This window comes from Mesorhizobium sp. WSM4847 (genome assembly GCF_055811335.1).
On sequence record NZ_JBVVPY010000007.1, the window covers coordinates 1 to 114073 of the forward strand.

At 62.5% G+C, this 114073-nt stretch carries 103 protein-coding genes and 3 pseudogenes (1 of these 106 cut by a window edge); 54 read left to right on the top strand and 52 right to left on the bottom strand.

Annotation, left to right across the window (positions count from 1 at the left end; translation table 11 throughout):
* The first annotated feature begins 194 nt into the window (after positions 1 to 194).
* Positions 195 to 413, top strand: coding sequence for a hypothetical protein (locus AC0L28_RS11815; RefSeq protein ID WP_473477517.1), 219 nt, complete (start codon positions 195 to 197; stop codon positions 411 to 413).
* Between the two features lie 112 nt (positions 414 to 525).
* Positions 526 to 885, top strand: coding sequence for a YybH family protein (locus AC0L28_RS11820; RefSeq protein WP_128173110.1), 360 nt, complete (start codon positions 526 to 528; stop codon positions 883 to 885).
* A 182-nt stretch (positions 886 to 1067) separates the two neighbouring features.
* Here AC0L28_RS11820 and AC0L28_RS11825 read toward each other — a convergent pair whose 3' ends face one another.
* Positions 1068 to 1505 carry a CBS domain-containing protein gene (locus tag AC0L28_RS11825; RefSeq protein WP_473477519.1) on the bottom strand — a complete coding sequence of 146 codons (438 nt, stop codon included), beginning with the start codon at positions 1503 to 1505 and terminating at the stop codon, positions 1068 to 1070.
* Between the two features lie 221 nt (positions 1506 to 1726).
* Here AC0L28_RS11825 and AC0L28_RS11830 point away from each other — a divergent pair, with 221 nt between their 5' ends.
* On the top strand, positions 1727 to 2164 hold the full coding sequence (locus AC0L28_RS11830; RefSeq protein WP_473477923.1) for a hypothetical protein: 438 nt from the start codon (positions 1727 to 1729) through the stop codon (positions 2162 to 2164).
* Positions 2165 to 2265: 101 nt separating this feature from the next.
* Positions 2266 to 3456, top strand: coding sequence for an NADH-quinone oxidoreductase subunit D (locus tag AC0L28_RS11835; RefSeq protein WP_128166599.1), 1191 nt, complete (start codon positions 2266 to 2268; stop codon positions 3454 to 3456).
* A 16-nt stretch (positions 3457 to 3472) separates the two neighbouring features.
* Here the strand turns inward: AC0L28_RS11835 and AC0L28_RS11840 are convergent, their stop codons facing one another.
* A complete protein-coding gene (locus AC0L28_RS11840) occupies positions 3473 to 4225 on the bottom strand; it encodes a metallophosphoesterase family protein (RefSeq protein ID WP_023797831.1) in 753 nt (250 codons plus the stop codon).
* A complete protein-coding gene (locus tag AC0L28_RS11845) occupies positions 4218 to 5030 on the bottom strand; it encodes a nucleotidyltransferase family protein (protein ID WP_023797830.1) in 813 nt (270 codons plus the stop codon). The genes AC0L28_RS11840 and AC0L28_RS11845 overlap by 8 nt, the downstream gene beginning before the upstream one ends.
* A 164-nt stretch (positions 5031 to 5194) precedes the next feature.
* Here AC0L28_RS11845 and AC0L28_RS11850 point away from each other — a divergent pair, with 164 nt between their 5' ends.
* Positions 5195 to 5479, top strand: coding sequence for an acylphosphatase (locus tag AC0L28_RS11850; RefSeq protein ID WP_023797829.1), 285 nt, complete (start codon positions 5195 to 5197; stop codon positions 5477 to 5479).
* A gap of 405 nt (positions 5480 to 5884) precedes the next feature.
* Here AC0L28_RS11850 and AC0L28_RS11855 read toward each other — a convergent pair whose 3' ends face one another.
* Positions 5885 to 6319 (bottom strand): hypothetical protein, encoded by a 435-nt coding sequence (locus AC0L28_RS11855; RefSeq protein WP_084646611.1) that lies wholly within the window; start codon positions 6317 to 6319, stop codon positions 5885 to 5887.
* Between the two features lie 297 nt (positions 6320 to 6616).
* Here AC0L28_RS11855 and AC0L28_RS11860 point away from each other — a divergent pair, with 297 nt between their 5' ends.
* Positions 6617 to 6796 carry a hypothetical protein gene (locus AC0L28_RS11860; protein WP_084833640.1) on the top strand — a complete coding sequence of 60 codons (180 nt, stop codon included), beginning with the start codon at positions 6617 to 6619 and terminating at the stop codon, positions 6794 to 6796.
* 180 nt (positions 6797 to 6976) lie between these two features.
* On the opposite strand, the gene AC0L28_RS11865 is transcribed toward AC0L28_RS11860, so the two are convergent.
* Positions 6977 to 7909, bottom strand: coding sequence for a GntR family transcriptional regulator (locus AC0L28_RS11865; RefSeq protein ID WP_236377224.1), 933 nt, complete (start codon positions 7907 to 7909; stop codon positions 6977 to 6979).
* 140 nt (positions 7910 to 8049) lie between these two features.
* On the opposite strand from AC0L28_RS11865, the gene AC0L28_RS11870 reads away from it, so the two are divergent.
* The 5 genes from AC0L28_RS11870 to AC0L28_RS11890 are packed head-to-tail and all read left to right on the top strand — an operon-like array spanning position 8050 to position 13429.
* On the top strand, positions 8050 to 9249 hold the full coding sequence (locus AC0L28_RS11870) for a C45 family autoproteolytic acyltransferase/hydolase (protein WP_287225819.1): 1200 nt from the start codon (positions 8050 to 8052) through the stop codon (positions 9247 to 9249).
* On the top strand, positions 9231 to 10172 hold the full coding sequence (locus AC0L28_RS11875) for an ABC transporter permease (RefSeq protein ID WP_473477522.1): 942 nt from the start codon (positions 9231 to 9233) through the stop codon (positions 10170 to 10172). The genes AC0L28_RS11870 and AC0L28_RS11875 overlap by 19 nt, the downstream gene beginning before the upstream one ends.
* Positions 10169 to 10996, top strand: a complete 828-nt coding sequence (locus AC0L28_RS11880) for an ABC transporter permease (protein WP_473477524.1) — start codon at positions 10169 to 10171, stop codon at positions 10994 to 10996. Before AC0L28_RS11875 ends, AC0L28_RS11880 begins: the two co-directional genes overlap by 4 nt.
* A gap of 41 nt (positions 10997 to 11037) precedes the next feature.
* Positions 11038 to 12669, top strand: coding sequence for an ABC transporter ATP-binding protein (locus AC0L28_RS11885; RefSeq protein ID WP_473477926.1), 1632 nt, complete (start codon positions 11038 to 11040; stop codon positions 12667 to 12669).
* 7 nt (positions 12670 to 12676) lie between these two features.
* Positions 12677 to 13429 carry an MOSC domain-containing protein gene (locus tag AC0L28_RS11890; protein WP_287171135.1) on the top strand — a complete coding sequence of 251 codons (753 nt, stop codon included), beginning with the start codon at positions 12677 to 12679 and terminating at the stop codon, positions 13427 to 13429.
* Positions 13430 to 13756: 327 nt separating this feature from the next.
* On the opposite strand, the gene AC0L28_RS11895 is transcribed toward AC0L28_RS11890, so the two are convergent.
* Complete coding sequence (locus AC0L28_RS11895) at positions 13757 to 15694, bottom strand: adenylate/guanylate cyclase domain-containing protein (protein WP_473477526.1); 1938 nt, start codon at positions 15692 to 15694, stop codon at positions 13757 to 13759.
* A 240-nt stretch (positions 15695 to 15934) separates the two neighbouring features.
* On the opposite strand from AC0L28_RS11895, the gene AC0L28_RS11900 reads away from it, so the two are divergent.
* Together AC0L28_RS11900 and AC0L28_RS11905 are read left to right on the top strand one after the other, a co-directional pair.
* Positions 15935 to 16126: a hypothetical protein gene (locus AC0L28_RS11900; protein WP_287171139.1), complete on the top strand. Its 192-nt coding sequence runs from the start codon at positions 15935 to 15937 to the stop codon at positions 16124 to 16126.
* A 110-nt stretch (positions 16127 to 16236) separates the two neighbouring features.
* Positions 16237 to 16404, top strand: coding sequence for a hypothetical protein (locus tag AC0L28_RS11905; protein ID WP_473477528.1), 168 nt, complete (start codon positions 16237 to 16239; stop codon positions 16402 to 16404).
* 268 nt (positions 16405 to 16672) lie between these two features.
* Here AC0L28_RS11905 and AC0L28_RS11910 read toward each other — a convergent pair whose 3' ends face one another.
* Together AC0L28_RS11910 and AC0L28_RS11915 are read right to left on the bottom strand one after the other, a co-directional pair.
* The gene (locus AC0L28_RS11910; protein WP_287171141.1) at positions 16673 to 18259 is read right to left on the bottom strand and encodes an ABC transporter substrate-binding protein; all 1587 of its coding nucleotides are present in this window, start codon (positions 18257 to 18259) and stop codon (positions 16673 to 16675) included.
* Between the two features lie 28 nt (positions 18260 to 18287).
* Entirely contained in the window at positions 18288 to 19133 is an 846-nt protein-coding gene (locus AC0L28_RS11915; RefSeq protein ID WP_128177724.1) for an alpha/beta hydrolase, read from the bottom strand.
* 237 nt (positions 19134 to 19370) lie between these two features.
* On the opposite strand from AC0L28_RS11915, the gene AC0L28_RS11920 reads away from it, so the two are divergent.
* The 5 genes from AC0L28_RS11920 (at position 19371) to AC0L28_RS11940 (ending at position 23356) form a co-directional block, all read left to right on the top strand.
* The gene (locus AC0L28_RS11920) at positions 19371 to 19871 is read left to right on the top strand and encodes a hypothetical protein (protein WP_287171143.1); all 501 of its coding nucleotides are present in this window, start codon (positions 19371 to 19373) and stop codon (positions 19869 to 19871) included.
* A 214-nt stretch (positions 19872 to 20085) separates the two neighbouring features.
* Entirely contained in the window at positions 20086 to 21000 is a 915-nt protein-coding gene (locus AC0L28_RS11925; RefSeq protein ID WP_473477530.1) for an aldo/keto reductase, read from the top strand.
* Positions 21001 to 21087: 87 nt separating this feature from the next.
* Entirely contained in the window at positions 21088 to 21765 is a 678-nt protein-coding gene (locus AC0L28_RS11930) for a DUF6064 family protein (protein WP_473477531.1), read from the top strand.
* A 215-nt stretch (positions 21766 to 21980) separates the two neighbouring features.
* Positions 21981 to 23111, top strand: a complete 1131-nt coding sequence (locus AC0L28_RS11935) for a methyltransferase (RefSeq protein WP_473477533.1) — start codon at positions 21981 to 21983, stop codon at positions 23109 to 23111.
* 14 nt (positions 23112 to 23125) lie between these two features.
* Positions 23126 to 23356: a hypothetical protein gene (locus tag AC0L28_RS11940; RefSeq protein ID WP_473477535.1), complete on the top strand. Its 231-nt coding sequence runs from the start codon at positions 23126 to 23128 to the stop codon at positions 23354 to 23356.
* A 68-nt stretch (positions 23357 to 23424) separates the two neighbouring features.
* Here the strand turns inward: AC0L28_RS11940 and AC0L28_RS11945 are convergent.
* The 3 genes and pseudogenes from AC0L28_RS11945 to AC0L28_RS11955 form a co-directional block, all read right to left on the bottom strand.
* Positions 23425 to 24067: pseudogene (locus AC0L28_RS11945) on the bottom strand (LysE family translocator).
* A gap of 23 nt (positions 24068 to 24090) precedes the next feature.
* Positions 24091 to 25011, bottom strand: coding sequence for a dihydrodipicolinate synthase family protein (locus AC0L28_RS11950; protein WP_473477537.1), 921 nt, complete (start codon positions 25009 to 25011; stop codon positions 24091 to 24093).
* Between the two features lie 12 nt (positions 25012 to 25023).
* Complete coding sequence (locus AC0L28_RS11955; RefSeq protein WP_473477538.1) at positions 25024 to 25656, bottom strand: LysE family translocator; 633 nt, start codon at positions 25654 to 25656, stop codon at positions 25024 to 25026.
* Positions 25657 to 25877: 221 nt separating this feature from the next.
* On the opposite strand from AC0L28_RS11955, the gene pdxR reads away from it, so the two are divergent.
* Complete coding sequence (pdxR, locus tag AC0L28_RS11960; RefSeq protein WP_473477540.1) at positions 25878 to 27335, top strand: MocR-like pyridoxine biosynthesis transcription factor PdxR; 1458 nt, start codon at positions 25878 to 25880, stop codon at positions 27333 to 27335.
* 180 nt (positions 27336 to 27515) lie between these two features.
* Here the strand turns inward: pdxR and AC0L28_RS11965 are convergent, their stop codons facing one another.
* Entirely contained in the window at positions 27516 to 27992 is a 477-nt protein-coding gene (locus tag AC0L28_RS11965) for a hypothetical protein (protein WP_287238682.1), read from the bottom strand.
* Positions 27958 to 30435 carry an acetate/propionate family kinase gene (locus AC0L28_RS11970; protein WP_473477542.1) on the bottom strand — a complete coding sequence of 826 codons (2478 nt, stop codon included), beginning with the start codon at positions 30433 to 30435 and terminating at the stop codon, positions 27958 to 27960. Before AC0L28_RS11970 ends, AC0L28_RS11965 begins: the two co-directional genes overlap by 35 nt.
* A 261-nt stretch (positions 30436 to 30696) precedes the next feature.
* Between AC0L28_RS11970 and AC0L28_RS11975 the strand changes: the two genes are divergently transcribed.
* Together AC0L28_RS11975 and AC0L28_RS11980 are read left to right on the top strand one after the other, a co-directional pair.
* Positions 30697 to 32691, top strand: coding sequence for a protein-L-isoaspartate(D-aspartate) O-methyltransferase (locus AC0L28_RS11975; protein WP_473477544.1), 1995 nt, complete (start codon positions 30697 to 30699; stop codon positions 32689 to 32691).
* A 226-nt stretch (positions 32692 to 32917) separates the two neighbouring features.
* Positions 32918 to 33124 (top strand): hypothetical protein, encoded by a 207-nt coding sequence (locus tag AC0L28_RS11980; RefSeq protein ID WP_473477546.1) that lies wholly within the window; start codon positions 32918 to 32920, stop codon positions 33122 to 33124.
* Positions 33125 to 33144: 20 nt separating this feature from the next.
* On the opposite strand, the gene AC0L28_RS11985 is transcribed toward AC0L28_RS11980, so the two are convergent.
* From AC0L28_RS11985 to AC0L28_RS12000, 4 genes are all read right to left on the bottom strand, one after another.
* A complete protein-coding gene (locus AC0L28_RS11985; protein WP_287062108.1) occupies positions 33145 to 33735 on the bottom strand; it encodes a DUF1772 domain-containing protein in 591 nt (196 codons plus the stop codon).
* 548 nt (positions 33736 to 34283) lie between these two features.
* Positions 34284 to 35906 carry a SpoVR family protein gene (locus tag AC0L28_RS11990; protein WP_473477548.1) on the bottom strand — a complete coding sequence of 541 codons (1623 nt, stop codon included), beginning with the start codon at positions 35904 to 35906 and terminating at the stop codon, positions 34284 to 34286.
* Positions 35907 to 35915: 9 nt separating this feature from the next.
* Positions 35916 to 37226 (bottom strand): YeaH/YhbH family protein, encoded by a 1311-nt coding sequence (locus tag AC0L28_RS11995; RefSeq protein ID WP_023797795.1) that lies wholly within the window; start codon positions 37224 to 37226, stop codon positions 35916 to 35918.
* A gap of 19 nt (positions 37227 to 37245) precedes the next feature.
* A complete protein-coding gene (locus AC0L28_RS12000) occupies positions 37246 to 39195 on the bottom strand; it encodes a PrkA family serine protein kinase (protein WP_473477550.1) in 1950 nt (649 codons plus the stop codon).
* 451 nt (positions 39196 to 39646) lie between these two features.
* On the opposite strand from AC0L28_RS12000, the gene AC0L28_RS12005 reads away from it, so the two are divergent.
* Positions 39647 to 39826 carry a hypothetical protein gene (locus tag AC0L28_RS12005; RefSeq protein WP_023797793.1) on the top strand — a complete coding sequence of 60 codons (180 nt, stop codon included), beginning with the start codon at positions 39647 to 39649 and terminating at the stop codon, positions 39824 to 39826.
* A gap of 35 nt (positions 39827 to 39861) precedes the next feature.
* Here AC0L28_RS12005 and AC0L28_RS12010 read toward each other — a convergent pair whose 3' ends face one another.
* The gene (locus tag AC0L28_RS12010; RefSeq protein ID WP_473477553.1) at positions 39862 to 40299 is read right to left on the bottom strand and encodes a DUF2267 domain-containing protein; all 438 of its coding nucleotides are present in this window, start codon (positions 40297 to 40299) and stop codon (positions 39862 to 39864) included.
* Positions 40300 to 40463: 164 nt separating this feature from the next.
* Between AC0L28_RS12010 and AC0L28_RS12015 the strand changes: the two genes are divergently transcribed.
* From AC0L28_RS12015 to AC0L28_RS12045, 7 genes and pseudogenes are all read left to right on the top strand, one after another.
* Positions 40464 to 40934, top strand: a complete 471-nt coding sequence (locus tag AC0L28_RS12015) for a nucleoside deaminase (protein ID WP_023797791.1) — start codon at positions 40464 to 40466, stop codon at positions 40932 to 40934.
* 283 nt (positions 40935 to 41217) lie between these two features.
* A complete protein-coding gene (gene coxB / locus AC0L28_RS12020) occupies positions 41218 to 42207 on the top strand; it encodes a cytochrome c oxidase subunit II (protein WP_473477556.1) in 990 nt (329 codons plus the stop codon).
* Positions 42204 to 44718 (top strand): annotated as a pseudogene (ctaD, locus tag AC0L28_RS12025) (cytochrome c oxidase subunit I). Before coxB ends, ctaD begins: the two are co-directional and overlap by 4 nt.
* 7 nt (positions 44719 to 44725) lie before the next feature.
* Complete coding sequence (locus AC0L28_RS12030; protein ID WP_027151385.1) at positions 44726 to 45106, top strand: hypothetical protein; 381 nt, start codon at positions 44726 to 44728, stop codon at positions 45104 to 45106.
* Positions 45103 to 45726, top strand: a complete 624-nt coding sequence (locus AC0L28_RS12035) for a cytochrome c oxidase assembly protein (RefSeq protein ID WP_473477558.1) — start codon at positions 45103 to 45105, stop codon at positions 45724 to 45726. Before AC0L28_RS12030 ends, AC0L28_RS12035 begins: the two co-directional genes overlap by 4 nt.
* The gene (locus AC0L28_RS12040; RefSeq protein ID WP_473477559.1) at positions 45726 to 46808 is read left to right on the top strand and encodes a c-type cytochrome; all 1083 of its coding nucleotides are present in this window, start codon (positions 45726 to 45728) and stop codon (positions 46806 to 46808) included. Before AC0L28_RS12035 ends, AC0L28_RS12040 begins: the two co-directional genes overlap by 1 nt.
* A 64-nt stretch (positions 46809 to 46872) precedes the next feature.
* Complete coding sequence (locus AC0L28_RS12045) at positions 46873 to 48192, top strand: PQQ-dependent sugar dehydrogenase (protein WP_287171337.1); 1320 nt, start codon at positions 46873 to 46875, stop codon at positions 48190 to 48192.
* Between the two features lie 92 nt (positions 48193 to 48284).
* On the opposite strand, the gene AC0L28_RS12050 is transcribed toward AC0L28_RS12045, so the two are convergent.
* The 3 genes from AC0L28_RS12050 to AC0L28_RS12060 all read right to left on the bottom strand — a co-directional run bounded on the left by AC0L28_RS12050 (position 48285) and on the right by AC0L28_RS12060 (position 52548).
* Complete coding sequence (locus AC0L28_RS12050) at positions 48285 to 49175, bottom strand: GNAT family N-acetyltransferase (RefSeq protein ID WP_473477562.1); 891 nt, start codon at positions 49173 to 49175, stop codon at positions 48285 to 48287.
* Between the two features lie 236 nt (positions 49176 to 49411).
* Positions 49412 to 50401, bottom strand: a complete 990-nt coding sequence (locus tag AC0L28_RS12055; RefSeq protein WP_473477565.1) for a sterol desaturase family protein — start codon at positions 50399 to 50401, stop codon at positions 49412 to 49414.
* Between the two features lie 239 nt (positions 50402 to 50640).
* Positions 50641 to 52548, bottom strand: a complete 1908-nt coding sequence (locus tag AC0L28_RS12060) for a heparinase II/III family protein (RefSeq protein ID WP_473477567.1) — start codon at positions 52546 to 52548, stop codon at positions 50641 to 50643.
* A gap of 117 nt (positions 52549 to 52665) precedes the next feature.
* On the opposite strand from AC0L28_RS12060, the gene AC0L28_RS12065 reads away from it, so the two are divergent.
* Entirely contained in the window at positions 52666 to 53910 is a 1245-nt protein-coding gene (locus AC0L28_RS12065; protein WP_473477570.1) for a glycoside hydrolase family 5 protein, read from the top strand.
* On the opposite strand, the gene AC0L28_RS12070 is transcribed toward AC0L28_RS12065, so the two are convergent.
* Together AC0L28_RS12070 and AC0L28_RS12075 are read right to left on the bottom strand one after the other, a co-directional pair.
* Positions 53904 to 55322, bottom strand: a complete 1419-nt coding sequence (locus tag AC0L28_RS12070; RefSeq protein WP_473477572.1) for a phenylacetate--CoA ligase family protein — start codon at positions 55320 to 55322, stop codon at positions 53904 to 53906. The genes AC0L28_RS12065 and AC0L28_RS12070 overlap by 7 nt on opposite strands.
* Positions 55319 to 56437, bottom strand: coding sequence for a glycosyltransferase family 4 protein (locus AC0L28_RS12075; RefSeq protein WP_473477574.1), 1119 nt, complete (start codon positions 56435 to 56437; stop codon positions 55319 to 55321). Before AC0L28_RS12075 ends, AC0L28_RS12070 begins: the two co-directional genes overlap by 4 nt.
* A 165-nt stretch (positions 56438 to 56602) precedes the next feature.
* Here AC0L28_RS12075 and AC0L28_RS12080 point away from each other — a divergent pair, with 165 nt between their 5' ends.
* On the top strand, positions 56603 to 58042 hold the full coding sequence (locus AC0L28_RS12080; RefSeq protein ID WP_128166540.1) for a lipopolysaccharide biosynthesis protein: 1440 nt from the start codon (positions 56603 to 56605) through the stop codon (positions 58040 to 58042).
* Between the two features lie 102 nt (positions 58043 to 58144).
* Here the strand turns inward: AC0L28_RS12080 and AC0L28_RS12085 are convergent, their stop codons facing one another.
* The 3 genes and pseudogenes from AC0L28_RS12085 to wecB form a co-directional block, all read right to left on the bottom strand.
* On the bottom strand, positions 58145 to 58948 hold the full coding sequence (locus AC0L28_RS12085; protein WP_128166539.1) for a WecB/TagA/CpsF family glycosyltransferase: 804 nt from the start codon (positions 58946 to 58948) through the stop codon (positions 58145 to 58147).
* The gene (gene wecC / locus AC0L28_RS12090; protein WP_473477577.1) at positions 58945 to 60276 is read right to left on the bottom strand and encodes a UDP-N-acetyl-D-mannosamine dehydrogenase; all 1332 of its coding nucleotides are present in this window, start codon (positions 60274 to 60276) and stop codon (positions 58945 to 58947) included. Before wecC ends, AC0L28_RS12085 begins: the two co-directional genes overlap by 4 nt.
* Positions 60269 to 61424 (bottom strand): annotated as a pseudogene (gene wecB, locus AC0L28_RS12095) (non-hydrolyzing UDP-N-acetylglucosamine 2-epimerase). Before wecB ends, wecC begins: the two are co-directional and overlap by 8 nt.
* A 263-nt stretch (positions 61425 to 61687) precedes the next feature.
* On the opposite strand from wecB, the gene AC0L28_RS12100 reads away from it, so the two are divergent.
* Positions 61688 to 63067, top strand: coding sequence for a glucosamine inositolphosphorylceramide transferase family protein (locus AC0L28_RS12100; protein WP_128173289.1), 1380 nt, complete (start codon positions 61688 to 61690; stop codon positions 63065 to 63067).
* Here the strand turns inward: AC0L28_RS12100 and AC0L28_RS12105 are convergent.
* Both AC0L28_RS12105 and AC0L28_RS12110 read right to left on the bottom strand, forming a co-directional pair.
* A complete protein-coding gene (locus tag AC0L28_RS12105) occupies positions 63016 to 64392 on the bottom strand; it encodes a VpsF family polysaccharide biosynthesis protein (protein WP_287225747.1) in 1377 nt (458 codons plus the stop codon). The two genes, AC0L28_RS12100 and AC0L28_RS12105, sit on opposite strands and share 52 nt — an antisense overlap.
* Entirely contained in the window at positions 64389 to 64685 is a 297-nt protein-coding gene (locus tag AC0L28_RS12110; protein ID WP_287171355.1) for a hypothetical protein, read from the bottom strand. Before AC0L28_RS12110 ends, AC0L28_RS12105 begins: the two co-directional genes overlap by 4 nt.
* Here AC0L28_RS12110 and AC0L28_RS12115 point away from each other — a divergent pair.
* The 6 genes from AC0L28_RS12115 to AC0L28_RS12140 all read left to right on the top strand — a co-directional run bounded on the left by AC0L28_RS12115 (position 64612) and on the right by AC0L28_RS12140 (position 72055).
* Complete coding sequence (locus AC0L28_RS12115) at positions 64612 to 66129, top strand: GumC family protein (RefSeq protein ID WP_287171338.1); 1518 nt, start codon at positions 64612 to 64614, stop codon at positions 66127 to 66129. The genes AC0L28_RS12110 and AC0L28_RS12115 overlap by 74 nt on opposite strands.
* A gap of 8 nt (positions 66130 to 66137) precedes the next feature.
* A complete protein-coding gene (locus tag AC0L28_RS12120) occupies positions 66138 to 67244 on the top strand; it encodes a glycosyltransferase (protein WP_287259124.1) in 1107 nt (368 codons plus the stop codon).
* A 264-nt stretch (positions 67245 to 67508) separates the two neighbouring features.
* Positions 67509 to 68741 carry a mannonate dehydratase gene (gene uxuA / locus AC0L28_RS12125; RefSeq protein ID WP_473477580.1) on the top strand — a complete coding sequence of 411 codons (1233 nt, stop codon included), beginning with the start codon at positions 67509 to 67511 and terminating at the stop codon, positions 68739 to 68741.
* Positions 68742 to 68999: 258 nt separating this feature from the next.
* A complete protein-coding gene (locus AC0L28_RS12130) occupies positions 69000 to 69974 on the top strand; it encodes a tripartite tricarboxylate transporter substrate-binding protein (RefSeq protein WP_128173293.1) in 975 nt (324 codons plus the stop codon).
* Positions 69975 to 70074: 100 nt separating this feature from the next.
* Entirely contained in the window at positions 70075 to 70536 is a 462-nt protein-coding gene (locus AC0L28_RS12135; protein WP_023797766.1) for a tripartite tricarboxylate transporter TctB family protein, read from the top strand.
* A gap of 10 nt (positions 70537 to 70546) precedes the next feature.
* Positions 70547 to 72055 carry a tripartite tricarboxylate transporter permease gene (locus tag AC0L28_RS12140; RefSeq protein ID WP_027151366.1) on the top strand — a complete coding sequence of 503 codons (1509 nt, stop codon included), beginning with the start codon at positions 70547 to 70549 and terminating at the stop codon, positions 72053 to 72055.
* 90 nt (positions 72056 to 72145) lie between these two features.
* On the opposite strand, the gene AC0L28_RS12145 is transcribed toward AC0L28_RS12140, so the two are convergent.
* From AC0L28_RS12145 to AC0L28_RS12170, 6 genes are all read right to left on the bottom strand, one after another.
* On the bottom strand, positions 72146 to 73222 hold the full coding sequence (locus tag AC0L28_RS12145) for an ABC transporter ATP-binding protein (protein WP_473477583.1): 1077 nt from the start codon (positions 73220 to 73222) through the stop codon (positions 72146 to 72148).
* Positions 73223 to 73227: 5 nt separating this feature from the next.
* Positions 73228 to 74274, bottom strand: coding sequence for a carbohydrate ABC transporter permease (locus tag AC0L28_RS12150; RefSeq protein WP_473477585.1), 1047 nt, complete (start codon positions 74272 to 74274; stop codon positions 73228 to 73230).
* Positions 74271 to 75407, bottom strand: a complete 1137-nt coding sequence (locus tag AC0L28_RS12155; protein ID WP_473477587.1) for a carbohydrate ABC transporter permease — start codon at positions 75405 to 75407, stop codon at positions 74271 to 74273. The genes AC0L28_RS12150 and AC0L28_RS12155 overlap by 4 nt, the downstream gene beginning before the upstream one ends.
* Positions 75408 to 75478: 71 nt before the next feature.
* Complete coding sequence (locus tag AC0L28_RS12160) at positions 75479 to 76951, bottom strand: ABC transporter substrate-binding protein (RefSeq protein WP_473477589.1); 1473 nt, start codon at positions 76949 to 76951, stop codon at positions 75479 to 75481.
* 306 nt (positions 76952 to 77257) lie between these two features.
* The gene (locus tag AC0L28_RS12165) at positions 77258 to 77764 is read right to left on the bottom strand and encodes an SIS domain-containing protein (RefSeq protein WP_473477591.1); all 507 of its coding nucleotides are present in this window, start codon (positions 77762 to 77764) and stop codon (positions 77258 to 77260) included.
* Positions 77749 to 78408 (bottom strand): orotidine 5'-phosphate decarboxylase / HUMPS family protein, encoded by a 660-nt coding sequence (locus tag AC0L28_RS12170; RefSeq protein WP_473477592.1) that lies wholly within the window; start codon positions 78406 to 78408, stop codon positions 77749 to 77751. Before AC0L28_RS12170 ends, AC0L28_RS12165 begins: the two co-directional genes overlap by 16 nt.
* Before the next feature lie 219 nt (positions 78409 to 78627).
* Here AC0L28_RS12170 and AC0L28_RS12175 point away from each other — a divergent pair, with 219 nt between their 5' ends.
* The 3 genes from AC0L28_RS12175 (at position 78628) to AC0L28_RS12185 (ending at position 81917) form a co-directional block, all read left to right on the top strand.
* Positions 78628 to 79269: a glucose-6-phosphate isomerase gene (locus tag AC0L28_RS12175; RefSeq protein WP_473477594.1), complete on the top strand. Its 642-nt coding sequence runs from the start codon at positions 78628 to 78630 to the stop codon at positions 79267 to 79269.
* 73 nt (positions 79270 to 79342) lie between these two features.
* Complete coding sequence (locus AC0L28_RS12180; RefSeq protein ID WP_473477596.1) at positions 79343 to 80311, top strand: shikimate dehydrogenase; 969 nt, start codon at positions 79343 to 79345, stop codon at positions 80309 to 80311.
* Positions 80312 to 80393: 82 nt separating this feature from the next.
* Positions 80394 to 81917 (top strand): xylulokinase, encoded by a 1524-nt coding sequence (locus AC0L28_RS12185; protein WP_473477598.1) that lies wholly within the window; start codon positions 80394 to 80396, stop codon positions 81915 to 81917.
* An 87-nt stretch (positions 81918 to 82004) separates the two neighbouring features.
* Here the strand turns inward: AC0L28_RS12185 and AC0L28_RS12190 are convergent, their stop codons facing one another.
* Positions 82005 to 82598, bottom strand: a complete 594-nt coding sequence (locus AC0L28_RS12190; protein WP_023797753.1) for a DJ-1/PfpI family protein — start codon at positions 82596 to 82598, stop codon at positions 82005 to 82007.
* A gap of 126 nt (positions 82599 to 82724) precedes the next feature.
* The gene (locus AC0L28_RS12195) at positions 82725 to 83426 is read right to left on the bottom strand and encodes a GntR family transcriptional regulator (RefSeq protein WP_473477600.1); all 702 of its coding nucleotides are present in this window, start codon (positions 83424 to 83426) and stop codon (positions 82725 to 82727) included.
* Between the two features lie 140 nt (positions 83427 to 83566).
* Between AC0L28_RS12195 and AC0L28_RS12200 the strand changes: the two genes are divergently transcribed.
* The 3 genes from AC0L28_RS12200 to AC0L28_RS12210 are packed head-to-tail and all read left to right on the top strand — an operon-like array spanning position 83567 to position 87135.
* Entirely contained in the window at positions 83567 to 84793 is a 1227-nt protein-coding gene (locus tag AC0L28_RS12200) for an iron-containing alcohol dehydrogenase (protein ID WP_473477602.1), read from the top strand.
* A gap of 18 nt (positions 84794 to 84811) precedes the next feature.
* On the top strand, positions 84812 to 86299 hold the full coding sequence (locus AC0L28_RS12205) for an NAD-dependent succinate-semialdehyde dehydrogenase (RefSeq protein WP_473477605.1): 1488 nt from the start codon (positions 84812 to 84814) through the stop codon (positions 86297 to 86299).
* 11 nt (positions 86300 to 86310) lie between these two features.
* Complete coding sequence (locus AC0L28_RS12210) at positions 86311 to 87135, top strand: alpha/beta hydrolase (RefSeq protein WP_473477607.1); 825 nt, start codon at positions 86311 to 86313, stop codon at positions 87133 to 87135.
* 61 nt (positions 87136 to 87196) lie between these two features.
* On the opposite strand, the gene AC0L28_RS12215 is transcribed toward AC0L28_RS12210, so the two are convergent.
* The 5 genes from AC0L28_RS12215 to AC0L28_RS12235 form a co-directional block, all read right to left on the bottom strand.
* The gene (locus AC0L28_RS12215) at positions 87197 to 88006 is read right to left on the bottom strand and encodes a formylmethanofuran dehydrogenase subunit C (RefSeq protein ID WP_287305164.1); all 810 of its coding nucleotides are present in this window, start codon (positions 88004 to 88006) and stop codon (positions 87197 to 87199) included.
* Complete coding sequence (fhcD, locus tag AC0L28_RS12220) at positions 88003 to 88911, bottom strand: formylmethanofuran--tetrahydromethanopterin N-formyltransferase (protein WP_473477609.1); 909 nt, start codon at positions 88909 to 88911, stop codon at positions 88003 to 88005. The genes AC0L28_RS12215 and fhcD overlap by 4 nt, the downstream gene beginning before the upstream one ends.
* Positions 88899 to 90530 (bottom strand): formylmethanofuran dehydrogenase subunit A, encoded by a 1632-nt coding sequence (locus tag AC0L28_RS12225; protein WP_128246225.1) that lies wholly within the window; start codon positions 90528 to 90530, stop codon positions 88899 to 88901. Before AC0L28_RS12225 ends, fhcD begins: the two co-directional genes overlap by 13 nt.
* Positions 90524 to 91630, bottom strand: a complete 1107-nt coding sequence (locus tag AC0L28_RS12230; protein ID WP_473477611.1) for a tungsten formylmethanofuran dehydrogenase — start codon at positions 91628 to 91630, stop codon at positions 90524 to 90526. Before AC0L28_RS12230 ends, AC0L28_RS12225 begins: the two co-directional genes overlap by 7 nt.
* 118 nt (positions 91631 to 91748) lie before the next feature.
* The gene (locus tag AC0L28_RS12235; protein WP_023797744.1) at positions 91749 to 92129 is read right to left on the bottom strand and encodes a 4a-hydroxytetrahydrobiopterin dehydratase; all 381 of its coding nucleotides are present in this window, start codon (positions 92127 to 92129) and stop codon (positions 91749 to 91751) included.
* A gap of 159 nt (positions 92130 to 92288) precedes the next feature.
* Between AC0L28_RS12235 and AC0L28_RS12240 the strand changes: the two genes are divergently transcribed.
* The 7 genes from AC0L28_RS12240 (at position 92289) to fae (ending at position 98856) form a co-directional block, all read left to right on the top strand.
* On the top strand, positions 92289 to 93257 hold the full coding sequence (locus AC0L28_RS12240; RefSeq protein ID WP_473477614.1) for a beta-ribofuranosylaminobenzene 5'-phosphate synthase family protein: 969 nt from the start codon (positions 92289 to 92291) through the stop codon (positions 93255 to 93257).
* A 42-nt stretch (positions 93258 to 93299) separates the two neighbouring features.
* Positions 93300 to 94193, top strand: coding sequence for an NAD(P)-dependent methylenetetrahydromethanopterin dehydrogenase (locus AC0L28_RS12245; protein ID WP_473477617.1), 894 nt, complete (start codon positions 93300 to 93302; stop codon positions 94191 to 94193).
* The gene (locus AC0L28_RS12250) at positions 94183 to 95319 is read left to right on the top strand and encodes an ATP-grasp domain-containing protein (protein ID WP_473477620.1); all 1137 of its coding nucleotides are present in this window, start codon (positions 94183 to 94185) and stop codon (positions 95317 to 95319) included. The genes AC0L28_RS12245 and AC0L28_RS12250 overlap by 11 nt, the downstream gene beginning before the upstream one ends.
* A complete protein-coding gene (gene mch, locus AC0L28_RS12255) occupies positions 95316 to 96272 on the top strand; it encodes a methenyltetrahydromethanopterin cyclohydrolase (protein WP_023797740.1) in 957 nt (318 codons plus the stop codon). Before AC0L28_RS12250 ends, mch begins: the two co-directional genes overlap by 4 nt.
* A gap of 86 nt (positions 96273 to 96358) precedes the next feature.
* The gene (locus AC0L28_RS12260; protein ID WP_287375756.1) at positions 96359 to 97315 is read left to right on the top strand and encodes an ATP-grasp domain-containing protein; all 957 of its coding nucleotides are present in this window, start codon (positions 96359 to 96361) and stop codon (positions 97313 to 97315) included.
* The gene (locus AC0L28_RS12265) at positions 97312 to 98181 is read left to right on the top strand and encodes a triphosphoribosyl-dephospho-CoA synthase (protein ID WP_353728126.1); all 870 of its coding nucleotides are present in this window, start codon (positions 97312 to 97314) and stop codon (positions 98179 to 98181) included. The genes AC0L28_RS12260 and AC0L28_RS12265 overlap by 4 nt, the downstream gene beginning before the upstream one ends.
* Before the next feature lie 168 nt (positions 98182 to 98349).
* Positions 98350 to 98856: a formaldehyde-activating enzyme gene (gene fae / locus AC0L28_RS12270; RefSeq protein ID WP_023797737.1), complete on the top strand. Its 507-nt coding sequence runs from the start codon at positions 98350 to 98352 to the stop codon at positions 98854 to 98856.
* A 266-nt stretch (positions 98857 to 99122) separates the two neighbouring features.
* Here the strand turns inward: fae and AC0L28_RS12275 are convergent, their stop codons facing one another.
* Positions 99123 to 99821 (bottom strand): HisA/HisF-related TIM barrel protein, encoded by a 699-nt coding sequence (locus AC0L28_RS12275; RefSeq protein WP_287259102.1) that lies wholly within the window; start codon positions 99819 to 99821, stop codon positions 99123 to 99125.
* Between the two features lie 55 nt (positions 99822 to 99876).
* Between AC0L28_RS12275 and AC0L28_RS12280 the strand changes: the two genes are divergently transcribed.
* The gene (locus AC0L28_RS12280; RefSeq protein WP_473477625.1) at positions 99877 to 100911 is read left to right on the top strand and encodes a hydantoinase/oxoprolinase family protein; all 1035 of its coding nucleotides are present in this window, start codon (positions 99877 to 99879) and stop codon (positions 100909 to 100911) included.
* Positions 100912 to 101384: 473 nt separating this feature from the next.
* Here the strand turns inward: AC0L28_RS12280 and AC0L28_RS12285 are convergent, their stop codons facing one another.
* From AC0L28_RS12285 to AC0L28_RS12300, 4 genes are all read right to left on the bottom strand, one after another.
* Positions 101385 to 101693 carry a twin-arginine translocation signal domain-containing protein gene (locus AC0L28_RS12285; RefSeq protein WP_091593897.1) on the bottom strand — a complete coding sequence of 103 codons (309 nt, stop codon included), beginning with the start codon at positions 101691 to 101693 and terminating at the stop codon, positions 101385 to 101387.
* 36 nt (positions 101694 to 101729) lie between these two features.
* Complete coding sequence (locus AC0L28_RS12290) at positions 101730 to 102593, bottom strand: ferritin-like domain-containing protein (protein WP_473477628.1); 864 nt, start codon at positions 102591 to 102593, stop codon at positions 101730 to 101732.
* 158 nt (positions 102594 to 102751) lie between these two features.
* A complete protein-coding gene (locus tag AC0L28_RS12295) occupies positions 102752 to 103474 on the bottom strand; it encodes an RNA polymerase sigma factor (protein ID WP_473477630.1) in 723 nt (240 codons plus the stop codon).
* Positions 103475 to 103544: 70 nt separating this feature from the next.
* Positions 103545 to 104624 (bottom strand): mechanosensitive ion channel family protein, encoded by a 1080-nt coding sequence (locus AC0L28_RS12300; RefSeq protein WP_287259101.1) that lies wholly within the window; start codon positions 104622 to 104624, stop codon positions 103545 to 103547.
* An 818-nt stretch (positions 104625 to 105442) separates the two neighbouring features.
* Here AC0L28_RS12300 and AC0L28_RS12305 point away from each other — a divergent pair.
* Together AC0L28_RS12305 and AC0L28_RS12310 are read left to right on the top strand one after the other, a co-directional pair.
* Positions 105443 to 105793, top strand: a complete 351-nt coding sequence (locus tag AC0L28_RS12305) for a YciI family protein (protein WP_023797731.1) — start codon at positions 105443 to 105445, stop codon at positions 105791 to 105793.
* Between the two features lie 31 nt (positions 105794 to 105824).
* Entirely contained in the window at positions 105825 to 107099 is a 1275-nt protein-coding gene (locus tag AC0L28_RS12310; protein WP_473477632.1) for an RNA polymerase sigma factor, read from the top strand.
* 349 nt (positions 107100 to 107448) lie between these two features.
* Here the strand turns inward: AC0L28_RS12310 and AC0L28_RS12315 are convergent, their stop codons facing one another.
* From AC0L28_RS12315 to AC0L28_RS12340, 6 genes are all read right to left on the bottom strand, one after another.
* A complete protein-coding gene (locus AC0L28_RS12315) occupies positions 107449 to 107877 on the bottom strand; it encodes a YybH family protein (protein WP_236377519.1) in 429 nt (142 codons plus the stop codon).
* Positions 107878 to 108374: 497 nt separating this feature from the next.
* Positions 108375 to 110027: an ABC transporter ATP-binding protein gene (locus AC0L28_RS12320; protein ID WP_023797727.1), complete on the bottom strand. Its 1653-nt coding sequence runs from the start codon at positions 110025 to 110027 to the stop codon at positions 108375 to 108377.
* Positions 110017 to 110901: an ABC transporter permease gene (locus AC0L28_RS12325; protein ID WP_473477635.1), complete on the bottom strand. Its 885-nt coding sequence runs from the start codon at positions 110899 to 110901 to the stop codon at positions 110017 to 110019. Before AC0L28_RS12325 ends, AC0L28_RS12320 begins: the two co-directional genes overlap by 11 nt.
* Complete coding sequence (locus AC0L28_RS12330) at positions 110898 to 111944, bottom strand: ABC transporter permease (RefSeq protein WP_023797725.1); 1047 nt, start codon at positions 111942 to 111944, stop codon at positions 110898 to 110900. Before AC0L28_RS12330 ends, AC0L28_RS12325 begins: the two co-directional genes overlap by 4 nt.
* A 72-nt stretch (positions 111945 to 112016) precedes the next feature.
* Entirely contained in the window at positions 112017 to 113624 is a 1608-nt protein-coding gene (locus AC0L28_RS12335; RefSeq protein WP_128246233.1) for an ABC transporter substrate-binding protein, read from the bottom strand.
* 112 nt (positions 113625 to 113736) lie between these two features.
* Positions 113737 to 114073 carry the 3' portion of a Rieske (2Fe-2S) protein gene (locus AC0L28_RS12340; RefSeq protein WP_128166466.1) on the bottom strand. It continues 17 nt past the right edge of the window, so 337 of the gene's 354 nt are visible here — the last part of the coding sequence; its start codon lies off the right edge, out of view; its stop codon occupies positions 113737 to 113739.

Consider the following 114073-nt stretch of genomic DNA (forward strand, 5'->3'; position numbering starts at 1 on the left):
GCTGCGCTCACACCTTCCTGTCCGCTATCGCTTTCGCCGCCACATTCATCTTCTGGATCAATGAGTCCTGACCCTAGTCGAGGGCGACATCGATCGAGCGCGCCCGCTGCCAAAAGCATAATCCAAAACGCCCGTAAGCGATCTGTAAGCCGGGGTCGCAGAACCTCGGTCCGTCGATCACCGGGGCCATCGATATGAAGATCCGTTTCGAAGCCATACCGAACCCAAGCTGCCGGTTCGAGATCTGGGACAATGAGACCGGCGAGCCTGTCGTCCATCACGATCGGCTGCTCACCTTCGCCTCAGCGAAATCGGCGGCAAGGATCACCAACTTCCTCAACGACAGCCACCGGCGCAGCGCTGGCGCCGCCAAATGGCGCGTTGCGGATCGCGATCTCGGCTGGGGAGGATGATCGCCAGGCTGCTCCACCTTGCGATCAGCATGGCGGAGCTTGCGGCTCGTCTTCCAACGAAACTTGGCGCAGGATCGAACGCTTTGCTACCGAGCGTCGGAGGAGTTTCGCCATGACCGATGAAGCAAGCCGCGAGCCGGCGCGTGATCCCCAGGATCTGGAGCGTCTGCTGATCTCCCGGCAGTGGGTGGGAGACATCGACGGCATGGCCGCGCTTTTTGAGCCGCATGCCGTCGTCGACAGCGGTGACGGGCGACTGACGCGTGGCCGCGAAGCGATCCGGGCACTCTTCGCCGACATCACCGCAACGGGCCGAAAATATGCCGCCGGAAATCAGGCTCCGGCTGTTGTCAGCGGAGATTTGGCACTGACGTCAACCCATCTTCCCGATGGCACCGTAACCGCCGAGGTCGCCCGCCGCCAGGGCGACGGGACATGGCTGTGGGTCATCGATCGATTCTCCGTAGCGTAGCGTCGGCCCGGATGATCCCGGAAATCGATTTTCGCTGGGAATCATGCGCAAACCAAGTGCTCGCGCGTCCGGGCGTGCGGCCCTGTAGCGCAAAGGAGTGACTCCAGTACGGTTGTGGATTCGAAGTTCCTGAACGCCGATGCCGTCGATCGAGCAGGAACTTCAAATCTGTTTATGATGCATCAGTGCGCCGTCTGAGAATGGTCGCCGCCCGGCTGCGAAATGCCGCCCAGCGCTTCGCCGGCCCAGGCGGGCTCGCCGTTCGTGGCGAGGTCGCCGAGCGAGACAAGGCCAACCAACCGCCGGTCGCGGCTGATCACCGGCATTCGCCGCAGTTTGAGATCGCGCATATTCTGAAGGACATCGCCGACTTCCTGGTCGTCAAAGCAGCACTGTACCTCCGCGCTCATCACATCCCTGATCTTGGTGTCGGGACCTCTGCCCTCCGCGATGCCACGGACGGCAATGTCGCGGTCCGTGATCATGCCGACCAGCCGCTCATTCTCACCCACGGGCAGAACACCGGCGTCAAGATCGGCCATGGCTCGTGCGGCATCCCGCAAGGACTGGTCCGGACTGGCGACCTGAACTTTCCGTGTCATGCACTCGCTGATTCTCATGGCTTTCTCCTTGAGCTGCAGCGCCCCGCCGATCCTGTGATGAAGGTGTGATCAGGGGAGAATGAACGCCTGTCGGAATCGTTCTATCTTTCGACCGCTCGCGCCAGGATAGGCTCCACCATGGCCATCTCCGTGACGGACGGGAACCATAATCCGGGACAATGGTTGTGTGGTCACCAGGTGATCCTCCTCGAGCAAAACGGAAAACGGAAGGAACGATCATGCGCATATTGACGACAATTGCCGCCCTTTCGGGATTGGCCCTGGCGCAGTCGATCCACGCGCAATCCACCGACCCGCAGCTTCCCCAAATCGCACCCCCGGCTCCGGAAGCCCTGCCCGATCCAAGCTTGCCCAACCAAACGCCTGACCAGGCCCTGCCTGACCAAGCCCTGCCGGATCAAGGTTTCACCGACCAGAATTTTACTGGCATTGCCATTGTCGCCCTCGAGGATTTGCCGCCGGAACTCAAGACGCAAGCCGAGGCCGTGATCACCCAGACCAGCGTTGAAGATCTGCTAACTCTGCAGAGCTCGATCGATGCCTCGCCACAGGCAGCATCGGTGCTGGCGGCGAACGGGCTGGATTCGTCGCAGGTTGTTGCCGCCAACATCGACGGCGACGGCATGCTGACTCTGATCATCCAGACAACCACGTGATTGGCGGGCACGTGATTGGCGGGCACCTGATCGGTGGTCCGGGCGTGGCGGGCCGGAGCACTGGGCTTCGGCCCTGAAACCCGGTACAGCGGAGCAGCGTCATGGTCGAAGCCGCAGTTCGCAACTTCACCATCAACTTCGGACCGCAGCATCCCTCTGCTCACGGCGTGCTGCGCCTGGTGCTCGAACTGGACGGCGAGGTCGTCGATCGCGCCGATCCCCATATCGGGCTGCTCCACCGCGGCACCGAAAAACTGATCGAGTACAAGAACTATCTGCAGGCTCTGCCCTATTTCGACCGGCTCGACTATGTCGCGCCGATGAACCAGGAGCATGCGTTCTGCCTCGCCGCCGAGAAGTTGTTGGAAATCTCGGTCCCGAAGCGAGGACAGCTCATCCGTGTTCTGTTTTGCGAAATCGGCCGGCTCTTGTCGCATCTCCTCAACGTCACGACACAGGCCATGGATATCGGCGCGCTGACGCCCCCGCTCTGGGGTTTTGCCGAGCGCGAGAAGCTGATGGTGTTTTACGAGCGCGCCTCCGGCGCCCGCATGCATGCGAATTATTTCAGGGTCGGTGGCGTGCACCAGGACCTGCCTCCGAAGCTCCTGGACGACATCTGGGCTTTCTGCGATCCGTTCCTCAAGGTTTGCGGCAACCTCGACGAGTTGCTCACCGAAAACCGTATCTTCAAGCAGCGCAACGTCGATGTCGGCGTGATCGGCCTCGACGACGCCTGGGCCTGGGGCTTCTCCGGCCCCATGGTGCGCGGGTCGGGCGCGGCGTGGGACTTGCGCAAGGCACAGCCATATGAATGCTACCCCGAGATGGATTTCGACATTCCCATCGGCAAGAACGGCGACTGTTACGACCGCTATCTCGTCCGCATGGAGGAAATGCGCCAGTCGGTGCGGATCATGAGGCAATGCCTGGAGAAATTGCGATCGCCCGAAGGCCAAGGGCCGGTGGCAATTCCGAACCAAAAGATCACGCCGCCGCCGCGGGCGACGATGAAACGCTCGATGGAAGCGACCATCCACCATTTCAAACTCTACACGGAGGGTATTCGCGTGCCCGCCGGAGAAGTCTACGCCGCGGTGGAGGCGCCGAAGGGCGAGTTCGGCGTCTATCTGGTTTCGAACGGCGGCAATACTCCCTATCGGTGCAAGATCCGCGCGCCGTCCTTTGCCCATCTGCAGGCGATGGATTTTCTGTCGCGCGGGCACATGCTCGCCGATGTCGCCGCGATCATCGGCTCGCTCGATATCGTGTTCGGCGAGATCGATCGCTGACGAGGCGCGGGGTGTTTCAGATTTCGAGCAGGGCGTAGGGACGGCCGGTCGGCTTCGCCACGTGCATGGCGACGTTGTAGACCGGGGCACCGCCGGGCGTGCGACCTTCATAGATGCCGCGATGCGCGTGGCCATGCACCACGGCGCTGACCTTGAACCGATCGATCGTCTCCGCCAGCCGCGACGAGCCCAGGAACGGAAAAATCTCCAATGGCTCGCCAGCGACCGTCTCGACCACCGGAGCGTAGTGCAGGACGACAAGCGTACGATTGGTGCGAACCTGCCGCATTGCGTTTTCGAGCCGCATCGATTCGCTGACGCTTTCGGCGACCATCGCCTTGATCGCCGGCTCGCCGAAGGAGCCGAGCATGCGCGATCCAAAACCGCCAATGAACCCCTTCACGCCGACAAAGCCGACGTCCTTGATTTCCGTGGTCTGGCCGTCAAGAAGATGGACGCCCGCCTGCCGAAGGATGTGGGCGACGTCCTCGACCGCGCCGGATTCATAGTCATGGTTGCCGAGCACGGCGACGACCGGGATTGCGCAGGCGCGCAAATCCTCCGCAAGGATTTCGGCCTCACGCGGCTTGCCGAGATTGGTGAGGTCGCCAGTGAGCACGAGGACGTCCGCTTCGCGCGAAACTTCGCCGAAGAGATCACGGCAGGAGGCCTGGGCGTCTTCCCGCACATGCAGGTCGCCGATAGCCGCAATCCTCACGGTGCCGCCGTTCCCAACCCTTGCCGTAGCAGCCTCGTTCCTCTCAGCCATCACGAAATTCTCCTGTTCCGCCGACGCCGGCAAAACCCCACTCCTTGACGTCGATCTCGTAGTCGGTCGGCGAAAGCAGGCGCCCGCGGCAGATTTTCATTCGGGGCGTAGGCAACTCCCGCTGCTTGGCGAGCCGGTCAAGCAATTCGTCGAGCAGCCAGGCGGGAACGTGATCGCGCTCGCTCGGATAGATCCAGCGGAAATTGAGAAGCTGCATCAGCAGCACCTCCCAGTGGACTTCGAGGTAGGAAAGCAGCCGGCGCCAATCGATCTGATCCTGCGCCTTGAGGATGGTATGAGCGATGTCGGCGCCGTCGTGGCGGCTTCTGTCCTGGATGAAGCATTTGGACCAGATAAGCTCGGTCGGACCGACGATCCGCACCTGACTGCCCAGCAGCTCGATTTGCCGCGCATGCTCCAGCCACTGATCGCCGACCGGCATGGTGCCGTTCGCCGATGCGAATATGACGTCAAAAAAATGCGTGCTCTTGAAGACCTTTCCAAGCCACCGGTCGTCCACGATCTCGACCGCATAGCCGGCTTGCTTGAAATGCGCCAGAATGCGCGCGTAGTCGCCGGCCTTGCAGAAAATGTCGAGGTCTTTGGTCTGGCGCGTGACGCCCGTATAGGCGCTCACCGCGTAGGTGCCGGCGACAAGAAAGGGGATGTCCGTTGCGGCGAGTTCGCGGATCGCCTCTGTATAAAAGACCTCGGCCTCGGCGTGTTGAAGCGTCGGCGCCGCTTTCGGATCGATCGTCGGAACGGATGCCGGGATGGCGCCTCCCGTTGGAGAATCGTTGGTCATGAAATCGTCGCTCCGAGGCCCAGCAACCTGCAGCTGTCCGTCTTTTAAACAAAGCCGCCGCCGCATGGTTCCGTTGCCGTCATAAAGCGTAAAATGTGATGGCGGAGCCTTTCTCGCCGCTGGTGAGTTGAAGGTGTGAACAAACCAACTGCACGGAGGCGACCATGGAGGACGGGCGCAAGGCGGTACGCGTCAGACTGAGGGGAAGGGTGCAAGGCGTCTCGTTTCGCGTGTGGACACGGACCGAGGCCGAGAGGCTCGGTCTGTCCGGGTGGGTTCGCAATGAGGAGGATGGATCCGTAACGGCACTGATCGTCGGAGCCGAAGGCGCGGTTTCGACCATGTTGGACCGGTTGTGGAAAGGGCCGACCGGAGCGTCGGTCTCCAGCGTGACATCCCAGGACGTCGATGCCGGCCAGGAGCCGAACGGATTCAGGATCATCGGCTAGGAGTGTGTACCGGCTTGAAGGCCAAGCCTCCGCGACGTTGCCTTGCGCGGGAGCAATCGACAGCCAGCGGTTCCGCAACAGGTCAAGGAAAAGGCGCTTGCGGAGGTAGCGGCTGTCATCGAGGATGACGATAGCTCGATCCTCATGGAAAGCCGCGCCGCCATTGCGGAAGCAGTCCATCGTCGCTACACGGCGCCCGCCGACTGAAATCCGCGCATCCCTGTGGTATCGAGCCTATGGTTCGAGCTTCGCCGATGGCGGATCGCCGTCGAAACGGCCTATCCGCTCATCAACGACCGCTGATGCGAGGCGTGGAAATCACTTCGCCGCCCCATCACCCGAACATGCCGGCCCCCAACATAAATGCCGGCAGCGTCAATGCCCGTAGCGTCAGTGCCCGAAGCGTCAGTGCATGAATATTCCTCGCAGCCAGGCGAAGAAACCAAACCTTTCGGACATTGCCGAACGGACGCGAGAGGCAGCCCATCGCGCTCGTATCGAGGCGCCGACATGGCAATGGCAGACGATTTCGTGCAGCTGCCAGTCGGTCAGTTCGAAGAAGCGCTTGGCTTCACCGTAGGTGTCATCTCTCAAGCCTTGCGCGCGAAAGATCGGGTCCTCGAAGGCAACCGTGAGAGGCGAGTCGTTGTAACGCATTTTCTCGCGTATCTCAGGGGACTTGTATTCGGTGCCGGTCAACGCTTCGAGACGTCGATCGGGGTTTTTCTCCAGCAGTTTCGCCCAACGTTCGAGACGCTGGCTTCGAGTCGCTACGAGGTCTGTTGCTTCAGCGTGAACGTCGGCAACGGTATGCAGTTGGTCAAGTGTTTGGTGCTTCACGGCCGCCTCCTATTCAGCAGGTGAGTTCGTCCCACCCTGAAATGGAAATTATGGCGCTCCACGACGCCGGCAAGGCCCTCATGCGCGGACCAATCGATCACTTTTCTGACGGCCCCGTCCGGCCACGAATGCCGATGCCTGCGGGATCATCGGAGGCTCGCGTCGGAACCATAGGCATGCGTGGTCGTTCTGCGTGCGTCAGCCCGAGCGAAAACCGATCGAAACGGGTGGCTTCAAAAATCCCAGCCGACGTCGGTGACCCGCCAAGGCAGAGTGCGAGCGGAAGGAAATCACACCATGGCCATTCTTCCCACTCCCGAACCAACGCCCACTCCCGCGCCCACACCGCCGCCGTTTCCTGAACCGAAGCCGGTGCGTGAGCCGGACCCGGACAGACTTCCCGACGAAGCTCCTGTCCCCAATCCGGATGAGAATGATGCGCCGCTGAAAATCAGTCCCAAAGTTCCCGGGAGTTGACGGAGCGGAGACGCTCGTTCCAGATCGCCCAGATCCCGCATGGATCCGAGATGGCGTCGGCGCGTTGGCTCACTGAGCGGCCAGCATGCGGGCTGCGTCGCCGTCGTCTCGGTGCTGTCAGTGGTGATCAGGCGCGGAAAATGACGACGGAAATGCTCATCGTCGCGGACATAGCAGGCATCAGATCGAGCGCTGCGGCGAAGCGAACTCGGATGCCTGCCTTAGATGCTGGCGCAGCAGCGCCTCGGCCCATTCGATCTCGCCCGCCTCGACGGCATCGAGGATGGCCAGATGTTCCCGGCAGGACTGCTCGATGCGTTCCGCCGGCAGTTCCTCGAAACCCGCCGACTCCTGCAACCGGCGCAGATTGTTCTGCTGGCGCACCGCATCCGCCAGGAACCGGTTGCCGGAACAGGCCGCAAGCCCTTCGTGAAAGGATGCGTTGATCCGGAACCATTCGTCGCCGCCGATCAGCGTCTTGCCCGTCGACACGATCGCCAGGATGCGCTGGTGAGCGCGGCGGACCGGCGCCAGTTGCTGAGGATCCGCATTGAACATGGGTGACCGCAGCGCCGCGCATTCGACGGCCGTCCGGAATTCATAGCTTTCCCGGTAGGCGTCCTCGCCGACCAGCGTGTCGGCGAAACGCCAGCCATGCCCCGGCAGGCGCTGCACCAGCCCTTCGGCGGCAAAGCGGAGCAAAAGCTTGCGCACGACGCCGCGCGACACCTGATAGCGCGGCATCAGTTCCGCCTCGGACACCTCCTGCGGCAGCTGGCCGAGCGCGCGCTCACGCATCATCCTGCGGTAAAGCTCCTCGAGCGGTGAACTGGGCAGGATATCCTCAGGGTCGAGGTCGGCGACCTCGCGCGCCAATTGCAGCCCCCTCGTCTCGAACGGGCTCAAGATGCCCTGGGCGACCAGCAGCTCCAACGCCGCGCTGATCGGAGAACGCGAGACGCCGAAGGTGCGGGCAAGGTCGGGCACCGAGACGCGGGTTCCAACCGTCCAGCCCGAATCCCTGATCCGCTCCAGGATCCGCCGCGCCAGATCGATCTGCAGCGGACTGGCTGCCTCGCCGCGCGCCGGCCGGTCGATGATCGTTTCGTTCATAGGCACTTCCTCAGGCGTTCGCATTTTCGCATTATAGATATGCGCCACGCAGTTCGAACTGGCAATCTAACGAATTTTCCTGCTTTTCATTCAATCAAAATGCATTAGTATCTGAACTCAACGAGTTGAGGCTTCCCTTGATGACAACAGTCGCACGTTTTCCGCTTGTCGAGATCGATGGAGTGCCGAGAGCGCGCGGCATGGCCTATGGCGAACAGGCGCGCGGGCGCATCGGCGCTTCGGTGGCGCTCTACGCCGGGCAGCTCGACCGTTTCGGCTTCGGGCGGGACGATGTCGGGCGGTTTTCCCAAATCTTCCTGCCTCGCTTGCGGCAATGGGCGCCCGATCTCGTCGAGGAAATGGAAGGGATCGCGTCAGGCGCCAATCTCGATCTGTCCTCGATCGTCCTGGTCAATGCGCGTACCGAAATCCTGCAGCTCGCCCGGCGCGAGAAAGGCATTTCCGACGACGAGCCCGACGGCTGCACGGGCGCTGTGATCTTGCCGGAGGCGACCCGCAACGGCAGGCTCATCCATGGCCAGAACTGGGACTGGAAGGCCGAATGCGCCGAGACCTCGGTGGTGCTGCGCATCCGGCGAACGGACGGGCCGGATCTCCTCACCTTCACCGAAGCCGGCGGACTGGCGCGCAGCGGCTTCAACGCCGCCGGCATCGGCATCACCGCGAACTATCTCGAATCGGACCGCGACTATCGCGAGATCGGAATTCCGCTGCCCTTCATCCGGCGCCGGGCGCTTGAAGCGCAGCATTTCGCGGACGCCATCAAGGTGGTGGCGACGACACCGAAATCCGGCTCCAACAACATGATCCTGAGCACCGCCGAGGGCTTCGCGGTCGATTTCGAATGCGCGCCGGACGAGGCCTTCGCCATCTATCCGGACGACGACATGATCGTCCACGCCAATCACTGGCAGAGCCCGGTGGCGTTGTCGAAGCTGCGCGAAACCGGGCTTCGCGATGTGCCGGACAGTCTTTATCGCGACCACCGCGTGCGCCGTCGCCTGTCGGCGCGGCATGGGGACGTCACGATCGACGATTTGAAGGAAGCCCTCTTCGACGATTTCGCTTCGCCGTTCAGCGTCTGTCGTCCGCGGATCAGGAAGAAAGGCGGCAATCTCTCGGCGACGGTGGCGATGATCGTCTTCGAACCAGCCGCCGGCGTCATGGAGATCGCACCGTTGCCGGCCGAGAACCGCGAATTCACCCGCTACGAACTCACTCTCGACGACGAGGTCCGCGAGCGCGCCGAGAAGGCGATGCTGGCACGGGGGCGACCTTCGATATCAGCACAGGAGAAACGATGGTCCGCTTTGTCCTGACCCGCATCGCCAGCGCCATACCGACCCTGATCCTGGTGTCGGTTGCGGTCTTCGTGATGATGCGCTTCATCCCGGGTGATCCTGCGACGTTGATGCTGGGAGACCTCGCACAGCCTGGACAGGTCGAAGCCATGCGGCATCAGATGGGGCTCGACCAGCCTGTGGTGGTGCAATATCTGATCTGGGCCGGCAACGTCCTTACAGGCGATTTCGGGCGCTCGATCGGCAGCGGACAGGAGGTGCTGCCGCTGATCCTCGACCGCTTCGCCGTCTCCTCGATCATCGTCCTCCTGGCCGTGCTTGTCGCCTCCGCCATCGCCGTGCCGGCCGGCATGCTGGCCGCCTGGAAGCAGGACAGTTTTGGCGACATCACCGTCGTCGCCACCTCGACCATCCTGCTCTCGATCCCCAGTTTCTGGCTGGGTCTGATGCTGATGCTGATCTTCGGCCTCTATCTCGGCTGGCTGCCGATCGTCGGCTACGTGCCCTTCAGCCGCGACTTCGCGCAAGCCGCTCTCTATGTGATCCTGCCCGTGGTCACCCTGGTGCTCGTCGAGTCCGGCCCGATCGCGCGCATGGCCAGGGCCAGCACGATCGAGGTGGCGCGGCTGGAATACATCACCCATGCGCGGGCAAAGGGACTTTCCGAAAGCGCTGTGATGTGGCGCCATGCTTTCAAAAACGCCTTCGCGCCCACCTTGACCCTGATCGGCTTGGTGCTCGGCAGCCTGCTTTCCAGCATCGTCGTCATCGAGACCGTCTTCACCATTCCCGGCCTCGGCCGGCTGCTGGTCGACGCCATCTATGCCCGCGACTATCCGGGGATTCAGGGAACGATGCTGTTCATCGCCTTCATCTATGTCGTGCTCAACCTTCTCGTCGACCTCGTCTATCCGCTGCTCGATCCGAGGGTCGCCGCATGATCGCCCGTGCGCTCGGCCGGCCCGGCCTGAAATTCAATGCGATCTTCGGGATCGCCGTCACCGGGGCATTGATCCTTCTGGCTGTGTTCGGTCCATGGATCGCCCCCTACGATCCGCTCAAGCTCGATCTGCCGTCGCGGCTCAGCGGGCCGTCGCCCGAGCACCTGCTCGGCGCCGACGAGTTCGGGCGCGACGTGCTCAGCCGCCTCGCCAGCGGCGCGCGGACCAGCGCCTGGATCGCTTTTGCGACAGTCGCCTTCGCCTTGATCCTCGGCATCGTGTTCGGCGTTCTCGCCGGTTTCCTGCGCGGCTGGGTCGATCGCGTCGTCATGATGGTCAACGACGCCTTCCTCGCCTTCCCCGGCCTGCTTCTGGCGCTCGGCCTGGTGGCGGTGATCGGCGCCAGCCGCGAGGGTATCATCGTTGCGCTCGGCCTTGCCTACATGCCGATCGTGGTGCGCGTGGTGCGGGCCTCGGTGATGTCCATTCGCGAGCGGGAATATGTCGAGGCCTCGCGGGTGATGGGCAACAGCGAGATCATCACCATGGCGCGGCACGTGCTGCCCAACTGCGTCGCCCCGATCATCGTGCTCGCCACCACCATGTTCGGCTGGATCATCCTGTCGGAAAGCGCGCTGAGCTTTCTTGGACTGGGCGTCCCGCCTCCAGCGCCGAGCTGGGGCAACATGCTGTCGACGGCTCGGCCCTATATCGGCCAGGCGCCGCATCTGATCATCCTGCCGGGTCTCTGCATCTCGATCACGCTGCTCGGCATCAACATGCTGGGCGACGCGGTGCGCGACTGGCTCGACCCGAAAATGTAGGTCCTGGAAACATGCTCGTGCCGACCGCGGACAACAACACGATGCTTTCAGTGCGCAATCTGTCGATCTCGGTCGGGCCATCGGGAAAGCGGATCGTCGACGGGCTGAATTTCGACCTCGCCCCCAGTGACATGCTGGCGCTGGTCGGCGAATCCGGTTCGGGCAAGACGATGGCGGCCCGCTCGATCGTGAGCTTGCTCCCTGCCCCGCTGGTCACGACGCCGGACAGCGGCATCCACTTCGAAGGACAAGAGCTCACCGGCCTCGCTCCAAAGGCGCTGCGCCAGATACGCGGTGCGCGGATCGGCATGGTTTTCCAGGAGCCGATGGTCTCGCTCAATCCCGCCGTCACCATCGGCGAGCAGATGGCGGAGGGTCTGCGCCTGCATAGCGCCATGTCGCGCGCCGAGATAAAGGACCGCTCGCTGGCAATGCTGGAGAGGATCCAGATCAAGGATCCCGGCAAATGCCTTGCGGCCTATCCGCACGAATTCTCCGGCGGCATGCGCCAACGCATCATGCTCGCATCGGTCATGCTGCTCAAGCCGCGCCTGCTGATCGCCGACGAGCCGACCACCGCGCTCGACACGCTGGTGCAGCGCGACGTGCTTGACCTGATGGTCGAGCTGACGCGGGAGAACGGAACCGCCGTCCTGCTGATCAGCCACGACCTCGGCATGGTGTCGCACTATGTGAACAACGTGACGGTGATGTGCGAAGGCAAGGCGGTCGAACAGGGAAGCAGCACCCAAGTGCTTCACGCACCGCAGCACGATTACACGAAGCGGTTGGTGGATGCGCTTCCCAAGCGCAGCGCCGGTGGATCGAGAAAAGCCGTCGACGGCCCGCCCCTGGTCGAGATCAGCAATGTCGTCATCGACTATCCGGGCCGTCCCAGGCTGTTTGGGCGCGCGCAGCCGAAGCGCGCCGTCGACGGCGTCGACCTGACCATCCGGCGCGGCGAAACCCTGGCGCTGGTCGGCGCGTCGGGCTCCGGCAAGACGACCCTCGGGCGCGCCATTGTCGGTCTCGTCAGGCCGGTCAGTGGAACGATCTCGTTTCTTGGCACGGCGATTGCAAACGATCGATCCGCTGACGCGCGTGCGCAGCGTCGTGACATGCAGATCGTCTTCCAGGACCCCTATTCGTCGCTCGACCCTCGCCAGTCGATTGCCGAGATCATCACCGAGCCGCTGAAGCTCGACACCGAATTGGACCGCAAGCGGCGGACCGCGCGCATGGATGAGGTCATCGAGGAAGTGGGGCTGACGCGCGACCTTCTCAAGCGTTTCCCGCATCAGCTTTCGGGTGGCCAGCGCCAGCGCGTCGCGATCGCCCGGGCGATCGTCAGGCGACCGGCCTTCGTCGTCGCCGACGAGCCGGTCTCGGCGCTCGACATGACGGTGCAGAAACAGATCCTGCTTCTGATCCGGTCGTTGCACGAACGCTACGGGTTCGCCTGCCTGTTCGTCTCGCATGATCTGGGTGCGGTGGAGCAGGTTGCCGATCGGGTCGCCGTCATGCAGGACGGAAGGATTGTCGAGATCGGCGACCGCGACGACGTTTTCGATCGACCGCGCCACGCCTACACACGCGCCCTTCTCGATGCGGCGATGCTGATCGATCGCCATTTCGCCGATGGCGCCGGCGCACGCAAGGCAGTGGCTCGATGAGGATGGCATGGCTCGTCGCCGCATCATGACAGCGTTTGGCCGTATCACGGAGATCTGGCGATACCCCATCAGTTCGATGGGCGGCGAACGGCTGGACGGGACCGAGCTTGCGGAGGGCGGGATTCCGGGCGATCGGATCTGGGGCATCATCGACCGGCGCGACGGCGCTGTTGCCGCGCCGGAGAAGCGAAAACACTGGCGACCGCTGCCCAACCTTGTTGCAAGGCTGAAGGGTGACCGGCCGGAAATCGGCTTGGACGGCTCCTGGATCGATGCCGGCTCCAGCCTCGCAGGCGAGCTGGTTTCGGCCTTCCTCGATTTCCCGGCGGCGCTGCACCCACATGTCCGCTTCGGCTCGGAAGCCCAGGATCATATCGCGCCACGCTATCAGCGCGCCGACATCCACATCGTCACGTCAGCCTCGATGAACAGGCTTGCCGGCCTGCTTGAGGATCCTTCGCAAGTGGATTCCAGGCGGTTCCGGCCCAACATCGTGATCGAAACCGACGTTTCGCGGGAGGGTTTCGTCGAGCAGCAGATCATCGGGAACGTGCTGTCGATCGGCAAGGCGCGGATCGTGATCTCGGAACCGTGCGCGCGCTGCACCTTCACGGCACTGGCGCAAGGCGATCTCGCCTTCGAGCCGGCAGTGCTGCAAACCATAGCGCGCCATGGCGAGGGCGGCTTCGGCGCGCTCTGCCAAATCATCGAACCGGGCAAGATCGGGCTGGGCGACCAGGTCACCTTGAACGAAGCCTGACCTTTGTCCAGCTTTCGACGCCGGACGGCGGCACGTCGTGACGCTGGTGGTGAACATCCAACGCTTGGCGCCGGGGGCGAATACAGCTCACGATCACTTTTCTCCCCTTCCGCGGGAGAGTCCGAAGGGGAAGTGGTGACCCAAACCGGTCCTTGCTGGGCCGATTTGGCGGCTCGTAACCGGACGTTGCCCGGAACCAGCGACTTTGCACCGTTCCTGCCGTTCCAATTGAAATCAGCTACGGCGCTAGGTGACCCGGCTCCAGTCATTCCCAAGGCCGTCGGCTTCTTCAAGCCGCCGATCAGCGGCATGGAAGTGGCATGTTACTCAGCCCGCTTGAGCGCGGTGAACGTCCATAGGGGGCGATGCTGACGTCGCGACTTTGCCAAGCTGGAAGACCTCCGTCGCCTCGCCGCGGCCGCGCAGCCGGTGCTTGCCCGCCGGGATCCTTTCGAACCTTTCGTCGAGCCGCGACGCGGTCTCGCCGGAAATGGCGATTGCGGCGGTGGCGCCCGGTTCGAGCAGCTTGCCGAGGTCCTGCAGCCGCTGGCTGACGTTCACGGTGTCGCCGACGATCGTATAGTTGACGCGGTCGGATGCGCCGATATTGCCGACAATGACGGAGCCCGTGTGGATGCCGATGCGGACATGAAGCGGAGGCCGGCCTTCGCCAGCCGCTTCCAGATTGTCCTTGTCCAGCTCCTCGCGGATGGCCGCGGCTGCGCGCACGGCCGCGGCGGCATGGCCCTTCAGACGATCCGGCGCGCCGAAGAACGCCAGCATGCCGTCGCCCAGGAACTTGTCGACAGTACCGCCATGTGCATCGACCGCGCCGCACAGGATCGCGAAGTGGTGGTTCAGCAGCCTGGCCGCGGCGGCGGCGTCCATCTGCTCCGACAGCGTGGTGAAGCCGGCGATGTCGGTGAACATGACGGTGACGACCGCTTCGCGCGGTTCGGCGATGCCGATCTCTCCGGTGCGCACCAGCTTGGCCACCAGCGAGCGCGGAATATAGGTCGAGAATGCACGCAGACCGATCAGCATGGCATTGAAGGCCGAAGCCTGGTTGTCCAACTCCAGCACCCTGCTGCGCGGCAGGGGGGTCACGCCGTCGAGATCGAAATCGGCGACGCGCGTGGCCTGGCCGGCAATCGCCTGGATCGGGCGCGACAGGCGCTTGCCGAGAAGAATCGCGACGATGACCGCCACCGCCATCGCGCCAAGTCCAAGTATGGCCGATCCCATGACGCGCTCGATTTCGTCACCGATCTGACTGGTCTTGAAATATGCGCCGAGCGTCCAGGGCCGGTCGCCATAGCCGGTGATCTCACGGGTAATAGCGACGTAAGTGTTCTCTCCGTCCCATGACGTCGAACCGTCCTTGTCGTCAACCTGGATTTCGGCAACCTCGATATCGCGGGTACGCTGCGTGCTGAACTCCGCTTCCGGTTTGCGCGCCTCATATCCGGCGAGAACCGGATCGCCGAAATTGGCGAGCGGCGTCAGCGGCAGGATGCCGTTCTTCAGCGCATCCGGGGAAGCCAGCCGCTGGTCCGCCAGGATGGATCCGTCGCCATCCAGAATGAAGGCATGCGTGCCGAAGCGCGACGACAGTTCCTGCGTGATTTTGGACAAGTTCTGCAGTTCCACCGCGGCGATCACCCAGGCCTTCGTGGCGCCATCGCGTGACAGCGGCGCCGAGACGTTGGCGAACAAGCCATATTCGTTGGCCACGAAGGCGCCCCACCGGCGTCCATCGACCTGCTGGCGCTCTTCAAGAACGGCGCGCACTTGCGGCGATTTCTCGGTCTCGGCGGGGAGTTTCCGGATCATTCCGGCAGGATATTTGGCGTCGTTGTCCCCGGTCACCGCCGCCCCCCTGCAAATCAGGTCGGGTGTGCAGATCAACATTGCGTTCACCCCCGGCGCTGCCGCCAGCGCACTGGCAAGTGCCGCCGACATCGCCTCGTCGTCGATCTGGAACTCGCTCTGCTTGTAGAGCTGCGCGACGCCGTCCACGGCGCTCTCGGCGCGCCCCATCTCGGCGCGCAGCAAATCCTCCATCGCATCGATCAGGAGCGTCGACTGGGCGCCGAGCAGGTCGAAAGTGTTGCGAAGGTTGGCGCCGACCGACAATGCGAGCACGCCGCCGACCGACAGGAACACGAGGCTGCCGAAACTCATCGCCATGATGACTGCAATGGGGATGCGACGCCGCTTATTTTCGGGGCGGACCAGACGCACTGGTTGTGCGGACGTGCTCATGCAGCCAACGTCATAATGCGCCACCGCATTGCAAGCCCGATGACGGCTTTAAGGAGAGGACGCGCCGAAGCATTCGCACCAATGTGGCGCCGATGTTTCCAGCGCCGATGATTCCGATCCTCATAGGGGTGTTCCTTTCGTAAATATGGAAGAGCGCCCGCCTCAGTCGCGGACGCGGGCGCCTCGAAGATGCGCCCCTTTCTCGCGCAGTGTCGAGAGTGTCAACTCCCGGAAAGGCGCATGCACGACATGATCGTGGCCGCCATGCAGGAGAACCGGGCGATCATCAAGTCGCATATCGAGCGAATGGTGACGATCTTTGAGCCGATCATTCGCGAGGGGACCGAGGCGGGCGAACTCAAGGTCGAGGACCGGCAGAAGCGGCCCGTGCGGTCAACACCGCGTTCACGCCGTTCTTCCACCCGATTCTGATCGAGCACTGCGTTCAACACGGCGAAGACACCGACGCGGCCCTGCGTGAGCAGATTCGGTTTATCCTGAAAAGCTCTCGGCAAGTCGGCCTAAGGCGCAGCGTGCCATATATGCAGGCACTGTGGTTCCGGAGAAGGGCGCGCGAACACAAGGTTTGCGTCGAAGGCCAACTCATCTTCAAAACCACGGCGCAAACGTTGCACGCGGCGCTGGCCGAACAGGGAATAACCTATGTGCAGGAAGAGATGGCAAAACCCGACCTCGTGCATATGATCTGACCAGGCGGATCCGGGCAGCCATACCGTCCGACAGTCGGCTCAGGATCGCCGGCAGCTGTAGCGCGAACGTCAGGTTTGGAGGAGGGCTACGAATGACTGGAATTGGCGCTGGTTGCTCGTTCTAATTGCGAACGTGAACGCAAAATCCTACCCAGAGAGGTCTTCCATGACGGGTACCAACCGTCAGGTTTTCACCACCAGGTACCTTCAAACGAAAGATCGGAGGGCAATACGCCTCCTATCTTTCGGTGCCAGGAGAACCGCCGGCCTATTCGCTTTTCCAGACACCCCATACATGGGGGTTTGCCGCGGGCCATACCGAATAGCCCTTTACTTTCGGCGACACGGCATCGAGGGACGGCTCGTAATAGAGGCCAAGGATCGGCACATCCTTTGCCATGAGTGCATGGAGCTGCTTGAACAGTGCCTTGCGTTGCCCGGCGTCGGTCGTGGCCATCGACTTCGTGTAGAGATCGAGAGCCTCCTTGCTGTCCCACTGCGCCGTCGGATCGGTCGCCTTGTCGCCAAGGATGACGCCATACATCAGCGACGGATCGAGACGAGCCGAATAGCCAAAGGACTGGATCTGGAATTTGCCGACAAGGTAGTTGTCGAGCTGTGCCGCCCAATCCAGCACTTCGAGCTGGGCGTTGAAGCCTGCGGCCGTCAGCATCGCCTGCAGCAGCACGGCGTTCTCGTACATGCCCTGGTAGCGGGTGTTGGTCTGGATCTTGATCGGCTCGCCCTTGTAACCGGCTTCGTCCAGCAGGGCCTTGGCCTTGGCCGGGTCGTATTCCGGCCATTTGAGGAAATCGTCGTCGAAGAACGAGCTCGCCTGGGCGACGGCCGAGGGACCTCCCGTGGCGGCACCGCTGGTGCTGGCGGCGGCGATCTGGTTGATGTCGGCGGCATGCGCCAGCGCCTCCCGTATTTTGACGTTCGACAGCAGCGGGTCCTTGGTCTGCAGCAGGATCACCGTCCACGACAGGCCCTGCGTCGACAGCACCGTCATGCCGCGCGACTTGGCTTCCTCGGCACGCGATGATTCAAGATCGGGCAGGACATCGAGTTCGCCGGCAAACAGCGCGGTTTCCGCCGCCGCCGTGTCGGGGATGACCATGAAGCGCACCTCGTCGACATAAGCCTCACGGCTGCCGGCAAAGCCGCTCGGCGCCTCCTTCACCGGCTTGTAGTCTGCAAAGCGCTCAAGAGCCAAATACTGGCCCTTGACCCATTCCTTCAGCGTGAACGGGCCGCTGCCGATGGCGGAATCGGCGAGCCACTTGCCGTCGGCGCCGACATTCTTCGGGCTGGCGACCCAGCCATTGCATTGGACACTGGCGAGTTGCGCCAGAAACAGCGCATTCGGCGCCTTGAGCGTGAAGACCACGGTGCGTGGATCAGGCGTCGCCACTTGCTCGACCTTGAGGCCCTGGCTGCCGTCGAAGAAGGGAATGCAGAACCACTGATTGGCCGGGTCCATGCGGCGGTCCCAGTTCCATTTGACGTCGGACGAGGTCACGGCGTCGCCATTGTGGAAAACCGCGCCGTCGCGCAACGTGAAAGCATAGGTCTTGCCGTCGTCCGATACTGTCCAGGATTCGGCCAATGCCGGGCCGACCGTGAGATCGGCGCGATAAGCCACCAGCGTCTCAAAGATATGGTGCAGCACAGTGTCGGTGTTTGCGTCGCGATTGAGACCGTCGGTGGCGCGGATGTCTGCGTTGATGCGGACCTTGAGCGCGCCGCCGGTTTTCGGCTGCTCCTGCGCCATCGCCGGCAGTGCACAAATCATCACCGCGATTGTCGCCAGCACCTGGAACAATCGTCTTCCCATCATCAATCCTGTTCCCATTTTTTATCTCCAGTTTGACCGCAGTTTTTCAGGCGGGCGCCGCATTCAATGTCCGCGCAAAGAACTCCTTGACCTTGGCGATGAGCGCGCCGTCGTTGTGAGCGATGCCAGGCACGACATCCAACTGCACCTCGACGCCATGTCTCTCCAGGCTGCCCTTCAACGATCTGATCCGGTCGTTGCGGGTCGCGCCGGCGAGATCGGCGCCGGGCATCCACCAGTCATCCTCCGGCTTGATGGTGATCTCCCAGGTTTGGAGATCGTCGCCACCGATCACCATCTGCACGGCGACCTTGCGCATGGCGTCGAGGTCGATGGTCTTGCCGAACACTTTCTCGAAGTCGCGCACCCCGACCCAGAAATCGTGATCGAAGTCGAGCAGGGTCACGACGCCCGGCGCACCGATCGATGCCGCCAGCAGACGTTCGGGATGGAGGAACAGGAAACGATGGGTGAAATGGCCGCCGCCGGAGAAGCCGTACATCAGCACGCGGTCGCCGCGGATGCGATAGCGCTCGCGCATCTCCTCGACCATGTCGAGCAGCACGGCATCGTAATGCAGGTCGCCCTGGCGCAACATCTTGTAAGAGGAAAGATCGCCCGGAAAACAGATATTCGCCGGGAACAGCGGGGCGAGCACGATCACGCCGTTCTGTTCGGCGAAGTCGGCGAAGGCGTCCCGGTAGGCGAGCATGCCGCGCTCGGTGCCATGCACGATCACCGCCAGCGGATAGGTCTTGTTGCCGTCCTCGTCATAGTCGTCGGGGACATAGGCGCAATAGGGGAAGCGCTGGTCGAAGCGGGAGGCGTACACCGTCGTGTGCCCGAAATCGTAATAGGACAGGCGCTTGCCATGTCCGCTGACGTTGCGCATCGAATTTTCCCTGATCTCAATTTCATTGTTTCATCATTTTGTGTGACTGAAAAGCATTTGTTTATCCACATCGTCAGGAAAGTACGTATTTTACATCGCGTAACGCCTGACATCATCGGGCAAGCGTGAGAAGCTATCCGGGCCGTCGCGCGTCAAGTCCAGCCGGCGGCACGACCAACGACATCGTGAAGTTGTGCAGGTTGACTCGGTTGTCTGCTCGCCTAACTTCGCGGTCACATGATATTTTCCCGCATCCGCAAGCTTGTCCCTCTTGTTCTCTTTGCCGGCAGTTCGATCGTGTCCTCCTGCGTCGCCCCTGACGACACGTCGAACCTCCCGAAGGAAGACGCCACAACGGCGGCAGCCCGCAAAGAGATGGTCGGTCTCAGCGAGGCGGACGTTCGAATGTGCGCCGGCTTTCCGACTGCCACCGCTGATGCGGGGGGAAGCCAGATCTGGACCTATCAGCGTACCGTTCAACGCGGCAATCTCAACGTGGTGATTCCAACCTTGGCCGTGGGCGCGATCCCGACGGTTGGAGGATCGCTCAATGTCGATCCCGGCGGCTATTGCAACACGCAAATCCGAATGGTCGACGGCCGTGTTGCCGAGGTTGCCTACGCCGGCGACAACAACACGCCGAACCACCGCGATGCGCTCTGCGTCAGCACGGTAGACGGCTGCGTGGCATATGCCCGCCAGCGCCATCAAGTCAGGACAAGAGCCAGCCCCAGGTAACCCGGCCAGCTAATCGGGTTCCAGCTAATCGGGCTGGCTGGCGCAACCCAGGCCCTGCAGCATTCGTTCGTGTTTCAGGCAGACGTTCCATATCCGAACCTTTGCCAGAGACAACCGCCGGCTCCCCGCCGATCGGCCTTGCGAAAAGCCGGTCGGCCGGAACCATTCTTGGGATCGGGAGTACAAGAGGTCGAAAGGACAGGGATGGCAGACGATGATCATCACCCGCAGGACATTCGTTAAGGCTGCCGCCGCTTCCGGCGCGGCTCTGGTGTTGCCGGCAGCCGCGCCCGGCGCGCCGCCCGCGCCGGTGATGCGGACCGTGCCCTCCTCGGGAGAGATGCTTCCCGCTGTCGGCCTGGGCACCTGGATCACCTTCAATGTCGGCGACGATCCGGTGCTGCGCGACGAGTGCGCCGAGGTGATGGCGGCCTTCTTCGCGGCGGGCGGCCGCATGATCGATTCCTCGCCAATGTACGGCTCCTCGCAGCCCGTGATCGGCTATGGCCTCGAAAAGCTCGGCCGGCCTGAAGCGCTGTTTTCCGCCGAGAAGGTCTGGACCTCCTCCGCCGACGGACCCGCGCAGATCGAGCAGTCGCGTCGCTTCTGGGGGGTGCCGCGCTTCGACCTCGTGCAGGTCCACAACCTCGTCGCCTGGGAGACGCATCTCGAAACCCTGTTCGCCATAAAGGCGGACGGGCGGATCCGCTATGTCGGCATCACGACGTCCGAAGGACGGCGGCACGATTTGTTCGAACAGATCATGCTCGCGCATCCACTCGACTTCGTACAGTTCACCTATAACGTCGTCGACCGTGAAGCGGAGCAACGGCTGCTGCCGCTGGCGGCCGAGCGCGGCATGGCTGTCATCGTCAACCGGCCGTTTCGGCAAGGCGCGCTGACGCGTCAGCTCCAGGGCGAGTCGCTGCCGGACTGGGCGGCCGGGATCGGTGCCGAGACCTGGGCGCAGTTCATACTGAAATTCATCGTTTCGCATCCCGCCGTCACCGTCGCCATCCCCGCCACCACCCGCGTCGACCACGTGCGCGAGAACCTGTTGGCAGCGACCGGTCCCCTCCCCGACACGGCCATGCGCGAGCGGATGGCGGCCTATGTCCGGGACCTCTAAGCAGGCATTCGTCGGCTGCCCCACGAATGCCTGCCTGGATTCTGTTGTTTGTCGCAGGTTCATGTCGCAAAACCGTGGGAGGCTTTTGTGGAACCTGCTTGGATGTCGGAATGGTGGACCTACCGGCTGGAGGATTTCCTGCTCTTCTCGCCGCGCGTCTATTGGCGCATGTTCGAATTGGCCAATGCCGCGTTCTGGCCGCTGCATCTCCTGACGCTCGCCGCCGCCCTCGCCATTGTCCTGCTCGTGCTTAGGCGGCCGCGTCGCCATGGTCTGTGGATAGCGCTCGTCCTCGCGGCGCTCTTTGCCTTCGTCGGCTGGTCCTTGCTGTGGAGCCGCTATGCCGCGATCAACTGGGCGATCGCCTATGTCGCGCCGGCCTTCGGCCTGCAGGCGCTGCTGCTGGTGATCGGCGGTGCGCGCGGCGGCCTCGCCTTTGACCGGCGGGACCTCGCAGAGCGGCTCGGGCTGCTGATCGCGGTCGCTGGCCTCGTCGTTTATCCCCTGCTGCCGCCGCTCTTCGAGCGGCCATGGGCGAGCGCCGAGGTCTTCGGCATCGCGCCGGACCCGACGGCGATCGCAGCGCTCGGCGTCCTGCTTGCCGCGAGCGGCGGGCTTGTGCCGCTGCTGTTGGCGATCCCGCTGCTGTGGCTGCTGCTCAGCGGCCTGACGCTGCATGCCATGGGCGATCCGCAAGCCTGGCTGCCGCTTCTGGCAGCGGCCAGCACTGTCGCTGCTTTGACCCTGCGCCGTATCGCTCGGTGATGCCGGCACGATCGAGAAAGTCAGCCGGCTCCGGCCAAATAATACAAGTTCAGATGTAACCGAATTTTCTCCCTCTGAAATCGTAGCGTAACGCCGCACCGCCAGATTCGCACTTCAGCAGACCGCAGCCACACGCTCGCCGCGTGGATTGTCACAAGCCAGCCGGTTGCGCCAGCCGGTTGCAGTCGTGACTTGCTATGAAAGAGGAGGTGATCATGGCCAGTCAACTTTCGCGGACAGCGCCTCAGGCCAAAGATGCAACCGTCCAACCGATTGCCGCCACGCCGGAACTTACTTCCGCCGTCCCGCTGATGGCGCTTTCGACCGGTTTCTGGGCCTTCAAGACTCTGGCCGCTGCGCATGAGTTGGACCTCTTCAGCCGCCTTGCGGGCGGCGCCGGCAAGATGGTTGCGGAGCTGGCGGAAGCGCTCAGCCTGCATCAACGCCCGGCCGAGATGCTGTTGACCGGCTGCGCTGCACTCGGGCTCCTGGAGAAAACCGGCGGCCGCTATCGCAACACGCCGTTAAGCGAAACCTATCTCGTGCGCGGAAAACCGTATTACTTCGGCGGCTTCGTGCAGATGCTCGACAAGCGGCTCTATCCCGGCTGGGGCAGGCTTACCGAGGCGCTGCGCACGAACCGGCCGACCACGTGGGACCCAGCTGTGCGATCCTCGGCGTTCGACGGCGAAGATCCGATGATGCTGGCGCTGTTCTGGGAGGCGATGCATTCGGTCTCCACGATGACCGCGCGCAAGCTCGGCGAAGCGATGGATTTCGGACATTTCCGCCGCCTCCTGGACATCGGCGGCGGATCGGGGGCGTACAACATCGAGCTTTGCAAACAGTATGGGGCGCTGCGTGCGACCGTGTTCGACTTGCCGCATGTCGCCGCGATCGCCGCGGGAAAGATTGCCGAGGCCGGTTTGACCGACCGGATCGAGACCGCAGGCGGCAACTTCTTCGAGCAGCTTCCCGGGGATCACGATTTGCATCTCCTGTCGATGATCCTGCACGATTGGGACGAGGCGAAGAACCGCGCCCTGCTGCGCCGGTCGTTCGGGGCTTTGCCGAGCGGCGGCGCAGTCGTCATCAGCGAGCTTCTCGTCAATGACGAAAAGACCGGACCGGCGCCGGCGGCGCTGATGAGCCTCAACATGCTGATCGAGACGGAAGGACGAAACAACACGCAGGCCGAATATTCGGCGTGGCTCGAGGAAGCCGGATTCCGGCACATCGAGACGGTCTGGTTCGAGGCACCCGGCGCGAACGGCGCCGTGATCGGGCCGCAAGCCGTAAGGCGCAGTGGAACAGGCGCCCCGCAGTTCAACCCTGCGCGACAATGATGATGGAGGCCGAAATGGCTCACACGCAAACCCGCGTCGATCGTCACCGTCTGCTTGGACTTGTGCTGAAAACCACAGCAACCGCAATCGCGGCGCTCAAGACCTGGCAACAGACCGTCTCAAGACGTCGGGCAATTGCTGGTTTGACCCCCGAGCGGTTGCGGGACATCGGTCATGCCGAGGCACCCGCGCCTGCGCTTGAGGTCAAGGCAGGTCTGGTCACGAACCTGATGTCGATGAGGTAAGTGAATTCGGCCGTCATCGCAGGTACACGGCCAGCGGCCGTCATGCATTTTTGCTCCTTCTCACAAGCTCAAGCAACTGGGCGCCTTGCCAGCAGCAGCCCGCATCCAAGCATGATCATGGCACCGCCCGAGCCTTCACGAAGACGGCGAACGAGATTCCCACGCGACGCCGCGCCATCGCGAAGTCTTCCGGCTGCAAACGCCACGACAATATCGGCGAGCGTGTTGAGGGCAACCGAGATGGCGCCGAGGATCAGGAACTGCAGAACGACGTGATCCGACGATGTATCGACAAACTGGGGAATGAAGGCGAGGAAGAATGCGGCCGTCTTCGGGTTCATCACTTCGACAAGAACGCCATCCCTGAAGGGCCCGCATCGTGCCGACGGGCAGCTCCGAATGACCCAGCGACTTGTAGTCGAGCCTGGCATGGCGAATGGTTCGGTATCCCATCCAGACCAGATAGAGCGCGCCGACCACCTTGAGCGCCGTGAACAATTCGGCGCTTGCCAGCACGATCGCCGAGACGCCAAGGCTGCCGGCCACGACATGAAACAGCCCGCCGAGACCATTGCCAAGGCTCGAAGCGATTCCTTCCGAGCGACCGCCGGAAAGGGTTCGGGCGGCGACATAAAAAATCCCCGGACCCGGAGTAATCGCCAGCAGGAATGCCGTGAACAGGTAGACGGTGAAGGCGTTGGATTCCAGCATGGAAATGTCCTGATTAAGACTGTCTATCGAGCTTGCATACAACCAGCGGAGAAAACCGCATCGAGATGGTCGAGAGCGGCGGCGACGCGCTGCCGTGCCTGGTCCTTCAGCGGGAGGACAGGGCGTGGCGGATCGACGTCGCACAGGTTCAGAAGCCTGGCGACGACATACATCACCCTAAAACTGCCGAATTCCTTGAACAGCGCCCAAAGCGGTCCGAATGCGGCGTCGAGTCGCTCGACGGTCGCAGCGTCCCCGGCTTGCGCCGCTCGCGTCAGGGCCAGGGCCTGTGACGGCAGAAGTCCTGCGACGACGGAATACCAGGCGTCGCTCCCGGCGAGCAGCGCAGGCGCGCCGCCCCAGTCGCCGCTGTAGCCGATCCTGAATGCCGACCCGGTCGCAGACCGGAGGGAGGCAAGTTCGGACGTGAAGTCACCACCGGACGGCAAAGGCATCTTCACGGCTTCGATGTTCGCCACCTTCGACAAGCGGGAAATGAGGTCCAGGCTGAAGGTGAACCTGGTCGTGCCGGGATTGTTGTAGATGCAAAGCGGGAGTTGCCCCGCATCGGCGACTGTGGCGAAGTGTTCGAAGACCTCGTCGTCGACGAGCGGCGTATAGGAAACCGGAGCCAGGAGCAGGCCGTCGGCGCCCGCAGCCTTCGCGTCACGGGCAAGGTCCACGGCATCGCTGGTCCGGATCGCTCCGACGCCGACAATAACCGGGATTTTGCCGCCGACCGTGTCCATTGCCGTTTCGATCGCCCGTCGACGCTCTTGTCGCGTGAGGAAAGCATAGGCGCCGGTACTGCCGAGCAGTCCGATGGAGTCCGCTCTCGCCTCCTCGATGTTCCTCAGAAGGCGCGCGAGGGCGACGGGGTCGAGCCTGCCGGAAGCGTCCGCCGGGGTGATCGGGAATGCTGAAAGGCCTTGGAAGAGTGACATGAAGGAACCTTTTCAGATGCGGGTCAGGAGAAGCTTTAGCCCGGCAAATCCGAAGAATACCGCCAGCGTGCCTTCGATCCAGCGCCGCGCCCGCCGATACAGGGCGACCATGGGAGCGGTCGAAAAGACGATCGCGTAGCCGCAGAAGATGGTGACGCTCAGCACCGCGCAGCCCGCGAGGATCACCAGAACCGTATGCGACGACGACCCGGGCCCGAGTCCCAGCGTCATCAGCACGATCCATGCCAGGATCGATTTCGGATTGGTGAGATGCATCAGCAGTCCGCGCTGGTAGAGAGTGGCCGCCGTCGCCTTCCGTTCGTCGGTCGGGCGAAGCTGATCCTTGTGTGAAGAAAGCGCAGCCTTGCCCGCTTTGAAGGCGAGATAGAGAAGATACAGGCCTCCAACCAGCTGCAGGACCACGAGTGCCTGCGCGTATCGGCTGAGGATCGCCGAGACACCTGTCGCTGCCATCAGGCCCCAAAAGATCGAGCCACTGACGACGCCGGACGCGATTGCCAGTGCGGCCCCGCGGCCGTCGTTCATGGCGACGGCCATGATGCGCATATTGCTCGGCCCGGGACTGCCGGCAGCGATGACGTAGGCGGTAAAGACGATGATGAATTGGTGGAACTCGGCCAGCATTTTACTTCCCAGGAGGTGCAATCTGGCGTCATCAATACAAGCACAACTGGCCCTGACCTAGAACCAGTTTTGAATAAAAAGCGCTGGTCAAGTTGGCCTCATGCCTTTGCCTGGCTGATTTTCCCGGTAATGTCTGGATCAACGAAACGTCTTCATTTGGGTAATCGCGAATGGTCCAGTCCAGCAAGCAGAATTCGTCGTCGGGAAGTTCGTCGTCGGGATTGGGCGCGCGCGGGATCTATGAGAACCTGCGGGAACAGATCGTGGCGGAGGTCTACGGCCGCGGAGACGTGCTTCCGTCGGCTCGTGCACTGGCGGTCGAGCTTGGCGTCTCGCGAACGACTGTGACGTCCGCTTACGAACAGCTCGCCGCCGAGGGGTTCGTGGTCATTCGACATGGCGCGCGGCCACGGGTGGCCATCAAGGTCGCGCACAGCGAGCCGGGAGACCTCGTTGATACAGCCGCAGAGCCACACAGCCTCTCCGCTTTCGCAGAAAGGCTTCGATCCCGAGCCATCCCGATGCGGGTTGCGTCGGAGAAGCTCGTCGCCGACTTCCGCTACGGCGACATGTCGGCCTCTGACTTCCCGACCCTTGCCTGGCGAAAGGCCATGAACGATGCTGCGCTGGGACGGCCGCTCAAGCTGTCCTATGGCGACCCCTGTGGCTTGATCCGCCTGCGTGCCGCCCTGCAGGGCTATCTATGGCGAGCGCGCAGCATCCGGTGCGAGGTGAGCGAGATCGTCGTCGTCAACGGCTCTCAGCAGGGACTGGATCTCTGCGCCCGCCTGCTTCTCGATGAGGGCGACGGCTTCGCCATCGAAGAGCCCTGCTACCCGATGGCACGGAGCGTCTTCGAGATGACAGGAGCCATCGCCGCCCCGGTGGAGGTCGACGCCGAAGGCATCAGGGCGGACCTGTTGGCGGATGTTGACGCGCGGCTGGCTTATGTCACGCCTTCACATCAGTTTCCCCTGGGAAGCGTAATGTCGATGGGGCGACGCCAGCAACTGCTAGGATGGGCGAAAGAGAAGAGGGCCTACATCGTCGAGGACGACTACGACAGCGAATATCGTTTCGACATGAACCCGATACCGCCGCTTCGCGCGCTGGGAGGCGCGTCGAACGTCATCTATATCGGTACGGTCTCGAAGACACTGTCGCCGTTGCTGCGGATCGGCTACGTAGTCGTTCCGCGTGAGTTGCAGGAGGTTTTTGCCCATGCCAAGCGGCTGACGGACAGGCATGCCCCCAGCCTCGAACAGGAGGCGCTTGCGACCCTGATGGAAACCGGCGCCTACGAAAGCCACGTGCGCAAAACCCGGCGTCAAAATGCCCGCCGACGTGCAGCGCTCCTCGACGCTCTGCAGGCGGAATTCCGCGATTTCGTTCGGGTCGAAGGCGCAGAGGCCGGTCTGCACGTCGTCGTCTGGTTTCACGACACGCCGCCCTCCATGGCGGCATCGCTCATCGATAAAGCCGCCGCGCTCGGAGTTGGCATCTATTCGATATCGCCGCATTACTTCGACCAGACATTGGATTTCGACCAGACATTGGATCGCAGCTGCCTCGGCCTGGTGATGGGATACGCAAGTCTGACCGAGGGCCAGATCCACAGAGGGCTAAAGCTCCTTCGACGTGCTTACGAGGAGGCAACAGGCTGCGGCGATGTATCGTAGGTGCTTTACGGCCTGCCTGAGGGAACAGGCGCGCGCGACGCCGAAGGCAGCCTCGGCACCGCGCGGGTGGTGATCTGCCGCTAGAGCACTTTGCGTTTTGGTGGACCAAAACCGCGCTCTAACTCCTTGTTTTACGCATTTTGTCGGACGCCAAACCAAGATTGTTGGCTGCAAAATGCTCTAGAACCACCGCCGTTCAGGCTCGGAGCTCTTTGCAATCACAATTCCCAAGAGAACGCCGAGCACGCCGCCAAGCATCATCGCCGTAGAGATCGTGCCTGGGTTCTGCTGGACGGTTTCGGTCACGGTGTGTGCCTGGCTACGCAATTGCCGGGCTGCGCGCGAGGCCCGTTCGGCGGCGCTCTCGTACCAGCCCTGTGCCTCCTCGGCACGGTCGGAAAGGGTCCGATTTATTTTGGCGATTTCGCGACGAAGCTCGGCGATCTGTTTCTTCATCGCTTCCTGCGCGTCGTTTGCCGCCTTTGAGGTGCCTGCCATATTGGTGGTCTCCGCCATTGGATTTCTCCCTTTGGTAATCATATCCCCCATGGTCATCAGATAGGGGAAACGGTCGCGGACGCGCAGGGTTCCTTGCCCCGAAAACGCGCCGCTGACTGCGTTATCAAGCATCCCCTCGCACCCGCGCGTGGCGGGCAATGATGCTCTCCTCGTCGGTCGCGACGACGCGTATTTCGACCTTGCTGTCAGGTCGGCTTATGATCCCGGCATGGGCGGCATTGGATGGCTCGTCGATCGCCACGCCAAGCCAATCAAGCCTTTCGCATATTGCCTTGCGGACCGGCGCCGAGCGCTCGCCGATGCCGGCGGTGAACACCAGGCATTCGAGGCCGCCCAGCGTGTTGGCGAGCGCGGCAGCTTCCCGTGCCGCCCTGAAGGCAAAAAGCTCTACCGCTTCGCGGGCGTGGGGGTCGTCGCTCGCTTCCAGCGTGCGCATGTCGCCCGAGATGCCGGATATTCCAAGCAGCCCGGATTGCTCATAGAGCATATGCTGCAGAGCCTCTCCGGCGATGCCTCGTTCCAGGACGAGGTACAAAAGCACGCCCGGATCGATGGCGCCGCAACGCGTGCCCATGACCAGCCCGTCGAGCGCGGAAAAGCCCATCGTCGTGTCGAAGCTTCTCCCGTCGCGCATGGCGCACAGGCTCGCCCCGTTGCCGAGATGGGCGACGATCGTCCGCTTCGCTGCAAGCGCCGGCGATATCGCCTTGAGCCGCCCGGCGATGTACTCGTAGGAAAGACCATGAAACCCGTAGCGGCGGATTCCGTCCGCATCGTATTTGCGCGGCAGCGCGAAGCGGCTGACGATCGGATCGATCGCCTGATGGAAGGCGGTGTCGAAGCAGCCGACCTGCGGCAGATCCGGCCGCAGCGCCGCAAGTGTGCGGATCGGCGCGAGACTGCGGGGCTGGTGCAGCGGCGCAAGCGGCGTCAGCCTGTCCAGGGCCTCGATCACGACCGGCGTCAGGCGGACGGGTTCGACGAACTCGCGCCCGCCATGCACGATGCGGTGACCGGCGCAGACCAGTTTCCTGCCGCCAAGTTCGCTCTCGATCCAGCGGAGCAAATCGCCGATGCCCGTATCGCGTGCGTCTCCGGCAAGCCGCCGATCACATTGCGCTGTTCCGTCGGCCGCTTTCGCGCTGAGCCTCGGCGCATCGCCCTGGCAGAGATGCTCGCTGAGCACTTCCATGACGCGGCCGTCCCGGGAGAGTTTTACGTCATAGGGCTCTATCCGCTGCATCCAGACCCGGTCGGTAACCTCGAATACCTCGTCAAGCCGGTTGGAGGATGTCTCGTCCGGCCCCATCAGCCGGAAATTCCCGGCCTGCGCATTCAGGCTCATGACGTCGCGAAGATAGCCCCCGAGAACCCGCGTCGCCTCGGCCTTGGCGCCACCCGGACGCGGCACATCGAGCGCCAGGTTTTTCCAATCGGGAAGCACGAGGTCGCGCTTCAGCAGTCCGCCGTTGGCATAGGGGGTTGCGCCCATGCGCTTGGATCCGGTTGGCGCAAGCGCCGCCAGCTCTGGAAGAAGATGCCCGCTGTCGTCGAACAGCTTTGCCGGTTCGTAGCTCCGCATCCAGTCTTCGAGGATCTTGCGGTGTCCCGCATTGCTGCGGGCGTTCGACACCGGCACTTGATGCGAGCGCCAGAAATCCTCGACCTTCTCGCCATCGACCTCCTTCGGGCCGGTCCACCCCTTCGGGCTGCGCAGCACGATCATCGGCCACAGCGGACGCTCTCCTTGCCAGAACGGCGTACGGGCGCGCTCCTGGATCGAGCGGATTCTGTCGAGCACGGTGTCCAGCTTGGTGGCCATCAACCGATGCATGCGAGCCGGCTCGTGACCTTCGACGAAAAAAGGTTCGTAGCCATAGCCGGCGAACAGGGCGCGCAATTCCACGTCATCCATGCGGGCAAGGATCGTCGGGTTGGCGATCTTGTAGCCGTTGAGATGCAGGATCGGCAGGACAGCGCCGTCGGATGCCGGGTTGAGGAACTTGTTGGAGTGCCATGCCGCCGCGAGCGGACCGGTTTCCGCTTCGCCGTCGCCGACGACGCAGGCGACCACCAGATCGGGATTGTCGAAGGCCGCGCCGAAAGCATGGACCAGCGCATATCCCAGTTCTCCGCCTTCATGGATCGAGCCGGGCGTTTCCGGAGCAGCGTGGCTCGGCACTCCTCCGGGGAAGGAGAATTGCCGAAAAAGTTTCCTCAGGCCGTCTTCGCCCTGGCCGATTTCGGGATAGATTTCGCTGTAGCTGCCCTCGAGCCAGGTGTTTGCGACCATCGCCGGGCCGCCATGACCTGGGCCGCAGATAAACAGAACGTCGAGACCGCGTTGACGGATGACGCGGTTCAGGTGGACGTAGATGAAGTTGAGGCCAGGCGTCGTGCCCCAATGGCCAAGCAGCCGCGGCTTGACGTGTTCGGCTTTCAGCGGCTCGCGCAGCAGCGGATTGTCCATCAGATAGATCTGGCCAACCGAAATGTAGTTCGCGGCCCGCCAATAGCGGTCCATGAGATCGACCTGATAACGGCCGGTTGTGGTCGCAGCTTTCTGAGCCTCGTCGTTCATCGAAAATTCTCCAGAATGCGTTCGCCCGTCGATATCTGGAGTGACATCGCTCTGGAGAAAGGATTTTCACGGAAATAAGTTCGGCTGGAGCCGCCATTTGTGCCCGCCAATCGCTCTTTTGCAGGAACCTGAAAGCTCGCCAATGGTTAAGGAGACTAGCCGCCGGCCATGAGTTGCCGAGGCCGAGCGCATACCCGATGAGCCGCTCGGGCACGATTAGGGGACAATCGGGGGCTGTCTGCTCGCAAGAGGAGCAAAAAGATGCTCGATCTTTCCCACGCACGCAACCGAATGGTCGAAGTCCATCTCAGCCGCCGTGGCATCCATGACCGCGAAGTGCTGGAAGCGATGCGCGAGGTTCCGCGCGAGGCTTTCGTCGCTCCCGGCTTTGAAGAATTCGCCTACGAGGACGGGCCGTTGCCGATCGCCGAGGGTCAGACGATATCGCAGCCCTACATCGTCGCCTTGATGATCGAGATGGCGGAAATCGGAACGGGCGACCATGTCCTCGAGGTTGGCACCGGTTCGGGCTATGCGGCTGCCGTGATGAGCCGGATCGTCGAACGCGTCTACACGATCGAGCGCCACGCCGGGTTGGCCGAAACGGCGAGACAGCGGTTCCAAGAGCTTGGCTACGACAATATCGAAGTCCGCACCGGCGATGGCACCAAAGGCTGGCCCGACGCAGCGCCCTTCGACGCCATTCTGGTCGCCGCCGGCGGACCCGGTGCGCCGCTCGCGCTTCAGGAACAGCTCGACGTCGGTGGCAGGCTCGTCATCCCGGTCGGCGACGATCCGCATGATCAGCGCCTTCTCAAGGTCACCCGAACCGGCGCTGCAACTTACAGCGAGGAGGATTTCGGCGGCGTGCGGTTTGTCCCGCTCATTGGCGAGCAGGGCTGGCCCGAGAACGGCAACCGTATCGCGAATGATCGCCCGTCCGGACGCGCACGCACGCGCAGCCTGCCGGAGATGATCGCGGCGGCGGCCGAACCGCTGCCGGATTTCGACGATCCGGCGTTCGGCGAATTGTTCGATCGGTTTGGCGACCGGCGCGTCGTCCTGCTCGGTGAAGCGAGCCACGGCACGTCGGAGTTCTACCGGGCTCGCGCCGCGATCACCCGCAGGCTCATCGAGAAGCACGGCTTCACCATTGTCGCTGTCGAGGCCGACTGGCCTGATGCAGCGGCGATCGACCGCTACGTCCGCCATCGGCCGCCACGCGCCAACGCCGATCCGCCGTTCCAGCGCTTTCCCACCTGGATGTGGCGCAACACCGACGTTGCGGCGTTCGTCGACTGGATGCGACATCACAACGAGCGCATCAGGCTATCGTCCCGGCTAGCCGGGTTCTATGGCCTCGACATCTACAATATGAGCGGATCGATCGCCGCGGTTCTACAATATCTCGATCGGGTCGATCCGCAGGCAGCAAAGATCGCGCGTGAACGCTATGGCTGCCTGACGCCTTGGCAGCATGAACCATCCACCTACGGCCGTGTCGCGCTCACTTCGGGTTACAAGAAATGCGAGCAGGCCGTACTTGAACAAAGCCGCGAGCTCCTTGCCAGGCAGCTCGACTATGGCCAGCAGGACGGCGTCGATTTCATGGATGCCACCCAGAATGCCCGGCTGATCGCTTCCGCGGAACGCTATTACCGGATCATGTATTATGGCGGCGCGCAGTCCTGGAATTTACGCGACACCCATATGTTCGAGACGCTCGAGCATCTGCTGGAAGCTCGCGGGCCGAACGCCAAGGCGGTCGTGTGGGCGCATAACTCCCATATCGGCGATGCCCGCTACACCGAAATGGGGATTGTCAGGGACGAAGTGAACATCGGCCAGCTCTGCCGTCAGCGCTTCGGCGACGAGGCAGCCTTGATCGGGCTCAGCACGCATTCCGGGACAGTCGCCGCGGCCTCCGACTGGGACAGCGAGATGGAGATCAAGCGGGTGCGGCCTTCTCACAACGACAGCTACGAGCGGCTTTGCCATGATAGCGGCGTCTCGCGTTTCCTGCTCGATATCAAGCGCGACGATACGTTGCGCGAGCGGCTTCTGGAGCGTCGGCTGGAGCGCTTCATCGGCGTGATCTATCGGCCGGAAACCGAACTGCGCAGCCATTACGCGGATGCCTCTCTTGCCCAGCAGTTTGACGCGTTCGTCTGGTTTGACGAAACCGTCGCGGTGACGCCGCTTGGGCCGGAGCATGTCGGAACCGGCGTTCCCGACACCTATCCGTTCGGGCTCTAATGCATGTCGCGCAAAAGCATGCCCTCGGGCCTGACCCGAGGTCGTGCAGCGGTTTTGCGATAACGACATGCATAAAACAACAATCTAAAGCGCGTCGCGTGGGGCCGGCCAAATGCGACGCGCTTTAGCCGCCTCGCGGACAAGGCCCCATCAAGGTGAGTTTCGGCGGAACATTCATCGCGCCCTGCTGTTTCTAGAACAGGACCCTTTTCGAAGGAGTTGTGCCATGAGCGGAACCAAACATCCAAAGTGGAAAAAGCCGAGCGATGCCGATCTGAGGAACAATCCCGGCATCGGCACCTCCAAGGGCACGATCAAGGAAGGCGACGAACTCTTGCTCGAAGGCGAAAACACCATCGAGGGCGATGTCGAGAACGACACGAACGCCCTTGGCGGGATCAATCCAAGGCAAAGGATGCGGACGAACAAGTAGCGTCGCGCGCATCCCACGCGCTATTCACTCCCAGCATAAAATGTCGCGGCGACAGCAATCGAGATCAGGCTCAGCATCGCCAGGCCTGCCCTGGCGACGTGCGAGGCTTCCCAAACATCGCGCAAGTCTTTCCAGTCGCCGCTTTGCTTCCGGCGGAGCATTGAAAAAAACGTCGCGGCTGGTTTCGACACTGCGACGTCCTGCACCCAGAAATTGTTGACGGGATGTGTTACCAGCCAATAGGTCGCATGTTCCGCCACCAGGAAGACAAGGGCCGCCAAAGTCCACCAGAATCGACCGCCTGGATAGGGCGTGAGGTAAAGCAGGATGGCGAGTGCAATGATGCCGCCGATCTCGGCAAACCCGCCGATCGTGAAGCCGGGATAGTAGATCTCCTGCACAGATTTGTAGGTGGCCTCCTTGAGGCGCAACTTGCCGGGCAACTCCAACGCGTGTGCGAGCGACAGCGCCATTGCGATTGCGACCAGAAGAAGGGTGACAATCATGAACGCGCGCATGCTGTTCCTCCCTGAACCGTCTTGGCAATACGCGGCGTACATAGCGTGCTCGCCGACACGGTAAAGGCGACGAAGGTGGAGCCGCCGCTCCATTATTCAACGCCGCCGGCATTGAGCCCCACCGCCAAGCCATGGAACCATCGTTCGGCGCGATGGTTGTCACCCTGGATGATCCTCCTCCGAGGAAACGGAAGGAGACACATGCCGCTGTGAACGACCCACGTCTAGGCCGGGGTCGACAGCGAGAACGAGCTATTCATTGGCGCCGGAGCTGTTGAGTGGAAACACATTGGCGCCGAGGAGATGTGAAGCAAGCTTCGGGGAGTCTCCGATGACCGATCCTGATCCAGACCCGAACAATCCCGTGCCGATACCGGATAATCCCAATCCTGAGCCGGCCCGGCCGCCTGCTCCGCCGGAGACTCCGCCTGGTGAGCCTCCGGGCGTTCCTCCGCCTTCGCCTGATCCCGTTCCCAGCCCCGAAAGGCAGCCCGTCGAAATTCCTCCCGATATACCACCGGAGATCCCCACGGAACCGACCTTCCCGGGTCCGACGGCCAGGGCATTGGACCCGGAGCATTGGACCCAGGAGTAAAAACCCGGCGGTAGAACGACGCCGTCGCCGGCCATTCCGGTTTTGGTCATTCCCCGATTTGGCTGGTCGAACGTTCGTTGAGCGTCGCGCCGGTTTGCGCATCGATCGCCGCCAGGCTGACCTCATAGCCCCACAGGGTCCGGATATGGCGCAGCGTCGCGTCGCGACCGGCCTCATCCAGCATGATGCCGTTCTTCACCTTGTGCTCCAGTCGCAACTGCCGGTCGCCGAGCAGATCGACATCCACAACCTGGATATCCGGCCGGCTCGCGCCGATGTCGTAGCTCTGGGCGAGCCCGGCGCGTATCTTTTCGTAGCCACGCTCATTGTGTATCGACGCGACTTCGTAATGCGGCTCGCTGGCGGCGTCGGCGAGGACAAAGAACCGCCATTTCCGCATCAGGGCGGGGCTCAGATACTGGCGGATGAAAGATTCGTCGCGATGGTTCGCCCACGCGTCGAGCAGGGTTTCGCGCCAATTGCCGTTGCCGGCGATATCGGGGAACCAGTCACGATCCTCGGCGGTCGGCTCGGTCGCTATGCGCTGGATGTCCTGCATCATGTCGAGGCCCAACGCATAAGGATTGATACCGGAAAACCGCGGGTCGTCGAAGCCTGGCTGAAAGATCACGTTCGAATGGTTGCGCAGGATTTCCAGCATCGCGCCTTCGCTGATCAGGCCACGATCGAACAGCATGTTCATCAGCGTGTAGTGCACGAAGGTGGCGCAGCCTTCGTTCATCACCTGTGTTTGCCGCTGCGGATAAAAGTATTGCGCGACGACGCGGACGATCCTGACGATTTCACGCTGCCAGGGCTCCAGGACCAAGCTGTTTTTTTCCAGGAAGTAAAGCAGGTTCTCCTCGGGCAGCTTGAGCGTTTTCTTTCGCTCCGCGATGTTGGAATCCTTTGCCCCAACATTGTCTCCGCCCTTCGAAGGCGGCAGCGTGCGCCACAGATCGTTGTAAGAGCGCTCTTCGTACTCCAGGCGCTCACGAACGCCTACACGCTGCCGCTCCGACGACAGCTTCGGCGGCCGGCGATATCTGAAGACCCCCTGTTCCATCAGCGCGTGGGCCGCATCGAGGATCGCCTCCACCGCGGCAACGCCGTGCCGCTCCTCGCAACGGGCAATGTAACCCTTGGCAAAGTCCAGATAGCTCAGGATCGCGCTGGCGTCCGTCCATTGCCGGAACAGATGATTGTTCTTGAAAAAATGATTATGGCCAAGCGCTGCATGAGCTGTCACCAGGGCCTGCAGGGCCATGGTGTTTTCCTCCATCAGGTAGACGATGCAAGGATTGGAATTGATCACCAGCTCATAGGCGAGCCCCCGCCCGCCTTTGCGATAGAGCAATTCCTGGTAGAGGAAATGCTTGCCGAAGGACCAGTGGCGATACATCAGCGGCATGCCGACCGAGGAATAGGCGTCGAGCATCTGCTGGGACGAGATGATCTCCATCTGCACCGGATAGATGTCGAGGTGAAGCTCTTCGATCGCGATCGCCTCGATCGCGTCGTAGGCGCGCGACAGTGTCTTGAAATCCCAGTCGGACCCCGAAAAGAGCAAACCTGATCTGCTGGTTTGGCCTGGTTTGCTGGTTGGGCCTGATTTGCTGGTTTGGCCCGACTTGCTGGTCTGGCCCGACGTGCTGGTCTGGTTCGCCATCGGCTCCCCTCAAGCGCTTTTCTGCAGGACCGGCTGCCTGGCAAAGAGCTGGCGAAAGACCGGATAGATGTCGGCTGCGTTGGCGATACGGCTCATCTGGAAATTCGGCCATCGCTGGTTGACAACGCTGTAGGCGCGCCAGAGCGAGGTCCCATTGTCGGTGGTGCCGAAAATATGGCTCTCACGTTCGTCGATGATCTCGACATAGGCGAAATACTGGCACAGGCGCATGACCTGGCCGTCCATCAGGCCGATGCAGCGCTCGGAATCGGTGACGAAATTGTCGCCGTCCGACGCCTGGGCGGCATAGATGTTCCACTCGTTGCTGGGATAGCGTTGCGCGATGATGCGGTGCATTTCCTCGAGTGCCGTGGAAACAACCGTGCCGCCGCTTTGCGTATTGTAGAAGAAGGTTTCCTCGTCCACCTCCTGCGCCTCGTGCGTATGGCGGATGAAGACGATTTCGGTGCGGTCGTAGCGCCGTTTCAGGAACAGGTGCAGCAGCACGAAGAAACGCTTGGCCAGATCCTTCTCGCGTTCGCCCATCGAGCCGGATACGTCCATGAGACAGAACATGACCGCATTGGCATTCGGCACGGGCTGGGCGTCGAAACGGTTGAAGCGGATGTCGACGGGATCGACATAGGCGATCCGCTTGCGGCGGCGCTCAAGTCGCTCAAGCTCCTCCCGCAACGCTGCAATGCGCTGGCGTGCCGGCGCCGCGCTCTGCGGCTCGGCCTCCAGGATTGCGAGTTGCTCCGCAATCGCATCGAGTTCCTCCTGCTTGGGGCGCCTTAGCGCAATCCGGCGACCATGGCTGTTTCGCATCGTGCGCCCGACATTGATGTTGGTCGGCGAACCGGTCGCAGCGAACCCGGCGCGGCGCGGTTTGAAGGATAGTATCTCCTTGAGGTTGAGCTTGACCATGTCGGGAAGTTCGAGATCCTCGAAAAAGAGGTCGAGCACCTCCTCGCGCGAGAGCACGAAACGAAAATCGTCCTCCGAGACCGTTTTGCCGGGAGACGAGCCGCCGCCGCCCTGGCCGGGCTTGGGAACCCGGTCGCCAGGGGCGAAATGCTTGTTGCCCGGCAGGATGTGCTGTCGCCTGCCGCTGTCCTTGGCATCGCTGAAGCTCGGCTCTGCTGTGCCCCTCGCCGGCATCGAGACGGTGTGCTCGCTGTCGACATCGGCGATCTTGCCGGTACGGATCCGATCCCGGATGCTTCGCTTCAGCTCTTCGCGCGCACGCTTCAGGAAGCGCTGGCGGTTGCCGAGGCTCTTGTCCTTTGGGTTCAGTCGGCGATCGACAAAGATCGGCATGGAACCATCCCGGCCGGACTCAGCCCGCCTTGTTCACCCGCATGTACCAGTCCACCAGCCGGCGGACCTGGCGTTCGGTGTAACCGCGTCCGACCATCCGATGCACGAACTCGGTATGCCGCTTCTCCGTTACGCTGTCCTGCTTGGAGCCGAAGCTGATCACCGGGAGCAGATCCTCGACCTGCCCGAACATCCGCTTCTCGATGACTTCGCGCAGCTTTTCATAGCTCGTCCACGACGGGTTGCGGCCATGGTTCCTCGCCCTTGCGCGCAACGTGAACTTCACGACCTCGTTGCGGAAGTCCTTGGGGTTGGCAATGCCGGCCGGCTTTTCGACTTGCGACAGTTCGTTGTCCAGCACCTCGCGATTGAGGATCTGGCCGGTATCGGGGTCTTTGTAGTCCTGGTCCTCGATCCAGGCATCGGCATAGGCGATGTAGCGGTCGAACAGGTTTTGGCCGTATTCGCTGTAGGACTCCAGATAGGCCTTCTGAATTTCATGGCCGATGAACTCGGCATAGCGCGTGGCCAGTTCCGACTTTATGAAGTCGAGATAGGCGGCTTCCGTTTCCTTGGGGAACTGCTCGCGCTTGATCGCCTCCTCCAGAATGTACATCAGGTGCACGGGATCGGCGGCCACTTCCTTGGTGTCGTAGTTGAAGGTCTGCGACAGGATCTTGAAGGCAAAGCGCGTGCTGACGCCGGTCATGCCTTCATCGACCCCGGCGGCATCGCGGTATTCCTGAACCGACTTCGCCTTGGGATCTATGTCCTTGAGGTTCTCGCCGTCATACACGCGCATCTTGGTGTAGAGCGGCGAATTGTCATGCTCGGCCAGACGGGTCGAGACGGTGAACCGGCTGAGAATGTCGAGAACCTCCGGTGCACAGGAACTGGAGGCCAATTCGCTTTCGCGCAGCAGCTTTTCGTAGATCTGCCTTTCTTCGGTGACCCGCAGGCAATACGGCACCTTGACCACCAGGATACGATCGAGGAATGCCTCGTTGTTCTTGTTGTTCTTGAACTGCAGCCATTCCGATTCGTTGGAGTGGGCTACGACGATGCCCTGATACGGGAAAGATCCGAAGTTTTCCGTACCGTTGTAGCTGCCTTCCTGGGTAGCGGTCAGCAACGGATGCAGGACCTTGATCGGCGCTTTGAACATCTCGACGAACTCGAGCAGCCCCTGCGTGGTCCGGTTCAGGCCGCCGCTGTAGGAATAGGCGTCCGGATCTGATTGGCTGAAATGCTCGAGCTGTCTTATGTCGACCTTGCCGACCAGGGCCGAAACGTCCTGGTTGTTCTCATCGCCTGGCTCGGTCTTGGAGATGCCGATCTGGCGTAGCCGCGAAGGCATCAGCTTGACGACGCTGAACTTGGAGATGTCGCCGGACAGTTCGTCGAGGCGCTTGGCCGCCCATGGCGAAATAAGACCGTTCAGCCGGCGCCGCGCGATGCCGTATTTGTCCTCCAAAAGGTCGCCCATGCGGTCAGGATTGAAAAGCCCGAGCGGCGATTCGAAAACCGGACTGATCTGGCCGCCGATCTTCAGCGTATAGATCGGACGCTCCTCCATCAGCTTCTTCAGCCGTTCGGCGAGCGAGGACTTGCCGCCGCCGACAGGGCCAAGCAGATAGAGAATCTGCTTGCGCTCCTCGAGCCCCTGAGAGGCATAGCGGAAATAGCCGGCTATGCGCTCGATCGTGTCCTCCATGCCATAGAACTCGGCGAAGGTGGGATAGACCTTGATTGTCCTGTTCGAGAAAATGCGGCCGAGCCGCTCATCCATGCTGGTGTCGATCAGGGTGGGCTCGCCGATCGCCTCGACCATCCGCTCGGGCGCCGAAGCATACATCGATTTATCCTCGCGGCAGGCAAGGAGATATTGCTGGATGCTTATCTCCTCCTGCGCCGCATTGGTGTAAATCTCCGAAAACAGATCGAAGACGTCGGAGTGGTTCTCGCGCATGGTATTCCTCGCCCCGGCCGGTCTGGTTGCTGTCGCCTCTTCACTCAACTGTCGGAAAGCCTTTGTGGTTCCCTATTACACGTAGTGCGTCCGCGACCGGATGTTAGGGGTCCAGACAGATATCGTGAACGCCTGGAAGTCAGCCAGCGAATGGCTCGCACAATGGAACGTTTCCGAGGGAAGTCCATTCTTCCACCAGCGCTTGCCGAGCGCAACAGCCCGCTGGGTACAAGTTGCCTTTCTGAGGGAATAAACCGCCCAGCAGTTGCCCGCGTTCAGCAGTTGCCCGCGTTCAGCAGTTGCCCGCGTTCAGCAGTTGCCCGCGTTCAGCAGTTGAATGGCGAATCACTGGCCATTCGGCGAAGAGAGTTGCACTGCGGTGTCCAACCCTGCACCGGGAGCAACGGTTTCGCTCCTGCTCGGTAACGAAACGAGGGAAAGGAGATGTTCCATGTTCGAGAACAGCATGTGGTTGATCGTCGTTGCTGGCGGCCCGCTACTGCTGGCAATCGTGCTCGCCTACGCACTCCTTACGTGGCGACGCCGTGGGCCTGCAGAGCGCAGAGAAAGCGATCGGGCCACCGAGCGACTGTATCGCGAGGAAAACGATCGCCCGGGCGGAGGCAGTTGAGAACCGCATCGGCAGGCCCGACTTTGGTCTTGCTGCTAGACTCCAACACTTTCGGGCCAAAGCGCCCGGATCTGCTTCGGCAACGCGTCCCGCACCTTGGCCGACTGGCCGAGGTCGACATGCTTGGCGAGTACCTTGAACACGGATCTCGTCGCATCCTCGGGATTCACCGGTCGAGTGGATTTCATCTCCTCGGCCACCCGCTGCAAAAAATCCTCCAACGAACGGCTGCTCGTCGGCAGATCACGCGGCCGATACCGATCATAGTAGGCTCCGCGCACAAGAAGCGGCAGTTCAGCCCCCAAATTGGCAGCCAGTTCGATCTGCAGCCAATCCCGCAAGGTGCGTAGAACGGCTCCCAGCATATGCCAGGCCACGCGCCTGTCGGGCCCGTGATCGGCCATGATCTCGTCCAGCCAGATGTTTGTCGTCTGCAGGGTTTTGTCAAAAACTTCCAAGCCGGTTGCGCTCATCGTCGCCTCCTCTGGGCAATCCAACACCCGCCCAAATCACCCGCCCAAAATACCCGCCATGACGCGCAAACGGCGATCGAGCGCAATTGTTTCGTCACTCGTTGAAAATTGTCCAAGAGCTCTTTACGCGTACAGTTACGAACGGGCACCCCAAGGAGGCGGCCATGAAGAGCGATACCGAATATCTACGTCTCGCCGTGGAGATCGCCACCGAGAGCCGGGCGAGTGGCAATCATCCTTTTGGGGCGCTCCTGGTCGGGCCGGAAGGCGACGTGCTGCTTTCGTCGGGCAACACCTACGCCCGGGATCGCGGCGTTGGCCACGCAGAGGCAAACGTGGCCCGCGCGGCCGCGCAGCAATACGACCCGACTTTTCTCGAGCGATGCACTCTGGTGACCTCGGTCGAGCCGTGCTGCATGTGCGCCGGGGCCTGTTACTGGGCTGGCATCGGCACCGTGGTCTACGGACTCAGCGAAAGGCGGCTGGCCGAGCTGACCGGAGACAATTCGGAGAATCTGACCCTCGATCTGAGTTGTCACCAAGTGTTCGCCGCCGGACGGCGCCATGTAGCAATCCGTGGCCCATTCCCTGAACTCGAAGAAGAGATCGTAACCGACCACAAGGATTTCTGGTGACCGAACCAAAAAGGACTGCTGTGAAGAATCCGTAGCCTCTGCGGCGCCACGAGCTCCGGCCACTTCCGGCCCAAAGGTTTGACACGCGAGGCCCGCGTGTTGTCGCAGAAAGCCATCGACGCGTTCCTCGCAAATCCGGTGCGCATCTCAATACTCGCGCGCAAAACCGCCGACACGCAAAACCGCCCACTGACTCGACCGACACGTTCATTCAACCAGTTGGAAAGCTCAGTTGCCCGGAACCTTCCGCCCCTCTCGCCGGTTTACCGCGGAGGGGTTGCAAATGGGTCGATATTTCAGCCTGTCAGCTGCGTCATTGTTGCTCGCGAGCGGCTCTGCCGGCGCCCAGTCGAGCACTCAGTCAGCACTTGAGCCCGCGGGAGCGGAAGCGCAGCAGATAGAAATGCTGTTTTGGGTCATGCTAAGTGGCGGCGCCGTCATCTGGCTGGGCGTGGTCGGCCTGCTTCTTCATGCAGCCCTCGTCAATCGCCGCAGGCTGGCCGAAAAGTCTGCCAGCAGCATCATCCTTTGGGGCGGCGTAGTCTTCCCCTCGGTCACGCTTTGTGCGTTGCTCGCCTATGCGCTGTGGCTGATGCCTGGCCTTCGGCCCTTCGCCCAGGCGAGCCCCGCCGCCCTGCGGATCGAAGTCACCGGCAGGCAGTTCTGGTGGGAAGTTGTCTATCACCCTCCTCTGGGACCGCCGGTCGCGTCTGCCAACGAGATCAGGCTGCCGGTCGGCGAGCGGGTCGAATTGACCCTGAAAAGCGCCGATGTGATCCATTCCTTCTGGATCCCACCGCTCGGCGGCAAGATGGACATGATCCCCGGCCGCACCAACAGGCTTTCGATCATGGCCACCAAAGCTGGTCTATTCCGCGGCCCGTGCGCGGAATATTGCGGCACGTCTCACGCGCTGATGGCGCTCTCGGCCGTCGCCATGGCGCCCGAAGCCTTCCGGTCCTGGCTTGCCGCCCAGGCAATTCCCGCGGAAGGGGCCGGCGCAAGCGGCGGCGCGCTGTTCCTGCGCCATGGCTGCGGGTCCTGCCATGTCGTCGCGGGCACCGATGCGCGCGGCCTGATCGGCCCGGATCTTTCGCATATCGGTTCTCGCGCCACCGTCGCAGCCGGAATCCTGCCCAACACCGAAGACGCCGTCACCCGCTTCATCGCCCGGCCCGACCTGATCAAGCCTGGTTCCGGGATGCCGGCCTTCGACATGTTGCCGCCGGGCGACATTCGCGCCATAGCCGCCTGGCTGAGGGGCCTGCGATGAGCGCTGCTGTCAAGGAGCGTTCGCCGGAAGAATACAAGGCGCAGGAACAGCGGCTGCGCGCCGTCTGGGCCAATCCAACCGGCTGGCGCTACTGGACCTCGGTGAACAATTACCAGATCGGCCTCTGGTACGGCTCGGCGGCCTTCGCCTTCATGCTGTTTGCCGGCGTGCTCGCGCTCCTGGTGCGGCTGCAGCTCGCCGTGCCCGACAACGACTTCCTCTCGGCCGACTTATTCAACCAGGCTTTCACCCTGCACGGCACGGTGATGATGTTCCTGTTCGCGGTGCCGATCTTCGAGGCGGTCGCGATCTTCCTGCTGCCGCCGATGCTGGGCGCCCGCGAAATGCCGTTTCCGCGCCTCGGAGCCTTCAGTTTTTGGAGCTTTTTGCTCGGCGGTATCTTCGTCTGCGGCTCGATCTTCTTCAATGCGGCGCCGTCGGCAGGCTGGTTCATGTATCCGCCGCTCGCCACCGACAAGGAGTTCTCCGGCATTGGCGCCGACATCTGGCTGCTCGGCCTTTCCTTCATCGAAGTCGCCTCGATCGCGGCCGCCGTCGAGCTCATCGTCGGCATCATGAAATGCCGCGCGCCGGGCATGCGCATCAACCTGATGCCGCTCTTCGCCTGGTACCTGCTGATCGTTGCCGGAATGATCCTGTTCGCCTTCCCGCCGCTGATCGCCGGCGACCTCCTGTTCGAGATGGAACGGATGTTCGATTGGCCGTTCTTCGACGCAGCGCGCGGCGGCGACCCGCTGCTGTGGCAGCATCTGTTCTGGATATTCGGCCATCCGGAAGTCTACATCATCTTCCTGCCGGCGATCGCGCTGATGGCCATGATCGTGCCGACTTTTTCCCAGCGTCCGATCGTCGGTTACTCCTGGATCGTGCTCGCGGCAGTGGGGACAGGGTTCCTTTCCTTCGGCCTGTGGGTGCACCATATGTTTGCCACAGGCCTGCCGCAGATCTCGCTGGCCTTCTTCTCGGCGGCCTCCGAGGCGGTGGCGATCCCGACGGGCGTGCAGATCTTCGTCTTCATCGCCACCATGCTGGCCGGCCGGGTGATCTTCTCGACCCCGATGCTGTTCGGCACCGGAGGGCTGGCCATCTTCGTCATTGGTGGCCTGACGGGCGTCATGGTGGCGCTCGCACCCTTCGACTGGCAGGCCCACGACACGTATTTTGTCGTTGCGCATCTCCATTATGTGCTGATCGGCGGCATGCTTTTCCCGGTCGTGGCCGGGCTCTATTACTATTACCCGCTGATCGACGCGAAGAAGCTCTCAGACCGGTTGGGGCGGCTCGCCTTCTGGCTGATGTTCTGCGGCTTCAACATCGCCTTTTTCCCCATGCATCTGAGCGGCTTGCGCGGCATGCCCCGCCGCGTCTTCACCTATCCAGCCGAAATCGGCTGGGACTGGCTGAACCTGATCTCGACGGCCGGAGCCTTCATTTTCGCCGCGGGCGTGCTGGTGGTCGTCTTCGACGTGCTCAGGCCGAAGCACCGGCAGCCGCGCGGCGAATTCAACCCGTGGAATGCCGGCACGCTGGAATGGGTTTCCGAGCCGGAGGAGAACTGGGGCGTCCGCTCGATACCCATCGTGCGCAGCCGCTACCCCTTGTGGGACCAGAAGGACCTTGCCCGCAAGGTCAACGAAGGCCGCTATTATCTGCCCGACGCGGAAGAGGGATGGCGCGAGGGACTGGTCACCACCGTGCTCGACGCCGAACCCGTCCAGGTGCTGCGCGTCGGCGGCACCTCGCATGTCACCATCGTCTCGGCTCTTTCGCTCGGAGGCGCCTTCATCGCGCTTACCTTCCACTGGTGGATCGCGACGGCGCTGGCCGCAATCATCTGCTTTTGCGCCATCATCTATTGGCTCTGGACGGGCACTGGCGAAATCCCCGAGAAGCCGGAAAAGGATGTCGGCCTGGGCCTCAGCCTGCCGCTTTATGCCTCCGGCTCCGATTCGGTCGGCTGGTGGGCGATGTTCATCACCATGGTGGGCGACGGCACCGCCTTCGCCAGCCTCGTCTTCGGCTATTTCTTCTACTGGACGATCCATTCCGACTTCACTGCGGGGATTGCCGGACCCGATGCGGTCTGGTCGCTGGTCGCTGCCAGCCTGTTCGCTACGGCGTGGGGCCTGATGGCGGCGGCACGCATGGTCAACAGGCGCGGCGCTACGGCCACGATGCGCGGCTTGCTGGTGATGTCCCTGCTGACGACCGTTGCCGCGTCCGCCGCAGGCCTGGCCGCACCGCTGTCTCCAGGCATGGACCCGACGCGCCACGTCTATCCTGCAATCGTGTGGATCCTGGTGATCTGGGTGCTCGCCCATGCGGCGCTCGGCACGGTCATGCAGGCCTATTGCCTGGCCCGCTCGCTGGCCGGGACTGACACCGAAGCATGACCTGGATCTAGGCAATGTGGTGCTCTACTGGCATTTCCTGCTGATTGCCGCCGTCATCACCTTCGCCACAATCGGCCTCTTTCCGGCAGCGATGTGAGGCGGCGATGCGGCTCGTCCCGAAACAGATCGAGACACTGTGGACGCTGTTCACCGCGCCGGTGGTGTGGGCTGCGCATTTCCTTGTTTGCTATATCGGCGCGGCGATCTATTGCGCCAAGCCCGAGCTTGTCGGGCTGAGTTTCAGCGCTGTGCGCGCCGGCATCGCCGCCGCCACCGTGATCGCCCTGTCGCTGATCGCGCTGTCAGCATGGCTCGCCTGGCGGCAATGGGGCTTCGGCACAGACGATCCGCCGCATGACGATCCGACGAGACGCGACCGGACTCTGTTCCAGGGCTTTGCGACGCTGCTGCTCTCGGGTCTCAGCTTCATCGCCGTGATCTTCACCGCGATGCCCGCATTGTTCCTGACGGAGTGTATCCGGTGAGACGCGCCTGCCTCATCCTCGGCATCCTTGTCCTCTTCCTGGTCTGGCTCGGGCCGCTGCTCGATGGCTGGCGGGATTCGTTTTCGGCGCACATGCTGGCGCATATGGGAGTGGTGGCGATCGCAGCGCCGCTAATGGCGATTGGGATCCCGCTCAGCCCGACACCAGGTGCAAGCCGGGCGTTCACCCTCGCGCTACCCGCCTCCCTCGTCGAACTCATGATCGTCTGGTCCTGGCACGCACCGGCCTTGCGGGCTCTGGCGCAAAGCTCGCTGTTTGTCACCGCTGTCGAGCAGGCCACGTTCCTCGCCGCCGGGCTGTTCCTGTGGCTGGCCTGCCTGCCGCGCCGCGGCTCGGACACCACAGGCTATGCCGCCGGCGCCTTTGCCCTGCTTGTGACGTCCATACACATGACCTTGCTCGGCGCGCTGCTGGCGCTGACCCCGCGGCCGCTTTATGGGACCGGCGAGACAAGCTGCTTCGGCATCGCGCTTTCCGCCCAGCAGGATCAGGAACTTGGCAGCGTCATCATGCTTCTGGTCGGCGCCGCGGTCTACCTGGCCGGCGGCGTGACGCTTTTCGCGCGCATCCTCGCCACACCACCGCGGAAGACGGTCTGATGCATATCAGCTGGAAGAAGCTCGCCATAGCGCTTGCCATTCTGCCCTTCGTCGTGGTGCTGGCGGCCTGGATCGGCTTTTTCAATGTCGGTGCCTCGAGCGGCCACTGGAAGATCACGGAATGGTTCCTCCATTTCGCCATGCGATCGGCTGTGCGCACCTATGCCCTGGCGGTCGACGTTCCAGAGGCTCTGCCGCGCCATGCGATTCAGCCGGCCGCCGGGCATTTCGCACGCGGCTGCGCCATCTGTCACGGCGCGCCGGGCGAGCCGCGATCTCCTGTCGTCATGAGAATGCTGCCGCAGCCGCCTGACCTTGCCGGGGCCGTCGGCGAATGGTCGGACGCGGAGCTTTTTCGTATCGTCAAGCACGGCGTGCGTTTCACCGGCATGCCGGCCTGGCCGACGCAGGAACGCGACGACGAGGTCTGGGCGATGGTCGCCTTGCTGCGCGAACTGCCGTCGATGGACGAAGCCAGCTATCGTGATCTCGCCTATGGCGAAAGGCCTGCGCCTCCTGCAGACGCTGCCGGAACCCTGCCGCAAGCGCTGGCGGATTGCGCCCGCTGCCACGGCGAGGACGGTTTTGGACGCGGTCCTGCGATACCCGTTCTGGCCGGGCAGAGCGAGGCGTATCTGCTTGAAAGCCTGCGTGCCTATGCCGAGGAAGGCCGGGCAAGCGGGTTGATGAGCCTGCCCGCCATTGCGGCAGGGCCTCAACTCTGGCCGGACCTGGCCAAGCATTTCGCTGCCCTGCCGGCGATGCACCCCGGCGGCGGCGATCCAGCACTTGTCCGGCGCGGCAAGGAAATTGCCGAGAGCGGCGTCAGGCAGGCCAATGTGCCCGCCTGTCTCGGCTGTCACGGAAGACAGGACCGCAGCCCGCTCTATCCCTCGATCGCCGGCCAGCCGGCGCCCTACATCGAGACGCAGCTTGGGTTGTTCAGGGCGGGAAAGCGTGGCGGAACGCGCTTCGGCCATCTCATGGCAAATGCCGCGAAGGGTCTGACGGACGACGACGTCCGCGCGCTTGCGGCCTACTTCTCCCGATCGGCCGCTGCGTCGGCAACCGCAACGCGATAAGCGCGTTTGCGTCCTTTCGACGTTTTTCGAGGTTCTGGTGAAAAACTTGGCTACCGCCCTTCTCATGCTGATCATTGTTCTCGTAATCGCCGCAGGAGCGATCTTCTTCCTGTCGCGCGAACAGGCGACCGTTCCGATCGCGGAGACCTATGGCCCCAACCCGACCCTGCCGGAGCCCAATCCGACCTGGCTGCCGACCGTCCATGTCGCCAAGGCCATGCCATGGCCGCAGGGCACCAAGCCGACAGCGGCCCAGGGATTTGCAGTCAACGAATATGCCCGCGGGCTCGACCATCCGCGCTGGCTGTATGTGTTGCCAAACGGCGACGTGCTGGTGGCCGAGAGCAATGCGCCGCCCAGGCCGGAGGAGGGCTTCAGCATACGGCGCTTCTTCGTCAATTTCTTCCAGAGCCAGGCCGGCGCGGGGACGCATAGCGCCAATCGCATCACGCTGCTGCGCGATCAGGACGGCGACGGGGTGGCAGAAACCAGAACCGCCTTTCTCACCGGGCTGTTCTCGCCATTCGGCATGACCCTGCTCAACGGCAAGCTCTACGTCGCCAACGCCAATGCAATTGTGGCCTTTCCCTACCAGGAGGGTGCGACCGAGATCACCGCACCAGCGGAGAAGATCGTCGATCTGCCCGCGGGGAGGAACCACCACTGGACCAAGGACGTGACCGCCTCGCAGGACGGGACGAAGCTCTATGCGACGGTCGGATCCAATTCCAATGTCGGCGAGAACGGCCTGGAGGAAGAAGAGAACCGAGCCGCCGTGCTGGAGATCGATCTCACCTCGAGACAGACGCGTCTCTTCGCCTCCGGCCTGCGCAATCCGAACGGCCTGTCGTGGAACCCGGAAAGCGGTGAGCTCTGGGTCGTCGTCAACGAGCGCGACGAGATCGGCAGCGATCTGGTGCCGGACTACATGACTTCGGTGAAGGATGGCGGCTTCTATGGCTGGCCTTACAGCTATTTTGGCCAGCACGTCGATAATCGCGTCAAGCCGCAGCGGCCCGACCTCGTCGCCCAGGCGATCAAGCCGGACTATGCGCTCGGGGCGCACACGGCTTCATTGGGACTGACCTTCAACACAGGCGACCTGTTCGGTCCTCAATACAGGAATGGCGCTTTCGTCGGGCAGCATGGCTCGTGGAACCGCAGGCCGCACAGCGGCTACAAGGTGATTTTCGTGCCGTTTTCAGGCGGCAGGCCCTCCGGCCCGCCCCAGGACATCCTCACCGGCTTCCTGAGCGAGGACGACAAGGCTTTTGGCCGTCCCGTGGGCGTGGCGATAGACCGGCGCGGCGCCCTGCTGGTGGCGGATGATGTCGGCAACAAGATCTGGCGGGTCGTTCCAGCTCAGACGCAATCGGCACTTTGAGCAGTTCGTGCTGCCGGCGGCCCGGAAGCGATATGGCACCGCTTGCCATTGCCGGTCGGACAGGGCGTTCCGGCGCCGATCAAAGCCGAAAATCAAGCTGTCGTTGCCAATCCGCGCCCCCGTGCGTGCCGGACCCTTTGACGCATACGATCGGCAAGGGAAGCGAGCGAGCCTTGCGCCGTGCGCGTCCCAAGGACGGATTGCAGGACAACGCCCTGCGTTGCGAATTTATGCTTGAACGCCTCTGCGCCGCACAGGAAATCGACCGTGCTCAAGCCGTGATCGAACGACCACTGTATGTAGTCCATCATCAGGATCATGCCCGGCGACGCCTGGCTGAAATCCGGATCGAAAGTGGTCACGAACGCCATCATGGTGTGGTGCTGGACGAAGTTGATGGAAACCGCGACCATTGCGCCATCGCATTCAAGTACGAAAATGTGCAGCACGCCGGCACGCGCCAGCGCGTCAACAAGTGCGGCCAGTACCGGCGCTCCCTCTTCGAAAAGTTGCGATTCACGCTTGCGCTCGACCAGCCATCTGCGCTTCAGGGCAGAGAGCCGGTCGAGTACCGGCTGCAGTGGCTCGTGTGGCGCAAGCAGGCGAAATTTCATTTCGCCGGCTTCTTCCAACGTCTTGACGCCGCGCCGATAATTCTGCCGTGTCTTTTTCGACTGCTCCGCGAACCACGCTCCTCCGCTCGCCCACTGTCCGGCGACGCGATAACTGACTTCCTCCCTGTGATTGGGGCGAAGCCTGATCCCGCTGGAGGTATCCGGAGTGAGAATTTTGCGGGCCGCCGCACCCGGCAAGAGACGATTGAGAAAGGCAATATCGAAGCCACCGGCGTCACAGATCCGGGCCCATACTCCCTGCAGGGCCGATAACGAGCATTCCGGAGCAACGAGAATATCGCCGTAATCGGTATAGCTGCTGGCCGCCCATTCGAGAAACCGCAGGCCCTTGCGCTTGCGGATCGCCATGGGAACGACAGCAACGAGCCTGTCACCATTCCAGACCAGGCCGATCCGCAGCGCGCGCTGGTCACGGTCCGCTACGGTATTCCACCAGGCCGAAATCCAGGCATGGCTCTGAAAGACCAGCCCATCGGTGCGATGCCAGAGATGCGCCCAATCGGCTTCGATCGCAGCCAGGCCATCCGCCGAACGGACAACTTCCAGGCGCTCTGCGCTGGAGGCGTCAATCGAAACAATGGTGTTCATGAAGGGGAACGATCCTCTGCGATGGCATCCGGACGCCTCTGGAACAGTCTGCGGACATGCCCTCCCATCTTCCTGAGCGGCAGGATGTAAAGCCCAAAGAGCGATTGATAGTCGCGCACATCGCGATCAATCAGGCCAAATTTGAGGTCTTCATCCGGATCCGGTACAAACTGCGTCCCGAAGAGGCGATCCCAGAACGAAAACAGCAGGCCAAAATTCTTGTCGTAGTGGCGAGGGTCGATGCTGTGGTGCACCTGGTGCCAGTGCGGACACAAGATGACGTTGTTCAACGGGCCGAAGGAAATCTTGAAATGGGTATGACGAACAAAGTCCATCATCAGGATGTTGCGGATGACATAGACGTTGATGCCGAAGATGGCGATCTCGACTGGATCGAGCGCGATCAGGCTCCAGATGCCGAAGCAGATCCCCGGGATGACGCCATCCCAGATACGGTTCATCAGATCGTCCAGCGGGTGAACCCTATCCTTGGTGATTCCCACCATCACCTCGGCCGAATGATGCACTTTGTGCAATTCCCACAGGAACGGGAAGTGGTGCTGGGCGACATGGTAGAGATAGTATGAAATGTCGTAGGCGATCAGCATGGTTGAGGTGAAGACGACGATCGTCACCGGTCCGGCCGCGCCATCGATGAGCGGCGCCTGGATACCGAGCAGCCAGCCGATTGCGTGGTGCGTCCCATAGCCGACGGCGGCAACGAAGGTGACGCCGCCAGGGATGAGCAGGAATGGCATTATCGCCCGTTTGGTGACCCAAAATAGGAAATCCGCTCGCGCCGACGGGTGCAGGATGACTTCCGCCGGGAAAGCGAAATCGAAAAAGTCCCTGAGGGATTTATGCTCGACAGTCCGCCAGTAAGCGACCACCGCGCTCCCTAGTGCCGTGAAAAGCAGGAGGCCGAGCGTCACCAGATCGACGTTCGAAAGCTTTTCCACAATCAATCCGGCGAATTCAGAAAACATCGGTGCGGTGGCTCCTGGGCCGTAAAATGGCCGTCCGGCGAATTGCTAAGCAAGAAACTTGCCAAACCCACTGCATGTTGCCGGCAACCAAATGGCTATTGCGGCTGCAACAAGCAAGAGCATGCCGGATTTGCGCCAGACTAGCAGTTCAACCGTAACAAAACGCTAAAAGTTCGAACGCAATTAATCTCGAATATGGCCGGAACACCGGAGAGGCCGCTCTGCTGCAGCGCCGGTCGCTATCGTAATGGCCGGCGGATTGCCGCGATGTGTATCTCAATTCCGTCTTCGCCCACTTCGCCACGCCAGGCGATGCGTTCGGCCGGCTGCCTGACGCCAAAACGCGGTGAAACCCAGCCGCCCTGCCCCGGTGCGTCGCCGCCGGCACGGATGTCGACCGCAGCGTCCGGAAAGCGCATGGCTATCAGCGGCTCATCGCCGCGCAGTACCGTGACCGTGTTTTCGTCGCGGTCGGTGCCGAGGCCGGCTGCGAGTTGAAAGACGATCTCGGCCACGCGCCTGCCGCCGAGCAGTTGGTCGCTCACGACGATGCCGTCGGCCTGGTGCGTCACGGTGCGCTGATGCACGACGCCGAAGCGGCTTTTATAGCCGTCATGGCGGGCGCGCAGCTTCCAGTGCGTTCCCGGCTCGCTCTCCACCAACTCCGCAATCGCCTTGTGCGACCAGTTGAACATCCCGGCGATGATGCTTTGGCTTTTGCCCTCGATATTCAGCGTGTTATGCGCCGGTGTCGAGCGAAACCAGTTGCGCCAGACGCCTCCCGAACCGTAGAGCCAGGTGCCGGGATCGACCAGCACCGGCTCGCCATCGATGCACAAGGTGAGCGACAGCGCGTCGGCATGGCCGTGAGCCGCTATCGAGAGATAGCCGAGCGGGCCGTGGTCGAATGTCAGATCGATGCTGCGGCCGTTCATCTCGCCGCGCCAGACCGAGAGCCCGCCCTGCGTGAACGTTTGCAGCCCACGCGACACCGGTGCCGGCTCCGACGGCGTGCCAAAGACAAGCGCCCGAAAATCGTCGGGCTCAGCAGCGTTGCCCGGCATCTGTAGAAAGCCATGGATGGCGGCGGCGACGGATCGGACATAGTCCGGCTCGTCCCCGAGCGTCAGCACACGACCTTCGTCATCGTCGCCAAAGCCGGCGGCTGGTGGCAGCCAGGCGACGAAATTGGCAAAAGCGGCCAGGCGCGCTTCGACGGGCGAGGCAAACGGCGTTCCGGCCTGGCGTGCCGCAGCGGCGCACAGCAAGATCAGTTCGGCGGTGAAGGCCGCGTATGTCGGGGTCTGCTCGGCACCGGCGCCATCGGCGAGAATCTGCTTGCGCGCCTCAGCCAGGAGGGCTTCGCGTGCAGCGTCGGGTGCGGCCGCCAACGCCAGGCCGATCAGATACTCGCCAGCCAGTTCTGCGACGAGATGATTGTTGGCGGAGGAAAACCGGGAGGGGAACCGCGGCAGCCAATAGGCGCTTGCCGCCAGTATTTCGCCCACTTGCTGCCGTGTCGCCGCGCCCAGTCGGTCGCCGACGAGGTCCATGGTGACAATCAGGCTGATGGCGCGCAGCGCGACTTCGATGCCGGAGGCCCAGCCAACCCCCCGAAACGGCGGGTTGGCTGAATGCCAGCTGTCGATCGCCGCCTCTATGGCCCTCCGGGACTGGTCGTCGCCGGCGAGAAGCAGGTGGGCGGCCAGTGGCGGCAACCGCTGCAGCCGGTTGATCTCCCACACGTATTTTACATCGCCGCGGCCGCCGCCATGGCGAAAATCGATATCGAAAGTATGGGCCTCGGCACCCGGCCAAAGCCTGCCGGTCACCGGATCAAGGCGCCAAAGCTCGGGAGGAAACAGCCGATCGGGATCGCGCCGCGGCCATGTCCGCCCAAGTGCGGAAAACTCGCCGCCAAGCGTGTTTTGCGCCGCCGCCGCTATGGCTTGCCGTTGTGCCGGTGTCGCAGCCAGCACAGCATCGCGCAATCCACGCAGCACCGGATGCAACCGGGGCGAAGCATAACGCTGCCAGCCGCCGTCGCGGCGGCGCGAAGCGATCCTTCGACGCTGCTCGCCCAGCCGGTGCAACACCTCAGCCGGCTCCATGCTGCGCAACCGGTTGATGTACCAGCCGATTCTCATACCGCCCCGCCAGGGTTTCGATTCTTGTATACCATGCTGTCGAAAAGCCGAGCGACCGCAATCCTCTTTTCCGATCCTGCGGTTAATATCTCCAACCATGAAACGGAAAGAGTGGCGATGAGAAGGACGGCGTTTGTTGCAGCGTGGATGCTCGGCATGGCGATAGCCGCCAGCGCTGCGCCGATCCCGCTGCAGCGCGGCGTTGGTGTGCATGAATGGCTCAACTGGTCGCCGGTGGAGGAGGATGGATCCTACCGTTGGCCGCCCTATCGCAGCGAGCAGGAGTGGCGCGCTGGACATAGGCCGCTCACCGATTGGCCCGGCGACGCGTTTGCGCGCATTCGGTCGATGGGCTTCGACTTCGTCCGGCTGAGCGTCGACCCCGGCCCTCTGCTTGCCAGCCGGGGCGCCAAACGCCAGCAGGCGCTGGACATACTTGCCGCCGCGGTCGAGCGGGTCACGTCGGCCGGCCTCAAGGTGGTTTTCGACCTGCACGGCGTCACCCAGGTTCCGGCCTACAGCATGGAGATGATCTATGACGGTCCCGACAGCGAAGGCGTTGCCAGCTATCGCCAAATGGTTGTGGCGGTCGCCACCATGCTGGCCAGAGTTGGCACCGACAAGGCAGCCCTCGAGCCTTACAACGAGCCGGCATACTATCCCTGTGATCCGAGCGGCAGCGATGACTGGCAGCGGATCATGGCAGACACGGTCCGCGATATTCGCGCAGTCAGCAGCGAACTGACCATCATCGCAACAGGCGCCTGTGGCGGCAGCATTGCCGGACTGGTCAATCTCGCCCCCGGCTTTGACGATCCGAACATCTACTACAGCTTCCATATGTACGAGCCGCACAGTTTCACCCACCAGCGCTCCGACGGTACAGGCGCTTTCGCCTCGGGGCTGCCCTGGCCGGCCGACAGCAGCACGCCCGAAAAGGTGACCGAAACCCTTAAGGCCCGAATGGACGCCGCCGGCTTGAGCCCGGTCGAGCAGGTGATGAACATGGTCGCGGCGCGTGAAGCAATCGCCCGGTATTTCGAGCAGAATTGGGGGCCGAGCCAACTCGAGGCGAGCTTCCGTCAGGCGGTCGACTGGGGCCAGGCGCATGGCATTCCAAGCCGGCGGCTGTTCATGGGCGAATTCGGCGTCATCCTCATGTCGGCGGACGGCCGCATGGGCGCGTTCGACGCTGACCGTCTGCGCTATCTCGAGGCGGTGCGCCAGCAGGCGGAACGCTTCGCGATACCCTGGTCTGTCTGGGAATTCGCCAATCCGCATGGGATGTCGCTGATCCTCCCCGACGGACCGCCCGTAGCTGATGGCGGACTGGTGGGAGCGCTGGGTCTTGCGTTTCAGTAACGCGACATGTCGAGTTGCTGGTTGATGAGCGCCCGCTTGCCGCCCCGCCCGGCGGCAATGCGGTCCACGGCTTTCAGGCAAAACCGGATACGACCGTTTGTGCGGTTGACCAACGACTCGACGAGTCGCGCGGCGCAGGCAGGTGCCGCCCCGGCGGTCGGGATATAGCGAATCAATGCCTCGCCGGGCTGGTCCTGGTAGAATTGCAGTTCCTCTATGCCGTCGAAGAATGCGGGGCCGTCGGGCACGAGGTGCGTCGTCACCACCCGGCCGCCGTCGGCGGTCACCAGATAGTCGACGTTTCGGCGCGGCATGACAGCCTCGACTCTAAGCCGCTGGCCGTTTGCCTCATTCGGCAATTCCACCAACCGGGCAGAGTCGCCGGTATCGTAGCGGATGAAAGGCATGCCGGTCGACAGGAAGCCAGTGCCGACGAGCCTTCCCTCCTTGCCTGTCTCTGTTACCGGCTCGCCTGCCGCGTCGACCAATTCGGCGAGGCCGTAGAGAGGATTGAACTCGTAGCTGCCGAGGGCTCCGGGCGTTTCTTCGGCGAACAGCACCTTTTCGCTGAGCCCATAGAAGCAGGACAGCGGTACGTCGCCAAGAACGTTTCGGATGATCTCCCGTTGATGGGGATGGACTGGCTCTGAGATCATCATCATGCCCTTGACGGGCCGTTTTGGTACTCGGTCAAGCACGCGCATATGGCGGCAAAACAGCTCTATGGCCGAGGGATAGCCATAAAAATACGTGATGCCCCGCGCGTCGATCAGGTCGAGATAGGCATCGGCGTCGTCGATGGTCATTGGAAAGACAGCGAGCCTCAGTTCACGGAGTGCCGGGTCCCATTCATGCCGTCGCTTGCCGGTGGCATCGAGGCTGAAGCCGCGGAAGCAGACGCGCGCCGTGCCTTCATCAAAACCGATCCGCGACCAGACGTGGTAGACGAACGCCATCTCGCGGGCGCTCCGATCCTTATCGAGATAGAAGCGAAATGGCTTGTCGGTGCTGGAGCCGTTGCCGGAGGCCTCATCCAGTTGGGCAATCGGCACCGCCAACGCTGCAGTTCCAGCCTTTCGCAGGATGTCCTTGGACAGAACCGGGAGGCGGCGCAGATCGGCAAGTCCCAGCGTCGACAGATCGAAGTCAGGACCGAGGGCTTGGTCGATCGACTCGCGATAGAACGGACTGGCGGCATGGGCTTTCCGCAACAGCGCGCGCAGCGCGGCCAGATGAAATTGCCCGGCATAGACAGGATCCTCGGCGGCCATGGCGATCCGGCTCCGCCACGACCGATAGGTCGCACCAAATTTTACCCGAGTTGGCGCCAGCGCCAGCATGGGCGCCAGCAGCCGCCTGACCGCTGTCGGGCTTCGCACATAGGCACCGCGCGCTACGTCAAGAAAATTCATGATCTTGCACCGGACCTGCCGTTTGCCGCCTCATGCCACACACGGCATATCGATGCCGCGAACGAAGAAAGCTCCAGCCGTTCCCGGTGCACCGCCATGGCAGCCGAGCCAAGACGGGCGCGCAACGCCGTGTCGTCAACCAGTTCTGTCAGTGCCTCGGTCAGCGCCGCCACATCGCCGGGCGGCACCAGCAACCCGGTCTTCTTGTCGATGATGATGTCCTCTACGGCGCCGACAGGCGTGGTTACCACCGCGAGGCCGGAGGCCATTCCCTCGATGACCGAGACCGGGAGGTTTTCGGCGAATGAGGGAAGCGCCAGAATGTCGGCCGAAGCGATCAGCGATGCAACCTCGTTCGGACCCACCCAGCCTGGAAACGCAATACATCCGGCAAGCCCCAGCCCGGCCGATCTTGCCCGTACGGCCTCGACGTCACCATCACCGGCGATTGTGGCGCGCCACTGTCTGGCAGGCTTCATGCGATGCAGTGCGTCCAACAATTGCGGCACGCCCTTGCGGTCGCCGATACGGCCCAGGAACAGGATGTGAACGCTGTCTCCACCACCGACATGGGCGAGCGACGGCACTTCGGTAGCATTGGGCACAATCACTATGTTCGCGGCCGCGCCTGGCGCCCGTGCAGTGACGAAGTCGCGCCAGATACGGCCCAGAACCACGATCCGATCGGCATGCTCGAACATATGCCGGATGCGGCGGCTCATGAAGCTGCGCTTTTCCTTCCAGAACGTCTGGTATTGAGCTCCATGCAAATGCAACACATAGGGGATGCCGAGCAATCGCGCGCACCTCGCGATGACCATCTTGCGGTAGGTACTGCCAAAGCTCGATACGTTGATGTGAACGACGTCGGCACGGCCGGCAATACGCGCGACCAACATCCGAAGGCAAAAGCCAATCATGTAGAAGACCGACAGCGCGACCGAGCCTGAACCGCGACTGGGAAGGAAGCGCGCCTCGATCTTTCCGTCTCCCTGCCGTTGGAGTTCGCGGTCGAGCGCCGCCATGATGCGGTCGATGCCCCCCTGCCCCGACACACCCGACGGGGTCGCGACCAGGACATGTATTTTTCGATCGGGTAAGAGACTCTGCAGCATGGTATTCTCGATAGCACGGACCGCGTAACCACAAAGCAAACGTTCCCGGTAAGTTTACGGCAAATCTTTTAGTTCAAATTGAATCTGTTCACCCTTCGCCGCTGTCGCGCTGGATTTTCCGCCGGTCGACGGTTAGTCGAGGCGGAATTTTCCGGGGACAACCCTTTGCTGCTGCGCTCCACGCTCATCTATGCCCCGGCGATCCTGCTGACGCGGATTTCCGCGCTGCTCCTGCTGGTCATCGTGACGCGGTTGATCGACCAGACCGAGTATGGGCTGCTGACCCTGGTGGTGACCGTCGGCGAAATGACCGACATTGCGGTCACCAACTGGCTGCGCATCGCTTTGCTCAGGCTTGGCGGCAAAGGCGACGTCAGCCGCGGCAGCCTGATGCTGGCCGGGCGGGTGTTGCTTGCCAGCACGGCGCTGGCGCTGATCATATCCGTGATCGCCTCTGCAGTGATCGTGCCGGAGCGCTGGGTCGAGTTCGCGATCGCCGTCTGCAGCTACCTGATCGCCGGTTCCATCGGCCGCTACGCGTTGACGGTGCTGCAGATGCAGCAGCGTCATTCGGTCTATTCGATGCTCGAGTTCCTGCGCGCCGTGCTGCAGCTCGCGCTGCCGATCGGCGCCATCGTCATGTTTCAAGATTCCTTTCTGACGGTATCGCTCGGCTCGAGCCTTGGTGTTTTGGTCGCCGGCATCGTGGCGGGCATCATGGCATCCCGACGCGTCGTTGCCGGTCCGCCACGCTTCACCCAAAAGGAGTTCTTCGTCCTCGGCGTGCCCCTGGTCATCATGGCGCTGGTGGGCTTCGGCCTGCACAGCGCCGAGCGTGTGTTCCTCAAGATCTATTACGATGCCGGCGCAGTGGCGATCTTCGCTGCAGCCTATGCACTGGCCCGCCAGCCGATCGATATGGTCGCCAATTCCATCAACATGGGCGCCTTTCCCGAGGTGGTCAGCCGGTTCGACGACGACGGGCCCGCGGCATCGGGCCGGCTGCTGTCGCAATTGATGGCCTTGATGATGCGACTTTGCCTGCCGGTTGCAGCGATGCTGGTCGCACTCAGCAGCGATATCACGCAGCTCCTGCTGCCCGCCGAGTATCACGGCCGTTTCGGCCTGCTCTTTCCGATCATCGCCTTCAGTGTGCTGTGTGCCAATCTCGCCAGCTTCGTCTATGGCACCGTGGTGCACGCACACAAGCGGCCGTGGCTGCTGATCATCGCCAATTCCTTCGGTTCGGTGGCGACAATCGCATTGTCCGTGCTGTTGATCCCGCCGATGGCGGAGGTCGGCGCTGCTTTGGCGCTGGCGGGCGGATCGCTGGCAGGCCTTTTAGCCTGCATCATCATCAGCGAACGGCTGACGCCGGTGCCGGTGCCATGGCGCGACATCGGCATGTCGGTCGTCATCTCGCTCAGCACCGGGCTGGCCGCCAGCCTTGCCAGCGCTCTGCTCGGCAATATGCCGGCCATCTTCCCGCTCGTTGCCGGCGGTGCCGCTGGCGCAGTGGTTTTCTTCGGGCTGACCTGGCTGTTTTATCCCGCCGCCGCGATGCAATTCGTAGCCAAGCTGAGGGCGCGGCTGCGGCTCGCATAGGCCGCAACGGCATTTGCCGAATTGTCGTTCCATAGTCCTGGAAAAAGCGGCTCCGACTTCGGACTGATGCAGCAGCCCAGGGTCGGCGCCTGGTAAAGCTATTTATGGATCGACCTTCCGGCGTCCCCGACGGCCCCATAACTCCCGGCACAGCAGTGCCGCGTAGGCGGTGTTGGTGTCATAGTAGCGGCGCCACAAACGTCGCGGCTCCTGTGCCACGCGAAACAACCACTCCAGACCGGCCGCTTGAACCAGTTTTGGCGCCCGCGCAACCTTGCCGCCATAGACATCGAAACTGCCGCCCACGCCCATGACGAAACTCGGGGTGAGTTCGTCACGATAGCGCTTGATAAAGCGCTCCTTGCGCGGCGTCGGCATCGCCACCAACAGGCAGTTGGCCCCCGAGGCGTTGATCGCCTCGACGATGCCGGCCTCGTCTTCCGGCTTGAAATAGCCATTGCGCATGCCGGCGACGACGAGATCCGGATGATCCTTGGCAAGTCGCATTCCAACCGCATCGAGAACGGATTGTTCGGCGCCCAGGAGGAAGGGCCTGAAGCCACGCTTCGCGCAGAGGCTCAGCAGATTGATCATGATGTCGACGCCGGCCACCCGCTCCGGCAGCGCGACGCCGCAAAGACGCGCCCCCCAAAGCACGCCGATGCCGTCGACGTTGATCACATCCGCCGTCGCGACATCCTCCCGCAGCTCGCTATTGTTGCGCATGTTCACAAGCTTGGCGACATTCACCACCACATGATGCAGCGGCCGCCGCAGGGTCATCGCCTCATCGGCGATGGCCAGTGTCTCGGCCATGGTCAGCGCATGGATCGGCGCGCCGAGGAATTCCCGGCGCCGCGATGCCAACAGGCGATGCTGCGCCCAGGCTGGGTCGTGCGCGTTCATGCGGCCTCCTCTGCACTTGCAGGAAGCGCCTCGAGCGCTGATTTCTTGCCTTCGATGCGGGCGTCGGGCTTGCGTGCCTTGCGCCAGGTCCACAAACCCCTGGTATCGATGAGCTTCTTGTCCTTGAGCGCTTCGGGATCAACCAGATTGAACTGCCGATGGTCGACCAGCAGGACGACGATATCGCACTGGTCGATGGCGGAAAGCGCATCGGTGAAGACGATGCCCTTGCCCTCGAGCTCATGCGGCAGCCTGCGTGCGTTGGGTTCAGCCGCAATGATCTTCAGGTTGGGGATATCCGACAAAAGCTTCACCACCTCGACAGCCGGGCTCTCGCGCATATCGTCGATATTGGGTTTGAAGCTGAGGCCAAGGCAAGCGATCGTCTGCTTGCGGGATGGGTCGAGCAAGGCTTGTATATCCCTGACCACCGACAACGGACGCTCGGAATTGATCCGGCGTGCCGAAGCCATCAGCCGCGTGCTGTTGGGCGCGGCATCGATGATAAAATACGGATCGACGGCAATGCAGTGGCCGCCGACGCCCGGGCTCGGCTGCAGGATGTTCACGCGGGGGTGCCGGTTGGCGAGATCGATCACCTCCCAGACGTTGAGCGACAGATCCTGGCACACCGCCGCAAGCTCGTTGGCAAAGGCGATGTTGACGTCGCGGAACGCGTTTTCGGTCAGCTTCACCAGTTCCGCGCTTTCGGCCTGGGTCGTGAACAGGTCGCCGGCAACAAAGGTTGAATAGAGTGCCGCGGTGCGTTCCGACGACTTGCGCGATAGTCCGCCGATCGAGCGATCGTTGTTGATCAGCTCGGTTAGGACCTTTCCCGGCAACACCCGCTCGGGCGAGTAGGCGACCAGGACATCGGCCTGTTCGCCATGCGCGAGAGGAAATTTGAGATCGGGCCGCAACTCGGCAAGCAGTCCCGTCATGATGCGCGTCGTGCCGACCGGCGATGTCGATTCCAGCACCACAAGGTCTCCCCGCTTCAGCACCGAGGCGATGCTTCGTGCCGCCGCGAGCACATAGCTCACGTCAGGCTTGTGGTCCTCGGTCATCGGGGTCGGCACGGCGATGACAAAGGCGTCCGCCGGCTGCGGCGTGCTGAAAGCCCTGAGCTTGCCGTTGGCGACAACCTTCTGGATCAGACCGTCGAGGTCCGGCTCGACGATGTGGATCTCGCCGCGATTGACCTTCTCGACCACCGCTTCGTTGACGTCGACGCCGATGACGTCGAGCCCGCGACTGGCGAAGATGGCACAGGTCGGCAGGCCGATATAGCCCATGCCGATAACGGAAACGGTCTTGATCTCAGCCATGATGCAGCAGTTCCTCAACGATCCGGTCACTGGCCCGGCCATCGCCATATGGGTTGTGTCGTTCCGCCATGCCGCGATAGGCCGCCTGGTCGTCGAGCAGGCTGTTGGCATTCAACAGGATCTTTTGGATATCGGTGCCGACGAGACGGGCGGTGCCCGCCGCGATCCCCTCGGGCCGCTCGGTATTCTCACGCATCACCAGCACCGGCTTGCCGAGCGACGGCGCTTCTTCCTGCACGCCGCCGCTATCGGTCAGCACCAGATAGCTCTGCTTCTGCAGGAACAGGAACGGCAGATAGTCCTGCGGGTCGACCAGATGGATGTTGGGCACGCCGCCCAGTTCTGCATTTGACCACCGAGCGCACATTGGGATTGGGATGGACCGGATAGACGATCTGCACGTCCTCGCGCACCGCCAACCCCTTCAGCGCCGTGCAGATACGATGGATGCCGCCGTCGAAATTCTCACGACGATGTCCGGTGACGAGGATCATTTTCTTGGCGGGATCGAGGAACGGGAAGCGGGCGGCAAGTTTTGCGCTCATCTGCCTGTCGGCGTCGATCGCGCCGGAAAAATGCAACAGCGTGTCGATCACCGTGTTGCCGGTCACGAAGATGGTGCTCGCAGCCTTTCCTTCGGCGATGAGATTGTCGCGCGCCTGGATGGTCGGCGCGAAGTGCCAGGTCGCGATATCGCCGGCAATCTTGCGGTTCAGTTCCTCTGGAAACGGAGAGTTGATATCGTGGCTGCGCAATCCTGCCTCGATATGGGCGACCGGGATGCGCTTGTAGAAAGCAGCCAAAGCCGCAGTCATCGCCGTGGTCGTGTCGCCTTGCACGAGGACGATATCGGGCTTCGCCTTCTCCAGCACTTCGGCCATGCCCAGCAGCACACGCGAGGTCACGTCGAATAATGTCTGGCCGGGCTGCATGATGTTGAGGTCGTGATGCACCGGCAGGCCGGTCAGTTCGATGACCTGGTCGACCATCTCGCGATGCTGGCCGGTGATGCATGTCTCGGTGATGAAACCTGGATGGGCAAGCGCGGCACGCACCACCGGAAAGCACTTGAGCGCCTCCGGCCTGGTGCCGAACACGATCAGCAGTTTTTGCCTGGACGGCAGGTTTGAATGTGAAAGGACGTTCATTGCTGATCCTGGTCGCCAGAAGGCGTCGCGACCTGCCGATTATTCGCTACAAGAGCTATAATAGCGGCAGAAGCCGTCGTCGTGACCTTAAATCTTAACATATGATTAACAGCCAAGCCCGCGTCCTCCCCGGTAACTCTTATGAAAGCCGGAACCGATAGGTATCCTGGCAGAGTAGTCTTGAAAAAGAAAATATTCGATTGACTAATATTTTAATTATCGGCCACGCGGTCGGATCTCGGCGCTGGGAAAATGAGCTTCTGGTGCGGTTGAGCGCAGCCGGTCACGTGGTTTCGAGCGGCCGCGCGCCGACGCCTGCGCCGATCGCACGCGGCCTGGATGTTGCGCTGGCGATCGAGAGCCGGCGCTTCGGTCCCTCATTGGCAAGCCGCTCCGAACCGTTGCCGTCTGGCGGTTCTGGTCCGGCCGACCTCATAATCGATCTCACCGGCACTTTCGCACGACGTGACGCATCGGTTCTGAGGCTCGAATTTTGCGGCCGCAGCACCTTCCCCGCCGGTGTGGCCGAGATGCTGGCGAGCGGGCGGTTGCCCGAACTTGCCGTGCGCCTCGACGGCGTCACAGTCGCCCGGGGCCGACCGATGCTCGGCGACCGGCTCTGGCTGTCTCGCAGCTGCAACGACATGCTCGCTGGGGCCATCTCGCTGGTTGCGCAAAGCGTCGCCCGGTTTGCCGCGGGCGAACTTGTGCCGATAGCCGATAGTCCGGCGCCGATGCTGAGGAACGGCGGTTTTGTCCGGCACTATCTGCCCTTTTTCTGCAGCGGGCTGGTCGATCGCGCCGTGCAAAAACTCAGGCTTGGACGGCGTCCCTTCTATTGGCAGGTTGCCTATCGGCTGATCGACGGGCCAGGTGTCGCCGAAACCGGACAGCTCGACGGTAAGCCGTTCACCGTCCTGCCGGACGATGGCCAGCGATTCTATGCCGACCCATTCGTCCTCGAGCGGGATGGCCGCCACTATCTGTTCGTCGAGGAATTTCCCTACGCTACCGGTCGCGGCGTGATTTCTGTCGCCGAACTGGGTGACGACGGCAGCTTCGGCGTGCCGAGGGTGGTGCTGGAGGAAACCCACCATTTGTCGTATCCGCAGGTGTTCGCTCACGCCGGCGAGATTTTCATGATTCCTGAAAGTGCGGCGGCGCGCGAGCTTGTGCTCTACCGCGCTGCGCAGTTTCCAGATCGCTGGGTACGCGACACCGTGCTGTTGACGGACAAGGATTTCAATGACGCCACGCTGCTCGAATCGGCCGGCCGCTTCTGGCTATTGGGGACGGAGCGGTTCGGTTATGGCAGCGCGTCGGACACGATGGCGGTCTATTCCGCACCCTCGCTGCGCGGGCCGTGGGTTACGCACGCGCTCAATCCCATCGCCGTCGATCACTCGGCCGCTCGGCCCGGCGGCGCCTTCATCCGCCACGGTGACGCCCCGGTGCTGCCGGTGCAAAACGGCTCGAGAGCCTATGGCGGCGGTCTCGGGTTGATGCGATTGGAACGGCTTGACGATTTCGAGGTCCGTTTTGCGCCGCCCTGCCCGATCGGCCCGGGGCCGGCATGGGTCCGCGCTGGCATTCACACGCTCAACCGCGCAGGCAATCTCGAGGTTGTGGATAGCGCCGGCTGACGCGTCTGGAGTCTGCGCTGTCCAGGCCGATCCAGTGTCGGCTCGGATGCCGCCGCGGTCGACAATATGCTCCCCTGCCGGTTTCGAAACGGATCGTTTCTATAGGCAAGCAGCAACACCACGATAATGGTGATCTCCGGCGATTTTGACGAGAGCGCGTTGTTCGATAGCGCAGCAAGCAGGAACGTCATGGTGCCGATCCATGCCGGCAGCAGCGCCCCGCGCAGCAACCGGAAAATGAACCAGAATACCAGCCCGATGAAGAGCGCAGCGATCGGCAAGCCGAACAGCATGATGATGACCACCGGCGCGCTCTCGATATAGGGCAGATGCAACTTCTCGTTGACGATCGCCAGGAGGTCGTCGACGTTCATGCCAAACAGGATGTCTTTCCAGCTGACAAGTCCGAACACCTGGTAGATCGTCACCCGCGCCATGAAATTTTCGTCAAAGATCGTGTTGCCGAATCGGTTCAGCAGCCCGCCCGAAAACAGTATGGCCACCAGCACTGCGCCGCCCGCCACAGCGAACAGCAGCACGACAGACTTGGCCTGCCGCTGATGCTTGAGGGACAGGCGCGGCCAGGGCACGAACATCAGCAGAATGAGGGTTTCTGCGGCAGCGAGCAACAGGGCGGCGCGCGCGCCTGATGCAGCACAGCCGACGAGCAATACGAAGATCGCCAGCACCCGAACCCATATGCGCCAGTTCGTCAGCGGTACGAACCCGATGACTGTGGCGCAGAGCGCGCCCAGGGCCAGCGGGTGCGCCGATAGCCCGATCGGCCTGAACTGCAGTTCGTTGAGACCGTAGGGCAGAAACCGATGTTGAGTCACCGCTTCGATCGTGCCCATCACAGCGCTGAGGACCACCATCCCAAGCACGAGGTCGCCCAAGGCACGCCGCACTTGCGCGTTCAGGGCCAGCATCAACAGGCCTGCGGCGCCCGCCACCAGATAGGTATCGATGATAAACCCGGAGGAGCCGGCGCGGCCGGTGATGAACAGATACGGCACCAGCGCGAAAATCACCGCAGAATAGAGCAGCAAGGCCTTGAAGATTCCAATTTCGTCGCCCTGCAGCAGAAACGGTCGGCTGAAAAGAACGACAGGAAGCAGCAGGAAGATGGCATAGGTGCCGACATGCAGTTTCTCGTAGAATGAACCGCCGTCGGCGGTATAGTCGACGACCATGTTCATGATCTGCGGCGACACCGTGAAGCGGAGCAGGAAGGCCAACGCCGCGCATAGGAAAAACAGCAGCGACAGCGCGTTCTGACGGCGCGCCTGGCTGGTTCGTTCCGATACGGCGGCGGGATAGCTCATCGCCGATCCAAGTGAGGGTATTCAGACGCCATTCTGGCCAACGAGATCCATTCAAGGGACCGCTGAACAGACGCGGTGCCTGACTCGGCAAAATATGCCAACTTGGAAAATGACATGTTAACGATCTTTCTGTAGTGCTGGTCCGCGTAGCGAATAACCAGAGTTAGCGCCATGTCTGCCGCTTCCGGCACAACCCCTCCCCCTACAGCGGATTCCAATATCAGCGCATTCGAGCGGATCGCCAATGCGCGGCGCGCCAGCAGGGCAAGGCTGCAACAGGATGCTCCGGTCACGGCGCGCCCCTCCGCCCCTGTCACTCCGCCCACGCCCGAGCCTGTCCCGACGGTGACGCTCGACAAGATCGGCGATTTCCTCGAGCTCGATTTTCGACGCCTTTTTGTCTGGCTGCGTGCCGGGCTCGTCCTGGCATTGATGCTGGCGGTGGCCGGCGGCGTCATCGGCGCCGCCTACGGATTGCTGAGCAAACAGCGTTATACCGTCACGACGGAAATCCTCATCAATCCTGCCAATTTGCAGGTTGTGGAAAACGATGTCTACTCGCAACCGGGCCAGGTCGACAGCCAAATACTGAACGCGCGCAGCAAGCAGCGCATCTTGACCTCCGGCAACGTGCTTGCACGTGTGGTGGACGAACTCGGTCTCGCCAACGATCCGGAGTTTTTCGATCCGGACCAGACCGCTTCCACCTCTGGTGCTGCAGTGAGTGGCGGCAAGTCCGATCCGAAGCTTGTCGCCCAGAAAAGCCTGGCGCAGCGGGTCAGCGTCGCTGCAGATGAAACCTCGTTCGTCACAACCCTCGCGGTATCGGCAGAAACCACCGGCAAGGCGATCCTGATCTCGCAAGCCATGGTGAAGGCTTTCCAGGAAGAACTGGCCACGGCCGAAGCTGCTGGCGCCGGCCGTGCCGCAGCTGCTCTTGAGGGCCGGCTCGGCCAACTCAAGCGCGACGTGCAGGCAGCCGAAGAGAAGGTCGAGAGCTACAGGCGCAGCCACAATTTGTCGGCCAGCAATGGCCAGCTTGTCAGTTCGCAGACGATGACGCAGCTCAATAGCGAAATTGGCGAGGCGCAATCGCGCGTTATCGCGGCGCAGGCAAGTTACGACGCCTTGGTTGCTTCCGGTGTCAATGGGGCCAATCCTGACCCCGCGGTTTCGGCAGCACTCTCAGTGCTGCGCGACAAGGCGAATGGCTTGCGGCAGCAGATCGATTCTCAGTCCATGACCTTTGGTCCGCGCCACCCGACGATCGTCCGGCTCAGGACAGAATTCGAAACCGTCAGTTCTCAACTCAGGGCGGAGTTCTCCCGCACGGTCGGCACGGCAAAAGCCAACCTGGACAAGGCCAACGCCTCGTTGGCTTCTCTCACCGCCAGGATGAACGCTCTGAAGAACAACGTTTTCACCGACAGCGAGTCCCAGGTCGCCCTGCGTGAGCTTGAACGCGACGCCGCCTCGAGAAGGGCGGTCTATGAAAGCTTCCTGTCTCGCGCGCGCCAAATCACCGAGCGCGAGCAGATCGACACCACCAATGTGCAGGTGATTTCCACCGCCGTGCCGCCACCGGGTCGCTCGTGGCCGCCCCGCACCCCTGTGACGGCAGGCCTGGGAGCTTTCGCCGGCTTTGCTCTGGGCATGCTGCTGGCCATTGCCATGGGTATCGTTCGCGACATGCGCCAGCCGCCGAACCGATCAGGCATCGGCGTCAGCCGAGCCTGAATCCAGGCATGGCGAAGCGCATTGTCTTTCACATCGCCAGTCTCAGGGGCGGCGGCGCCGAGCGTGTCTTCGTCCTCATGGCAAATGAATTGGCATCGCGTGGGCACGATGTCACCCTTTTTACCTGGAACGCGCAAGGACCCAACGCCGCGCTGCGATCCCCCGCCGTGCATCTGGTCGATTTCGACCTTCCCATCCAGGGCGAGGGTTACGGCAAGTGGGAGACGCTGAAAGGCATCGTGCGAAGCGCAGGTTTGTTCAGCCGCCTTGGTCCGCATGCGGTCTACAGCGCCCCGGAATTTGCCAATCTGGTCGTGGCGCTGGCGCTTCTCCTGGCGCGAAGCCGGGCGCGGTTCTTTCCAAGCTTCCACGCAGCCGCCTCACTGCCTTCCAGCAGCCTCGGCGCGAGAATAGCGGTCTGGCTTTCCGCACTGGTTGCAGCGCGCGCAACCAAAGCCATCGCCGTCTCAGCGGGTGTCGGCCGCGACCTTGCGGCCCGCGGTTTTCCCAAATCCAAAATTGTCGTCATCAACAATCCGCTGCCGCCGGTTGCGGCGCTCGAACAAGATTCCCAAGCATGGCAGGCACAGCTGTCAACGATGGGCGATGGCCCGGTCATCGCGACCGCCGGGCGCCTGGTGCCAGTCAAGGACCATCGGACCTTGCTGCGGGCTTTCGCCATCCTGCGCGCCGGCGGCCGCGCTCGGCTTATCATCTTCGGCGAAGGTCCGCTGGCTGTCGAATTGCGCGCCTATGCCGAGGGAACCGGTATCGGCGCGGACGTGCTCTTTGCTGGCTACGTCAACGACCCAGCCGCCTGTTATGCCGCAGCCGACCTGTTCGTGCTTTCCTCGACGAGCGAAGGCTTTGGCAATGTGTTGGTCGAGGCCATGGCTGCGGGCGTCCCGGTGGTCTCCACGGATGCGCCACATGGCCCGCGCGAGATTCTCGGTGACGGCCGTTTCGGCGCCTTGGTGCCGGTCGGCGATGCCGCGGCTATGGCAAAGGCGATGGCTGACATGCTGGACCACCCCACTTCTGCCGCCATCCTGAAAAGCAGGGCGGCGGATTTCGAAGTTGAAAAGATCGGCGATCTGTACGAAGCGCTGCTCTAATGCACGCCGCCCAAAAGTGCGCAGCGGTTTTGGGTCAACGACATGCACAAAAACAAAGACTTAAAGCGCGTCGCATGAATCCCTTCAGACACGACGCGCTTTAGCCTAGAACTTCGCGCTGGCGTCGATTGCCGTCAGCCACTATCGCCATTCGCGCCGACACCGGAATCTGATAGCAGCGGATGAAGAAAAGCAGCAGGTCGGTCACACCGCGGCAGGAGCGCGGGCGGGCCGCACGGCGATTCTTTTTAAAGGAGTGTTCGAATGAGACATGTGTGGCGTTGGTTCGGCCCGGTCGACAAGGTGACGATTGCGGACGCGCGTCAAGCCGGGGCGCAAGGCATCGTCACGGCCCTTCACCACGTTCCTCACGGCGCCGTCTGGCTGCCCGCCGAAATCGAAAGGCGTCAGCGCGAAGTCGCATCCTTGCCGGATGGAAGCGCAAGCGAACTGACCTGGGAGATTGTCGAAAGCCTGCCGGTTTCCGAATCGATCAAGACGCAGGTCGGCGAATGGCGCAGCCATCTTGCCAACTACAGGACATCGCTGGAAAACCTGGCGCGAGCCGGCATTTCGGTCATCTGCTACAATTTCATGCCCGTGCTCGATTGGACCCGCACCGACCTTGCCTGGCGCCTGCCGCATGGCGGCACCACCATGCGCTTCGATCTGATCGACTTCGCCGCATTCGACATCCATATCCTGAAACGCCAGGCGGCGCCCGGCGACTACACACCGGAGATCGCCGCCGAGGCGGCGCGCCGATATGCGCAAATGGATGACCATGCGCGCAAGATTCTGGCAAGAAGCGTCAATTCCGGCCTGCCGGGCTCGACCGAAGACACGTCTCTCGACGGCCTCGCGGCTCAACTGTCAAACTATGACCGTATCGACGCAACAACCCTGCGCCGGCATTTCGTCGATTTCCTGGCGGAGGTCGTGCCCACGGCCGAACGCCTCGGCCTGCGACTCTGCTGCCACCCCGATGACCCGCCGTTTCCGCTGCTCGGCCTGCCGCGCATCATGTCGACCGAGGCCGACTACAGCTACGTTCTGGACGCAGTCGACAGCCCGGCCAACGGCGCGACGCTGTGCACCGGATCGCTCGGCGCGAGACCCGATAATGATCTGCCCGGCATGATCGAGCGGATGGGGCCAAAAATCCACTTCGCCCATCTGCGCAATGTGCGCAAGGAAGCGGCCGGCACCCCCTGCTCGTTCCACGAGGACGAGCACCTTGCCGGCGACACCGACATGGTGGCGGTGGTGGCGGCGCTGCTTCACGAGGAAGCGCGGCGCAAAGTGGAAGGCCGCCAGGACGCCGTCATCCCGATGCGCCCCGACCACGGCCAGGATATCCTCGATGACCTGACGCGCGGGGCGCAGCCCGGCTATCCGGCCATCGGTCGGCTCAAGGGATTGGCCGAGCTCCGCGGCGTCGAACATGCGATTCGCAGATCGACATCAGGAGAGCCGCTCTCCACTTATCCCGCATAATCCAAGGAAAGGCGTAACGGCCGGTCCGCGACCTGTGCTCGTTAAACATGCCATCTTCGACCATTGGGCGCCCGGCAGTCCGCCTCCGGCTCGATGGCACCTGTTCACCCATTTGCGCGGACTTGTGTATAATAGCAGCATGCGGCTTGAGTCCGATTGCAATCCGCTAGGTTACGCTAGTTATTGGTCCACCCGCAGCCGGTGTTGAGAAGAACTCCAGGAGGCGGTTGGGAATTCATATCCTGGGAGGAAGTTGAGATGAGAAGATTCGCCGCCGCTCTGGCCGCCGCCGCCGTCACGCTGTATTCGTTCGCCGCGGGCGCGCAAACCTATCCCGAACGCACCATCACCGTGGTGGTGCCGTTTTCGGCCGGCGGCCCGACCGACACGGTCACGCGCCTCGTCGCGGAAGCCATGTCGAAGGATCTCGGCCAGCAGATCATCGTCGAGAATGTCGGCGGCGCCGGCGGCACGCTGGGCGCCGGTCGCGTCGCGAGCGCCGAGCCCGACGGCTATACGCTTCTCCTCCATCATATCGGCATGGCGACAAGCGCCACGCTGTACAGAAAGCTCGCATACGACACGCTGAACAGCTTCGAATATGTCGGCCTCGTCACCGAGGTGCCGATGACCGTCGTCGGCCGCAAGGACCTCGAGCCGACCGACCTGAAGGGGCTGGTCGACTACGCCAAGGCCAACAAGGATACCGTCACCGTCGCCAATGCCGGCATAGGCGCGGCCTCGCATCTGTGCGGCATGCTGTTCATGAGCGCGATCGGCACGCCGCTGGTCACCGTGCCCTACAAAGGCACCGGACCGGCCATGACCGACCTTCTCGGCGGCCAGGTCGACATCATGTGCGATCAGTCGACCAACACCACCAAGCAGATCCAGGGCGGCACGATCAAGGTCTACGCCGTCACCTCGGCTGAACGCCTCGATGTTCTGCCGGACGTCCCGACGACGACGGAAGCCGGTCTCCCGGAGGTGCAGGTCGGCATCTGGCACGGCCTCTACGCGCCCAAGGGCACGCCGACCGAGGTCACCGAACGCCTGTCGAAGTCGCTTCAGGTCGCGCTGAAGGACCCGAATGTCGTCGCCCGCTTCGCCGAACTCGGCACCAAGCCATCGCCTGAAGCTGATGCGACTCCGGCCGCGCTGAAGGCCAAGCTGGAGGGCGAGATCGCGCGCTGGAAGCCGATCATCGAAGCCGCCGGCCAGTACGCCGACTGAGATTTTGAACGGGGCGCCCACCAGCGCCCCGTTTTTTTCACACCGGCCCCATTTTCACACCGGCATCGGCGCGCCCGCGGCGCGGGCCTGGGAGGACGTCATGAAACCCTTCACAATCGACACGACCAACGGCATATGCGCCGCGCTGTTCATCTTTCTCGGCGGATTTTTCGCGCTGCAGTCGCTCGACCTCGAAATCGGCACCGCCTTCCGCATGGGACCGGGCTATTTCCCGCTGGTCCTGGCAATCGTTTTGATCCTGCTTGGCGCCGTTATCCTCGTCGAAGCGGTGCGCTTCGAGAGCGAGCCGATCGGCCATGTAGCCTGGCGCGGCATGCTGTTCATCCTCCCTGCCCCGATCTTCTTCGGCCTGACCGTGCGCGGCCTCGGCTTCCTCCCCTCGATCTTCCTGACGGCGCTGATCGCATCCTTTGCCAGCGGTCGCATGAGGCCGCTGACCGCGCTCGTGCTCTCCGCCGGCCTGACGCTGTTTGCGTTCCTCGTCTTCAGCTATGCGCTCGGCCTGCCGTTCCGGCGCTTCGGCCCGTGGCTGCAGTTTTGAGGAGATGAACATGGAACTCCTCGACAACCTCGCGCTTGGTTTTTCGACGGCCTCGTCGCTGGCAAATCTCGGTTTCTGCCTGATCGGCGTCCTTCTCGGCACGCTGATCGGCGTTTTGCCCGGCATCGGCGCCACCGCCACCATCGCCATGCTGTTACCGATCACCTTCCAGATCGGCGACCCGGTTTCCTCGCTTATCATGCTCGCCGGCATCTATTACGGCGCGCAATATGGCGGGTCGACCACCGCCATCCTCATCAACATGCCTGGCGAATCCTCGTCGGCCGTCACCGCCATCGACGGCTACCAGATGGCCAAGAACGGCCGCGCCGGGGCGGCACTCGCCATCGCGGCGATAGGCTCGTTCTTCGCCGGCACGGTGTCGACCTTCCTCGTCGCCGTCTTTGCCCCGCCGCTGACGGCGATCGCGCTGGAATTCGGCGCGGCCGAGTATTTTTCGCTGATGATCGTCGGCCTCGTCTCGTCCGTCGCGCTCGCCCACGGCTCGATCGTCAAGGCGCTGGCGATGGTCGTGCTTGGCCTGCTGCTCGGCATCGTCGGCACCGACATCTACACCGGCACGCCGCGCTTCACGCTCGGCATCCGCGAATATGCCGACGGGCTGAATTTCGTCGCGGTGGCGGTCGGCGTCTTCGGCGTCGCCGAGATCCTGCGCAACCTCGAAAACGAGCACGAGCGCTCGGTGATGATCCGAAGCGTCTCCGGCCTGATGCCGACCCGCGACGACTTTCGCCGCATGGCGGCGCCGATCGTGCGCGGAACCATCATCGGTTCGGCGCTCGGCATCCTGCCGGGAGGCGGCGCGATCCTTGCAGCCTTTGCCTCCTACACGGTCGAAAAACGCATCTCGAAAAACCCCGGGGAATTCGGCAAGGGCGCCGTCGAAGGCGTCGCCGGACCGGAATCGGCCAACAATGCCGGTGCGCAGACCTCCTTCATCCCGATGCTGACGCTCGGCATTCCGGCCAACCCGGTCATGGCGCTGATGATCGGCGCGATGATCATCCAGGGCATCGTGCCCGGCCCCAATGTCGCGATCGAACAGCCGGCGCTGTTTTGGGGCATCATCGCCTCGATGTGGATCGGCAATCTGATGCTGATCATCTTGAACCTGCCGCTGATCGGGCTTTGGGTGAAACTCCTGACGATCCCCTACTACGTGCTCTTCCCGATCATCATGGCGTTCTGCTCAATCGGCGTTTACAGCGTCAACACCAACATCTACGACCTCTACGCCGTCGCCTTCTTCGGCTTGCTCGGCTATCTCCTGACCAAGCTGCGCTGCGAACCGGCGCCGCTGCTGCTCGGCTTCGTGCTCGGCCCGCTGCTCGAGGAAAACCTGCGCCGTGCCATGATTCTCGCGCGCGGCGACCCGACCACCTTCGTGACGAGGCCGATCAGCGCCGGCCTGCTGTTCATCGCCTTCGCCGTGCTCGTCATCGTCTTCCTGCCGGCGGTCAAGAAGAAGCGCGAAGAGGTGTTCGTGGAGGAGAATTAATGTATGTCGCGCAAAAGCATGCCCTGGGGCCTGACCCGAGGGTGCGCAGCGGTTTTGTGATAACGACATCCATAAAAACAAGAACTTAAGTCACGCGGCCGCCTGTCTACCGGCGCGGCCGCGAATGCGGGCCCCAGTTTCCGCATCGAACAGAAAGACGGCGGCATCCTGGAAGGTGATGCCGATCGGCTCATCCATATCGTAGTGCGCCGATTTATCGGCCTTGACGGTTACTGTGGCCCCACTGAACTGGCAGGTGATCAAGGTATGATCGCCGATCAGTTCCACGGCATAGACTCGCGCCGCAATCTTGCCCTCCGATGGCGCCGTGACCCGGCAATCCTCGGGCCGGAGGCCGGCAGTGACCTTCTTACGGCTTTCGGCAACGCTGGTCGCAAATCGCCCTTCCGCGCAGGCGAAGCTACCCTCGACCAGCTCGCCGTGGAGAAAATTCATCGGCGGCGAGCCGATGAAGCCGGCGACGAACAGGTTCGCCGGATCGTCGTAGATCTGACGGGGCGTCGCGATCTGCTGCACGACGCCGCGGTTCATGATGGCAACACGGTGCGCCAAGGTCATGGCCTCGATCTGATCGTGAGTGACGTAGATCGTCGTCACGCCCAGATCGGCCTGCAAGCGTTTCAGTTCCGAGCGCATGTGGCCGCGCAGCTTGGCGTCGAGATTGGAGAGCGGCTCGTCCATCAGGAAGACGCTCGGCCGCCGCACCATGGCGCGGGCGAGCGCGATGCGTTGCCGCTGACCCCCGGAAAGCTGCCGTGGATAGCGGTCGAGGAACTCCTCGAGATGCACCTTGACGGCGGCACTGCGCACGGCGGCGTCGCGCTCAGTGCGCGGCACGCCACGAACCTTCAGAGGATATGCGATGTTCTCCGCAACCGTCATGTGCGGATAGAGCGCGTAGGACTGGAACACCATCGCCACGTCGCGATACTTGGGCAGCACATGGGTGACGTCGCGGTCGCCGATGAGGACGCGGCCGGAACTCACCGATTCAAGCCCGGCCACCATGCGCAGCGCTGTCGTCTTGCCGCAGCCTGAAGGGCCGAGCAGCACCAGGAACTCGCCGTCCTCGATCTCCAGGTCGAGCCCTTTGACCACCTCGACCGCGCCGAAGGACTTGTAGATATCGGACAGTGTGACCCGCATATTGACTAGCCCTTCACCGCGCCGACCAGCAGTCCGCGCGCGATGTGCTTCTGCAGGATGCTGGAGATAATGATTACGGGGGCGATCATCACGGTGATCAGCACCGACATGTTCCACCATTGCGGCCCACGGGTCGTGTTCTGTGCCGATACCAGCACCGGCATGGTCTGCGCATCGGCATTGGAGAGGAAGAGGGCCAGCAGATACTCGTTCCAGGCAAGGATCAGCACCAGCAGGAAGGTCGCGACCAGGCCGGACCGCACCAGCGGCAGCGCGATGGTGAAGAAAACGCGGAACTTGGAGGCGCCATCTATTTGTGCGCTCTCCTCGAGGTCGAGCGGGATGCCGGCGAAGAAATCGCGCGTCAGCCACACGACGATCGGCAGGTTGATGGCGGTGTAGGTGGCGATCAGCGCCACCTGCGTGTCAAGCAGGCGCATCTGCTGGAACATCACGTAGATCGGCAATACGGCGACGATCGGCGGCATGATACGGTTCGAGATGATCCAGAACTCAATGTCGCTGTTGCCGACCGCAAGCTTCGTGCGTCCAACAAGCGTGAACAGCGCAATGACGAAGAGGGCTGCCGCCACGACAATAGCGATCTCCCAGCGCACGCCGAAAGTGGCCACCGCCACGATGATTGCAGTGAGCAGGATCAAGAAGATTGCAACGGCGGCGAGTTTCACCTGGAAGCGGATACGCACGAGCGCGTAGGCCGCCAGCGAGCCGATCAGGACTGCGAGCAGCGTGCTGGCGACCGCGACAACGACCGAATTCATGTAAGGGCGCAGCGTGTAATTCTGCACCAGCATGAAGTCCCATGCCTGAAGCGAGGGAGCAAAGTCGATGAACGGGAGATAGAACGGCCCGTTGTCGACCTCGCCAGGCCCCTTGAAGGACGTGATGAACACCCAGTAGAGGGGAATCACCACAACCAGCGCCCACAGGGACAACAGCACATAGGTCAGCACCCTGGCGACCGGCGCCTGGCTGTCGATCGAGGCCGGCTCGAACAGCCGGCGCGCCAGCGAGCGCGGCTCGGTGCTCATGCTTCGAACCGGCGCGCCGGCCGGACCACGAAGTTGAAGAACGAGACGCAGACGATGGTCGAGATGAAGAGCAGCATGTAGCCGATAGCGGCCGAGCCGCCGAGATCCTGGGTGCGCCAGGAAATGAAGGAATGGAGCGTCATCGATTCCGTCGCCAGGCCGGGACCGCCGCCGGTGAGCACGTTCGGCAGGTCGATGATCTTGAAAGCCTCGATGAGCCGGATCAGCACGACGGTAGCGGCAATCGGCGCGATCGCTGGCCAGGTAATGTCGCGAAAAATCTGGAAGCCGTTGGCTCCGTCGAGCCGCGCCGCCTCGACCTGATCGCGCGGCTGGTTCTCAATGGCCGCCAGCAGCACGATAAACATGAACGGCGTCCACTGCCAGGTGTCGCCGACCAACACCATCAGCCGCGCCGACCAGGCCTCTGTCGCCCACGACCACTCGCTGATGCCGAAAGCGCGCACGAGTGGGGCGAAAGGCCCCTTCTGCATGTCGGCGAGCATTCGGAACGTGTAGGCGATGCCGACCGGGGTTACCATCAGCGGGATGAAGAAGAGGACGCGAAAGAAATTCCGGCCGCGGATCGGCTGGCCGCACAACAGCGCGAGGCCCAGTCCCAGTGCGAACTGCACGGACACGCCGACGAACACGTAGAGAAGCGTGTTGACGACAGTCCCTGGCACGCCGCCCGGCGCCATGGTGGCCAGCGCAAGAACCGCCAGGCCCATCGCCATCGCCGTCGCGAGAAGCCGACCAACCGTGCCGACGATGGTCGGCCTGCCACGCAACAAGTAGCGGGCGAGGAGGAAAAACAGCCCTGCCGCGATAAAGGCCAGCAAAGCGGATTGGACAAAGCCGAACGTGCCGAACTTACCGAGCAGGTGATACTGCTGCGAGCCGACCAGCAGCTTGCGGAAGTTCAAAAGTCCGATGAATTTCAGCGTGAATCCGCCCGGCGCGAGCGCAAAGCGCGAAAGCGCGAGATAGGCCGAGATTATGAGCGGAAAAATCGCGAAGCAGAGAAGCACGACGACGGCTGGCAGCACCATGATCCGGCCTGAGTGACCGTCCAGCCATTCGGCCCAGCTGCGGCGGTCGGCAGCGTCTGGCATCGTGTTGGTTGCGGTCATCATATCCTGGGAAAGTGGGGCAGGCATAAGACCCGGCGCGGACCGATGCCACGCCGGGTCGTTTGCTTGGCCTATTTGGCGCCGATGGTCGCCTTGTAAAGTTTGAGCTGCTCGTCTTTGCCAATCTCTTCGTTCAGCTCATTCCAGCCTTCCTCGACCGCCGCGACGGTCGCCTCCTTGTCGATTTCGCCGGCGAGGAAGCGCGACACCGCCTCGTCGAGCACGACCTGCTGGTACTTCTGATTTTGTGGGATGCGCAGGTCGAGGATCATGTTCGGGCTGCTCATGCTGTCGTTGATCGCGCCCAGGTAGACGTTAGCCTCCTCCTCACTCATCCCGGCCTTCTTCCAAAGGTCGCTGTAGCTGAGCTGTGAGGTGCGGTACGGGTTGAAGCCGGTGCCGCCGACGGTGACGTCGGCATTCGACTGTGCCGGCTGCGTCATGAACGAGAAGTAGGCGTAGGCGGCGTCCTTCACCTTCGGATCGGCCGCCGCGTTGATGCCGCCGCCCCAGCCGCCAAAGGCGGCGAATGGCGCATGGTTCACGCCGTCGATCGCGTGCGGGCAGTTTTCTGCCGTGCAGGCCTCGAGCTTGCCGGTGTCCCAGTTCAGGACCTCCTTGGATCCGGGCATGATCGCCGCGCCCCATTTGCCCATCACCTTGGACTGCTTCGGATCGATCGAGATCGTACCCACATCACCCCAGTCGAGGTTCAGCGCGCAGCGGCCGGAAGCGAAGAGCGGCCTTGTATCGCTGACGTCGAGGTTCAGCTCGTCCGGCGGGCCGTACTTGGTCGATTCAGACAGGAAGTCGAGCGCCTTGCGGAAGGCGTCGTTGTTGACGAGCGGCGTCATGTCCTTGGTGTTGAAGAAAGTGCCCTGGCTGGTTCCCTTGGACTGGGTCATCGAGCCGACCACATCGGTAACGAACCAATAGCTCTGCGCGTTGCGCTTCTTGGCGATGCAGGAGCCGAAATCCGGCGTGCCATCGCCGCTCATGTCCTTGCCATGCGTGGCCTTGGCGACCTCGAGATACTCGTCCCAGGTTTTCGGCACCGCCAGGCCAGCCGCTTCGAGCACGTCCTTGCGGTAGTACATCATGTGGAAGTCGCCATCGAGCGTGATCATGTAGGTCTTGCCGCTGTACTTCTCGGAGAAGTCACGGAAGAACGCGCCCACATCGTCCTGCTGGATGTCCTTGTCGGCCTCCACTCGCGGCGTCAGGTCCTCGAGATAGCCGCCGGCAATGTAGTCGACCATCCACTGCGGGGCGAACACGCCGGCATCGACCGAGTTGGTGCCGCTCGCCCAATCGGTGAGAATCTTCTGATAGAGATCCGAGAAGGGCACCGCGATGACATTGATCTTGGCGCCGGTGAGCGCTTCGAACTCGGGCGCACGCCGCTGCAGCGGCTCCTGAATCGCACCGGTCTGCGTAATGACGTTCACGGTAACCCCCGCAAACGGCTTGTCCTGGGCAAAGGCAGGCGCGCCAACCAGCGCGGCAAAAGCCGAAAAGCCGGCCAGAAAGACCCCAATTCTCATCAGACTTCCTCCCGTGTTGACCGGGACATGTTCCTGCGAACCAAGCCGCCGGTATCTCCCCGTCGGTTGCCGTCGCCAGAGCACGGCACCAACGCTTGCCAAGCACAATATCGGCATCGCGCAGCGAGTCCAGTGCCTTGCCGCGACGGAAGGTGAGCTGCCCCGCGGGCTTCCGGCTAATGCATGTCGCCCAAAAGCGCGCGGCGGTTTTAGCGCGGAGTCGCCAGAAAACCGCTCGATCTTGCCTGGGGAATATTCCACCGCATCGACAATCCCCGTGACCGATGCTCACCACCGTCGGCATGGTCACTGCAAATTGGTGTGGCGGTGCAACATCAGTCTGTGCGCGTCGGGTATCTGCTGGGCCATGAAGAGCACAATGCTGTCGAGCAGGATGAGGCAGGATTGCTCGAACAGGCTGCCGCCAAACTGTTTCGATTTCTCGACAGGGACATGCAGCGTGACATCGGCAATGCCGGCCAGGGTCCCGGCCGGCTGATGCGTCAGCGTAACGACCTTGGCGCCCTCCGCCTTGGCGATGCGGGCAAAGCCTGTACTGACCCGCGTTTCCCCGGAGCCGGAGATGATCAGCAGCGCATCGCCCCTGCGGATCGATGGCGCCGATGCCTCACCGACGAAATGCACCGCTCGGCCAAGATGCATGAAGCGCATCGCACCCATCTGCGCGACAAGGCCGGAGCGTCCCTGCCCGGAAAAGAACCATCGCTGATCGGGATCATCGAACGCCTGCACCAGCCCTGCAAAGGCGTCGGCGTCGATCCGGCCAAGAACGTCGGTTATCTCCTGTCCCACGGCCAGCCACGGCCTGGATTGGGCAATCTGTCGCGAATCCATCGGGCTACCTCTTTCGGGCTTGCGGATTCTGTGATGGCGCTGCCAACCACGAGGATTTCAGGCTCGACTGCGATCACCGCTTCCAGCGTGTCGGGGCCGATCCCGCCGGCGAGCGAAACCAGAAAGCCGCGATCATGCATCTTTCTCACGGCGTCGATATGTGAGGTGGAGGTGTTGCCTGCCAGCCGCGCATCGGTTGGCGAGTGGACCGCGACATAGCCAAAGCTTTCGGGGAAGACAGCATTCAAGGGAAGCAGTTCTGCCTTGCCCATCTCGGTGATGGTGTCGACGATCACCGTCGCGCCGAAGGCTGCGGCACGTTTTCCCACCGTCTCATGCGTGGCGGATGAAGCACACGAAAGCACCGTCATGAACGCGGCACCGGCGCCGAATACCATATCAGCCTCGAACTGGCCGCCATCGACGGTTTTGGTATCGGCCAACACCATGACTTCAGGGCAGAGCTCGCGCGCCGTGGCGATGGCCGAGAGGCCGAGGCGTTTCAGCAACGGCGTGCCGATCTCGATAACGTCGGCAAATTCCTTCATCTGCGCGAGCAGGGCCAGGTGCTCAGGCTTGTCGAAGGCGACCTGGAGGAGCAAGGCGGGTCTCCTGGATTGCTTAAGACAGCGGATGCGGCATGCCGCCCAACCCACTGTCGTGTGCTTCGTGGTCGAAATCTGCCATAATCCAGCAACCTCCAGGCTGGTCTGCATAGGGAGAGCAAATCGTGCCCTGCAAAGCAAGTGGTCTTGTCGAAAGCAGGAGGTGCGGGCCAGATCAGCGCCGACGCCACCTGCAATGCAGTATGAGGTAGCCCTTTGACGAGATTGTTTGAGCCCATTGGATGCAAGGTCGACCTGTCGACTGGTGCGATGGGAGATGCAACCGGCAGCTACCAGAAGCGTTTCCGCGATCTGGACGGGCTCTATGCCGACGCCGCGGCCTTCGAAGCCATGCGCGCGACAAGGGGCGAGCGCATCGTCTACGAGGTTTCCGAGTTCCGACCGACCGAGCAGTCGGGCGATCTGATTTTCGGCGTCACGCACATGGAGCCCGGCAAGGTCGGCGACGAGTATTTCATGACGCGCGGCCATATCCACAGGCAGGCCAACCGGCCCGAGATCTACTATGGCCAGAAAGGCCACGGTCTCATGCTGATGGAGTCGCCGGAGGGCGAGGTTCGCATCCTGCCGATCGACGCCCAGACCGTCTGTTACGTTCCGCCGTTCTGGATCCACCGCTCGATCAATGTCGGGGAAGGCGATCTGGTGATGCTGTTCTGCTACCCCGCCGATTCAGGGCAGGACTACGAGATCATCGCGAGATCGGGAGGCATGCGCTCGCGCGTGGTCGCCGGCGATGAAGGCTGGAGGCAAGTCGACAACCCGGATTGGCGACCGCGTGACGCAAAGCTGGTCTCTGCCCTCTATGGGCAACAATCCGGCACGGCGCCGGCATGAAGGCTCGCTACGAGATCGCTGCTTCATTTAGCATTGCTGCACTGCGCGCGGAGAAAATCCGGGAGAATGGCAAATGAGCCGCTATCGGCCGGCCACCCAGCCGACATTCTATTTTATCGGCGTCACGACGACGAGCAGCTCGATCATGCGGGTCTTCCCGGCATGGGCGCGCCACCTCGGGCTGAAGGAAGCGGTTCTCAAAGATGCGGTTCTCAAGGGCATCGACTTTCCACTCCATGCCGATCCGGAGGCCTACCGTGAGGTCGTCTCCTTCATAAAATCCGACCCGCAGTCGCTTGGCGCGCTGGTCACCACGCACAAGATCGATCTTTTCAACGCAGCGCGCGACCTGTTCGATGTGATCGATCCGCACGCCCGCCTGATGCACGAGACCAGTTGCCTGTCGAAGCGGGGCGGAAAACTCGTCTGCCATGCCAAGGATCCGATCTCTTCGGGCCTTGCGATAGACGGTTTCATTCCGGCGGGATATTTTGCGGACACCGGCGCGGAAGTCCTGTCGATGGGCGCCGGCGGATCGACTATAGCAATCACCTGGCACCTGATGCGCAAGGAGCGTGGCGCCGACTTGCCTTCGCGCATCATTGTCAGCGACCGTTGGCAGCCGCGTCTCGATGAAATCGCGCGCATCCACAAAGACATGATGTCGACGGTCGAGATCGAATATGTCCTGGCAGACCGACCCGAGATCAATGACGAGGCGTTGGCGGCGCTGAAACCAGGCTCGCTGGCGATCAACGCGACCGGACTTGGCAAGGACGCGCCCGGCTCGCCGATTACCGGTGACGGCGTGTTCCCCAAGCGCGGCATTGCCTGGGATCTCAACTATCGCGGCGACCTGATCTTCCTCGACCAGGCAAGGCGGCAGCAGGCCCGACAGCAGTTGCAGATCGAAGATGGTTGGACATATTTCCTGCATGGCTGGACGCAGGTGATCGCAGAGGTCTTCGACATCGCGATCCCGGTGTCGGGACCGGATTTCGACGAGATGTCGCGCATCGCCGTCGAAGCGGCGAAAGGCTGATGCCGTGGGTCTCGTCACGCCGCGCTCGCTCTGACCGATAGACAGAGGATCACATGTTTGCCCATCTCAGGACTCTTCCGAAATGAGCGGCGAGCTTTTCCTCGCCATCGACGTCGGCACCGGCAGCGTCCGGGCCGCACTGATCGATGTCGCCGGCAAGATCCTCGAGCTTGCGTCGCGCGAGCACGACCAGATCGTGCCGGAATTCGGCTGGGCCGAACAGCGGCCACTCGACTGGTGGGAGGGTGCGCGAGCGAGCGTCAAGACGGTGCTGGACCGCGTCGAAGGCGCCCGCGAAAACATCTCCGCCATCTGCGTCTGCGGGCAGATGCACGGGCTGGTCCTGCTCGACGCGCACGGAGCGCTGACGCGCGACACGGCACCGCTCTGGAACGACAAGCGCACCGTCGATCTCGTCCGTCGCTTCGAGCAAGCGAATGAGCCGGACAGCTACCTGCCCGAAAGCGGCAACACGCCGACCCCGGCATGGCCGGGCTTCAAACTGCAATGGGTCCGAGACAACGATCCCGCCGCATACGCCCGCAGCGCAGTCGCCATCATGCCGAAGGATTACATCAACTACCGGCTGACCGGCGAGATCGCCATGGATACAGGCGACGCGTCCTGCAGCTTCCTGACGAACCCGGAGCGGCTCGACTGGTCGCCGGTGATGATCGAGCGAATGGGTCTCGACGCCGCCAAGCTGCCGCCGATCCGCAACCCGCTGGATGTTGTCGGCCACGTCACCGAACAGGCGGCGCTCGACACCGACCTGCGCCCTGGAACCCCGGTGCTGGTCGGTGGCGCCGACTATCCGGTGGCACTGCTCGGCTCAGGCGCCTGTCGCCCGGGAATGGGTTCCGACAGCACCGGCACGGGCGCCATCATCACTGTTATCGCGGAGAAGCCGCTGCTTGACCCGGAAATCTCGAACGTTGCGACGGTCGAAGGCAACTGGGCGCAATTCGTGCTGCTGGAGACCGGCGGCGACGGCATGCGCTGGGCACGCCGGGCCTTCCACGGCAACGCGCTGTCCTATGACGAGATCGTCGCCCGCGCCGCCGAGGCGCCGGCCGGTTGCGACGCGCTGCTCTTCATGCCCTTTCTCACCGGCGAACGCCTGGGGCGCCATCGCAACGCCCGCGCACAGTTCTTCGGATTGGGCGCCGGGCATGGCATGGAGCATTTGCACCGCTCGATCCTGGAAGGCATCGCCTTTGCCATGGCCCGCCACATCCGCATCATGGAACACGCGTCAAACAGGCCGCTGGAGCGCGTTATCGCCGCCGGTGGCGGGGCGCGCACCGAACTCTGGCTGAAGATCAAGGCCAGTGCCTTCAACATTCCGATCCTGGTCCCGCGGGAGCCCGAATGCGGCATTGTCGGATGTGCCGCGATGGCCGCGACGGCGACAGGCCGCTTCTCGCGCGTCGACCAGGCGGCCGAGCGCTTCGTGAGCTACGGCGCCGAAATCCTGCCGGACCCCGGATGGGTCGAGATCTACAGCCGCACCCAACCGGTTTTCGAGCAGCTCTACCATCACAGCCAGGCGCTCTACGATGACATCGACGCACTGGCGGCCGCCACGCGGCCGAAGCAGCCGTAACGCATCTCAGGCCTGCCGAGCCCTGACTGCAGCGACAGATCTGGCAATCACGATGCATCCCGTTTGGGATGCATCGGACGATCGACTTCAGCTGTGGCGGATTTCCGTTCCCAGCACCTTCAGGCACTCGCGGATGAACGCGGCAAGTGCGGTCCAGCCCTTTGCCGAGACCATCGTCCCGTCGACATAGGCCTCGGTCGGCGACAGGTCGATATAGGTTCCGCCGGCCAGCGTCACTTCCGGCTCGCAGGCAGCCAGCGCACCGACCTTCTTGCCACGCACGACGCCGTCCACCGCGATCAGGATCTGGACGCCATGACAGATGGTAAAGATCGGCTTCCTGGTCTCGTGGAAATGGCGAACCATCGCCTGCACACGCTTGTCGGTGCGGATGTACTCGGGGCCACGGCCGCCGGCGCAATAGACGGCATGATACTGGTCGAGCTGTCTTTCCGCCTCCGAAAAGGTCTTGTTCAGCAACGCGTAGTGGCCGGGTTTTTCGGTGTAGGTCTGGTCACCCTCGAAATCGTGAAGCGACGTCTTGATCAGGTCGCCAGCGTTCTTGTCAGGACAGACGACATGGACGATGTGGCCGACCGCCTCCATCGCCTGCTGATAGACGAAGATCTCGTATTCCTCGGTAAACTCACCGGTCAACATCAGTATTTTCTTGCCTGGCATGGTCAGCTCCTCGTTTTTTGGATGGAAGGGTTTTATCCGGGATCTCCCGGACGTTTGCTCGCGTTGATCAACGGTGAATTCAACGTGACGGCGCCGCTCCCGACGGTGACGAACATCGTGCCAGCCTCAATCGAACGCCGGCAGCAAACGATCACGGGAATGCTCGATATGACGGCGCATCGCCTGTTCCGCCGCAGCGGGATCGGAGGCAGCGAAGGCGGCCAGGATGGCCTGATGCTCGTCGAGCGCTTCCTCGGTGACGCGCGAATGGAACATCAGGCGGAAGATGTGGAAGTGCGTATGCTGGAACGCCAGCGTCTCGCGCACCAGTTCATTGTTTGCAAATTCCATGATCCTATCGTGGAAAATGGCGTCCTGCCGCGCGAAATTGGAGTAACGCAGGCGTTCATCCTTGCCTTCGCGGCGCGCCATGCCGCCTGCGGACTCCTCAAGCACCGCAAGTTTCGTCTCATCCATCAATGCGGCTGCCTTGGCCGCCGCATGCGGCTCGAGCAGCAGGCGAAGCTCATAGAGTTCGTCAAATCGGCGCCTGGTTATCTGCGGCGCGGCGCGGTAGCCGATCAAATGTGTCTTCAGCACAAGGCCTTCGCCTTCGAGGCGGCCGAGCGCTTCACGGATTGGCGTGTGCGATACTTCGAGTTCCTTGACCAGGCTGTCGACGGTGATCCGTGAGCCAGGCGCGATCTTCAGCGACATCAGTTGCGCGAAGATCGCTTCATAGACGTCCTCCACCAGGCTAGTGGATCGCTGGATGCGCCCGCCGGCGGGGTCGACTTCTCGGGCATTGGTTGCGTTCGTGACCTGCATCTTTTTTGCCTCTTGACAGGATCACTGGCTAACACGATGCTTCGCTCAATACAATCCTATATCCTATACGATTTGATAGAGGATACTTTGGGAGCTCGGCGAGATTTCGCCTGTCCACCATCATCGAGGGACGCAAGACCATGAGCCTTTTCGCTGCAATAAGGCTGCCGCGTGAAATCCTCTTCGGCAGGCGCCAGCGCCATGTCATTGCAACCGTTGCGGCCAGGCTCGGCCGTCGCGCTCTCGTCTGCACGGACGAGCGCTTTGCCGCAACTGTCGCCTTCGCCGAGATCATGGCGGCGCTCGAGGGCGCATCGATCGATGTTCTGGTGCACGATCGTGTGCAGCCCGATGTGCCGCGCGACACGGTTGCCGTCTGCGTCGAGGAGGCGCGGGATTTTGCGCCCGACATGGTGATCGGCATCGGCGGCGGCAGTTGTCTCGACATGGCCAAATGCGCCGCGTTGCTCATCAGTCACGGCGGCCAACTCCAGGACTACTACGGCGAGTTCAAGGTGCCTGGTCCGACGCTGCCGTTGATCGCGGTGCCAACAACAGCCGGCACCGGCTCGGAAGTGACCCCTGTCGCGGTGATTTCTGATCCGGATCGCACCATGAAGGTAGGCATCTCCAGCCCGCATCTGATCGCGGCAGCCGCCATCTGCGACCCGGAACTGACGATGACATGTCCCCCGGGACTGACGGCGATCGCCGGCGCAGACGCGCTGACCCATGCGGTCGAGGCTTTTACCGCCGCCAGGCGCGGCACTGACCCCAGCCTGCCGCAACGGCATGTCTTCATCGGCAAGAGCGCGCTGACCGATCATTTTGCGCTGCTCGCCATCAAGCTGCTTGGCCGCAGTCTCGAGAAGGCATACCGCGACCCCTCTGACGAGGACGCTCGCGCCGATGTGATGATGGGCGCGCTTGCAGCCGGCTGCGCGTTCGGGACGGCTGGAACTGCGGCGGCGCACGCGGTGCAATATCCGGTCGGCGCCCTTACCCACACCGCTCACGGGCTGGGTGTCGCCACCATGCTGCCCTATGTCATGAAGTACAACCGGGCCGCAGTGGCCGCCGAGATGGCCGAGATCGGCCTTGCCCTTGGTCTCGACGGAAAAGGCCGGAGCACCGGTGAGATGGCCGACGCGACGATCGATAAGGTCGGCCGGCTGTTCGCAGCGATCAGCATCACGCCTACGCTGGCCAGGCTCGGGCTTGCCGCCGACAAGCTCGATTGGACCGCCGAACAGGCGCTTGGCATTGACCGTCTCATCAAGAACAATCCGCGTCCATTCGATCTGGCGGCCATGCGCGGCCTGATCCAGGCCGCCTATGATGGCGACCTCGCCGCCTGTGTCATGTGAGCAATCGAGGAGCAGGCCATGAACATATCGCATCAAGTGCTGGAGGACGATCAGGACACTACCGGCTTCCATAGATTCTCCCACGGCTTGTATATTGGCGGCCAATGGCGGCAATCCGCCGACGCCAGGGAAATCCAGGTCGTAGATCCCTCCACCGAGGCGGTGATCGCCGCGGTTCCCGATGCGACGATCGAAGATGCCGCGGCCGCCGTCGAGGCTGCGGCCAGGGCCGCCGATGGCTGGCGCACAACGGCGCCCCGCAAGCGTTCCGAAATCCTCAGGCGTTGCTTCGAGCTGATGACGCAGCGTTGCGAGACGCTGGCCACCCTGATCTCGCTGGAAAACGGCAAGGCACTGCGGGACGCGCGTGGCGAGATCGCCTATGCTGCGGAATTCTTTCGCTGGAATGCCGAGGAAGCCGTTCGCATCACCGGCGAATTCGGGATGGCGCCTTCCGGCACCAACCGCATCGTCGTCGACTACGAGCCGATCGGCATCTGCGTCCTTGTCACACCCTGGAATTTTCCTGCCGCCATGGCGACGCGCAAGATCGCGCCCGCCCTGGCTGCCGGGTGCACGGTGATTTTGAAGCCGGCCAGCGAGACCCCGCTCACCGCCTACGCGCTCGCCGCCCTCTATGAAGAAGCGGGTGTCCCACCGGGGGTTGTCAACGTTCTGACAACCTCCAATCCCGGCCCGGTGACGGCCGCGATGCTGGCCAATCGGCGGGTGCGCAAACTCTCCTTCACCGGCTCGACTTCTGTCGGGCGCGTTCTGCTGGCCGAGGCCGCAAAGCACGTGGTTTCGTGTTCGATGGAGCTTGGCGGCAACGCGCCATTCCTTGTGTTCGATGACGCGGATCTCGACGCGGCGGTCGATGGGGCGATGGTGGCGAAGATGCGCAACGCCGGCGAGGCCTGCACGGCTGCAAACCGCATCTATGTCCAGTCCGGCGTTTACGATGCGTTTTGCGAAAGCCTCGCCAGGCGGATGTCGGCACTCAAGATCGGCGCTGGCACGGACGCGGCCACGGAGTGCGGGCCGATGATCACCAGGAAGGCCGTCGACAAGATCGACCGTCTGGTCAACGATGCTGTCGCCCGTGGCGCGCGGGTGCTGTGCGGAGGCAAGGCAGGCTCGGGAACGGGATACTATTATCCGCCGACCGTGCTCTGCGACGTCCCGGCCGAGGCGGAGATGGCGCACGAGGAAATTTTTGGGCCGGTGGCGCCGATCTCGAGCTTCGAAACGGAAGCCGAAATCATCGCGCGTGCCAACGACACCGAATACGGTCTTGCCGCCTACATCTACACGCGCGATCTTGCGCGTGGAATGCGGGTGGCATCCAGGATCGAAGCTGGGATGGTCGCTCTCAACCGCGGCTTGATGTCCGATCCGGCAGCACCGTTCGGCGGGGTCAAGCAGAGCGGCCTCGGCCGCGAGGGCGGCCAGCATCACGGCATTGCCGAGTTCATGGAGGCGAAATACCTCGCCATCAGCATCTGAGCGGAGGAAAAGTGCAAAACGATCCGTTCCGCATCCGCGACCATGTCGCCGATTTCGATCAAATCGTCCAGGACATCGTTCACCGCAGCGAGGCCGTCCGCGCAACCATCCCGATGACAGCGGACATTGCCTATGGGCCGGATCAGACCGAAACCATCGACCTGTTCTTTCCCCCGGGCAAAACGAGCGGCCTGCCGGTGCACATGTTTATCCATGGCGGCTACTGGAGGATGTTCTCCAAGCGCGACTACTCATACGTCGCGGCGACGATTACCCAGGCCGGTGCGATTGCCGCCATCGTCGACTATGCGCTGATGCCCAAGGTCAGGATGGCGACGATCGTCGACCAGGTGCGCCGCGCCAAGCGGTGGGTTCTGGCCCATATCGCCGACCATGGCGGAGACCCGGCAAACCTGACCGTCAGCGGTCATTCGGCCGGGGCACATCTTTCAACGTTCCTGTTCAACAGCGAGCATACCCCCTCCAATGTGCGGGCAGCCCTTCTGCTCGGCGGGCTCTACGATTTGAAACCACTCCAAAACTCCTTTCTCGCCAACGAGATTGCAATCACCGATGAGGAAGTCGCCAGGTTTACACCGCTTGCCCATCGGCATGATCCTCAAACCAAGGCGATGGTTCTGGTCGGAGCCAACGAGACGCCGCCTTTCCATCAGCAGGCAGATCGATTCGAGGAGCACCTGCTGCAGCAGGGTTCGCCGGTAACGTCGCTTGTTCTCGCCAACCGCAACCACATGGACAGTGTCAGAGATCTCGGCATCCCCCGGAGCCAGGCGGGGGATTGCCTGACGAAACTGATTGCCAACGACGATCGTTGATCCAGCAGACATGCCGGCCATCATCCATCGCGGCTTACCGCAAGGGCGTCAGCAGCACGCCTCAGCGAGGGAAAAGAACCTCCCCCATGCCAAGCACCGCGTTGTCGCCGCCATATTTCTGCGGCGCGTTGCCCAGCAGCGGCCGTTTCAAAATACCCTCGGCGATCAGATGGCGATCGATGACGGCGGCGAAGACGCTCTCCGGCGCGCCGCATTCGACGAAGCTCGGCGACAGGCTTTTCGGCGCGCGATCGAGCAGGATCGAACCGCGACGCATCAGATAGCCGGGCATCTCGCCGGTGCCGCCGGCCACCACCAGCGTGCCGGCGATCATGCGGCTGCCGGCATTGTCGCCCAAGCCTTTCAGCACCGCGATCAGGCCGCGCCGCATGCGGTCGGCGGCAAAAGCGCCGGCTTTGCCCCTGACGATCAGCACGCCGCCATTCATGCCGGCCAGTTCCCCGGCGAGCGGCGCCCCAAGGTGATCGCCGGCGTTGCCTGTTATTTCAAGCCTGCCGCCGCGCATGCCGGAGCCGGCATGCGGGCCTGCATTGCCTTCGATGGTGAGTGTGCCGCCGCGCATGGCGCGCCCGGCCTGGGCGCCGGCATTGCCGACGACGCGAACCGAACCGTCCCGCATGGCTTCCGCCACGCGGTCGAGGCGCGCGCTGCCGCCTTCGAAGACGATGTCCAGCGGATCGTTGCCGGCGACACGAAAGATATCGCCGACCTTCGATCCATGCTTCGACGTGCCGATCTGGATCTTTTCGATATCGCGCCTTTCGATCCCGGCAAGCCGCTCCGGCGTCAGCGGCGACAGGTCAAGGCGCTCGGGCGGCTCGGCGACAAGGGTGAAGGTCAGCGCTTTCACGGCAGCATATCCTTCAGCGAATAGATGAACTTGCCGAGCTTGCCGCCGTAATTGCCGGCGCTTATGCGAACCGCGCCTCGCTTCGGCCCAAGCTCGATGACGGCCTTGATGCCGGCCTTCATCGCGGCGGCAACGGCATCGTTGGTCTCGCCGTCGATGACGATTTCCAGGACGGCGTTGATGTCAGCACCGAGCTCACTCCTGACGACACCGCGCAGTGTCGGCGCATAGGCTTCGTTGGCCGAGGCGATCATGCCCTTGTATTTACCGCCGATCTTGGAACCCGAACGAGCGATGCCGCCCGGAAACGGCACGATCGCGCCCGGCACCAGGCCGATCGCGGCAACCGCGGCCTCGGCGGCAGCCAAGGCCCTGGCGCTGCTTTCAGCCATGACGAAGAAATTGCCGCCGCCAACGGCGCCCTTCGTCAGCCCGGTCGTCGCTTCGCACAGGAATTCGCCGTCCATGACGGGAACGCGCCAAAAATGCCTGCCGCCGATTTTCTTGGAGATCTGCCAGCCGTCGCCAAAATAACGCAGCGCCGAACCGAGCTTCAGCTCGGCGCTGCCCTGCAGTCCGGCGAAGCAGGCGGAACCCGGCGAGGTCAAGACACACTGGCCGACGCGATTGAGCAGTTGTTTCTGCAGTTCGTCTGTTCCCATCGCAAAGATCATCACGCGGCAGCCGGGCCGGCCATCCGGTGTGGCCGATGGCGCCAGTTCGACATCGATTGCCGATTCGCAGCCGCAGCCGATCACCGAGGTGGCAAAGCCGGTCATGGTGATCGCCGCCTGGCGCGCCCATTTCCGGTTCGGCGCGGTGATGATGATGGCGGTCGCGCGCATGCCGAAGGCCTCGGCAAAGGTATCGTCGATCACTATGCCATTTACGCTCACGTTCGGCATGCAACCTCGCCGAATGGCTGTTCGCGCGCAATCGCCGATTCCGGGAAATTGAACCAGTCCAGCGACAGGCCGTAGCGCTGCTGGTGATAATCCTCCAGGCGCCGCAGCATCGCCTTGTCCGGCGGCGGATTGAGCCTGAGCGCCTTGCCCCAGCGGTAATGGGTGATCTCTCCGTCCTGCACGACGAGATCGCCATCCTTGAAGACATACGCCGCCTGCCCCAGCATTTTCGCGATATTGTCCTCCCTGCGGTAGACAGCGATATCGGCGATAGCGCCGGCGCCGAGATGGCCTCGATCCGTCAGCCCGAGCAGCTTGGCCGGGGCAGCACGCGTCATGATGGCGATTTCCTCGAACGTGTATTCGCGGTCGATTGCGGCCAGGGTGGAGAGCGCCATGGCGGATTTTGGAAGTCCGGCAATCATTTCGGTGCGCGCTTCCCGGCTCATCAGCAGCTCGAACAGGGCCGGATAGGAGGTAAAGGGCGCGCCGTTGGGATGATCGGTGGTGAAGAAGACACGCCACGGATCGTCGATCAGGAGAAAAAGCTCGAGCCCGATCGCCCACTGCATCGTGCCATAGAAATCCTTGCCATAGCGGTAGGGCACGATGCCGCCGCCATTGCCGTCGCCGTCATGAATGACGGATTTCTTCGGCTGCGCACTGCCACGCGCCGAAAACTGCCGCATGACGTCGGAGGAGATGGTGACCGTCTGGCCGAACATCACCTGGCCGATATCGATGGTGACTTCCGGCGTCGCATTGACCAGTTCGGCAAGGCGCGCGGCGGCCGAGGAAAACCTGCGCTTGCCTTCCGTGCCGTAGCCATAGAACTGGAGATGGGCGAGGTGCAGCGGCAATCCTTCCGCCGCTGCGATCGTCGCGGCCGCCGTGTCCGCCGATCCGGGGCTGCCCAGATTGTTGCAATGGACATGCAGCGGATGCGGGACGCCAAGGCTGTCGACGGCCGCCTGCAGCGTCTTGACGATCTTGCGCGAGCTGACGCCATAGGAAGGCACCACATCGTCCAGCGAGAAGGTGCGGACGTTTTCCTTGAAGGCGGCCGCCGCGCCGGCATTGATCACCTTGACCCCAAGCGCCCGCGTCGAGGCGACCGTCCAGGCGACATAGTCCTCGATCATCGTTGAGGAGGCGTCGTCGCGGATCATCGACAGCAGGAAATCGTCGTTGCCGAGAATGGCGAGCGTCGCCTTGTCGATGATCGGGATGTCGGCCAGTTCGAGATGGGTGTGAAGCGCGGCTCCCGGCGACATCGCCGGCTCGACCACCGTGGTGAAACCCATCTTGGCGTAGAGGCACCCGGTCTGGAAGGTCGACCAGCCGGCATTGGAAAGCGGCGTCGTCGCCGGTCGCGCCTGGTGCGCCGCATGCTGCTCGGGCAGGAGCAGCCGTGCCGTATTCACGTTGCCGCCGCCGATGTGGGAATGGATGTCGATGGCGCCCGCCATCACGATGCAGCCGGCTGCGTCGATGGTCCGGTCGGCAGCGCCCGCCGCCGGCGCCGCAGCGATCTTGTCGTCGCTGATCCACAGGTCGCCCTTGCCGAGACGGCCGTTGACCGGATCGATGATGTCGCCGCCGGCGATTTTCGTCAGCATGGCAACGCCGCCTCGGCGGAGACATGACTGGCAACCAGCCGGATAACGGTCGCAGCGGAGGGCAGTTCCGACGCCGCTCGCGCCTCGACCGACCTTAGCGAACCGGTGCGGCTGGAATAGGCCACCGCCTGGTGATCGACGCCGGCTTCGCCGATGGCGATGGTGACCGCAGCACCCGCGACCGGCTCATGCGTTTTCGCCAGGGCGATCAGCGCCATGCGGTTCCTTTTCTTCTGCGGCTGGACAATCGAGGACGAGATCCGCAGGTGCAGGTCGGCTTCGCCGGCGGCGATCATGCGCGCGACATCGTAACGCCAGGGATCGAAGTCCGGGAAGCCGCGCGCAAAGCCGGTGCGCAGCGGAAAACCGGTCATCCAGGTCGAGGCGAGCGCGCTTCCCCAGCCATTTTCGCTCGCCGGCAGATGCAGGCCGGATGCGCGTGATTTGCGGTTGAGATCGCTGACCAGTCCCTGCAGCATCTCCAGCGCCAGCCCTTCGGTTGCGTCGCCTGAAAACAGGAAGACGGGAAAATGCGCAGCCTCCAGGGCTTTGGCGAAATCGTTGAAATTCGACACCGGCTGCGATGTCTGGCGCCCCCTCCACTGCGCCCTCAGTGCCGCCAGCGTCGCGCCGAGGCCTGCCTCGCCGCAGGACAGCAGCGTCGCCGTCCGCCCGTTGCTCAACCGCGGCGCAGACGTTTCTTTCGACCCGACCAGAAAGATCTCGCGCTGATTCTTGGCCGAGAGATCGGGGGCCGAGAGATCGGGAACCGTCTCGGCAAGCTCGCCGACAAATTGATGATGGATCTGCGGGAGTTCGCCGACGATCACCACGACATCGGCGCGCCGGCGCGTTTCGCCGGGCGCCACGGTCATCGCGCCTTTGTCGGTAAAAAGCGCGGCCTCCCGGGAAACTGCCGCGCCATCGGCATGATCGTATGCCGCGCCAACCCGCTCAGCCAGCGCGATCGCCGCCCTGGTGCCGTGTATATCCGTATCCAGGCTGAAAACCGGGCACCGGCTTGACCCCAACAGCGCGGCGGCATGTGCGGCCGCGCGCTCGACCAGCGTTACCCGGTTGCCGATCCAAGCAACCGCCATTCACTACGCTACTTTCTGGTGCCGGCCCAATCCTAGACGAAACTGGATTGGCCGTGAACCCCGCCTGTCAGCAGATTAGCGAATGTTTTCTTACGCCATCAACAAATTCCGACCGCGCTTAATCATATTTGATGTAAGCGAAGCGCTGATCGGTCGGCGGAGTGCCTTCCAGCGCGCCGCCTTCCCGGGCCGGCTGCCACTGGACGACATCCTCGATCTTTTTGGCCAGCTCGAAGTCTTTGTCAGTGATGCCCTTGGCTGCATGGTTCATCAGGCGCACCTCGACCCAGGCATAGGAAGCCGTGATGTCGGGGTGGTGCCATGCCGCCTCGGCGAGATGGCCGACCGTGTTGATGACCATCAGTGTCGATTTCCAGCTGTGGGTCTTGTATTTGCGCCGGATCCAGCCGTTCTCGTAATACCATTTCGGCAGTTCCTTCTCGATCCGGTCGGCAATCTCGGCTTCCGAATAGACTTTTTCCCTCGGCGTCTCGTTCATCTCGACCTCCGCGAATTGCCCGGTCCGTTCTCGCGCCGAGCCAAAAGAAGATAAAACGAATGCACTCTCTGCGGCTTGCCCCTTCGACGAAAACAGCTATCATGGCGACGGGCACCTAAACTTCCATGATGCGTCTATGATGCACCCATCGGGGGGTAGATGTCGAATTCTGTTACCATACAAGTGCCCGCCCGCCTGCATCTTGGCTTCCTCGATCTCAACGGCGATACCGGGCGTCGCTTTGGCAGCGTCGGGCTGCCGCTGAGCGAACCCGAAACCGTCGTCACCCTGTCACGGTCCAGCGAGACCATCGTCGAAGGCGCCGACAGCCGGCGCGCCGGCGAACATCTGTCGACGCTCTGCAGCCATCTCGGCATTCGCGGTCAGCACCGTCTGGTGGTCGAACAGTCGATCCCGAGCCATGCCGGCCTGGGCTCCGGCACGCAGATCGCCCTTGCCGTCGCCGCGGCGCTGCGCACGCTCCACCAACTGCCTCTCGATATCGGCAGCGATGCGACCCTGCTCGATCGCGGCGGACGATCCGGCATCGGCATCGCCAGCTTCGAAAGCGGTGGCGTCATTGTCGACGCCGGCAAGGACGACAGCGGCAGGCCGCCGCCGGTCGTGGCGCGACTGCCGTTCCCGGAAGAGTGGCGCGTCATCCTGATCCTCGACCATGGCGGGCATGGGCTGCATGGCGATGCCGAGATCGCGGCATTTCGTTCGCTGCCGCCCTTCCCGGCATCCGGCAGCGGCGAGATCTGCCGGCGGGTGCTGATGGGCATCATGCCGGCTCTGGTCGAGCACGACCTGCAAGCCTTCGGCGCCGCCGTCACCGCGATCCAGATGCTGATCGGCACCCATTTCGCCCCGGCGCAAGGCGGCGTGTTCACCTCCAGGCGGGTCGAGAGCGTGGCCCACGGTCTCAACGAAGCAGGCGCCGTCGGCATCGGCCAGAGCTCGTGGGGGCCGACAGGGTTTGCCTTTGCCCCATCGCAAGACGCCGCAGTCAGCTTCGTCAGCGCGGTTCAGCAGACAGTTGAAGACGGCATCGAGATCAGGATCGTCAAGGGCAGGAATTCCGGCGCGAAGATCAGTTCGACCAGACTTGATCTCGTCGGCAGCTGACGGCTGGGCAAACGCGATCAGGTTCAAGAGGAAAGGCGAGAAATGGCCCGCAAACATATCCTGCACATGCTGACGCCGTTGAAGCATATGAGCCCTTTCGACGTGAACATGGCTCTCGATGCAGGTTTCGACGCCGTCGTCCCCTATGTCGATGTAGGCCTGGGAGAGGTGACAGGCCTCGTGCAGGACGCGATCTTTTCGCGCCCGCCCGATGCGGGCGTCGATACCGGCATTTTTATCGCCGGCAAGGATGCCTCGCTGGCGCTTGACATGTTCGAGGCAGCGCGAAAAGCGATGGTGCCGCCTTTCCAGGTCTCGGTATTCGCCGATCCGGCCGGCTCGTTCACCACGGCCGCGGCGATGGTGGCCAAGGTCGAAAAAGCGCTGGAGAAGAAATTCGAGCGCGGGCTGAAAGACACCAGGATCGCTGTTTTCGGCGCCACCGGCGTCGTCGGCTTCTGCACCGCCGTGATCGCCGCCAGGGAAGGCGCGGGGGTGACGCTGGTCGGCCATGACGGCATCGAAAGGGTCAAGCAGATCGCGGCCGAGATCAAAAGCCGGTTCAACATCGCCGTCGATGCGGCCGACGGATCGAGCGACGCCCGCAAGACGAAGCTGGTCGAGGCGAGCGAGGTGATCCTGGCGTGCGCCAAGGCCGGCGTCCAGGTGGTCTCAAAAGCCCAGTTGAAAGGCGACGGCCTGCTCATTGCCGCCGACGTCAATGCGGTCCCGCCGGCCGGCATCGAAGGCGTGGCCGTCAATGCCAATGGCGATCCGCTCGAAGCGGCAAAAGCTGTCGGCATTGGTCCGCTCGCCATCGGCAACGTGAAATACAAGGTCGAATTCGGCCTCTTCAAAAGAATGATCGAATCCGAAAAAACCATTACGCTCGATTTCCAGGAAGCATTTTCCCTTGCACGCGAGATTGCCAAATAACGCCGGATCTCTCCTGATCGCGGCGATTTCAGGCCGGGCGCTGGCTGCCGCTGCGCGCCGCGCCGGCTATCGTCCGCTGGTCGCCGATTTCTTTTGCGATACCGACACGGTCGCGCTTGCCGAGCGCGCGACGATGCTGCCGGGCGACCTGCAAGGCGGCATCGACGGCGAGCGCATCATCGAGACGCTTCGGCAACTGGCAGGAGACGACCAGCCGGTCGCCATCGTCCTGGGCTCGGGCTTCGAGCGGATGACCGAGACCGTCGACGAGATCGCGCGCCATTTTCCGCTCGCCGGCAACAGCGGCGCCGCGATCCGCAGGATCAAGGACCCGCAATTGCTGGCCACCGATTGCGCCGAACTTGGCATTCCGCATCCGGAATTCCAATGGGACCCGCCGCCCGATCCGGAGAACTGGGTGGTCAAGACCGCAGGCGGCGCCGGCGGCGCGCATATCAGGCGGGCCGCCGGAGAAACCCCGATATTACAGTGTCAGGCTCCTGGCGGCCGCTATTTCCAGCGTTTCGTTGCCAGTCGCAGCATCTCGGCCCTGTTCGTCGGCGACGGCCAAAGCGCTGACATCGTCGGCTTCAGCCAACAATGGGCGTCGCCTGCCCCGGCAGCGCCCTATCGCTATGGCGGCGCCGTGCGGTTGAGGCGCTTCGATCGCAGACGGGCGGCGATGATCCGCGGCTGGCTTTCAGGTCTGGCGCGTCGCGCCGGCCTAGTTGGATTGTGCAGCGCCGATCTCATTCGCGGACCGGATGGCTACAAGCTCATCGAGATCAATCCGCGGCCCGGCGCCACGCTCGACATTTTCGACGATGCCGACGCGCCATTGATCGAAGCGCATCTGCGCGCCGCGGCGGGCAAGAAATACCGTCTGCCGCGCTTCGTCGATTCGATGGCGTCGATGGTGACCTATGCGGCGGCGCCGATCGCCCGCTTTCCATCGATTGCCTGGCCTGAATGGACTGCCGACCATCAGTCGCCCGGCACCCGACTGATCGCCGGCGATCCGGTCTGCACCATCTTCGCGCGCGGTCCGAGCGCCGATCTGACCAGGCGGCTGATCAAGGGACAAGCCAGCCGATTGCAACACCAATGGGAAGGAGACCGGACATGAAAGACGGTTCGGCATTCCTCAACGACAATGCGCAGCGCATCATCGACGGCATGATCGGCGACGCCGAACGCCTGCGTATCGGCGTTTCCACCGGGCCATTGGGCGAGTGCCTGATCGACGCCGGCGCCAAGGCCGCCGGCGGCGTCGAGGCCGGGCTGCGCATGGCGGAAGCCGCGATGGGCGGCCTCGGCAGCATTTCGGTGTGCATGGACCGTGCGTCGCCAAAATGGCCGTTCACCATCGAAGTGCGGTCGTCGCAGCCGGTGCTTGCCTGCCTGGGCAGCCAGTATGCGGGCTGGAACCTGTCGAGCCAGGATTATTTTGCCATGGGATCGGGACCGGCGCGGGCGCTCGCCCGCGTCGAACCGCTGTTCGAAACACTCTCCTATCGCGACACCGCGTCGTCCGCCGTGCTGATCCTGGAGACGGCAAAACCGCCGCCCCAGGCGATCGTCGAGAAGGTCGGCAGGGCAACCGGACTGGCACCCGAAAAGCTCACCTTCCTCTATGCGCCGACACAAAGCCTGGCGGGCGGCGTGCAGATCGTTGCGCGCGCGCTCGAGGTTGCCCTGCACAAGACCAACGATCTCAAATTTCCGCTGGAGAACGTTGTCGACGGCATCGGCACGGCGCCCATCCCCGCCCCGCATCCGGATTTTCTGACCGCCATGGGCAGAACCAACGACGCCATCATCTATGGCGGCAGCGTCCAGCTCTTCGTAAAAGGCTCGGCGAAAGACGCCAGCGAACTCGCGGAGCGATTGCCGAGCCGCGCCTCGCGCGACCACGGCCACCCCTTCGCCGAAGTCTTCAAGCGGTTCAAGGGAGATTTCTATGCCATCGATCCGCTGCTGTTCAGCCCGGCCGAAGTGATCGTCACGGCGATCGAGACCGGCGATACGTTCCGCGCCGGCGAGCGTGATCTGCAGATGCTCGAACGGAGCCTCGGTTAGACCATGGCGCTGCAATGGATCGGTCTGTCATCCGCCTGCCGGGGCATTCGTTCCGGCTTTCCGTATACCGGTATCCAAGGCGTGACATGATCCCTCGCATCCTGATCGTCAGCGACGTCTCGGACGCCCGCTCCAAGGGCCTGGCGGCAAGGCTGGAGCGGCGCGGCGCCGTGGTCGCAACCGTGCCGCTGGCGGCGATCGCGTTCGACACCGGCAGCCCGAGCGGACTGTCGATCCCCGGTTTCGACGGCGCGCTGCCCGACGCCGTGCTTGTCCGTTCGATCGCCGCCGGATCGTTCGAAGCGGTCACCCGGCGTCTCGGCGTGCTGCACGCATTCGGCAAGCTTTCCATTCCGGTGTGGAATTCCGCGCAGGCGATAGAACGCTGCGTCGACAAGTCGATGACGACCTTCCTCCTGAAGAATGCCGGCCTGCCGACGCCGCCGACATTCGCGGTCGAGGGTCTTGCCATGGCCGAAGCGGTCGCCAGACGCGAACTGCCGTTCGCGCCACTAGTGCTAAAACCGCTTTTCGGCGCCCAGGGCCGCGGCATCCGGCTGATCGAAACACTGTCCGACCTCCCCGCCGAGGACGAGGTGAACGGCGTCTACTATCTCCAGCATTACGTGCCGCGTTCTGGCCCTCCTTTCCGCGATTTTCGCGTTTTCGTCTGCGCCGGCGAGGTTTTGGCGATGATGAGCCGCCGTGGCGACGACTGGATCACCAATGTCAATCGCGGGGCGGTGCCCGAGCAAGTCTCGGGGCATGGCGAAACCGAACTGGCGGCGCTGGCACGGGCCGCCGCCGCCGCTATCTCAGCGGATTTCGCCGGCGTCGATATCGTGCCGGCGGCAGACGGCAAGCTGTTGGTGCTGGAGGTCAACAGCATGCCCGCCTGGTCCGGGCTTCAATCGGTGGTCGCGGTCAACATCGCCGATGCGATTGCCGACGCCCTGCTGAAATTCCTGGCTGATCGCCCAGCTGATCGCGCAGAGGCGGCGGCGGCGCGACCCTACCGCCTCACCGCGCCGGCGAATTCGTGACCGACGGCATGGCGCATTCGCGAGAACGCCTCCGGGCTGCCTACAAGGACGCCTGCCGGAAGGAGATCGAGGCGCTGAAACCGGGCAACGTCCATCTGTTCGCCGACGGGCACGGCATGTCCGCCGCCCAGTTCATGACCAGCGCCGAGGTCTCGTCCGTCCCGCTGACCGATCCGCGCCTGCCGGTCGGACAGCGCATGCTGGAAGCGGTCCGCGCGACGCGCCTGGCCGTCGCGACCAATACCAATCTCGGCATCATCCTTCTTGCTGGGCCTCTGCTATGCGCCGCCGAAATGGCGGGCGCCCAACTGCACGACAATCGCCTGCGCGATAATCTCGACGCGGTGCTGCGCGCGATGAGCATCGACGATACCAGGGCTGTATTCGAGGCGATCGTCGCCGCCGCGCCGGGCGGCCTCGGAGAGGCCGAGAACGATGTGCGGCAGGAGCCGAAGGTTCATCTGCTCGACGCCATGCGAGAGGCGGCCGACCGCGACATGATCGCCCGCCAATATGTTACCGGTTTCGGCGACGTGTTCGGCGTCGGGCTTGCGGCTCTGCAAGCGGCCTTGGCACGCGGCGAAGGCGGCATGTGGCCGACGGTGTTCGCCTATATGGCGTTTCTCGCCGTCTTCCCGGACAGTCATGTGGTGCGCAACCATGGCGCTGAAGTCGCAAATCAGGCGCGGCAACAAGCCCTTGCCGTTGAGGCGGCACTGCATGGCAATGACGACGAGGCGTCACGCATTCGTCTGCTCATGGAGCTCGACCGCCGGCTGAAAGCGAACAACGTCAACCCCGGCACCTCGGCCGACCTGACCGTGGCTACTCTTTTAGTCCACACTCTCGGCGTTCAGCTTGCATAATCGCAACGTTGGTGGTTGACTTTCAGGAGCGGAAGCTGGGCTTCCGCGGCTATCCAGCCAACCGGTCCGGATCTCCGGGCGCTGCCAACAAGGATAGCTGTCCATCGAGCGCTCGCTCGGTTTGCGGCGTCTTTGGACACCATAACTGTGTCTTGGAGGAAAATTGGCATGGCAAAGATCTCGAAAGTAATGGTCGGTGAATCGCTCGTAGGAGACGGCAACGAAGTGGCGCATGTCGACCTGCTCATCGGCCCACGGGGGAGCGCAGTCGAAACAGCATTTTGCAACGCGCTGACCAACAACAAGGACGGCTTTACCTCCCTTTTGGCGGTGATCGCGCCCAATCTTCAGTGCAAGCCCAACACCGTGATGTTCAACAAGGTCACGATCAAGGGCGCCAAGCAGGCCGTGCAGATGTTCGGCCCGGCCCAGCATGCAGTCGCAAAGGCCGTGCAGGACAGCGTCGCCGATGGGACCATTCCTGCCAATGAGGCGGACGACCTGTTCATCTGCGTCGGCGTTTTCATCCATTGGGACGCCGCCGACGACGCCAAGATCCAGAAGTACAATTACGAAGCGACGAAGGAAGCCATCCAACGCGCCGTTGCAGGAACGCCAACGGCCGCCGAAGCCACGGATAAGCGGGACCAGGTGAAGCATCCGTTCGCGGCTTAGACAAGAGACAGCCCCGCACAGGCAAAACCCTCCGCGGAGCCGGATGGTCTGTTGCGTCGCCTGAAAAAGCTTCTGGGCCTTTAGAGCACCGGACCAAAACTGCCCTCGGGCCTGATCCGAGGGTTGAAAACCGGTATTTGGGAATCCGATGCTCCAGCAAAGAGATAGAGCGGCGAGACGATCGACTTGACGGCCCGCCGCTCTACAAGGCCCTGTTTCCGCGGCCGAAGTTCGAGGCCACACGAATGTCAGGTGCCCAGCGTTTGTCAGGTGACAAGCGCTGCGAGGTGCCCCGGCGTGAGCGTGCCGTCATGCAGCGAGGTCGCAACCAGCGCCGCGGCGATACCGAGTGACGAAAGGGCGCGAATGTCAGCCTCGTTGCGCACCCCGCCGGCCGCGATGACGGAGCGGCTTCCAGCTTTCGCCTTGATCGCCTTGAGCCGCGTGAAATCGGGACCGGAGGCGGAGCCGACCTTGGCCAATGTCATGACGATCACCTTTTGCGGCCAAAGCGCCGGCTCGTCGAGAAATGATGCCGGACCGCGAAACCCATCGTCGAAGAAATCAAGCGACAGGACAAGGTCCGGATGATCGCAAAAACGCCGCAACAGCGCGTCGTCCTGCTGCGATTCGGATCCCAGGACCGGGCAAAGCCAAGGTTCGGCAAGTGCTGCCGAAAGTGTTTTCTCGTCGGCGATGCCGGCATCGACCCAAAGCTCCGGCGGCTCCGCCATCGCCTTCAGCCGGGCAAGCGCGCCGCTGTTTGGCGTTCCGCCTTCGATGGCATCGAGATCGGCGATATAGAAGGTCGGAAAAGGGTAAAGCCGGCGCAGGCCCTCAGTGACCGCAACGACATCGGAAGTTTGGCTAAGCGGCGTGACGATCGGCCTGTAGCGATCGCGTTTTCCCTGCTGGGCGCGCACCACCTCGCCGCCTTTCAGGTCAAGAACCGGAATGATACGCAACGCTCTTTTTCTCGGTGACCAACTGCCCCTGACAACTATGATGAAAGCTTGAAGTGTGGAAAAAAGAAAGAGCATCGTTGCCGGCTTCGATATTGGCGGCGCCCATCTGAAGGTGACGCGTGCGCAAGACGGCCGCATCGTCGAGGCTGTAACGATCGCCACGCCGCTTTGGCTAGGGCTCCATACCCTGACCTCGGCATTCGAGGAAACCGCTCCGATCTATGCCGGCGCCGATCTCAACGCATTCACCATGACCGGCGAACTGGCGGACGTCTTTCCCTCCCGCTACGCCGGCGTCGCGGCCCTGCTGGATGAGATTTCAGCGCGGGTCCCAGGCGAAAACCTGATTTATGCCGGACCGTCCGGATTTGTCGGGGTCGAGCAGGCAGCGCGGCTGAGCGCCGATGTCGCCTCCGCCAACTGGCATGCGACAGCGTCATTGGTGGCGAAGCTCGCCGGCGATGCCCTGTTCGTCGACATGGGCTCGACCACCACCGACATCATCGCCATCAAAAATGGCGCCGTCGCCAATGACGGCTACACCGATGCCGGACGGCTTCTGAGCGGCGAACTGGTCTATACCGGCTTCACCAGGACGTTCCTGTTCGGCGTCGCCTCGTCGGCCCCCGTCCGCGGCAGGCTGACACCGCTGATGAACGAGTATTTCGCCTCGATCGCCGACGCGCACCGGATTCTCAGGGTGCTCGACGAGAAGGACGACAGGCACGCTTCCGCCGACGGCAAGGAAAAGACGATCGATGGCTCGATCGCGCGGCTGGCGCGCATGATCGGGCGCGACGCCACCGAGCTGACCCTGCCGGAATGGCATGAAATCGCGCGCTGGTTCAGCGAACAGCAGTTGCGCAAGATCCACGACGCAGCGTCCCTGGTTGCCGGGTCCCTTGTCCCGGATGTGCCAATCGTCGGCGCCGGAACCGGCCGCTGGCAGATCAGGCGGCTGGCCGAACGCATGGAACGCCGCTTCGTCGATTTCGCCGAGATCATCCCCGCAGATGACGCCGTTCGCGGCGAAGCCAGCAGCGTCGCGCCCGCGTCCGCGGTGGCGCTGCTGGCGGGATCGCAGTTGTAGGCGCTACATCATGGCCGTCCGATCAGTCGGATCGATGAGATATTTCCCCCGGCTCGAAGATCCCGACCCGTACCAGCGCAGGTCGCAACAGGGTGGAAGGTTCGCGTTCGGCACCCGCTCGGCGCATGTCCGGTTTGCGGCCCATCTCAGCCGTAGAGATCGGCTTCGCAGCTTCCTGAAAGCAGACCTTGCCGGAGATCACGCTGGAGGTCGTAGTTGCGCCAATACCAGTCAGCCAGATTCATACTCGCGGATGACCGCAATGGGGCCGAAACCTGCCCTTCCGCTTTCGGGACAAGCGACCATTCCGCTGATCGACCCAATGCGGACGTTCGCTCTCCGAGAACGAATTCACGCCCATGACCCTAGGCAGACGCCTTACCGCCGGCCGGCCAACGTCCGCTCTGGACGTGGAAGCTGACGTCGCGTTGCTCCCGCCCGAGACATAAGGCGGGAGACCGCAATTTGTTGCATCAAGCCGGCAGCGGCTCGTGGAAACGGCACCAGCCATTTGGGCTGATTGCACCGGCAACGATCTCGCACCCGTTTGGCTCTCGGAAGTGAGTACACCCACCGCAGCGTCGGCCACGATTTGGGGTGTCCTGGTACAGCGCCAGCGCCTTGGTTGTCTTTCCGGCTGCCATCGGTCCAGTCATACAGGCTGAAAGGCCGCCGGCGCTGGCAATCGCCGCACCGGTCACAGAGACTTTCAGGAAATTGCGGCGAGACAGCGCTCGGCTTGAAGCTGCCGATCCGTGGTTCACATCATCATCTTTACTCATGGTCTTTCTCCAAGAGCAGCCCTCGTCGCAGTTGGCTCAGGTGCTCTTGAGCGTGCCGTTCATCCCTTCCGGATAGAAGCCGCCCTTGCTCACTCCGTCCTTGTCCGTGAGGTAGACGATCCGGAGCACCTCCTGCGGCGTTCTGGTGAACGCGATCGCATCGGGCGTCGACGGAACGATGTTGGCTTTTCCGTCCACCTGGATTCCCTGGTCCTTGTCTTCCGATCCGTCGATCTTGTCGCGGGCGTCGGAAACGGCGTTGGCGATCTTCCAGGCTTCCTCTCCCTTCCGGTATAGCGTCGATCGCGCCATGCCCATGTGGTAGGCCTCGACCGCCAGGATGCCTGCGGCGGCGGCGAGGAAGTCCTTGTTTTTCAGAACTGTCGCCGCCCCGGCATATGCGGTGACGCCGACATCCTCGAACAACATCCCGCCGAGAACGAAGTTCGTTTCGTTGCCGAAGGGGTCAAAGTCCGACCCGAGGCCCGCCGCTTCCGCGACGGCCTTGAAACCGGCATCGAAATCGATCGCCGGCCGGTCAACAGCGTCCGTTCCAAGCGTCTTGCGGTAGAAGCGGACGTGCGCGAGTTCATTTTCGGCGACTTCCTGCATGAATTCGCCGATGGCCGGCGTCTCGAAGGAGACTTGCTTGCCGCCAACGACGTCGCCGGGTTTCGAACCAACATCGGCTGCGTCGATGCCCATTCCGGTGGTGCCGCGGAGGTAGTATTCAGCCTCCATATATTCGAGGTTGAGCGCAAAGCGGAAAATGTCCTCGTCCGATATGTCCTGTGCCAATACCGGAGAAGACCGTGCGATGCCGCCGAGTGCCGCTCCGGCACCGAGTACGACAAGTCCCTGAAGCGACTGACGCCGGGATAGGTGAAGTGCGCCCTGCATGGCGGTCTCCTATGTTTGTTGATTCAACGCCGCTGTCAGCACCGCGGCGCCGAGTGCATTTGCCTGATGATTAGATGGTCCGGGCCGCCAAAATATTCCCGCGTCCCGCTACAACATCCCCGCGAAAGGAGCCGGCGTAATCTCGGCGTGAACGGCGTCTACGTGCGCTCAGTCGCCGTGTTCAACGGATGAGTATCCTTTCGAACCAGGCGGATTGCGAGCCGGTCAAAGACTGATTGCGCGAGGCGGTCACAACGGACGCCAGCGAAGAGAAACGTATCCGTGAACACGGTGGCGAGCTTGTCCCGCAGCGCCTCGCGGAGCAGCCGGCGTGCGCGATAAAGACGGGTGCTCACCGTCTGAGGTCGCAATGCCAAGAGAAAAGCAGTTTCCTCAATGCTCATTTCCTCGACGTCTCGCATGACAAAGACGATGCGAAAGGGCTCTGGCAAGCCACCGACGGCTCGCTCCAGGAGGTTGCGGATTTCAGCGAGAGCGGCCGCCTCTTCGGGATCAGGCTTGTGGGCGCTGAACGGAGCGACCATGCCCTCGATGGCTTTCACGTCGACGGTGGGCCGCCTTTTCCGGCGGCGTCCCAGCGCCTCGTTCAGCGCGATCCGGGTGAGCCAGGTCGACAGCTGCGCCTCCGCGCGGAATTCGGCCAGATGGGTGAATGCGTGGATATAGGTCTCCTGAAGTACGTCCTCGGCCTCGGTGTCGTCGTTCAGGACGGCGCGGGCGACCCGGTAAAGCCGCTGATTGTGACGCTTGATGATTACCCAGAATGCGGCGGGGTCACGCTGTCGCGCGTGTTCAACCAGCCCCGCGTCGTCAAGGTCCTCGATCCTCACTGCCTCGGTGGATCCGGTCGGCTTCATCATAGGCGCTCCAGATGCATCAGCCTGCCGCGATGCGGGCGGGGTGGCTCCGCGCGGCGTGGCCGGAGGAAGTTCACCTCAAATTGCTCTTCGGAAACAGCACGCGATCGGGTTTTGCATTCATTCGCGCCAGCATTTCCTTGATCAAGCGTGTTTTGGTGCGCCCCGCTTCCTTCGGCGGCACGAGGTAACGCACGATGGCCTCGAGCCAGGTGTTTTCACTGACGCGAAAATGAACCACGGGATGCTCCCTCACTTCGAGTTCGTCCACCGGCGTTTGCGACAGGATGTGCTTATAGACCTTCACCTTCTGGCTCATGATGTCGCCGATCTGCTGGTCGACGACCTCTCTCATGGTTTTCGCTACGAATTCCAGATCGCTTTCATAAGCGAGCTGAAACTTGATTTCGTTCCAGACATAGGGAAACAGCGGCCAGGAATAGTTGAAGACCGGCGTGTCAAACACGGTGGAGTTCGGAAACTTGATGACGCGTCCGCTCGGATGATCGGTCCAAAGATGTTCGCCGCCAAATTCCCATAATGTCGTGTCGAGATAGCTGACATCAATGACATCGCCATGGGCATCGCCGATGCGAATGCGGTCGCCAACGCGATAAGGCGCCCTGGCCAAAATATAAATCCACGCGATGAAACTGGAGATCGGCATTTGCAGCGCAAAGCCGAGAATCAGTGAAATCAGGCCAAGTGAAACAACCGCAGTGTACCAGTTCACAAATAAGACTGAAATGGCCACGAAGACGATGGCGACGACGACGACTAATCGAAAAATACGTTGCAAGTTGAAGCGCGAAACACGATTGGGAATTCGGCCAATGAGAAAGACTTCGATAACATTCGCAACGGTCAGCATAACGAAAATGAGAAGGCCGCCCCTGACGTAGTTCAGCACGCGAACGCGCAAAGGCGCGTCAAGCCATTCTAAGCGCCAATTGATCAGGACTTGGATGCCAAAAAGCAGCAAGGCAGCGGCAGCGAAACCAACCGTCCACCAGACGTCTTCCTTGCGTAGGCTGAAGCGGAATTTTTCCTCGGGCTTTTTCGCCTTCTGTTCCATAGTTTTTGGGTCAGCAGTCTGTTGCGCGGCCCGTTCGAGTCGGGAAAGGTTCTCCTGTTTCTTGGCGCGCGGTTCCATGGGTTCACCTCCCGATGTGGCCATCAACACCCAGCCAGTGCCTTCTCGTTCCTCGACGGCGGCATTCCGGCAAACGACCCAACGTCAGTCGCTGACTGGCTCCCTGCCGGTCCCCGACAGCTGGCCTTCATTCCGGCGGGCCCGTCTTTGGTGAAATAGGGCGGCAAGCACGTCGCCACCATATTCGGCAAGTGCCTTATAGCCCAATCCGAAATTAAGTTGAATTTGGTATCAGCAGCTCCCCGATAGCTCACCGGTAGAGATCTCGACTGTTCATCAAGCGGCCGTTGGTTCGAATGCAACTCAGCCTTCATCGGCCGGCGCGTTTCTTGCGTGAGGCGGACTTCGCTCCTGCGGCGGGATCATGCCGGCGGATAGCCGCCAATCCATTGGATTGCACGTATTGACTCGAGCCCATCACAACGACTGAGCGAAAGGCGGGATTCGGGATCGAGCTGAGCGTCGACGAACGGCTGAGATTAGGCGCGTTGCTGCCATTCGCAACGCCGAGAATGAAGGTCTCGAATGGGTCAGAACCGGCCGTTAAATTGACGGACGTCCAACGGCGGAAGTCGACCCCTTGGCGGAAGTTAGAACCAGCCTCCTAGGCGCCAAAATAACGCGGCAACGGAACTCACGACGTTGGACGTTAGATGGGGTTGGTCAATCGACCCTGTTCACTCGCCCATCGTCTTTAGAGTCCGGGCGTGATTTTATTCAAAGCGCATGTCGATCCGCCGGGGGCTGGTTCGTCGACTTATTAGCGGGACTGTTCAGCGGCCACCACGTCCGCGGCTCGCCTCAGGAGGAGTTCTCAAATGCGCTTCATGTCGTTCGTCACTTCCGCCCACGCCGGACCGCCAACGGCGGAACTCATCGAGGCGATGAACAAGCTCGCCGACCGGGAAATCAAGGCCGGCCGCATGGTCGACATGGGCGGGCTCACGCCGGTCGCGATGGGCGCGCAGGTGCGCATCGCCGAGGGGAAGCTCAGCGTCATCGACGGTCCGTTCGTCGAGGCGAAGGAGGTCATCGGGGGCTACGCAATCATGGAGTTCCGGAACAAGGAAGAGGCTGTGGCGTCGGCGGTCGAGTTCATGCAGCTCCACAAGGATTTCATGCCGGATTGGGAGGGCACGTGCGAGGTCCGCGCGTTTGCCGGCCCTTGAGGCGAGGTTCCTGCAGACGGCGTCGGCGGCCATGACGGTCGCCGACGCCCATCGCACGATCCTCGCCGTGTGGCGGATCGAGCAGCCCCGGCTGATCACCAGTCTGGCGAGGATGCTGCGCGATGTGCCGTTGGCCGAGGATTTGACGCAGGAAGCCCTGCTGGCGGCCCTTGAGCGGTGGCCGGCCACAGGCGTTCCGGAAAAACCCGGCGCCTGGCTGATGGCGACCGCCAAGCGCCGGGCCCTGGATCATCTGCGCCGCAGCCGGATGCTCGAGCGCAAGCACGACATTATCGCCTGGGACATGGAGGAGGAGCAGCAGGCAATGCCCGACCTCGACTCGGCCCTGGACGACGACATAGGCGATGAACTACTTCGGCTCATCTTCACCGCCTGTCACCCGCGACTATCGCGCGAGGCGCGCGCGGCGCTGGCACTGCGGATGATCTGCGGCCTGACAACCGAGGAGATCGCCAGGGCCTTCCTGTTGCCGGAGGCGACGATCGCCCAGCGCATCGTGCGGGCGAAGCGAACTCTTTCGGAATCGGGGCTGGCCTACGAGACCCCAAGCGGCGAGGAGCTCTCAAAGCGGCTCTCCTCGGTGCTGGAGGTCGTCTACCTCGTCTTCAACGAAGGCTACACCGCGGCGAGCGGCGAGGACTGGCTGCGCCCCCAACTCTGCAATGAAGCGCTTCGCATGGGCCGCGTGCTCACCTCCATCGTGCCGCACGAGCCCGAAGCCTATGGACTGCTCGCTCTGATGGAGCTGAACGCCTCGCGCACGGCGGCTCGTACTGACGCCGAGGGCGAGCCAATCCTCATGCTGGACCAGAACCGCGCATTCTGGGACCAGCTCCAGATCCGGCGCGGGATGCAGGCGCTCGGGCGAGCGCGCGAATTAGGCGGAGCGGGCGGCATTTACGCCCTACAGGCAGCGATTATCGCCTGCCACGCCCAGGCGAGGACGGCAAGTGATACCGACTGGTCGCGCATCGCCGGACTATATGCGGAGCTGGTGGCTGTCGTGCGCTCGCCAATCATCGACCTCAACCGCGCGGTTGCCGTCGGCATGGCCGAGGGCCCAGAAGTGGCGCTGGTAATCGTGGACCGCCTTGCGCGCGAGCCGGCGCTCAAAGGCTATCACCTGCTGCCGAGCGTTCGCGGCGACCTCCTCCACAAGCTCGGCCGCTACGAGGAGGCGCGCGCCGCGTTCGAAGCAGCCGCGGCGCTGGCGGGCAACAGGCGGGAACATGCCCTGTTGAGGCGGCGCGCCGCCGAGGCGGCCGACGCAGCGATGTCATCATAATCCCTGATCAGACAAGGACATGATCGACCCAGGATCGACTGCTTCCGGGCTTTTGTCATTTTCCTGCAAGGTCTGACTTGGATATCGCGGAACGTCCGCTGTCCCACCCGGCCCGAACTTCCAAGGTGAAACGGCAGCTTAGGGTCAGAACCGCTGGTTGCGCTCAATGTGCGATTTTGGGAACGGATATAGGCTCCCGAACGATTCTGACATTCAGCCTCTAAGCCGCAAGTCCGGCAACGGCCGCAAGGCTGACTGTCAGCAACGCGCCGCCAAATCGACCGTTCACCTACGAACCCTTGCCGCGTGAAAGCCGACATCCCTGTTGAGGACGTTAGGCGTTCCGGAACTACGGCAAGAGATCCGTCACAGCGCGCCCACTTCCGTCCATTGCCATAGGGAAGCTGGCATGTTCGTGGATGATTTTCCAAGAACCGGCGATGCGCCTTAGCACGATGGTTCGCCGGCTCCAGGAGTCGACCTTTGTGCCATCGGTCTTGATGCCAGTCATGCGCGACAGCCCGAAGGCCACTGCAAGATCGCCGTCGATCATGAGCTGCGGGTCAGCCATGTGAACGGTGACGCCGTTGCGCCAAGTTGCAAACCAAGCATTTATCCCTTCGATGTCGCGTGCCTGTTCGCCTCGATAGGCAAGCGGCGGCGGCAGATCGAAAACCACGACATCCGGATCCATGGCATCGACGTTGGCGCGGGCGTCCCCCTTGGCAGTTGCGTCTTCCTGGCCCCGGATGACAGACAAGACTTCCTTTTCAGACATATCGTTGCTCCTTCATTTTCTGGAACGACGAGGCCGGGGCGATCAATCCGACATCGACACCATTCGTAACAAATATGGCCGGTCCTAGCTGCTGTTGCATCGTGGTATCAAGAGTGATGAGCCCCTCATCTGCCGGACATCGTATCATCGGGGACTCTAGTGGCCCACCACGAGTGCCAATACGACTAAGAGCCCGACCAGCAAGATGGCCGGTCAAACGAGATCAACCGCGTTGGGTTGGGGCATGGCGGGTGGCGTCTTTAGTTCCAGCCGGGTTACCAACGCATGAGACTTTCGATCATTGGCTTCACTCGTGCACCGGCAGCATGCCGCGTGGTTCACGAGTTAGTCGGCGTGGATCGCCTCACTTCGACCCATTGAGATGGCCGTTGCTACTGCCTGAAAGCAGACATTGTTGCGACCATTCTGGACGTCGCGGTTGCGGCATAACCGACGTTCGCGCGAGAACTGGAGCCAAGCGGTCAATACGTTGGGATTCAGTTCGCCGCGCCGACCCGCTTGCGCTCCCGGGTTTCCAGCAGCTTCGTCAGCCAGTCTGGATCCATCTCCGGCACGGAGGAGAGAAGCAGTTCGGTATACGGAGCATGCGGCGGCGTCAGGATTTCGGTCTTGAGCCCCTGCTCGACGACTTTGCCTTGATGCATGACGACAATTTCGTCTGCGATTGCCCGCACCGTTGCGATGTCGTGCGTGATGAAAATGTAGCTGACTCCGAATTCTTGTTGCAGCCGCATAAGAAGCTTCAGGATCTCTTCTTGTACGATCTGGTCGAGGGCCGAGGTCACCTCGTCGCAGATGATGAGCTCCGGATTAGCAGCCAGCGCCCGGGCAATGCAGATGCGCTGCTTCTGACCGCCCGAGAGTTCGCCCGGCAGACGGTCGAGGAAGCTTTCGTCCATCTCGATCATGTGCATGAGTTCGCCAACGCGGCGGTCGCACGCCGCCCCTTTGAGGCCGAGATAGAACTCAAGTGGCCGGGAGATGACCTCCTCGACGGTCTGACGCGGATTGAGCGCGTTGTCAGGCATCTGATAGATCATCTGGATGCGGCGCAGAATGTCTTTGGGCCTCTCTTTCAGTGTTCTTGGCAAACGATGCCCCGCAAATGAGATCGAGCCCGAGACCGGCGGCAGCAGGCCGGTGATGACGCGGGCGAGCGTTGATTTACCGGAACCAGATTCACCGACGACCGCTACCGTCCGTCCGCGCGGCACCTTGATCGATACATCCTGCAGAACCTTGACTTTCCCTGCGTAGGCGGCGGTGATGTTATCGATCGTCAGCAGATGGTCCGCGGCCGGCACTTCGGGTTTGGCTAGCTTTCGCACCGCCCAGAGCGTCCTCGTATAGTCTTCGGCCGGCGCCGCAAGCATCTGGCGTGTTTCGGCCTCCTCCACAGTACGGCCATGGCGCAGAACCATGATCCGGTCCGCCATCTGCGCAACCACCGCCAGATCATGCGTGACGTAGATCGCGGCAGTGTTGAACTCTTCGACAATCTTGCGGATCGAGGCGAGGACCTCCACCTGTGTGGTCACGTCGAGCGCCGTCGTCGGCTCGTCGAAGATGATCAGGTCGGGCCGGCAGGCCATCGCCATCGCGGTCATTGCCCGCTGCAACTGCCCTCCGGAGACCTGGTGAGGATAGCGGAAGCCGATGCTGTCCGGATCCGGCAGGTGAAGACGCCGGTAAAGTTCGATGGCATCCCGATTCGCTGCCTCGCGACTGGCGATCCCGTGCGCCACGACCGTTTCGACGGTCTGATCGAGGAGCCGGTGGGCCGGGTTGAAGGAGGCGGCCGCGCTTTGCGCGACATAGGCGATGCGCGAGCCTCGGAGCCGCCGCCGTGCGGTTTCGCTCATGGCGAGGAGGTCGATCCCGTCGAACAGGATCGATCCTTGCGTTATCCGGCAACCTGGCTTGGCATATCCCATCGCGGCAAGCCCAATGGTGGATTTTCCGGCGCCGGACTCGCCTATGAGGCCGAGAACCTCACCGCGCTTTAGCGAGAGATCCACACCGCGAACGATCGGGTGCCAGCGCTCGTCGGAAAACCCTTCGACGTGAAGGTCGCGAACGCTGAGGAGTTTCGTTCCCTTTTCGCGTGGGCCAGAATCCTTACTTTTCATCGCGCAACCCGCTTGTCGTGTGCAGGAACCAATCGACAACGAAATTCACAGAAACCGTGAGAAGGGCGATCGCGCCTGCCGGCAAGAGCGGAGTAATGTCGCCATAGGTGATGAGGGTGGCGTTTTCCCGCACCATCGAGCCCCAGTCGGCTGTCGGGGGCTGGATGCCGACGCCGAGAAAGGAGAGCGCGGCGATGGTGAGGAAAACGAAACAGAAGCGCAGACCGAATTCCGCGATCAGCGGCGGCAGCACGTTGGGCAGGATCTCCTTAGTCAGAATCCATCTCGGCCCTTCGCCACGCAGTTGCGCGGCTTCGACATATTCCATGACGGCAACATTCAGCCCGACCGCACGCGCCAGCCGAAATACGCGGGTTGAATCGAGCAGGGCGATGATGAGGATCAGGCTGGTGACCGAGGAACCGAAGATGGATAGCAACACCAGCGCGAAGATGAGGCTCGGGATCGACATCAGCACGTCTACCGCGCGTGACAAAATTTGGTCGAGCCAACCCCGGTACATCGCGGCCAGCAAGCCGAGAGTGACGCCGACCGCGAAGGACAGAAGCGTAGTCGCGAGAGCGATGCCGACCGTATTGCGCGCGCCATAGATCAGCCGGGTGAGCACGTCGCGGCCGAGTTGGTCGGTCCCGACGATGAATTCCTGGCTCCAGGGCGCGAAGGCTTCGCTGAAAACCTGCGTTTCCCCGTAGGGCGCTATCCAGGGCGCCGACAGCGCGACGAAGACATAGCCAAGGATGACCACGATGCCGAGCCAGGCGCTGAAGGGAGCCTTTCTGAGTGCGGTTTTTACCCGCGAGGCGCGCGTGCGCCTTTGTCTCGGAACCGCCACGGCGTGTTCGATACTGGTCATCGCGGGTGCAAAAGCCTCGGATTGGTGGCGATGGAAATGATGTCGGCGGTCAGGTTGAGCAGGATGTAGGTTGCCGCGAAAATCAAGGCGCAGGCTTGCACGACCGGAACATCCCTCGACTTCACCGCATCGACCATCAATTGGCCGATGCCGGGATAGACGAACACCACCTCGACCACGACCACGCCGACGATGAGGTAAGCGAGGTTGAAAGCAATTACCGTGACGATGGGCGCCCAGGCATTAGGCAGGGCGTGTCTGAGAACGATTGCCATTGGCGACATTCCCTTGAGCCGCGCCATGTCGATATAGGGGCTTGCCAGCATGTTGATAATCGCCGCTCGCGTCATACGCATCATATGGGCAACAATCACCAGCGTCAGGGTGATGGACGGCAGCGCTGCGCGCCAGACGTGCTCCCAGAACGGCGTTTGGTCGCTGATATTCGCCAGTGTCGGAAATTTGGGAACCAGGTTCAGGACCCAGTTGATCGAAGACGCGAGCCACTCGGGTAGGGATTGTGCAAATTCGGTTCCGATGAACGTGTCGCGCGAGATGATGAGATAGGCCAGCATATAGGCGACGAAGAATTCGGGGAACGAAATCGTCGTCAGCGTCACCGTGTTCACCACACGGTCGAACCAGCTGTTGCGATAGAGAGCGGCGAGAATGCCGAGTCCCAGCGCGAGAGGGACCGCTATAAGGGCGGTCATCACGGCGAGGAACATCGTGTTGTAGAGCCGGGGCGCAATGATCTCGGCGACCGTGCGCCGGTAGCCGGTGCGGCTTGCGAAGGAAGAGCCGAAATCCCCCTGCACGATCTGTCCGACCCAGGCGAAATAGCGCTCGACCGGCGGACGATCGATGCCGATCTCGCGCTGGAAGGCAGCGACCGTCTCGGGCGTCGCAGATTGCCCAAGCATCGCCTTGGCGAAATCGCCCGGAAGCATGGCAATCGCCGAAAATATGATGATCGAGACGATGAAGAGCGTGATCAGGCCAAGGCCCAGGCGCTGCAGAACCGTTCTAACGACCGGGTTCATGGGCGGTACCTTCGAGCCTTTCCCCTGAAAACAGCGAACCGCCCGCGCCGCGGGCAGTTCGCCTGGCGAACGTCACGCGGTGGCTATCCACCAGCGCTCGGCCATCTTCAGTCCGTCATTCTCCCAGTTCGGCGCCACCTCGCCATGCGCCAGTTTCTTGGACTTGGCGCTGACAAAATTGTTGAATACCAGGACGATGGCGCCGCCGTCGTCATGCGTCAACTGCTGCATTTCTGCATACATCGCGGAGCGCTTGGCCTCGTCGGTCTCCGCGCGTGCCTGGATCAGCAGTTCGTTAAAGCGAGGATTTTTCCAGAACGTGTCGTTCCAGCTGGAATCGGCCGAGTAGGCCTGCGTGAACATCCAGTCGGCCGTTGCACGACCGCTCCAATAGGAGGCGCACCACGGTTTCTTGAGCCAGACATTGTCCCAATAGGCGTCCTCGGCCTCGCGCACCACATTGACATCGATGCCGCATTGGGCCGCCGTCTCGCGGATGAGGGCGGCTGCGTCCACGGCGCCGGCGAAAGCGGCGTCGGCGACGGAAAGGTCGACCTTGAGATTTTCGATTCCCGCTTTTTTCAGATGGAAGCGCGCCTTTTCCGGATCGAACTTGTGCTGCGGCTCCGGATTGATGGCGAACTTGATCGCCGGTGCGATCGGGTTGTCATTTCCGACGGTTGCATGGCCAAGGAAGATCTTCTGCGCGATTTCCTCGCGATCGATGGCCCATTTCAATGCCATGCGCACATCGGGGTTGTCGAATGGCGCCACCGTCACGTTCATCGGCAGCGTGTAATGGCCGTATCCGGTGACCTCGAGGATTTCGATATTCGGCTTGCGCTTCAGCATACCGAGCGTTTTCAGGTCGGCGCGGCCGATATAATCCACCTCGCCGGTCGACAGCGCCGCCATACGCGCTGCGAGGTCCGTGATGGCGATAAACTCCACCTCGTCAAAATAGGGTTTGCCGTTCTTGAAGTAGTTGGGATTGCGCTTGAGCTTGGCCGAGACGCCGGGCTGAAAGTTCTCAAGCACGAAGGCACCGGTCCGGATGCCCGATTCCCAGTCCGCCTTTCCGTCCTTGGCAGGCATGACGACAAGGTGATAGTCGCTCATGATGTAGGGAAAGTCTGCATTGCCGCTGTTTAGTTTAAAAACGATCGTTTCCGGACCGTCCGCCTTGATATTGGTCACCGATTCCAGCAGCGACTTCGCCGCCGATTTGGTGTCGACTCCCATGTGGTATTGCATCGAGGCGACCACGTCGTCCGCTGTTACGGTCTTGCCGTTGTGGAAGGTCGCACCTTTGCGCAGCTTGAAGACCCATGTCGTCGCGTCGTCCGAGGTCTCGAAGCTCTCGGCAAGGTCCGGTTGGATGCTGCCTTTCGCGTCGACCTCGGTCAGGCTGTTGGACATGGCACCCGAAAAGGCGGTTTGCGTGAAGGTGTCGAGATAGCCGGCCGGATCGATCGAATCCGTCGTCGCGCCATGTGCCATGCCGAGCTTGGCGAAGCCGCCCCGCTGCGGTTCGGCCCGCGCCACGGTCACGAAGAGCTTGTCGCCGGCGGCGACCGTCAGGCCGGCCGCCAGCCCGAGCTGGATGAAATCACGGCGCGAAACCTTGCCGCGGCCGATCAGGTTTTGCGCCAGGCGGAGTTTATATTCAGATTCTGACACTGCTTCCTCCCATTGCGGATTTCCCGCATTCTTGTTGTTGGCATTATCGAGCAGATCTGGCGGATTCAGCCGATTTGCCTCCTTTCGATTTTCAGCGTTTTCGACACAAATCTTACGCCGTTACATAGATTTCACCAGCTTCCACCGTGACCGGGAATGTTCGGGCACGTACGCCCGGATCGACCAGGGCCGCACCGGTTTTTATGTCGAATTCCCAACCGTGCCAGGCGCAGCGCACGATCTCGTTCTCGCGGTGATAGATGAACTGCGCTTGGTCGACCGGCGCCGTGGTTCCGCATTGCGGTCCCTCGCAAAGCGGAGCGCCTCGGTGCGGACAAACGTTCAGCAAGGCATGGAACGAATCTCCGATGCGGAAAACCCCGACTGAAAGGCTGCGGATTTTGGCGATGTAGGGGGTTCCGGTCTCGATTTCGTCGATCCGGCAAATG

Excerpts from the sequence above, each read along its gene's own strand:
- AC0L28_RS12285 (WP_091593897.1), bottom strand. The coding sequence starts at position 101,693 with ATGAGTAAAGATGATGATGTGAACCACGGATCGGCAGCTTCAAGCCGA.
- AC0L28_RS11990 (WP_473477548.1), bottom strand. The coding sequence starts at position 35,906 with ATGGCGAACCAGACCAGCACGTCGGGCCAGACCAGCAAGTCGGGCCAA.
- wecC (WP_473477577.1), bottom strand. The coding sequence starts at position 60,276 with ATGGCTGAGATCAAGACCGTTTCCGTTATCGGCATGGGCTATATCGGC.
- AC0L28_RS11900 (WP_287171139.1), top strand. The coding sequence starts at position 15,935 with ATGCACGACATGATCGTGGCCGCCATGCAGGAGAACCGGGCGATCATC.
- AC0L28_RS11995 (WP_023797795.1), bottom strand. The coding sequence starts at position 37,226 with ATGCCGATCTTTGTCGATCGCCGACTGAACCCAAAGGACAAGAGCCTC.
- AC0L28_RS11935 (WP_473477533.1), top strand. The coding sequence starts at position 21,981 with ATGGCCAGTCAACTTTCGCGGACAGCGCCTCAGGCCAAAGATGCAACC.
- AC0L28_RS12295 (WP_473477630.1), bottom strand. The coding sequence starts at position 103,474 with ATGATGAAGCCGACCGGATCCACCGAGGCAGTGAGGATCGAGGACCTT.
- fhcD (WP_473477609.1), bottom strand. The coding sequence starts at position 88,911 with ATGCCGAACGTGAGCGTAAATGGCATAGTGATCGACGATACCTTTGCC.
- AC0L28_RS12160 (WP_473477589.1), bottom strand. The coding sequence starts at position 76,951 with ATGAGAATTGGGGTCTTTCTGGCCGGCTTTTCGGCTTTTGCCGCGCTG.
- AC0L28_RS12085 (WP_128166539.1), bottom strand. The coding sequence starts at position 58,948 with ATGAACGCGCACGACCCAGCCTGGGCGCAGCATCGCCTGTTGGCATCG.
- AC0L28_RS11820 (WP_128173110.1), top strand. The coding sequence starts at position 526 with ATGACCGATGAAGCAAGCCGCGAGCCGGCGCGTGATCCCCAGGATCTG.
- AC0L28_RS12050 (WP_473477562.1), bottom strand. The coding sequence starts at position 49,175 with ATGGCGATCCGCAAGCGCAAGGGCCTGCGGTTTCTCGAATGGGCGGCC.
- AC0L28_RS11955 (WP_473477538.1), bottom strand. The coding sequence starts at position 25,656 with ATGCTGGCCGAGTTCCACCAATTCATCATCGTCTTTACCGCCTACGTC.
- AC0L28_RS12290 (WP_473477628.1), bottom strand. The coding sequence starts at position 102,593 with ATGCAGGGCGCACTTCACCTATCCCGGCGTCAGTCGCTTCAGGGACTT.
- AC0L28_RS12180 (WP_473477596.1), top strand. The coding sequence starts at position 79,343 with ATGAGCCGCTATCGGCCGGCCACCCAGCCGACATTCTATTTTATCGGC.
- AC0L28_RS12005 (WP_023797793.1), top strand. The coding sequence starts at position 39,647 with ATGTTCGAGAACAGCATGTGGTTGATCGTCGTTGCTGGCGGCCCGCTA.
- AC0L28_RS11950 (WP_473477537.1), bottom strand. The coding sequence starts at position 25,011 with ATGTCACTCTTCCAAGGCCTTTCAGCATTCCCGATCACCCCGGCGGAC.
- AC0L28_RS12320 (WP_023797727.1), bottom strand. The coding sequence starts at position 110,027 with ATGAAAAGTAAGGATTCTGGCCCACGCGAAAAGGGAACGAAACTCCTC.
- AC0L28_RS12135 (WP_023797766.1), top strand. The coding sequence starts at position 70,075 with ATGAAACCCTTCACAATCGACACGACCAACGGCATATGCGCCGCGCTG.
- AC0L28_RS12105 (WP_287225747.1), bottom strand. The coding sequence starts at position 64,392 with ATGAGCTATCCCGCCGCCGTATCGGAACGAACCAGCCAGGCGCGCCGT.
- AC0L28_RS12205 (WP_473477605.1), top strand. The coding sequence starts at position 84,812 with ATGAACATATCGCATCAAGTGCTGGAGGACGATCAGGACACTACCGGC.
- AC0L28_RS12315 (WP_236377519.1), bottom strand. The coding sequence starts at position 107,877 with ATGTCTGAAAAGGAAGTCTTGTCTGTCATCCGGGGCCAGGAAGACGCA.
- AC0L28_RS12120 (WP_287259124.1), top strand. The coding sequence starts at position 66,138 with ATGGCGAAGCGCATTGTCTTTCACATCGCCAGTCTCAGGGGCGGCGGC.
- AC0L28_RS11875 (WP_473477522.1), top strand. The coding sequence starts at position 9,231 with ATGGTCCGCTTTGTCCTGACCCGCATCGCCAGCGCCATACCGACCCTG.
- AC0L28_RS12015 (WP_023797791.1), top strand. The coding sequence starts at position 40,464 with ATGAAGAGCGATACCGAATATCTACGTCTCGCCGTGGAGATCGCCACC.
- AC0L28_RS12000 (WP_473477550.1), bottom strand. The coding sequence starts at position 39,195 with ATGCGCGAGAACCACTCCGACGTCTTCGATCTGTTTTCGGAGATTTAC.
- AC0L28_RS12195 (WP_473477600.1), bottom strand. The coding sequence starts at position 83,426 with ATGCAGGTCACGAACGCAACCAATGCCCGAGAAGTCGACCCCGCCGGC.
- AC0L28_RS12070 (WP_473477572.1), bottom strand. The coding sequence starts at position 55,322 with ATGAATTTTCTTGACGTAGCGCGCGGTGCCTATGTGCGAAGCCCGACA.
- AC0L28_RS12130 (WP_128173293.1), top strand. The coding sequence starts at position 69,000 with ATGAGAAGATTCGCCGCCGCTCTGGCCGCCGCCGCCGTCACGCTGTAT.
- AC0L28_RS11985 (WP_287062108.1), bottom strand. The coding sequence starts at position 33,735 with ATGGAGCGGCGGCTCCACCTTCGTCGCCTTTACCGTGTCGGCGAGCAC.
- AC0L28_RS11970 (WP_473477542.1), bottom strand. The coding sequence starts at position 30,435 with ATGAACGACGAGGCTCAGAAAGCTGCGACCACAACCGGCCGTTATCAG.
- AC0L28_RS12185 (WP_473477598.1), top strand. The coding sequence starts at position 80,394 with ATGAGCGGCGAGCTTTTCCTCGCCATCGACGTCGGCACCGGCAGCGTC.
- AC0L28_RS11815 (WP_473477517.1), top strand. The coding sequence starts at position 195 with ATGAAGATCCGTTTCGAAGCCATACCGAACCCAAGCTGCCGGTTCGAG.
- AC0L28_RS12065 (WP_473477570.1), top strand. The coding sequence starts at position 52,666 with ATGAGAAGGACGGCGTTTGTTGCAGCGTGGATGCTCGGCATGGCGATA.
- AC0L28_RS11880 (WP_473477524.1), top strand. The coding sequence starts at position 10,169 with ATGATCGCCCGTGCGCTCGGCCGGCCCGGCCTGAAATTCAATGCGATC.
- AC0L28_RS11925 (WP_473477530.1), top strand. The coding sequence starts at position 20,086 with ATGATCATCACCCGCAGGACATTCGTTAAGGCTGCCGCCGCTTCCGGC.
- AC0L28_RS12010 (WP_473477553.1), bottom strand. The coding sequence starts at position 40,299 with ATGAGCGCAACCGGCTTGGAAGTTTTTGACAAAACCCTGCAGACGACA.
- AC0L28_RS11840 (WP_023797831.1), bottom strand. The coding sequence starts at position 4,225 with ATGGCTGAGAGGAACGAGGCTGCTACGGCAAGGGTTGGGAACGGCGGC.
- AC0L28_RS12240 (WP_473477614.1), top strand. The coding sequence starts at position 92,289 with ATGTCGAATTCTGTTACCATACAAGTGCCCGCCCGCCTGCATCTTGGC.
- AC0L28_RS12075 (WP_473477574.1), bottom strand. The coding sequence starts at position 56,437 with ATGCTGCAGAGTCTCTTACCCGATCGAAAAATACATGTCCTGGTCGCG.
- AC0L28_RS12235 (WP_023797744.1), bottom strand. The coding sequence starts at position 92,129 with ATGAACGAGACGCCGAGGGAAAAAGTCTATTCGGAAGCCGAGATTGCC.
- AC0L28_RS11915 (WP_128177724.1), bottom strand. The coding sequence starts at position 19,133 with ATGCGCAACGTCAGCGGACATGGCAAGCGCCTGTCCTATTACGATTTC.
- AC0L28_RS11910 (WP_287171141.1), bottom strand. The coding sequence starts at position 18,259 with ATGGGAACAGGATTGATGATGGGAAGACGATTGTTCCAGGTGCTGGCG.
- AC0L28_RS11845 (WP_023797830.1), bottom strand. The coding sequence starts at position 5,030 with ATGACCAACGATTCTCCAACGGGAGGCGCCATCCCGGCATCCGTTCCG.
- AC0L28_RS11860 (WP_084833640.1), top strand. The coding sequence starts at position 6,617 with ATGGCCATTCTTCCCACTCCCGAACCAACGCCCACTCCCGCGCCCACA.
- AC0L28_RS11850 (WP_023797829.1), top strand. The coding sequence starts at position 5,195 with ATGGAGGACGGGCGCAAGGCGGTACGCGTCAGACTGAGGGGAAGGGTG.
- AC0L28_RS12055 (WP_473477565.1), bottom strand. The coding sequence starts at position 50,401 with ATGTTTTCTGAATTCGCCGGATTGATTGTGGAAAAGCTTTCGAACGTC.
- AC0L28_RS12200 (WP_473477602.1), top strand. The coding sequence starts at position 83,567 with ATGAGCCTTTTCGCTGCAATAAGGCTGCCGCGTGAAATCCTCTTCGGC.
- AC0L28_RS12305 (WP_023797731.1), top strand. The coding sequence starts at position 105,443 with ATGCGCTTCATGTCGTTCGTCACTTCCGCCCACGCCGGACCGCCAACG.
- AC0L28_RS11940 (WP_473477535.1), top strand. The coding sequence starts at position 23,126 with ATGGCTCACACGCAAACCCGCGTCGATCGTCACCGTCTGCTTGGACTT.
- AC0L28_RS12060 (WP_473477567.1), bottom strand. The coding sequence starts at position 52,548 with ATGAGAATCGGCTGGTACATCAACCGGTTGCGCAGCATGGAGCCGGCT.
- fae (WP_023797737.1), top strand. The coding sequence starts at position 98,350 with ATGGCAAAGATCTCGAAAGTAATGGTCGGTGAATCGCTCGTAGGAGAC.
- AC0L28_RS12040 (WP_473477559.1), top strand. The coding sequence starts at position 45,726 with ATGCATATCAGCTGGAAGAAGCTCGCCATAGCGCTTGCCATTCTGCCC.
- AC0L28_RS11825 (WP_473477519.1), bottom strand. The coding sequence starts at position 1,505 with ATGAGAATCAGCGAGTGCATGACACGGAAAGTTCAGGTCGCCAGTCCG.
- AC0L28_RS12225 (WP_128246225.1), bottom strand. The coding sequence starts at position 90,530 with ATGCTGACGAAAATCGCCGGCGGCGACATCATCGATCCGGTCAACGGC.
- AC0L28_RS12155 (WP_473477587.1), bottom strand. The coding sequence starts at position 75,407 with ATGACCGCAACCAACACGATGCCAGACGCTGCCGACCGCCGCAGCTGG.
- AC0L28_RS11905 (WP_473477528.1), top strand. The coding sequence starts at position 16,237 with ATGCAGGCACTGTGGTTCCGGAGAAGGGCGCGCGAACACAAGGTTTGC.
- AC0L28_RS11890 (WP_287171135.1), top strand. The coding sequence starts at position 12,677 with ATGGCTCGTCGCCGCATCATGACAGCGTTTGGCCGTATCACGGAGATC.
- AC0L28_RS12140 (WP_027151366.1), top strand. The coding sequence starts at position 70,547 with ATGGAACTCCTCGACAACCTCGCGCTTGGTTTTTCGACGGCCTCGTCG.
- AC0L28_RS11830 (WP_473477923.1), top strand. The coding sequence starts at position 1,727 with ATGCGCATATTGACGACAATTGCCGCCCTTTCGGGATTGGCCCTGGCG.
- AC0L28_RS12245 (WP_473477617.1), top strand. The coding sequence starts at position 93,300 with ATGGCCCGCAAACATATCCTGCACATGCTGACGCCGTTGAAGCATATG.
- AC0L28_RS12300 (WP_287259101.1), bottom strand. The coding sequence starts at position 104,624 with ATGGAACCGCGCGCCAAGAAACAGGAGAACCTTTCCCGACTCGAACGG.
- mch (WP_023797740.1), top strand. The coding sequence starts at position 95,316 with ATGAAAGACGGTTCGGCATTCCTCAACGACAATGCGCAGCGCATCATC.
- AC0L28_RS12190 (WP_023797753.1), bottom strand. The coding sequence starts at position 82,598 with ATGCCAGGCAAGAAAATACTGATGTTGACCGGTGAGTTTACCGAGGAA.
- uxuA (WP_473477580.1), top strand. The coding sequence starts at position 67,509 with ATGAGACATGTGTGGCGTTGGTTCGGCCCGGTCGACAAGGTGACGATT.
- AC0L28_RS11980 (WP_473477546.1), top strand. The coding sequence starts at position 32,918 with ATGAGCGGAACCAAACATCCAAAGTGGAAAAAGCCGAGCGATGCCGAT.
- AC0L28_RS12325 (WP_473477635.1), bottom strand. The coding sequence starts at position 110,901 with ATGACCAGTATCGAACACGCCGTGGCGGTTCCGAGACAAAGGCGCACG.
- AC0L28_RS12310 (WP_473477632.1), top strand. The coding sequence starts at position 105,825 with ATGACGGTCGCCGACGCCCATCGCACGATCCTCGCCGTGTGGCGGATC.
- AC0L28_RS11885 (WP_473477926.1), top strand. The coding sequence starts at position 11,038 with ATGCTTTCAGTGCGCAATCTGTCGATCTCGGTCGGGCCATCGGGAAAG.
- AC0L28_RS12230 (WP_473477611.1), bottom strand. The coding sequence starts at position 91,630 with ATGGCGGTTGCTTGGATCGGCAACCGGGTAACGCTGGTCGAGCGCGCG.
- AC0L28_RS11895 (WP_473477526.1), bottom strand. The coding sequence starts at position 15,694 with ATGAGCACGTCCGCACAACCAGTGCGTCTGGTCCGCCCCGAAAATAAG.
- AC0L28_RS12145 (WP_473477583.1), bottom strand. The coding sequence starts at position 73,222 with ATGCGGGTCACACTGTCCGATATCTACAAGTCCTTCGGCGCGGTCGAG.
- AC0L28_RS12030 (WP_027151385.1), top strand. The coding sequence starts at position 44,726 with ATGCGGCTCGTCCCGAAACAGATCGAGACACTGTGGACGCTGTTCACC.
- AC0L28_RS11920 (WP_287171143.1), top strand. The coding sequence starts at position 19,371 with ATGATATTTTCCCGCATCCGCAAGCTTGTCCCTCTTGTTCTCTTTGCC.
- AC0L28_RS11865 (WP_236377224.1), bottom strand. The coding sequence starts at position 7,909 with ATGAACGAAACGATCATCGACCGGCCGGCGCGCGGCGAGGCAGCCAGT.
- AC0L28_RS11835 (WP_128166599.1), top strand. The coding sequence starts at position 2,266 with ATGGTCGAAGCCGCAGTTCGCAACTTCACCATCAACTTCGGACCGCAG.
- AC0L28_RS12260 (WP_287375756.1), top strand. The coding sequence starts at position 96,359 with ATGATCCCTCGCATCCTGATCGTCAGCGACGTCTCGGACGCCCGCTCC.
- AC0L28_RS12330 (WP_023797725.1), bottom strand. The coding sequence starts at position 111,944 with ATGAACCCGGTCGTTAGAACGGTTCTGCAGCGCCTGGGCCTTGGCCTG.
- AC0L28_RS11975 (WP_473477544.1), top strand. The coding sequence starts at position 30,697 with ATGCTCGATCTTTCCCACGCACGCAACCGAATGGTCGAAGTCCATCTC.
- coxB (WP_473477556.1), top strand. The coding sequence starts at position 41,218 with ATGGGTCGATATTTCAGCCTGTCAGCTGCGTCATTGTTGCTCGCGAGC.
- AC0L28_RS12045 (WP_287171337.1), top strand. The coding sequence starts at position 46,873 with ATGCTGATCATTGTTCTCGTAATCGCCGCAGGAGCGATCTTCTTCCTG.
- AC0L28_RS11870 (WP_287225819.1), top strand. The coding sequence starts at position 8,050 with ATGACAACAGTCGCACGTTTTCCGCTTGTCGAGATCGATGGAGTGCCG.
- AC0L28_RS12150 (WP_473477585.1), bottom strand. The coding sequence starts at position 74,274 with ATGAGCACCGAGCCGCGCTCGCTGGCGCGCCGGCTGTTCGAGCCGGCC.